Genomic DNA, 115343 nt, shown 5'->3' on the forward strand with positions numbered 1-115343 from the left:
GGTCGCCGCCACGGTCACCCCGGTCGTCACGACGGAAACCACCACGGTCGCCACCGCGGTCGTCACGACGGTCGAAGGAACGACCGCCACGGTCGTCACGACGGTCGAACGAACGACCGCCACGGTCGCCGCCACGGTCACCCCGGTCGTCACGACGGAAACCACCACGGTCGCCACCGCGGTCGTCACGACGGTCGAAGGAACGACCGCCACGGTCGCCGCCACGGTCACCCCGGTCGTAGGAACGGTCGCCGCGGTCGGCGAAGCGGTCCCGGCCGTTGCCGCCGGTCCGCTCGGTCTTCTCCACTTCCCGCGCGCCCGGCTGCTCGGGCAGCGAGACCTCGGCCTCCACCGTCTCGGACGCGGCGGCCGCCACCTCGGCAAGCACCGCCTCCGGGTCCTCACCGCGCTCCCGCGCGGCCCTGGCGAGCAGCCGGTCGGCCTCCTCGCGCAGCTCGGTCGCACGCCGCTGGGCGCGCTCCAGCTCCTTGTTGAGCTGGGCGACCTCGCGCTCGGCCTGCTGCGCGGCGTTGCCCGCGGACTCGGCCTGGACCTCGGTCATCGACCGGGCCCCGGTGATCTCGGCGACCTCCGGCTCGAAGGCCGCGCCGCCCTGGATGATGTGGCGCGTGGCGTCGACGCCCGCGTCCTCCATCAGCCGGAAGATCTGGCGCCGCTGGTGCGGCAGGGAGAGGGAGACGACGGTGCCGGTACGGCCCGCGCGCGCCGTACGGCCGGCGCGGTGCAGGTAGTCCTTGTGGTCACCGGCCGGGTCGACGTTCAGGACCAGGTCGATGCCGTCCACGTGGATACCACGCGCGGCGACGTCGGTGGCGACCAGGACGTTGACGTACCCGTCCTTGAAGTCGGCCAGGGTGCGGGTACGCGCGCCCTGGGTCATGCCGCCGTGCAGCGCGTCGGCCTTCACGCCCGAGTCGCGCAGCTGCTCGGCGACGCGGTCGGCGCCCAGCTGGGTGCGGACGAAGATGATGGTGCGGCCCTTGCGGGAGGCGATGGCCGCGGTGACCGGCGCCTTGTCCTTCGGCTTCACGACCATGATGTGGTGCGACATGGTCGTCACGGCGCCCTGTGCGGCGTCGACCTCGTGGCTGACCGGGTTGTTCAGGTACCGGTCGACGAGGGTCTTGATCTCGTTCTCCATCGTGGCGGAGAAGAGCATCCGCTGACCGCCCGCGGGCACCTGGTCCAGGAGCTCGGTGACCTCGGGCATGAAGCCCAGGTCGGACATCTGGTCGGCCTCGTCGAGGACGGCGATCTCCACGTTCTCCAGGGAGCAGGCGCCGCGCTTGATGATGTCGCGCAGTCGGCCCGGGGTGGCGACGAGCACGTCGACGCCGCGCTCCAGGGCGTAGATCTGGTTGCCCATGGAGGTACCGCCGCACACGACCTTCATCTTCAGCCCGAGGACGTCCCCGTACGGCTGGAGCGCGTCGGCCACCTGCATGGCCAGTTCGCGGGTCGGCGTCAGGATGACGGCGCGCGGCTTGTGCTTCTCGGTGCGGCCGCCGGACAGCGTCGCCAGGGCCGGCAGACCGAAGGAGAGGGTCTTGCCGGAGCCGGTGCGGCCACGGCCGAGGATGTCCTTGCCCGCCAGCGCGTCCGGGATGGTCGCGGCCTGGATCGGGAAGGGGGTGGTCACGCCGTTCTGCGCGAGCTTGCGGACGACGCCCTCGGGCAGGCCGAGGGAGGCGAAGGTGACCTCGGGAGCGGCCTCGACGGCCTCGGTCCCGGCGTCTTCGACCGCCTCGGTGAGGTCGGGGATGTCGGCGTTCTCGGACACGACGACGTGATCAGTACTGATGATGGACATGCGAATGCGAAACCTTCCGGAGTCTCTCAGTCGGCACGCGCCCGTCAACTCCGTGAATCGCGATTCGCAATACGACCGCCTCAATGCGGTCCACCACGGCAAGGGAGAGAGTACGCGCCACACGGCGCGCTCTGCGGTGGCGCCGGGCAAATGGGATCAAACGATCTACTACCATACGCACCCTCCACCCCCGAAGGCAAACCGAGTAGCACATGCCCAGCTCAGGCGGGTTGTCACCCCGCGTCCGAGCCCTCGCGCGACCCGTCCGCCCTACGCCGGCACCCCGGCCTCGGGAGCCGGCTCCCGCTGCGCCAGCTGTGTGTCCGGAGGCTCGTGCGCCGACGAGGACGGCTCCGCCACCGTCGGCTCCGGCGTCGGGGACGCGGGCGGTTCCGGTGGCGGCGTCGGCTGCGGCTCGGCCGTCCGGGTGGGCTCCGCGGGCGGCGTACGGGTGGGCGCGGGTTCGTCGTCCCCGCCCTTGACCGGCGGGGCCCCGGTCGGGCGTGGGGACGTCGGGGCGGAGGGGGTGGCGTCCTTGCCCTTGCCGCCCTCCTCCTTCTCGTCCTTGCCCTTGCCCTTGCCGTCGCCCTTGCCCTTCTTCCCCTTGCCGCGGCCCCGGTCCTCGTCGGCCGCCGCGTCGTGCCCGGCGCTCCCGCCCGACACCGCGGGGCCGCCCTCGGGTAGCTCGCCGCCCCGCTCCCCGGCGGAGTGCGACGGCCTGGCGCCCCCGCCGGTCGCGTCGTCGCCGACGCTCATGCAGCCGGTGGCAGCGGCGACGGCCACGACCGTGGCGGCCAGACGGACGGGAACGTACAAGGGGCGCACGGGCGGCCACCTCCGGGGGTCAAGGAGTCGCCGTGCCCAACTCCCGTCACCCACAAGAGGACACGCGCCACGAGCGGCGGACCTTGACCCGAGCGCGTCACCCGTACCCGAGAGCGTGCAGCCGCGCGTCGTCGATCCCGAAGTGGTGCGCGATCTCGTGGACCACCGTCACCTCCGTCTCCGCGACGACGTCCTCCCGCGTCTCGCAGAACCGCAGCGTCGGCCCGCGGTAGATGGTGATCCGGTCCGGCAGCACCCCCGCGTACCACTCCCCGCGTTCGGTCAGCGGCGTCCCCTCGTACAGCCCGAGCAGCTCGGGATCGTCCGCCGGCGGTTCGTCCTCGACGAACACCGCGACGTTGTCCATCAGCCGCGTCAGCTCCGGCGGGATCCGGTCCAGGGCCTCGGCGACCAGTTCCTCGAACTCCTCGCGCGTCATCTCCAGCACAGGCCCATTGTCGGGTACGACCGTGGCATACGACACAGCCGCCGGCGCCGACCGTCGACACAGCCGCCCCGCATAACCGCCCCGGGCCATGGGCATACGGGACCAATGGTCCGCGTCCCAGCCGCAGCCCTGCACGTCCTGGCCGAGGTGATGAAGCCCATCCGCAAGCGCATCCACAGCACCCCGCGGGTCCTCATCCGCCGCCACCGAGCCCGCCGGACGTCCCCGGCGGTGGAACTCGCTCCCCGGTCGCGCCCCTGGACCCGCGCCGTCGGCCTCGTCGCCGTCGTCCTGCTCGGCGCCTGGCTGGGCCTGCTGGCCGTGGGCGACGTCCGCGTCCCGGTCGGCCCCATGAACACGACGATGACCCTGCGCCCGTCCGTCTCCGGCGGCACGAAGATCAACGTCTCGCCGCTGGGCGCCCTCCAGCTCGACAGCCACGTCGCCCCGGTCCGCCTCGACGTCAACGTGGACCAGCTCGACCCCGACCGCGCCCAGGCACTCGTCGACCACCCCGAACGCCTCTCCGGCCTCCAGGACGAGGTCGCCCAGGACGTCGAACACGGCACCCTCGACCTCGCCGTCCGTTCCTGCGTCGCCGTCGTCACCGGCGCCACCGCCCTCGGCCTCGCCGTCTACCGCCGCCCCCGGCGCGCCCTCGCGGCCGGCGGCCTCGCCCTCACCCTCCTGGTCGCCTCCGGCGGCACCGCGTACGCCACCTGGAACCCCGACTCCGTCCTGGAGCCGAAGTTCTCCGGCCTGCTCTCCTCCGCGCCCTCCCTCGTCGGCAACGCGCGCAGCATCGTCACCGAGTTCGACGTGTACCAGAAGGAACTCGCACGCCTGGTGACGAACGTGACCAAGCTCTACGACGTCACCTCCACGCTCCCCGCCTACCAGTCCGACCCGACCACGCTCCGCGTCCTGCACGTGTCGGACATCCATCTGAACCCGGCGAGCTGGAAGATCATCGCCTCGCTGGTGGAGCAGTACAAGGTGAACGTGATCGTCGACAGCGGCGACACGATGGACCACGGCACCGCCGCCGAGAACGGCTTCCTCGACCCCATCGAGGACCTCGGCGCCCCCTACGTCTGGGTCCGCGGCAACCACGACTCCCGTGTCACCCAGGAGTATCTGGAGGGCCTCAAGAACGTGCACGTCCTGGACGACGGCCGGGCCCGGACCGTCGCGGGCCTGCGCTTCGCCGGTATCGGCGACCCCCAGTTCACCCCCGACCGCTCCAAGCCGGACGGCGCCGAGGCCTCCCAGGAACTGGCCGGCGCCCGCCTGGCCTCCGCCCTGCGCGACCAGAGCGCGGCCGGCACTCCCGTGGACGTCGCCGTCGCCCACGAGCCGTCGGCGGCCCGCGAGGTCGACGGCGCGGTGCCACTGGTCCTCGCCGGTCACGTCCACCACGAGGACATGGAGCTCATGAAGTACGGCACCCGCCTGCGCATCGAGGGCTCCACCGGCGGCAGCGGCCTGCGCGCGGTCGAGGGCAAGCACCCCGACCCGATCCAGGCGTCGATCCTCTACTTCGACCGGGACAGCCGGCGCCTCCAGGCCTGGGACCAGATCAAGCTGGGTGGCCTGGGCCTGACGACGGCCGAGGTCAGCCGCCACCTCCCCAAGGAGAACCAGCCGGGCGCGACCCCGTCCCCCACCGGCACGAGCCCGTCCCCGACTGCCACGGAGCCGTCCCCGACCGGTCCGACCCCCGGCCGTCCGTAAACCGTTTTGGCGATACCTCCCGCCATCCCATATGCTTCTCACGTCCCCGACGCGCTGAAAAGCGCCCAGGCGGGCCGATAGCCCTCATCGTCTAGCGGCCTAGGACGCCGCCCTTTCAAGGCGGTAGCACGGGTTCGAATCCCGTTGGGGGCACGCAGTACGGTGTGCGACACTGTCGTACACGAGCTTGGTCCTGTGGAGCAGTTTGGAGTGCTCGCCACCCTGTCAAGGTGGAGGCCGCGGGTTCAAATCCCGTCAGGACCGCTGAGGTTTCACGTGAAACCTCGCGGCTGGGTAGCTCAGTTGGTACGAGCGATCGCCTGAAAAGCGATAGGTCGCCGGTTCGACCCCGGCCCCAGCCACATTCAACCCCCGTCGAGATCATCGACGGGGGTTTTGTGTCGCTCGGGTGTCGCGCGGGTGTGGCGCGAGGGACGGTCGGCGCGGTCGGACAGAAATCGTTCGCCACGAAATTCGCGGGGATGAGATCCTGGAACCCGTATGTCTACGCACCCCACCCCCGCCCTCGGCACCCTCGCCCCCCGGCTGACCGAGTTGTCCCTGCGCGACGCGCACCGGCTCGGCCGCAGGCTCGAGGGTGCGCGGAAGATCCGTAAGCCGGAGGCCCGCGCCACCGTTCTCGCCGAGATCGAGGCGGAGGTGGCCAAGGCCGAGCAGCGCATCGGTGAGCGCCGGGCCCGTGTGCCCGCCGTCAGCTACCCCGAGCAGCTGCCCGTCAGCCAGAAGAAGGACGTGATCGCGGAGGCCATCCGCGATCACCAGGTCGTCATCGTCGCCGGTGAGACGGGGTCCGGGAAGACCACCCAGATTCCGAAGATCTGTGTCGAGCTCGGCCGCGGTGTCCGCGGCATGATCGGGCACACCCAGCCGCGGCGGATCGCCGCGCGTACCGTCGCCGAGCGGGTGGCGGACGAGCTGGACACGCCGCTCGGTGAGGCCGTCGGCTGGAAGGTGCGCTTCACCGACCAGGTGAACCCGGACGCCACCTTCATCAAGCTGATGACGGACGGCATCCTGCTCGCCGAGATCCAGACCGACCGCGAGCTGCGCGCCTACGACACGATCATCATCGACGAGGCCCACGAGCGGTCCCTCAACATCGACTTCCTGCTGGGCTACCTCGCGCAGCTGCTGCCGAAGCGTCCCGACCTCAAGGTCGTCATCACCTCGGCGACCATCGACCCCGAGCGTTTCTCCCGGCACTTCGGCGACGCCCCCATCATCGAGGTCAGCGGGCGGACGTACCCCGTGGAGGTCCGGTACCGGCCGCTCCTCGAAGAGGACGGCGACGACGCCGACCGCGACCAGATCACCGCGATCACCGACGCCGTCGAGGAGCTGATGGGGGAGGGCAAGGGCGACATCCTCGTCTTCCTCTCCGGTGAGCGGGAGATCAGAGACACGGCGGACGCGCTGGAGAAGAAGAAGTACCGGTTCACGGAAGTGCTGCCGCTGTACGCCCGGCTCTCGCACGCCGAGCAGCACCGCGTGTTCCAGCAGCACAGCGGGCGCAGGATCGTTCTGGCGACCAACGTCGCCGAGACGTCGCTGACCGTCCCGGGCATCAAGTACGTGATCGATCCCGGGTTCGCCCGCATCTCCCGGTACAGCCACCGCACCAAGGTGCAGCGGCTGCCCATCGAACCGATCTCGCAGGCCAGCGCCAACCAGCGCAAGGGCCGCTGCGGACGCACCAGCGACGGCATCTGCATCCGGCTCTACAGCAAGGACGACTTCGCCGCCCGGCCGGAGTTCACGGACGCGGAGATCCTCCGTACCAACCTCGCCTCCGTCATCCTCCAGATGACCGCGGCCGGCCTCGGCGACATCGAGAAGTTCCCCTTCATCGATCCGCCCGACCACCGCAACATCCGCGACGGAGTGCAGCTCCTCCAGGAGCTGGGCGCGCTCGACCCCGCGCAGAAGGACGTACGCAAGCGGCTGACCGACACCGGCCGCAAGCTGGCCCAGCTGCCCGTGGACCCGCGGCTGGCGCGGATGGTCCTGGAGGCCGACAGGAACGGCTGTGTCCGCGAGGTCATGGTCATAGCGGCGGCACTGTCCATCCAGGACCCGCGGGAACGCCCGGCTGAGAAGCAGGCCCAGGCCGACCAGCAGCACGCCCGCTTCAAGGACGAGACCAGCGACTTCCTGGCCTTCCTGAACCTCTGGCGGTACGTCCGCGAGCAGCAGAGGGAGCGGGGCTCGTCGTCCTTCCGCCGGATGTGCAAACAGGAGTACCTCAACTTCCTGCGGATCCGCGAGTGGCAGGACATCTACACGCAACTGCGTACGGTCGCCAAGCAGATGGGCCTCCATCTCAACGACGAGGACAACGCCGCCCCCGACGACCGCGTGCACGTCTCGCTGCTGGCGGGTCTCCTCTCCCACGTCGGCATGAAGGACGTGAAGGAGGGTGCGAAGAACGAGTACCTGGGCGCGCGCGGCGCCAAGTTCGCGATCTTCCCGGGCTCGGCGCTCTTCAAGAAGCCCCCGCGTTTCGTGATGTCCGCCGAGTTGGTGGAGACCTCGCGCCTCTGGGCCCGCGTCAACGCGAAGATCGAGCCCGAGTGGGTGGAGCCGCTCGCCGGGCACCTCCTCAAGCGCACCTACAGCGAGCCGCACTGGGAGAAGGACCAGGCGGCCGTGATGGCGTACGAGAAGGTCACGCTGTACGGCGTGCCGATCGTGGCGCAGCGCAAGGTGAACTACGGGCGGATCGATCCTGAGGTCAGCCGCGAGCTGTTCATCCGCAACGCCCTGGTCGAGGGCGACTGGCGTACGCACCACAAGTTCTTCGCGGACAACCGCCGGCTGCTGACCGAGGTCGAGGAGCTGGAGCACCGCGCGCGGCGCCGGGACATCCTGGTCGACGACGAGACGCTGTTCGACTTCTACGACCAGCGGGTGCCCGAACACGCCGTCTCAGGTGCGCACTTCGACTCGTGGTGGAAGCACAAGCGGCACGAGCAGCCCGACTTCCTCGACTTCGAGCGCGAGATGCTCATCAACGAGAAGGCGGGGGCGGTCACCAAGGACGACTATCCGGACTCCTGGCGCCAGGGGCCGCTGAAGTTCCGGGTGACCTACCAGTTCGAGCCGGGCGCGGACGCCGACGGCGTGACCGTGCACGTTCCGCTCCAGGTGCTCAACCAGGTCACGGACGAGGGCTTCGACTGGCAGATCCCGGGCCTGCGGGAGCAGGTCGTCACGGAGCTGATCCGGTCCCTGCCCAAGCCGATCCGCCGCCACTACGTACCGGCGCCGAACTACGCCCAGGCGTTCCTGGACCGGGCCGTGCCGCTCCAGGAGCCGCTGACGGTGACCATGGCGCGGGAACTGAAGCGCATGGTGGGGGTGCCCTTCGACGCGGAGGACTTCGACTGGTCGCGGGTCCCCGACCACCTGAAGATCACCTTCCGGATCGTCGACGAGCGGCGCCGCAAGCTGGCCGAGGACAAGGACCTGGAGGCCCTGAAGCTCCGGTTGAGGCCGAAGGCGCGCAAGGCCCTCTCCCAGGCCGCGGCGGCCACCGCGGAACGCAGCGGCGGTGAATCCCTGGAGCGCGCCGGGCTGACGGACTGGACGATCGGCACGCTGTCCCGGGTCTTCGAGACGCGTCGGGCGGGTCAGCCGGTGAAGGCGTATCCCGCGCTGGTCGACGACGGACCGAAGGCGAACACCGTCTCCGTGCGTCTCTTCGACACCGAGGCCGAGCAGGCGCAGGCGATGTGGAAGGGCACGCGTCGGCTGATCCTGCGCAACATCCCGGTCAGCCCAGCGAAGTTCGCGTCCGAAAAGCTGACCAACCAGCAGAAGCTGAACCTGTCCGCGAACCCGCACGGTTCGATCCAGGCCCTGTTCGACGACTGCGCGACGGCGGCGGCGGACAAGCTGATCGCGGACTTCGGCGGGCCGGCGTGGGACGAGGAGTCCTACCGCAAGCTCTACGACAAGGTCCGCGCGGAGATCGTCGACACGACCGTCCGTACGGTAGGGCAGGTGCAGCAGGTGCTGGCGGCATGGCAGGCCTGTGAGCGCCGCCTGAAGGCCGTGCGGAGCCCCGCGCTGCTGGCGAACCTCCAGGACGTGCGGACGCAGCTGGACGCGCTGGTGAAGCCCGGGTTCGTCACGGAGGCGGGGATCAGGCGGCTGCCGGACCTGATGCGCTACCTGGTCGCCGCCGACCGGCGTCTTCAGCAGATGCCGACCGGCGTCCAGCGGGACACGTCCCGGATGGAGAAGGTCCACGAGATGCGCGACGAGTACTTGTGGCTGCTGGAGCAGATGCCGCAGGGGCGACCGGTTCCGCAGCAGGTCCTGGACGTCCGCTGGATGATCGAGGAGCTGCGGGTCAGCTATTTCGCGCACGCGCTGGGCACGGCGTACCCCGTCTCCGACAAGCGGATCGTGAAGGCGATCGACGCGCTCGCGCCGTAGCGGATCCGTGGCGGATTCCGTGACGCGGTGCGCACGGAGGGTGAGTTCGCCCTAGGGGCTCGCCCTCCTGTAGAGTCTCGTCTCGCAGCGCAAGAGCAAGAAAAGCGCGGCGAAACCTGGTCCTGTGGAGCAGTTTGGAGTGCTCGCCACCCTGTCAAGGTGGAGGCCGCGGGTTCAAATCCCGTCAGGACCGCAGCAAAGAGGGCCCGCACCGATCGGTGCGGGCCCTCTTCCCTTGCGTGCGGGCCCTCTTCGCGTGCCCCCACGCGCCCCGCTCCACCCCTCGCCCCCAGAAGGCCCTCAGCGCCCCTCTCGCGGCCTTGACGGCGTCACATTCGCTCGGTACTCCAAAGGAGAGGGCACGTTCTCCGTGCGACCCCCGGAGGTGGCGTATGGCTGCATCGGTCAGGCACGAGACGCGGGCCCTGCTCCGCGCGCACCTGTCGGCCGCTTCGTCGTACCGCCACCTGACGCGCCACTGCCCGATCTGCCACCGGCTGCTGCGACTGGCGTTGGACTCGCCCGCCCCACAGTCTCCGACGGGCCGTCAAGAGGGCGTCGAGGACGGGAGCGCGTCCACCGCGTGATCCCCGACGGTCCCAACACCCTTGCCACGCAGACCTGCTGGAACCCACGCCTCCTGTAGCGCACATACGCCAGGGCCAACAAGCGTCGCGTCGTGTGACGGGTGTCACCGCATGAGTTTTTGAAATCGTGGCACTTACCGCTCCCCTACAAGTAGTCAATTTAATATGTGCAATTGCACTGCCTCACAGAGCGTGCGCACAGCTGATCCGACACCCCTCCCCAGACTTCGACAAGCCCGCTCACAGAGCCGGCCGACAGGCCCTCACCAGGCACAGAACCGGACACAAAAAAGATCGCGCTGGACCCGGCGGAGTCCAGCGCGATCCACGACGCACCCCTGTTGGGGCAGGAACGACGTCGTTTGGAGCTGTGGTTCCGAGCGCCTCGGCGGGTTGGGGGACCTGCCGTTTTGCCCGGTTATTCAGTTGTTCAGGCTTCGCTGCGCTGCTGCGGAATGCCCGCGAGCAGAGCGCGGACCTCGGCTTCGCGGTAGCGGCGATGCCCGCCGAGCGTGCGGATCGACGTGAGCTTGCCGGCCTTCGCCCAGCGCGTGACCGTCTTCGGGTCGACGCGGAACATGGTGGCGACCTCAGCCGGGGTCAGCAGCGGCTCGGCATCAGGGGTGCGAGCGGTCATGAGCGGCCTCCTCGGGAGAACCGAACCTTCTCGGTTCTTTCCTTTAAATTCTGCACCTTGACCCGCGTTGCCCGAAATGGCGGACACGGGTCGAGTCGGTTATAGGACGAACGGCTTGTCCTCGGCACTACAACTACACCATCCGTCCAGCCGCGTCGGCCAAACCGATGGAATTGCCCTCCCAGGTGTTCATCAGCGACGGAAGCCGATGGACCATGCCATAGCGGACAGTCACGCCACTGTGACGATCAGTCACAGGACGATCAGAGGTCACCAGGCCTGTCATCAGACCCCCCCAAAGCGTGCAATGCGGAGATTCCGCCCACAGTGCATCACGGCAGGACGGAAGGAGCCCTCCCCGGACTCCTTGTCCTATTTTGGCATGAGGAGGGGGAAGCGGCGCAAGAGTGATGTACGTGCGGTCCGTCACGCTTGACGCATACGCCCGGATCGGGACCTACGTCCCTTGTTGACAGAACATCAGCCCACACCGGGCACGTGTCGGATCGGAAGACGAAACCCCACATCGGGCGGTACGTCAAACGTCAGTTCGCCGACCGCCGGTCCCGGACCGCCCGCCAGCGCTCCACCAGCCGCCCGTACGCGGCCCCCGCCGTGGCCCCGTCGCCGTCGCGCAGCGCCTCGATGCCCTCGGCCACGTCCGCCGCGGAGTGGTCGTCCTCCAACTCACCGGCCGGCAGGGCGTGCACGAGCCCGCCGTAGTCCAGCTCCACCAGGGAACGCGGGTGGAACTCCTCCAGCCAGCGCCCCACGTCCACCAGGCCGTCGATGAGCGGCCCCTCGTCCATGGCCTCCTTCAAGGCCCGCAGGCCCCGGGCCACCCGTCGGCGGGCCTGCACCATCGGCGTCCGGTAGCGCAGCACCGGTGCGGCCGCCCCTTCGCCGTCGCCGCCCTTGTCGTACTCCCGCTCGGCGTCGGAGACCAGCACGAACCAGTTGATCGGCACCTGCCAGGTCGCGGTGCGGATCCAGGGGCGGGCGTCCGGGTTGCGCTCCAGCCAGCGCTCGTAGTCCTGTGCGGTCTCACGGCGCACGACCGACGGGAGCAGGGCGTCCAGCACCGGTTCCGGGAAGTCCTCGGCCAGTTCGCCGAGCGCCTGCCAGCCGCGCAGCCGGGTCCGCCAGGGGCACACGCAGACCACGCCGTCGACCTCGGTCACGAAGGCGTCGGCGCTCTCGTGCACCGGCACCGCCACGGGCGGGGTGGGCAGCAGGTCCGCCAGGGAGCGGCGCAGCTCGTCCTGGTAGGAGGGCAGGTCGGTGCGGCGGGCGTAGCGGGTCCAGTGGGCTCGCTCGTCCTCGGGGAACGCGGCCAGCGGCTCGTACACGCGCAGGTACGCCGCGTAGGGCACGATCACCGAGGACACCTTGGGCACGCCTGCTCCCTCCCCCGCGCACCGCCCCGAAAACCTGTCGGAGCCGATCACAAACGCGCGGGAATCTCTGCAAATCGTCGCACGCCCGTACTCCGTGCGGAGGTGATCCTGAGCACTGTGCGGCGGGGGGACCCGGGCAGGCTCTAATCTCGTGCCACAGTCCCCGCCACCCGCACGGGGGCCCGTCTCCACCCGCCGCACCTACACAGGAGTCACCACCGTGACCGACGTAACCGGCGCACCTGCTGATGTACTGCACACCCTGTTCCACTCGGAGCAGGGGGGTCATGAGCAAGTCGTGCTCTGCCAGGACCGTGCCAGCGGCCTGAAGGCCGTCATCGCCATCCACTCCACCGCCCTGGGCCCCGCGCTCGGCGGTACGCGCTTCTACCCGTACGCGAGCGAGTCGGACGCCGTCGCCGACGCGCTGAACCTCGCGCGCGGGATGTCGTACAAGAACGCCATGGCCGGCCTGGAGCACGGCGGCGGCAAGGCCGTGATCATCGGCGACCCGGGGCAGATCAAGACCGAGGAGCTGCTCCTCGCCTACGGCCGGTTCGTCGCCTCGCTCGGCGGCCGGTACGTCACCGCCTGCGACGTCGGTACGTACGTCGCCGACATGGACGTCGTGGCACGCGAGTGCCGCTGGACGACCGGCCGCTCCCCCGAGAACGGCGGCGCGGGCGACTCCTCCGTGCTCACCGCCTTCGGCGTCTACCAGGGCATGCGCGCCTCCGCCCAGCACCTGTGGGGCGACCCGACGCTGCGTGCCAGGCGCATCGGTGTCGCCGGCATCGGCAAGGTCGGCCACCACCTGGTCGACCACCTGGTGGCGGAGGGCGCCGAGGTCTTCGTGACGGACGTGCGCGAGGACGCCGTACGGCGCGTCACCGAGCGCCACCGTGACGTGCTGGCCGTCCGGGACACCGAGGAACTGATCCGCGTCGAGGGCCTGGACATCTACGCCCCCTGCGCGCTGGGCGGCGCGCTGAACGACGACAGCGTGCCGGTGCTGACCGCCAAGGTGGTGTGCGGCGCGGCCAACAACCAGCTCGCGCACCCGGGTGTGGAGAAGGACCTCGCCGACCGCGGCATCCTCTACGCGCCGGACTACGTGGTGAACGCCGGCGGTGTCATCCAGGTCGCCGACGAGCTGCACGGCTTCGACTTCGACCGGTGCAAGGCGAAGGCCGCGAGGATCTACGACACCACGCTGGCCATATTCGCACGTGCGAAGGACGACGGTATTCCGCCGGCCGCGGCGGCCGACCGGATCGCCGAGCAGCGGATGGCGGAGGCACGTACCCGACGGTGATCGCGCGGTGCTCCCGCGGTGATCACACGCTGGTCGGAGCGGGGTCTTCGCACATTTGACCGGTACCCGCCGGGGGGCAGTTGGAGAGAACTCTCACTTATCCCGGCGGGTCGACCGTCGAAAGGTGGTTAAAATCGCCGTTGACCAGCGAGGACGGGGCGCCTCGATGGTCCTGGGCGTGGCCACGTCCTGTGGGCGACGTACCGTATGGGCGTGGGCTCAGGTACCGTGGAAGCCCTACGGACCGGTCTCTTCGCGGAGAGCCCGTTCCGGACCATGAACGCGTGTCAAGACTCTGGGGCCGTCGAGCCCCGTCGTTGAGGGGGTCGAGCCATGGGGCGCGGCCGGGCCAAGGCCAAGCAGACGAAGGTCGCCCGCCAGCTGAAGTACAACAGCGGTGGGACTGATCTCTCCCGCCTGGCCGAGGAGCTGGGCGCATCGCCGTCGAATGCACAACCGCCTAACGGCGGGCCATTCGAGGACGATGAGCAAGACGATGACGTGTACGCGAAGTACGCCGACCTCTATGAGGACGACGACGAGGACGAGGACGGCCAGTCCCCGTCTCAACAGCGACGCGGCGCTTGACCTTGCACTGAACACCTTCCCGGTCGGTGACTCTGTCACCGACCGGGTTCTGTGCTACCCGCGGCGCCCTCAGGCGGCGTAGTCGCCCACCAGCGTCGCGCCCGTCTCGTGGTCCGCGCGGTCGGTGATCTCGCCGGCCACCCAGGCGTCCACGCCGCGGTCGGCCAGGGTCGCCAGTGCCACGTCCGTCGACTCCTCGGGGACGATGGCGATCATGCCCACGCCCATGTTGAGGGTCCTCTCCAGCTCCAGGCGCTCCACCCGGCCCGTCGTGCCGACGAGGTCGAAGATCGCGCCCGGGGCCCAGGTGGAGCGGTCGACGACGGCGTGCAGGCCGTCGGGGATCACGCGGGCTAGGTTGGCCGCGAGACCACCGCCGGTGACGTGGCTGAAGGCGTGGACCTCGGCGGTGCGCATGAGGGCCAGGCAGTCCAGGGAGTAGATCTTGGTGGGCTCCAGCAGCTCCGCGCCGAGGGTGCGGCCGAGTCCGTCGAGGTGCGCGTCCAGGGACAGGCCGCCCTCGTTCAGGAGGACGTGACGGACGAGCGAGTACCCGTTCGAGTGAAGGCCGGAGGACGCCATGGCGATCACCGCGTCACCCTCGCGGATGCGATCCGCGCCCAGCAGCCGGTCGGCCTCCACGACGCCCGTACCGGCGCCCGCGACGTCGAAGTCGTCCGCGCCGAGCAGGCCCGGGTGCTCGGCCGTCTCGCCGCCCACCAGGGCACATCCGGCGAGTACGCAGCCCTCGGCGATGCCCTTGACGATCGCGGCGACACGCTCGGGGTGGACCTTGCCGACGCAGATGTAGTCGGTCATGAAGAGCGGCTCGGCGCCGCACACCACGATGTCGTCCATGACCATGGCGACCAGGTCGTGGCCGATGGTGTCGTAGACGCCCAGCTGCCGGGCGATGTCGACCTTGGTGCCGACGCCGTCCGTGGCGGAGGCGAGCAGGGGACGCTCGTAGCGCTTGAGGGCGGAGGCGTCGAAGAGACCGGCGAAGCCGCCGAGGCCGCCGAGGACCTCGGGGCGCCGGGTCTTCTTCACCCACTCCTTCATCAGCTCGACGGCGCGGTCGCCCGCCTCGATGTCGACGCCGGCGGCTGCGTAGCTGGCACCAGTTGTGTCAGGCATGACGATGAGAACCTTTGTGTCGTACGGCAGGAAGGCAGGCCAGGGAGGCGGACGGCTACGGGCGACGGATGGCGTCGGTGGCGGCCGTACCGGCGGGCCCGGCGGCCAGCTCGGTCTCCAGGAGCTGCTTGCCGAGCAGCTCGGGGTCGGGGAGCTCCATCGGGTACTCGCCGTCGAAACAGGCGCGGCACAGGTTCGGCTTGGCGATGGTGGTCGCCTCGATCATGCCGTCGATGGAGATGTACGCCAGGGAGTCGGCGCCCATGGAGGTGCCGATCTCCTCGACACTCATGCCGTTGGCGATGAGCTCGGCGCGGGTGGCGAAGTCGATGCCGAAGAAGCAGGGCCACTTCACCGGCGGGGAGGAGATCCGGATGTGGATCTCGGCGGCGCCGGCTTCACGGAGCATGCGGACCAGGGCCCGCTGGGTGTTGCCGCGGACGATGGAGTCGTCGACGACGACCAGCCGCTTGCCCTTGATGACTTCCTTCAAGGGGTTCAGCTTCAGACGGATGCCGAGCTGGCGGATGGTCTGCGAGGGCTGGATGAAGGTACGGCCCACGTAGGCGTTCTTCACCAGACCGGCGCCGAAGGGGATGCCGGAGGCCTCGGCGTAGCCGATCGCGGCGGGGGTGCCGGACTCCGGGGTCGCTATGACGAGGTCCGCCTCGGCGGGGGCCTCCTTCGCCAGCCTGCGGCCCATCTCGACGCGCGAGAGGTAGACGTTGCGGCCGGCGATGTCGGTGTCCGGGCGGGCCAGGTACACGTACTCGAAGACACAGCCCTTGGGCTTTGCTTCCGCGAATCGGGAAGTGCGCAGGCCGTTCTCGTCGATGGCGACGAACTCACCTGGCTCGATCTCGCGGACGTAGGAGGCGCCGCAGATGTCGAGGGCGGCGGACTCGGAGGCGACCACCCAGCCGCGCTCCAGGCGGCCGAGGACCAGCGGGCGGATGCCCTGCGGGTCACGGGCGGCGTAGAGGGTGTGCTCGTCCATGAAGACGAGGCTGAAGGCGCCGCGCACCTCGGGGAGCACCCGGCCGGCCGCCTCCTCGATGGTCAGCGGCTTGCCGTCGTCGTCCACCTGGCCCGCGAGCAGGGCCGTGACCAGGTCGGTGTCGTTGGTCGCCGCGACCCGCGTCGAGCGGCCGTCCTGCTTGGGCAGGTCGGCGACCATCTCGGCGAGCTGGGCGGTGTTGACGAGGTTGCCGTTGTGCCCGAGCGCGATGGAGCCCTGCGCGGTGGCACGGAACGTCGGCTGGGCGTTCTCCCACACGGAGGCGCCGGTGGTCGAGTAGCGGGCGTGACCGACCGCGATGTGACCCTGGAGCGAACCGAGAGAGGTCTCGTCGAAGACCTGGGAAACCAGGCCCATGTCCTTGAAGACGAGGATCTGGGAGCCGTTGCTGACCGCGATTCCCGCGGATTCCTGGCCCCGATGCTGGAGGGCGTAGAGCCCGAAGTACGTGAGCTTTGCGACCTCTTCGCCCGGGGCCCAGACACCGAAGACGCCACAAGCGTCCTGGGGGCCCTTCTCGCCGGGAAGCAGATCGTGATTGAGTCGACCGTCACCACGTGGCACGTCTTCGAGTGTAGGCGAGATCGACCACTGGTCCGAATTGGGGACATGGGCTCACGAGTGGATCACTGAGCGGCGACGGCCCGGACGGTGGTGCCGTCTTCGCTGGTCAGCGTGAGGGTTTCTTGATCGATCCGGTAATCGACCCGACCGTCGAAGAGGCGCAGGATCCGCTTCTCGGCGTCCATGAGTGAGCCTTCGCACATCATTCGGGTGGTGGACGGGGCGCCGAGGGTGATATGTCCGTCGCTGACGGTGGCCTTGGCGTTGACGTGGTTGCAGGGGAGGCGGCCGGAGACGGTCTTCGCGTCCCGGTCGAAGGTGAGGCGGGCGCTGCCCTGGCCGCTCGGGTCCTTCTGGCCCGGGGCCGTGACGGTCCACTTCGTGCCGTACAGGGGCGCGTCCGGCTGCTCGCTGAGCCGGACGGTGTCACCGTCGGAGGTGGTGAGGGTCAGCCGTTCGCCCTCGGTCTTGGTGGTGAGCGGGCCGGTGGTGAGGGTGCGGCCGAGGGCCTTCTCGAAGTCGATGGGCGTCTTCTCGCAGGCCTTCTCGGTGAACATGGCGTCGCTGAGCCGGACGCGCTCACCGTCGATGTCGGCGCGGGCGCTGAAGGTGTTGCAGCCGGTGCTGCCCACCGCCTCGCCGCTGTCGTCGATCCGGACCCGTGCCGCGTCCGGCGCCTTGTGGGTGGTGCCGTCGACGGTGACGCTGTCGATGCTCCACCGGACGCCGGTGAGGCGCTTGCCCGCGCCGACGGAGCCGCTGCCGCCGTCGGCCTTCTCGCTGCCGCAGGCCGCCGCGAGCGGCACGAGCGCGGCGACCGCCGCCACGGTCAGGGTCATGCTGCGCTGCTGCTTCTGCCTGTACATGCCCCTTCGACGGAGGGGCGGAGGATCTGGTTCCCCTCACAGTTCACCCTTCCCGTCCCCCGCTTTCCTCCCGTCCCCCGCATTCCTCCCGCCCCCCCCGCATTCCTCCCGTCCTCCGCTTTCCCGTCCCCCGTGTCACCTGAGCAGGGGCAGCAGTCCCCCCAGGTCGGCCCGCTCCCCGCTCGCGCTCACCTTCGCCCCGGCCACGGCGTCCTCCCAGGCCAGCCGCCCGGTGGCCAGCCGCACCCAGGTCAGCGGGTCGGTCTCGACGACGTTGGGCGGGGTGCCGCGGGTGTGCCGGGGACCCTCGACGCACTGCACGACGGCGTACGGCGGGATCCGCACCTCCGTCGAACCGCCGGGTGTCTTCGCGGCGAGCGCGTCGGCCAGCAGTCGGGTCGCGGCGGCGAGGGCCTGCCGGTCGTACGTGATGTCGAGGCCGGGCAGGGCGGCGTTCAGGTCGTCGGTGTGGACGACCAGCTCGACGGTGCGGGTGACGACGTAGTCGGCCAGCGGCAGGGCGCCCGCGCTGGTGGGCAGCAGCCTGCTGCCGGAGTGGGCGTCGAGGCGGTCGGTGAAGCGCCGCTCCACCTGGGCGAGGTGGGCGTCGAGGTCGGGGTGCTCGGCCGCGAGGCGCCGGGCGGTGGCGGCGATGGCGTCCGCGTCGGCGGCGATCGCGAACGGCCAGTCGAGCAGGTTCCCGTCCTGCCGTGCGGGCTCCGGCTCACCGAGCAGCCGGTCCACCGCCGTCAGGGCCATGCCGATGTGCGCCACCAGCTCCCGCACGGTCCAGTCGCCGAGCCGCGTCGGCAGGGCGAGCTGTTCGGGGGTGAGGGGGCGGACGGCCTCTCGTACGTTGCCGAACTGGGCCAGTACGGCCGTGCGGGTCCGGGCGGGGTCGTAGGCGCGGGCGCGTTTCCTGGCTGGCGGCATGGCGGCGAGCCTAGTCGGCGCGGAAGGTGGAGCTCTCGGGAAATACCAGGTCCGCGCAGTGTCGGCGGTCCGTCACGTCGTCGGCGTAGGCGCGGAAGACCTGCTCCATCCGTGGGGTCATGATGCTGTCGTAGCCCAGGGAGACGGTCATGGTGTGGATCTGCGGCTTCCCGTCGCAGACGGAGGACGCCCACCAGATCGGGTCCTCGGTGCTGCGTCCGGCCCGGCCGGGTGTCGCGGGCTCGGGCTTCTCGCGCGGGTCGGTGCTGGTGAGCAGGAGGGTCTTCGCCTCCTCGCCGGCGTAGGTGTGCAGGGAGACGAACCACCGGCCGGGGCGCTCCGGGCGGCTGACGCGGTGCTCGCTCCCCTGGTCCAGGTAGAGCGCGCTCGCCCGGCTCTCACTGAGCACGAGGCCGCATCGCTGGTCCCACAGCCGGTCGTCCGTGCGGCTCTCGACGACCTGGTCCGGGAACCCCTCCCGGCGGGCGAAGCCGGCCTTGCCGTACCAGGCGCAGGTGCCCTCGGCGCGCGCCGCCGGAACCGGCCCCTCGGGCAGCGCGGGGACGTTCTCCGGCGGGTCGGGCAGCCGGTCGGCGCAGCCCAGCCGGTCGGCGAGGTTGTTCGCGGTGGTCACGGCGGTCTCGGCGAGGAGGTCGCGGTCGTGGGCACTGACCTGGCCGTCGACGGTGAACCGCCGCCCGGGGTTCTGCAGCGAGGCACGCGCCCACAGGGCCTTCACCTGCCGTCCGTTCAGCCTGCCGTCGGCGCACGGGAGCTGGACGACGACGTCGGATTCCGTGACCCGGCCCGCGATGTCTCCGCCGAGTGGCTGGTCGGGGTGGGTGGGGCCGCCGAAGCTGTCGACGAGGTCCTCCAGCGGGCCGTCGGCGATGAGGGGCCGGTCCGCCGGCAGCACCCCCACCGCGCCCGTGAAGAACCACCGCCCGCCCGTCTCCTCGCCGTCCCTCTCGCCGGCCTCGGTGCTGAAGATCTCGCAGTCCTGCGCGGCTCCGTCGCCGAGGCCGCGGTCGATCTCGATCACGCCCTCGTCGGCCTCGCGGTGGGTGATCCGGCCGCCGGCCGGGGAGAGCGCCAGCACCCGCCCGGCCGGGACGAGTCCCGCGCAGGCCTCGTCGATCTGCCGCCGGCCGTCCCAGACCTGCCATATCTCGCGGCCGCTCCAGCCGATGGCCACGACGGCGGCCAGACACAGCAGGACGTTCACAGACTTGCGCACACCGTCCGGAACCCTCATCGCGCCCCCGTTTCCCCGTTCCGCGGCTCCCGGCGGCCCCACCGGCTGCCGTTCCGCGGCTCCACCGGCTCCGCGACCGCCCGACGAAGCTAACAGCCGCGGTGGGAGGCGTGGTCCGCCGGTTCGGGCACGTCGAAGAGCTCGCCGTTGCGCGGGACGCCGATTCCGCGCCAGGTGAAGGGGAGGCCCCGGGCGGTCTCCGGGTCGGGGCCGTCCATCAGCTGGAAGTGGAGGTGCGGCTCGGCGGAGTTGCCGGAGTTGCCGCACCGGGCCAGCAGCTCGCCGGCGTGCACCCGGTCGCCCTCGCGCACGGCGAAGGAACCGCGCCGCACATGGGCGTACATCGCGTACGTGCCGTCGCCGAGGTCCAGCACCAGATGGTTGCCGACGATCCGGCGGACCCCGCCCATCTCGCGGATCGAGCCCTCTACGAGCATCAGGTAGAGCAGCGCGGGCAGCGAGTTGCGGCTCAGATGGTCCCGCTGGGTGTCTTCGGTACGGACGACCGTGCCGTCGGCGACCGCGAGCAGCGGCGCTCCGAACGCCGGGAAGTCACGGCTGCGGCGGGCGATCGGCCACAGGGCCCGGAAGCCGGGGCGGGCGCCCGGCTCCGGCTCGGCGACGAGGTCGATGGCGAAGGTCTGGCCGTAGGCGTGGATGCCGTGACTCGGGGTGCGGTCGGCGGGGCTGTTCAGCGCGGACCAGCGGCCGGTGACGGGCGGGTCGACCTCGACGGGCGCACGGGCGACGCGCGGGGCGTCGGGGGCGCCGCCGCCCCAGCGGTTGACCACGGTGATCAGGGCGTAGGACAGGAGCAGCGGCAGGAGGTTCCACCACCACGGATACCCCAAGTCGAAGACGATGTGGGCGGTCACCAGGGCGATGAAGCCCAGCTGAAGCGCCCGGAAGGTGATCATGGCTAGCTTGCGTGCGGACATGGTTCCCCCTTCGGTCGGCGGTCACGTCGGTCGGCGGTCACGTCGGTCGGCGGCCGCGCCGTTTCCGGTCAGCCGCGGGCCGCCGACAGCGCCACCAGCAGCGGTACGACCCGCCCCGGCGGCACCTCGTGGCGGCCCCGGCCGGTGGTGTGCAGCCAGCCGGCGCCGGTGAGCTGGCGCAGGTGGTGGTAGATCTGGCCGGTCGTGCCCACCTCGGCCAGCTCGGCCAGCTCCGCGGCGGTGCGCCGGCCGCCGAGGATCTCGCGCAGCAGCCGCAGCCGGACGGGATGCCCGAGCGCGGCGAACGCCTCGGCGGTCTCCGTCCAGTCGGCGTCCAGCAGGCCTTCGGTCAGGGCGCCGTGCTGCCATTCGTACCGCTCACCGGTCGGCAGCCGGACGGCGCCGGTGAACAGGACGCCCCCGTCGGCGGCCCGCAGCCGCGCGAGCTGCTCCTTCAGCCCTTCCAGGGCCCAGAAGTCGCCCTCCGGGAGCCGGGGGGCGGGCCGGTCGGCGGCTTCCAGTGCGGCGAGGCGCCGTTCGAGATCGGCTACGCGTTGTTCCAGTTGCTCCACTTCTTCGAGATTACGTAAGTACGTAATCCTGGGCAAGAGGTCGTCCCCGACCCGGTCGGCATCGAACTCGGCACGGAGATCCGCGAAAGCTACGTGCGCCGAAACGGCGAGGTCCCGCCCGGAACAACCGGACGGGACCTCGACTGCACAGGGCTTCTACGCGAGCAGCGCCGGGATCGTGCCCTCGTGGGCCTCGCGCAGCTCGGCCAGCGGCAGCGTGAACTCGCCCTGGACCTCCACCGCGTCCCCGTCCACGACACCGATGCGGGTGGCCGGCAGGCCTCGCGCACCGCACATGTCGTTGAAGCGGAGCTCCTCCGAGCGCGGGACGGCGACGACCGCGCGGCCCGCCGACTCCGAGAACAGGAAGGTGAAGGCGTCGAGCCCGTCCGGTACGACCAGACGCGCGCCCTTCTCCCCGAGCAGCGCGGACTCGACGACCGCCTGGACCAGACCGCCGTCGGACAGGTCGTGCGCGGAGTCGATCATGCCGTCGCGGGAGGCGGAGATCAGGATCTCGCCGAGCAGGCGCTCGCGCTCCAGGTCGACCTTCGGGGGCAGGCCGCCGAGGTGGTCGTGGATCACCTGGGACCAGGCCGAGCCGCCGAACTCCTCACGGGTGTCGCCGAGGAGGTAGAGCAGCTGGCCCTCCTCCTGGAAGGCGACCGGCGTGCGGCGGGCCACGTCGTCGATGACGCCGAGGACCGCGACCACCGGGGTGGGGTGGATGGCGGCCTCGCCGGTCTGGTTGTAGAGCGAGACGTTGCCGCCGGTCACCGGGGTGCCGAGCTGGAGGCAGCCGTCCGCCAGACCGCGCACGGCCTCCGCGAACTGCCACATGACCGCCGGGTCCTCGGGCGAACCGAAGTTCAGGCAGTCGGAGACGGCGAGCGGCTTGGCGCCGGTCGTCGCCACGTTGCGGTAGGCCTCCGCGAGGGCCAGCTGCGCGCCCGTGTACGGGTCGAGCTTGGCGTACCGGCCGTTGCCGTCCGTGGCGATGGCGACGCCGAGGCCGGACTCCTCGTCCACGCGGATCATGCCGGAGTCCTCGGGCTGGGCGAGGACCGTGTTGCCCTGCACGAAGTGGTCGTACTGCTGGGTGATCCACTGCTTGGACGCCTGGTTGGGGGACCCGACCAGCTTGAGGACCTGCTCCTTGAGCTGCTCGCTCGTCTCCGGCCGGGGCAGCTTGTTCGCGTCGTCGGCCTGGAGTGCGTCCTGCCAGTCCGGGCGGGCGTAGGGGCGCTCGTAGACCGGGCCCTCGTGCGCCACCGTGCGCGGGTCGACGTCGACGATCTTGCCGCCGTGCCAGTAGATCTCCAGCCGGTCGCCGTCGGTGACCTCACCGATGACGGTGGCGATGACGTCCCACTTCTCGCAGATCTCCAGGAAGCGGTCGACCTTGCCGGGCTCGACCACCGCGCACATGCGCTCCTGCGACTCGCTCATGAGGATTTCCTCGGGCGAGAGGGTCGAGTCGCGCAGGGGGACGTCGTCCAGGGTGACGCGCATGCCGCCGGAGCCGTTCGACGCCAGTTCGCTGGTCGCGCAGGACAGGCCCGCGGCGCCCAGGTCCTGGATGCCGACGACCAGCTTCTCGGCGAACGCCTCCAGGGTGCACTCGATGAGGAGCTTCTCCTGGAAGGGGTCGCCGACCTGGACGGCGGGGCGCTTCGACGGCTTGGCGTCGTCGAAGGTCTCGGAGGCCAGGATCGAGGCGCCGCCGATGCCGTCGCCGCCGGTGCGGGCGCCGTACAGGATGACCTTGTTGCCCGCGCCGGACGCCTTGGCGAGGTGGATGTCCTCGTGCCGCATGACGCCGATGGCACCGGCGTTGACCAGCGGGTTGCCCTGGTAGCAGGCATCGAAGACGACCTCGCCGCCGATGTTGGGCAGGCCCAGGCAGTTGCCGTAGCCGCCGATGCCCGCGACGACGCCGGGCAGGACGCGCTTGGTGTCCGGGTGGTCCGCCGCGCCGAAACGGAGGGGGTCCACGACGGCTACCGGGCGGGCGCCCATCGCGATGATGTCGCGGACGATGCCGCCGACGCCCGTGGCCGCGCCCTGATAGGGCTCCACGTAGGAGGGGTGGTTGTGCGACTCGACCTTGAAGGTGACCGCGTAGCCCTGGCCGACGTCGACGACGCCGGCGTTCTCGCCGATGCCGACGAGCATCGCGTCGGACTCGGGGGCCTTCTCGCCGAACTGGCGCAGGTGGACCTTGCTGCTCTTGTACGAGCAGTGCTCGGACCACATGACGGAGTACATGGCGAGTTCCGCGCCGGTCGGGCGGCGGCCGAGGATCTCCACGACCCTCTCGTACTCGTCCTTCTTCAGGCCCAGCTCGGCCCAGGGCAGCTCGACGTCGGGGGTCTCGGCCGCGTGCTCGACCGTGTCCAGAGGCGTCCGGCTCATGCGTTGACCAGCTTCTTGAGGATCGAGGTGAAGAACGGGAGGCCGTCGGTGCGGCCGGTGCCGATCAGCGGCTCGACGGCGTGCTCGGGGTGCGGCATGAGGCCGACGACGTTGCCGGCGGCGTTGGTGATGCCGGCGATGTCGTTGAGCGAGCCGTTGGGGTTGTAGTCGACGTAGCGGAAGGCGACGCGGCCCTCGGCCTCCAGCTCGTCCAGCGTCCGCCGGTCGGCGACGTAGCGGCCGTCCATGTTCTTCAGCGGGATGTGGATCTCCTGGCCGGCGGTGTAGTCGCTGGTCCAGGAGGTGCCCGCGTTCTCCACCCGCAGCTTCTGGTCGCGGCAGATGAAGTGCAGGTGGTCGTTGCCCAGCATCCCGCCGGGGAGCAGGTGGGCCTCCGTGAGGATCTGGAAGCCGTTGCAGATGCCGAGGACCGGGAGGCCGGCCTTCGCCTGGTCGATGAGGGTGTCCATCACCGGCGAGAAGCGGGCGATGGCGCCGGCGCGCAGATAGTCGCCGTAAGAGAAACCACCGCAGAGCACCACGGCGTCGACCTGCTTGAGGTCCTTGTCCTTGTGCCAGAGGGCCACGGGTTCGGCACCGGCGACGCGGATCGCGCGCTGCGTGTCCCGGTCGTCGAGACTGCCGGGGAAAGTGACGACGCCAATACGAGCGGTCACTTCACTGCCCCCGCGACCACGTCGTCCGACTCGACCTTGACGGTGAAGTCCTCGATCACGGTGTTGGCGAGGAAGGATTCCGCAAGATCATGGATGCGGGCGAGGGCGGCGTCGTCGACCGGTCCGTCCACTTCCAGTTCGAATCGCTTTCCCTGACGTACGTCCGAGATCCCCTCGAATCCCAGCCGCGGCAGTGCGCGCTGCACCGCCTGGCCCTGGGGGTCGAGGATCTCCGGCTTGAGCATGACGTCGACTACGACGCGTGCCACTGGCACTCCCGGTGTGTGGTGCTGAGCAGGTTCCTTCAGACTACCCGTACAAAATTTCTACGCGCGTAGCCTTGGAGGAAACTACGTGACCCCTGTCACGATTCGGCATCGGGAGGAGGTGCTCACGAAAAGCTTCGGGAAAGATCCCGGATCGGGCATGGACGCCTATTGCGCGACGGACACGCGGAGAGATTTAGTCGGGCTTCCCATTGCAATGCCGAGCACTGTACAAATGAAATGTCATTAGCCGATACTTTGCCCAATTACAGGCGAACAGTCGGCATCATCGTGGTGTCTTGGCACGTCATCACGGAGATGCCGCACGAAGGGACCGATATTCGTGGCGCAGCGTGTCGTGGTCACTCTCTTTGACGACATCGACGGCTCGGAAGCGGCGGAGACGATCGCCTTCGGTGTCGACGGCCGGATGTACGAGATCGACCTGAACGAAGCCAATGCCCGAAAACTGCGCAAGGCGCTCGAGCCGTTCGTGTCGGCCGGGCGCAAGCGGTCTCGGTCCGGCAAGGCGTACCGGCAGACGGAGGTCGCCCCCGACCCGGCGGCGGTCCGGGCCTGGGCGCAGGCGAACAAGATGGACGTGCCCGCGCGGGGCCGGATCCCGAAGCGGGTGTACGAGGCGTTCGCCGCGGCACAGTGAGCCGTGCGCGGTGAGCCGTACGGCGTGAGCCCCACGCGGTGAGCCGTACGCCCGGCAGGAGGTCGACGGCCGCTCAGCCGCCCCTCGCGGCAACCGACTTGCGCAGCACCCCGGGTGATCAGCTAAAGTCTGGAGCACACCGAGGGGCGAGGCCGAAAGGCCCAGCTCACGGAACATGCGGGTGTAGTTCAGTAGTAGAACATCCTCCTTCCAGGAGGAAGGCGCAGTGTGCAATTCCTGTCACCCGCTCTGCATAGTCGTACCGATCACTCGATTTGATCAGGTAGGCTGGTGCTCGCACCGATCGGTGAAGGCCGGTCGGGGGCAATGCGGACGTAGCTCAGTTGGTAGAGCGCAACCTTGCCAAGGTTGAGGTCGCGAGTTCGAGCCTCGTCGTCCGCTCGGGAATCAGACCCCGGTCCTCCAAGGACCGGGGTCTTTTCGTGCGCCCGGAGTCCGGGACCCCCGGCGCGGGGACCGGGCGGCCGCCGTCTGACATTTGTCATGCTCAGTGATGACGAGCCGCACTGTCGTGCCGCCCGGGAGACCGGAATGCTCGAGGCATGCGATCAAACGGACACGAACACGTGATTGAGGTCACCGACCTGCGACGTGTGTACGGGGGCGGGTTCGAGGCCGTGCGCGGAATCGACTTCTCCGTGCGCCGCGGAGAGGTCTTCGCCCTCCTCGGCACCAACGGCGCCGGCAAGACGTCGACGGTCGAACTGCTGGAGGGCCTCGCCGCTCCGGCCGGTGGCCGGGTGCGCGTCCTCGGACACGACCCGTACACCGAGCGGGCCGCCGTGCGCCCCCGCACCGGGGTGATGCTCCAGGAGGGCGGCTTCCCGTCCGAGCTGACCGTCGCGGAGACCGCGCGGATGTGGGCGGGCTGTGTGACCGGGGCCCGCCCGCCGGCGGAGGTGCTGGCGATGGTCGGCCTGGAGTCCAAGGCCGGCACCCGCGTGAAGCAGCTGTCCGGGGGCCAGCGGCGCCGCCTGGACCTGGCGCTCGCACTGCTCGGCGACCCCGAGGTGCTCTTCCTCGACGAGCCCAGCACCGGACTCGACGCCGAAGGCCGCCGGGACACCTGGGAGTTGGTGAGCGCGCTGCGCGACGGCGGTACGACGGTGCTGCTGACCACGCACTACCTGGAAGAGGCGGAGAACCTCGCCGACCGGCTCGCGATCATGCACGAGGGCCGGATCGCCGCCACCGGCACCCCGGCCGAGGTGACCGCCGCGCAGCCGTCCCGGATCTCCTTCGAACTGCCCGACGGCTACTTCGTCGGCGACCTGCCGCCGCTCGGCGAACTGGGCGTCAGCGGACACGAGGTCGACGGCCGGATGGTCAGGCTGCGCACCCACGAACTCCAGCGCGCCGCCACCGGACTACTGGTCTGGGCCGGACAGGCCGGAGTGGGACTGCGCCGCCTGGACGTGCGGTCGGCGTCCCTGGAGGAGGCGTTCCTGGGGATCGCGAGGGAGGCGTCCGCGAGGACGGCCCAGGGCACGACGCCGAAGGAGTACGCGGCATGAGCGCCACGACCACGAAGGAGTACGCGGCATGAGCGCCACGACCACGAAGCACCTCCCGGCGCGCGCCACGAACGCCACGGTCACCACTCCGATGGGGCGCATGACCGCCCTCGCCCGCGCCGAACTCACCCTGCTCGGACGGAACAAGGGCACCCTCTTCGCCGCCCTCTTCGTGCCGCTGGTGCTGCCGGTCAGCGTCTGGTCGGCGTCCAAGGAGATGGACCTCGCCGAGGCCGGACTGACCACCGGCACGCTCGTCCTGCCCGCCGCGATCGGCTTCTCCCTGCTGTTCGCCGTCTACTCCGCCGTCGTCGGCGTCTTCGTCGTCCGGCGCGAGGAGCTCGTCCTCAAGCGGCTGCGCACCGGCGAGCTGCGGGACGTCGAGATCCTGAGCGGGTCCGCGATGCCTGCCGTCCTCAGCGGCCTCGTGCAGAGCCTGCTCCTGGCGGTCGGCTGCTTCGTGCTGCTGGACCTGTCCGCGCCGTCCGCGCCCCATCTCGCCGTCCTCGGCCTGCTGCTCGGCCTGGTGATGTGCGCCGCGCTCGCGGCCGTCACCGCGAGCTTCACCCGGACCGGCGAGAGCGCGCAGGTCACCCCGCTGCCGTTCATGTTCGTCTCGATGTTCGGCTCCGGCATGTTCGTCCCGCTCGAGGTGCTCCCCGACCGGCTGGCCTCCCTCTGCGAACTGCTGCCGCTGACGCCCGTCATCACGCTCGTGCGCGGCGGCTGGACCGGCGACCTGTCGGCCTACGAGGCGCTGGGCTCCGTGACGACGGCGGTGGCCTGGACCGTGGTCGCGGTGTTTGCTGTACGACGGTGGTTCCGCTGGGAACCGCGGCACTGACGTACCGGGCGAGTGGGAGCAGCGGACAGATGCGCAGGCCAGGCGGATGGTGGCGGCGGAAGACCACGCCGGAGAAGGTGGAGACGTACACGCGGTGGTCGTTCCACTTCTTCGGGGTCATCGAGGTCGTCGCGCTCGGGGTGACCGCCTACGGCCGGGCCGGCGCCGGGCTCGCCACCGCGTTGTTCCTGCTGGTCACCGTGCATGCCGCCGTCTGCATGCTGGTCTCGTCCCGAGCGCTGGACTGGACGCTCGGGCGGCGGTCGCAGCCCGTGCGGCTGATGTGGGGCCTCGCCGTGGTCACGACCGTGATCGCGATCGCGGCGGTCGGGATCGCGGAACGGGGACCGGGCGGCGAGGTGGACACCGCGGCGGGCTCCGTCTACGGGGGCGTCATGTGCTTCGGCGCCGGCGTCATCACGCTCGGGCTGCGCGAACGCCGCCGCGTGGTCGCGGTGGTCGGCGGCTTCGCGCTGGTCGCCGGCGTCATCACGTTGCCGCTGGGCATGCCGGCCCTCGCCTCGGTCGGGCTGGCGGGCCTGGTGCTGGTGACCGGCGGGTTCCTCGCCTTCACCTCGATCTTCTCCGTCTGGCTGCTCCACACCGTCTACACGCTCGACGACGCCAAGGAGACCCGCACCCGGCTCGCGGTCGCCGAGGAGCGGCTGCGGTTCGGCCGGGACCTGCACGACGTGATGGGCCGGAACCTGGCGGTGATCGCGCTCAAGAGCGAACTGGCCGTCCAGCTGTCCCGGCGCGGACGGCCCGAGGCGGTGGAGCAGATGATCGAGGTGCAGCGCATCGCCCAGGAGTCGCAGCGGGAGGTCCGGGACGTCGTACGCGGCTACCGGGAGGCCGCCCTCGAGGTCGAGCTGGCCGGCGCCCGGGGTGTGCTCTCGGCGGCCGGCATCGACGCGGAGGTCACCGGCGAGACGGCCGGACTGCCCGCCGAGGTGCAGTCGGCGCTCGGCTGGGTGGTGCGGGAGGCGACGACCAACGTGCTGCGGCACGGCAACGCGGAGAAGTGCGCCGTGACGGTACGGATTTCGGAGGGGCGAGTAGTGCTGACGGTGGAGAACGACGGGGTGGCGGAGGCGGCCGAGGCAGCGCCCTCGGGCGGGTCCGGGCTCGCGGGGCTGCGGGAGCGGCTGTCCGCCGTGGACGGCACGCTGGACGCCGGCCGGGCCGGCAAAGGCGTGTTCCGGCTCACGGCCCGGGTGCCGCTGCCGCCGGCCGCCCCGGCCGCGCTGGAGGGCGCCTCGTGACGACCCCCGTACGGGTGCTGCTCGCCGACGACGAGCACCTCATCCGCGGGGCGCTGGCGGCCCTGCTGTCCCTGGAGGACGATCTCGTCGTGGTCGCCGAGGCGGCCACCGGTCCGGAGGCGCTGGCGATGGCGCGGGCGCACGTGCCGGACGTCGCCGTACTGGATCTCCAGATGCCCGGCGCGGACGGTGTGAAGGTCGCCACATCCCTGCGGACCGAGCTGCCCGCGTGCAGGGTGCTGATCGTGACCAGTCACGGCCGGCCCGGCCATCTGAAGCGGGCGCTCGCGGCGGGGGTGCGCGGGTTCGTCCCCAAGACGGTCAGCGCCCAGCGGCTCGCCGAGCTGATCCGCGCGGTGCACGCCGGAAACCGCTACATCGACCCGGAGTTGGCCGCCGACGCGATCTCCGCCGGGGACTCGCCGCTGACCGCGCGCGAGGCCGAGGTGCTGGAGCACGCCGCCGACGGGGCGCCCGTCGCGGAGATCGCCGAGCGCGCCGCGCTCGCGGAGGGGACCGTACGGAACTATCTGTCGTCGGCCGTGAGCAAGCTCGGTGCCGAGAACCGGCACGCGGCGGTGCGGCTCGCGCGGGAGCGGGGTTGGGTATAGTGGCTGTCGCGCCACGGCGAAGTCCACGACTTCGGTCACCGGCTTCCGTCCACGGCGCAGTGCGAACGTAGCTCAGTTGGTAGAGCGCAACCTTGCCAAGGTTGAGGTCGCGAGTTCGAACCTCGTCGTTCGCTCCATGTGAGAAGCCCCCGGCTCCGGCCGGGGGCTTTTTCGTGTCTGCCGCTGCGTACTCAGTACTTACGACCAGCTCAGGCCGGTCAGGCGCTCGTACGCCTCCACGTACTTGGCGCGGGTCGCGTCCACGACCTGCTGCGGCAGTGACGGCGGGGGCTGCTCGCTCTTCCGGTCCCAGCCGGACTCCGCCGAGGTCAGCCAGTCCCGGACGAACTGCTTGTCGTACGACGGCTGCGCGCGGCCCGGCTGCCACTGGTCGGCCGGCCAGAAGCGGGAGGAGTCCGGGGTGAGGACCTCGTCGCCGAGGACGAGGTCGTCACCGCTCTCGCCCGCGAAGCCGAACTCGAACTTCGTGTCCGCCAGGACGACGCCGCGGTCGCGGGCGATGGCCCGGGCGCGGGAGTAGACGGCGAAGGTGGCCTGGCGCAGGGCGGCCGCGGTGTCCGCGCCGACCTGGCGGGCGACCTCCTCGTAGGAGACGTTCTCGTCGTGCTCGCCGACCTCGGCCTTGGTGGCCGGGGTGAAGATCGGGGCGGGCAGCTCCGAGCCGTCGACGAGTCCCTCGGGGAGGGCCAGGCCGCAGACGGTACGGGTGTCCCGGTACTCGGCCAGGCCCGAACCGGTGAGGTAGCCGCGGGCCACGCACTCCACGGGGACCATTCGCAGGGACTTGCAGACCAGGGCGCGGCCCTCCCAGTCGGCGGGGGCGCCGGGGGGCAGCTCGGTGCTCAGGACGTGGTTCGGGACCAGGTCGGCGAGCTGGTCGAACCACCACAGGGAGAGCTGGGTGAGGACCCGGCCCTTGTCGGGGATCTCGGTCGGCAGCACCCAGTCGTAGGCGGAGATGCGGTCACTGGCGACCATCACGAGGTCGCCCGCCTCGTTCCGGTACAGCTCGCGCACCTTGCCGGTGTGCAGATGCACCAGTCCCGGAACCTGGATCGGCTCGGGCTTTTCAACGAATCCGGACACGGTTCCTCCCCGTGGTTCTGTCCAATGCTCCGATTGTCCCGTACGGGCGGGTGATCGAGGACGGCGGGGCGGTCCGGGGGTGGAGCGGGGTGTGGGCCTGGGTGTAGGCGGGGGTGTGGGCGGGGGTGTGGGTGGGGGTGCAGGCCGGGGTGCGGGTCAGTCCCGTTTGCAGATGCGGTCCAGGAGGTTGGCGGTGGCCCGCTGGACACGCGGGTCGACGTGGCCCGGGCGGTCCAGCGCGGGCGACCAGGCAAAGGTCCCGGACGCGAAGACCCAGGCGCCCGACGGAGCCCGGTACAGCGACGTCTCCTGGTGTCGCCGGGCGTTCTCGACGTCGGTGTACGGGCTGTGTGCGAGCAGGACCCGCTCGTCGTGCTCGGGGAGCGCGGTGCGCGGGAAGTAGCGGTCGGCCTCGCCCGCGACCAGGTCCTCGATCTCGTCGCCCTCGTGCGCTCCGGTGGCCTCCCAGAGCCAGTGACCGGCGTTGCGGACGATCATCGGGTGCGGTTCGGGGACGCGGCCGGCGTACTGGATGCCGAGGAGTTGCTGTTCGGCGCGGTCGACCTCCCGCCACAGCGCCGGGCGGCCCGGGCCCCGGCGCTTGCGGCAGGTCAGCAGGCGGTCGGGGGTGCCGGACGGGGAGGGGGCCAGCTCCACCTGCCAGTACATGGTGTTGGCGGAGAGGAAGACCAGGGACGTGCCGTGCTCGCGGGCCAGCTCCGTGGTGCGGCGCATGGGGGCGGACCAGTACTCGTCGTGGCCGGGGAAGACCAGGCCCCGGTAGCGGGTCGGGTCGACGCGGCCGGAGTGCAGGTCGCGGGCGTCGGCGTAGGCGAGGTCGTAGCCGTAGCGCTCGGCGAAGCGGATGAAGTCGTAGGCGTGGCCGACGTGGAGGGGGAGGCCGGCGCCCGCGTAGGGGCGGTCGAAGGAGACCGTCGTCGCGGCGTCCGCCTCGCCGAGCAGCCGGCCGTCGTCGTCCCAGGCGTGGTAGAGGCTGGCGCCGGTGCGGCCGTCCTCCGGGTAGAGGTTGTACGCCTGCCAGGTGATGTCGGGCAGCAGGAGGAGCAGGTCGGCCGGGTGGCTGTCGCGGACCGTGAAGGGCACGTGGGAGCGGTACCCGTCGGCGGTGGTGAGGACGGCCACGTACGCGCCGATGTTCCAGTACGACGGGATCTGGAGCCGCCAGGACAGCCACCAGTGGTGGCAGGAGACCGTGCGGTCGGCGGCGAGCGGCGGGGGCTGGACGATGCCGGACAGGCGGGGGCTGGTGGTGATCTTGGCGGCGCCGTCACCGCCGTAGTGGCCGATCCGGTAGACGTCGACGCTGAACTCCTGCGGCGGGTCGACGGTGATGTGGAAGTCGATGGCCTCGCCGGGGGCGGCGGCTCCGGTGGCGGTGAAGCCCTTGATCTGGCGGCGGACGTCGTCGGCGGCGCGCGGTCCGCCGCCGTCGGTGCGCGGCCCTCGGGTCTTCGCGCCGGCCCTGCCGGTCCCGCCGGTCCCGCCGGTCCCGCCGTCCGGGTCCGGTACGGCGTCCTGGTCCGCGTACCAGGCGACGACCTGGCCGGTGTCGCCGAAGTACGTCTCACCGCCGCGCAACCAGGGGACGGGCCCCAGTCCGAAGGGATCCGTCACGGCATGCGCGAGTGCTCCCGACTCCCAGCGGCGGATCTGCTCGGGCCCCATGGGACAGTCCCCTCCCTCGTGCCCCCGTGGTCGTGCGTATGACGAACGCCTTTGCCATGTGCGCGATCGGTCCCAGCACATCACATTTCGCGCGCGTGCTGTCACTGTTCGTTGCGAAGTGGCCCAAAGTGGAATCGGAAGTTCCGATTCGGCGTTCCGGCACGGCGGTCGGTGGGTGCGGGTCAGACCAGTCGCACCGGCTTCTCCGGGCGTATGCCGTGCTCGGTCATCCAGTCGCGCAGGGGGCCCGGGTCGCCCGTCTCGACGAGGCTGCGGACGTGGGGGGCCAGCTCCACGGCGCGGGCGCCGTCGACCAGGAGGGACGGTCCGTCGAGCCAGTCGAGGCCGGGGGTCGCGCCGGCGGTGTCCATCGCCGCGCAGCACACCATCGCCGTGATGTGGGCGGTGAGGATCTCGCGGCCGGTGCGCGGGGGCTGCAGGGGGAAGAGGGGCAGTGCGCGGTCGTCCCAGAGGGCCGCGTCGGGACCGACCGGCGCCGTGGCTCCCTGGGCGGGAGGCTGGGCCCCGGCCGGCTGCGCCTCCGCCTCCTCGCGGGCCAGCTGGGCACTGAGCCCGGCGGCCAGGGCGGCGCCGCGGGCCGTGGTGCCGGCCAGGTCGTCGTCGTCGGCGGCGTCGTCGTCGGTGTCTGCGGGGGCGGAAGCGGAGGCGGCACGGTGGTCCGGGGGGTTCGGGTGGTCGCCGCCGGGGGCGCCCGTGTCGCCGTGGGCGCCGAGGTCGTCGGTGTGGGCGTCGCCGTGCGCGTCGTGCGCGTCGTGCGCGTCGTGCGCGTCGTGCGCGTCGTGCGCGTCGTGCGCGCTGTACTGCGGATATGCGGCGGCGTCGGTGCCGGGCTCGGGCTCGGCGTCGGTGCCGGGCTCTGTCGACGGTCCGACGTCGGTGCCGGTGCCGGTGCCGGTGTCGGTGCCCGTATCGGCCGCGGGTGTCGTGTTCCGTGGAGTGGAGGGGGCGTCGATGGCCGGGGTGGGGGAGGTTGTCGTGAGGTGGTGCAGGACGCGGGCCAGGGTCGGACCGTCCGTGCCCGGTGTCGCGCCGTCCGCGGTGCGGCGGACGCCCAGAGTATCCAGGACGCGGTGGAGGCGGGCCGCGTCCGTGCGCCAGGTCCGGTCGACGACCTCCTCGGGATACTCGTCCCAGGCCACCGGCGCCCAGTCCGGTCCGGTCTCGGCCGGCCCGCCGTGGAAGAGGCGCGCGGCGAGGAGGGAGACCGCCTCGTCCATCACCCCGGGCTCCTCCAGCAGGTCGCAGGCGGGACGCTCGCCCAGGCGGGAGGCGAAACCCTCGGCCAGGCGGTCTCGGCGGGACAGCTCCGTGAGCGCGGCGACCACGCCCACGTCCAGCCGGGAGGGCCAGCGGCCCATCCGCCAGGCGGGAAGCGCCACCCGGGTCAGCAGCCGGTCCCAGCCCGCGTAGGCGAGCCCGACCTGCTCCTGGGCGACGATCCGCAGACCGTAGTCCACAGCCTGTGCACGCTCGGCGGCCGCGGTCGCGACCCCGCGCTCCATCTGTGCCGCGTGGACGCGGCAGCTGCGCAGCAGGAGCCGGGACACCCAGCCGAGGCCGGCGTACACCGCCCGGGGCAGCGGTCCGTGCCTGTCCGACGAGGCCACCGCCGCCGCGGCGTCCAGGCCCCGTATGAAGCGGCGGGCCGCGGCTATGTCGGGATGCGCCGAGGGGCCCGCACCGGCCACGACCGGGGCGAGGACGGCACGCAGTTCACCCACGCGCATCCACCACAGGAAGGGCGAGCCGATGACGAGGACGGGCGCGGCGGGGGCCCGGCGGCGGGCGGGTCCGCCGATGCCCGCCACGTCGTCGTGCTCCTCCGCGGGCGGCGGGCCGTGGCCCGGGTGGGTGCGGTCCTCCAGCCAGCTGTCACAGTCCGGCGTGAGCGCTATCGCGGAGGGGGCGGGGACGTCGAGCCGGTCGGCCAGGTCGCGCACCATCCGGTAGAGGTCCGGCGCCGACTCCTCGGCGATCGTGACCGTCGGGGTCACGGCGGGCCGGGAGCGGGCGACGACGAGGGCGACTCCGCCGGCGGCCACCAGGACGACAAGCGCGAGCGCCGACACCACCCAGCGGGCTGTGGCCCAGCCCCCGCCCGCGAGGTGCCCGGTGGAGCCGCCCACGAGCAGGATCACGGCGGCCGCAGCGGGCAACAGGGCGACGGCCAGCGCCCGGCTGCGAACGCGCAGCACGGCCAGCGCACGGGAGCGCGCTGCCTGCGCGCCCATCTCCACACCACCGATACCGGTCACGGCCGGACCTCACCCCCTCCTTGCTGCCCTGGGCTTTCCTACTGCTCTCCGGCTCTTGCTCACTCCCCCACTGTGGCACCCACCACTGACATCGCAATGCCGGTGGGCCAAGTGCCGGAACGCCTGCGCGGCACCATAGTTGGGGCCTCCGTGCCCGTCAGCCGTATGGCGCATCGGTCACTCGATGGAATGGCTTTGGGGAAAGGTGGATGACGGACAGCAAGGATCAGGCCCCGGCTCCTGAGACGGAGCCGGGGCCTGTCGGGTTCGGTGCGCGGGGGTGTTCCGCAGGGCCGGGTCAGGCGCCCGCGGCCGCCTTCGCCGCGATGTCGGTGCGGTGCTGGGAGCCGTCGAGGCCGATGCGGGCGACGGCCCGGTAGGCGCGGGCGCGGGCCTCGGTGAGGTCCGTGCCGGTGGCCGTGACGGACAGGACGCGGCCACCGGCGCTGACGACGGCGTCGCCCTCGCTCCGGGTGCCGGCGTGCAGGACGTAGGCGTGCGGGGCGTCCTCGGCGGCCACCTCGTCGAGGCCGGTGATCGGGTCGCCGGTGCGCGGGGTGCCGGGGTAGTTGTGGGAGGCGACGACCACGGTGACGGCCGCGTCGTCGCTCCAGCGCAGGGGCTCCAGGTCGGCGAGGTTGCCGGTGGCGGCGGCCATCAGCAGACCGGCGAGCGGGGTCTTGAGGCGGGCCAGCACGACCTGGGTCTCGGGGTCGCCGAAGCGGGCGTTGAACTCGATCACGCGGACGCCGCGTGACGTGATCGCCAGTCCGGCGTAGAGGAGGCCGGAGAACGGGGTGCCGCGGCGGCGCATCTCGTCGACGGTCGGCTGGAGCACGCTCTGCACCACCTCGTCGACCAGCTTGGGGTCGGCCCACGGCAGCGGCGAGTACGCGCCCATGCCTCCGGTGTTCGGGCCCTCGTCGCCGTCCAGCGCGCGCTTGAAGTCCTGGGCGGGCTGGAGCGGGCGCACGTTCTCGCCGTCGGTGACGGCGAAGAGGGAGACCTCGGGGCCGTCCAGGAACTCCTCGATGACCACGCGGTCACAGGCGTTCGCGTGTGCGCGGGCAGCCTCGATGTCGTCGGTGACGACGACGCCCTTGCCGGCGGCCAGCCCGTCGTCCTTGACGACGTACGGCGCGCCGAACGCGTCGAGGGCCGCGTCGACCTCGGCCGGGTTCACGCAGACGTACGAACGGGCCGTGGGGACACCGGCGCCGGCCATGACGTCCTTGGCGAACGCCTTGGAGCCCTCCAGCCGCGCGGCCTGACCGGAGGGGCCGAAGACCGGGATGCCCGCCTCGCGTACGGCGTCGGCGACCCCGGCGACGAGGGGCGCCTCCGGCCCGACCACGACCAGTTCGGCGCCGAGCCGGGTGGCCAGCGCGGTGACGGCCGCGCCGTCGAGGGCGTCGACCTGGTGCAGTTCGGCGACCTCGGCGATACCGGCGTTGCCGGGTGCGCAGTGCAGCGCGGTGACGTCGGGGTCGAGGGACAGGGAACGGCACAGGGCGTGTTCGCGGGCGCCGCCGCCGATGACAAGGACCTTCACGGGGTGAAGCCTAATGGGAACGGGCCGGTGCGGTTTGTGCGGGCTTCCGAAGGGGTGGGGCCGGGAGGCTTGTGGGTTCCTCCAGTGCGGCGGTTCGGGGCCCGGACCGCGCCGGCGATCGCGCCGCCCCGTGCCCCTCCTACTCGTGCGGGATCTCCTCGACCACCGATGCCCCCAGCTCGCGCACCAGCAGTTCCTTGCCGGAGAGGGCCGACTCGTCGAGGTCGGGGTCGTCGTCCTCGGGGATGTCGTCCTCGGGGGAGACCGGGCGCGGCTCGGGGGCCGGGGGCCGGGGCGCGGGAGCCGGGGCGGACGCCGGGGCGGACGCGGACGGCGCGGGAGCCGGGGCCGGGGGCGCGGGAGCCGACGGGCCCTGTGCGGGCGTACCGCCTCCGTGGCCGCCACCACCGCCGTACCCACCAGCACCGCCGTAACCGCTGCCACCGGCACCGGCACCGGCACCGGCACCGGATCCGCCGTAGCCACCGGAGGGACCGGCGGGGGGCGGAGATGCCGAGCCACCGGAGGGGTCGACGACCGCCTCGATCTTCCACTGCACGTTGAACTGCTCGGCCAGGGCCTGCCGCAGCACATCCTCGCTGCCGCTGCTCATGAAGTTGTCGCGAGCGCCGGCGTTGACGAAGCCGATCTGGAGGGATGTGCCGTCGAAGCCGGTCACCTGGGCGTTCTGGCTGAGCAGGATCCAGGTGAACCGGCGGCGGTTCTTGACCGCCTCCAGGATGTTGGGCCAGATCGTGCGCGGGTCGACTCCGGCGCCCGGCGGTGGAGCGGCAGGCGCGGGGGCGGCGGCCGGCACGGGTGCGGGTGCCGGGGCGGAACCGGAAGCGGGACCGGGGCCCGAAGAGGGAGCCGGAGCAGGAGCGGCCGGGGGCCGGGACTGGCCGCCGCCCGCCGGTGCCGCCGTGGGCCATCCTCCGGGGCGCCGCCCACCACCCGCCGGGGCCGCGGTCGGCCATGCCCCGGGCGCGGGTGCGGACGGAGGCGCCGCGGCGGGGGCGGCGGGAGGTGCGGGAGCGGGGGCATCCTGAGGCCGGCCGCCTCCGGCGGGGCCGCCGCCTTCCTCGGGAGCGGGAGCAGGAGCGGAAGCCGTACCGGCACCGGCGGCCGTCTCCGACGGCGGACCGCCCTGACCGGCCGCCGGGACACCACCGCCACCGCCGGGTCCGGGCGCCCGGACCGCCGCCCGGGCAGCGGCGGGCCCGCCGCCCGGCGGAACCGGAGCGGCGGCGGCCACGACACCACCGCTACCGCCGGCACCGGCACCGGCACCGGCATGCGCCTCGGGGCCGGGCACGTATCCCATGGCGGGCGCCTCCGCGCCCGCGGAGAACTGCACGCCGCGTTCGATCCGGTCCAGGCGCGCCATGACCGAACGCTCGTCGCCGTACGCGGCGGGCAGCAGCACGCGCGCGCAGATCAGCTCCAGCTGGAGGCGGGGCGCGTGCGCGCCGCGCATCTCGGTGAGCCCCTCGTTGACGATGTCGGCGGCACGGCTCAGCTCGGCGGCACCGAAGGAGCCCGCCTGGGCCTGCATCCGTTCGACGACGTCGGCCGGGGCGTCGATGAGTCCCTTGTCCGCCGCGTCGGGCACGGCGGCGAGGATCACCAGGTCGCGGAGGCGCTCCAGCAGGTCGGTGACGAAGCGTCGCGGGTCGTTGCCGCCCTCGATCACCCGGTCCACGACCTCGAAGGCGGCCGAGCCGTCCCCTGTGACGAACGCCTCGACGACGGAGTCGAGCAGCGAGCCGTCGGTGTAGCCGAGGAGGGCGGTCGTCATGTCGTACGTCACTCCGTCGGCACCGGCGCCCGCGAGCAGCTGGTCCATGACGGACATGGAGTCCCGGACGGACCCCGCGCCGGCCCGCACCACCAGCGGCAGCACGCCGTCCTCGACCGGGATCTCCTCCTTGCCGCACACCTCGCCGAGGTAGTCGCGCAGGGTGCCCGGCGGCACGAGGCGGAAGGGGTAGTGGTGGGTCCGCGACCGGATGGTCCCGATGACCTTCTCGGGCTCGGTGGTCGCGAAGATGAACTTCAGATGCTCCGGAGGTTCCTCGACGACCTTCAGCAGGGCGTTGAAGCCCTGCGGGGAGACCATGTGGGCCTCGTCGATGATGTAGATCTTGTACCGGCTGGAGGCAGGCCCGAAGAAGGCCTTTTCGCGCAGGTCACGGGCGTCGTCCACGCCTCCGTGCGAGGCGGCGTCGATCTCGATGACGTCGATGGAACCCGGCCCGTTGCGCGCCAGGTCGCGGCACGACTGGCATTCGCCGCACGGCGTGGGAGTGGGGCCCTGCTCGCAGTTCAGACAGCGCGCCAGGATCCGGGCGCTGGTCGTCTTGCCGCAGCCGCGCGGACCGCTGAACAGGTACGCGTGATTGACCCGGTTGTTCCGCAGCGCCTGCTGCAGCGGGTCGGTGACATGCCCCTGCCCGATGACCTCGGCGAAGGACTCCGGGCGGTAACGGCGGTAGAGCGCGAGAGACGACACGCATACGAGGTTATAGGCGCCCACCGACAACCGGTCCGCCCCGGGAAACCGGACCCGCCCCGCGAACCCCGACCCGATCCGCGAAGGCCGACCCGATCCGCGAAGGCCGACCCGATCCGCGAAGGCCGACCGCCCCGGGAACGCAAGCGCCCCCCACGCACCCGCCAGAGCCGACCTACCCTTGCTGCCTTCCGGCCCTGGGGGAGTTCAGTCAGATAGCGCCGCGTGAGGGGCTGAGCCACACGTTACCCGATGTGGGGCCCCGAGAACGAGTTCGCAAGCACTCTCCGACGTCATGTAATGTTCTCTGCGGAGGATTCGCCTAGAGGCCTAGGGCGCACGCTTGGAAAGCGTGTTGGGGGCAACCCCTCACGAGTTCGAATCTCGTATCCTCCGCCAGTGCCTCACCGGGCACGAAGTCGAAGGGCCCCACCGCTTGCGGTGGGGCCCTTCGACGTGTGTGGGCACTTTCCGCCCTCGCTCCACGACGAGTTGTGAAAGACGGCCGGTCTCCGGGCGGCGGCTCCGGTCGCGCCGCTCGTCGCCGGACATCGGCAGCGGGACCGGCGGATGCGGGACCTGGTGCTGACGGCGTACGAGTACCGGTGCGCCTTCTGCGGCCACGACGGCCGGATCGGGGCGGTGCCGGCCGGGCTGGAGGCCGCGCACATGCACGGGGGGCGTTCGACGGTCCGGACGACGCCGACAACGAGCTGTGTCTGTGCTCGCCGCACCACAAGCTCTTCGACAAGGGCGTCCTCGGCGTCGGGGACGGGCACCGTGTCCTGGTCCCGCAGCGCTTCGTCGGTCACAGCGCCGCCACCGAGGGCAGACCCACGACGGTGCGGGACCCCTCGCGCGACCGCAGGCCATCCTGCCGGTGTTCCTCGTCAACGGAGTGTGGGGCGCGGTCTGCGGCGCCTGCGCGCTGGGGGTGCGCCGGATGCGCGGCGCGGGCGGTCAGGGCCTGGCCCAGGCCGACCCGCGTGGACCGTACGCGAGCGGAAGGCGGTGCGACCGGCGAAGTGCACTACTGCCCGGAATCGAACCCGACTTTTCGCCAACTCCGCCTCGGCGACCGATTTCAGTGGCCGGCGGGCCCCGTCAGCCGGGGGCCGGTGCTGACCTGAGGATCACTCCTGGACACGACCGGTGAGGGAGCTGTCGCGCACGGCCGCCGGAGGGGCGGGGCGGAGTCGGGTGGCAGGCCGTGGCGGAGCTCCTGCCAGGCGGTTCGGTCGCTACCGGACAGTAGCGCGGGTGTGGCGCAATTCACTCCCTCCCGATTATCACTCTGTCACCATCAACGCCATCCAAGTACCAGGCGTCCGGACTGCGGCGGGGGGCGTAGCCATGGGACTGCTCGGCGACGAGCTCGCGTTCGCGCAGGCGCTGACCGTCCAGGAGCACGAGGGCGTGATGGCTCTCGGAAACCGGAAGCGCTACCCGGCCGACACCCACCTTCTGACCGAAGGCGAACGGTCCAGTCACGTCCTGATAATCCTTCACGGCTGGGTGACCGTTTCCCTCGCCACGGACCGCGGCGCCACCCGGCTGATACTCGGTCTGCGCGGCCCCGGTGAGCTGCTCGGCGAGATGGCCGCCCTGGACCGCCAGCCCCGCAGCGCCACCGTCCGCGCACTGGGTCCGACCGAGGCCCAGGTGATAGGCGGGGACGCGTTCCGCCGATTCCTCGCACTGCATCCCCGCGTCAGCGGCCTGGTGATACGTCAGCTCACCTCCCGGCTGCGCAGCGCCGACCAGGAGCGGTCCGCCCTCGCCTCGCTCACCGTGCTGCAGCGCCTGGCCCACCGGCTCATCGAACTGTCGAAGCCCGACAGCTACGGGCCCTACTCCCCCTCCTCGTGGGGCGCTTCTCCCTCGGCGGCCCCCTCGTCCGTCTCCTCGACGGCCCCCTCGTCCGTCTCCTCGACGGCCCCCTCGTCCGTCTCCTCGACGGCCTCCTCACAGGCCTCTTCACCGGCCTCCTCCGCCGCCCGGTCCGTCGTCCATCTGGCGCAGGACGAGCTGGCCGCGACCGTGGGAGCGACCCGGGAAGCGGTCGCCAAGGCGCTGCGGCTGCTGCGGACCCAGAACGTCGTGCGGACCGGCAACCGGATGGTGGAGATCCTCGACCCCACGCTGCTCGCCCTGCTCGCGGACGGCCATCGGGAGTAGATCCGTGCTCCGCCGTGTGTAAACGGCTACAGACGACTCTCGTCCCGGGCCCGAAGCTGAGGGGACGGCAAGCAGACCGACCGGCAGGCAGCAGGGGGCACGGGTGAACGACGACGCCATGGATCTCACCGAGGCACGCTACGAGTTGGTGATCAGCGTCGACGCCAGGCGTTCCGGGGAGTACGACGACGTCGACAAGCCGCGCATGCGGGCACGGATCTACCGGGTGCTGGAGACGGCGTTCACCCACGCCAAGGTGGCGCGGGACGCCGTGCACATGGAGGACCGCGGCGACGGGGTGCTGCTGGCGGTGGCCGGCCGGATCGCGGTGACCCGGCTGCTCGGCCTGTGGATGGTCGAGGTGCACGAGAACCTGCGGGACGAGAACCGTGCCCTGCGGGTGCCGCTGGGCCTGCGGATCGGTATGCACGTCGGACCGGTCCGGCACGACGCCCGGGGCATCAGCGGACGGGCCGTCGACCTCGCCTGCCGGCTGGCCGACTCCCCCGTCGCCCGGCGGCTGCTGGACGCCGAGAAGGCCGACCTGGTGCTGGTGACCTCGAACTCCCTGTACGAGGACGTGGTCAGCGGCGGCGGCAAGTTCATCGAGGCCGCGCGCTATTCGCCGGCCCGGCTGGAGCTGAAGGAGGGCGAGGTCACCGCCTGGTTCCAGCTTCCGGGGCGGCCCGCTCCGGAGATTCCGGCCGAGCCTCGGCCGTCCGCCGGTGGTCCGTCGTCCACGGGTGGCGCGCGCTCGGCCGCCGATACGCCTGACACCACTGATACGCCTGATACGCCCGGCGGTGCGGACGCCGGTGCGGACGGCGACGATGGCGCCGACACCGGTTCCCCGGGGACCCAGTACACCGTGCACGGCGACATGTCGCAGCACCACGACAACGTCTACCAGCAGCCCGTGCACATCGGGCGGATCACCGGCGGCGCCCGTTCCCGGAAGGAGCGGGGAGAGTGAGCGACGACCAGCGGGCGGGCGGCGGCGCCGGGCAGGACAAGCCCCACCGGGCCGACGACGGCCGCACGCCCGGGGCCGGGGCCCCGGCGGCCGGAGAGAACGCACGGGGCACGGACCGGGACAAGGACAGGGCGCGGGAGAGGGGCCGGGACAAGGACCGCGAGAAGGAGCGGGGCAAGGACCGGGACCGCGACGAGGCGCCCCGGGCGGACGACGGCAAGGCCGACGACGGCGAGCGAGCCGGCGCGGACGCCGCCGAGCAGGAGCGGGAGGAGCAGGAGCGGGAGCGGGAACGCGCCGCCGGGCGGTTCAGGGAGCACACCCGTGACCCGCTCGCCGAGGAGCAGGGCGAGGACGCGCCCACCGACCTGGCCGCCGCCGCGCGGACGCGCCGCGCCACCCGCATGCTGTTCGACGCGGGCCGGGACCTGCACAGCTTCGACCGCTCGTACTTCGCCAGCGCCCACATCGGCGACATCCACCTGCGGATGGACGCCCGCCGGTCCGGTGCGGCGCTGCGCGGCGGGCCCGTGCCCGAAGAGGAACTGCGCAGGCTCCGCCGCATCCACGTGGAGCCCGAGGGGTACGTGCGGCTGCGCGAGGCGCTCACCGCCCGCCGGCTTCTGGTGCTGGGGGCCGCGCCGGGCACCGGACGCACCAGCACCGCGCTCTCGCTCCTCGACGAGGTCACCGGCCCGGCGACGAGCGGCACGCGGCCGCGGTCCGCGACCGGGGCCGGAACCGGATCAGGGGCCGGAACAGGGGCCGGAACCGCGACCGGGGCGGGAGCCGGGGCCGCGGCCCGGATACGGCGGGTCGACCCGGCCGGCGGCACCCGGCGGCTGGCCGAGTGCCTGGGCGACGGGGACGAGGAGGCGGGACACTTCTCCGGATACCTGTTCGAGCTGTCCCTCACCCGGCCCGGCACGCCGGTGCCCGACGAGATGGACCTCGACGAACTCGCCGCCGCCCTGGCCCGCCGCGACGCCTTCGCGGTCGTCGTCGTCCCGGTCGGCTCGGCGGCCGATCCGATGCTGGGCGGACGGTACGGCGCCCTCTGCCCGCCCGCCCCCACCGGGGAGTTGCTCGTCACCCGGCTGCGGGAGCTGCTGGAGGAGCAGGAGACCGCGACCGGGTCCGACGGTGGCCGCGCCGCCGACCTGCTGGCCGAGGCGGAGGCCCTCTGGACCCGGCCGGAGGTCAGGAACGCCGTCGGACTGGACGACCTGCGCCCCGCCGAGGCGGAGGTGCTCGCCTCCCTGCTGGCCGGGCACGTACTGGGGGACCTCACCCGCGAGCAGTTGCTGTCCGACTGCCGCAGTCTCGCCGCCCGCCAGGCCCAGGAGTGGTTCGCCGGTGTGGACCGGGCCCTGGCGGCACCGGCCGGGGACGAGCCCGACGGGGAACGGCCGGGCGCGGCGAGCCTGTTCCACCCGGTGGCGTTCCGGATCGCGCTCGCCGTACTGGGCGGGGCCTCGCACAGCGCCGTGGCCGCCGCCGCCCACCTGCTGACCTGGGAACTGTCCGTGCAGTCCGACCCGGACCGCACTCCCGCCCGGCCGCTGTTCTGCGACGACCCCCGCTCCGACCTGGCGCTCTCCCGGGCCGAACTCAAGGACGGCCGGGTCGAGGTGGCCGGTGCCGAGGTGGCGTCGCGGCTGATCTGGTACCGGGGTCCCGCCCTGCCCGCCGCGGTGCTCAGCGAGCTGTGGGACCGGCACTTCGCCGTCCGGGCGCCGGTGGTGCGCTGGCTGCGGCTGCTGGCCGACGACCCGCGCTCCCAGGTGTGGATGCGGGCCGCGGTCGCCGCGGGAGAGCTGTGCGTACGGGACTTCGACCACGGCTACGCGGAGCTGATCCGTCCGCTCGCCGACGCGGCCGCACCCCGGCGCCGGGTCTTCGCGGCCACCGCGCTGGACCAGGCGGCCGGGCACGGCTCGCACCGCCGCATCGTGCACAAGGTGGTCGGCGACTGGAGCCGGTACGGCACCGAACCGCTGCGCTGGACGGCGGCGATGGCGCTGGGCTACGGCAACTCCGCGGCCACGACCGGCGACACGCTGGACGCCCTGGCCCGGATCGCGGTCCGCGACGAGGGCGACCAGCTGGCGGTCGCCTCCTTCAACGTCGTACGGCTGCTGGCGCTCCCGGACGCGCCGGCCGTACTGCGGCGGGTCGCCGAATGGACCCACCACAAACGCGAGATCCACCAGGACCTGGGGCTGGTGACCACCGTCCGGCTCGCGCTCACGACGGTGGACGAGGTGCTGGTCGACGACGCCGGTTCCCCGCTGGGCGACCGCGGTGACTGGCCGCTGCCGCTCGCCCTCGCCGCGGCCCGCCCCGAACTCGTACGCCCCATGGCCGACCTGCTGTGGACCGCGCTGAACACGCCGCGCTCCAAGGAGGTGGCGACGGACGCGCTGGAGACGCTGCTGCGTTCGGCCGTGCGCGGTGACGGGGAGGAGTGGGCCCGGTCCGGGCTGGCGGCGCTGCTGCCCGCGCTGACCACCGAGGAGCACGACCGGCGGCGGCTGGACTGGCTGCTGCGCCGAATGATGAACGATCCGGAGGATCCGCTCCCCGACGCGCAGGCGCGCTCCCTGTGGTGGCTCGCCGTCGCGTCGCGGGACCGGACGCGCGAGGAGGCACGGCATGGCTGAGGACGTGGACGGGGACCGGGCCGGTCGGACGGAGGCGAGTCCCGCGGGCCCCTTCCTGCGGGAGTACGCGCCGACCGGCGGGCATCCGCGGGTGAGCGCCCAGCGGGCCTCGGTGCTGTTCTACCGCAACGGCGGGTACAGCGTGGTCACCGTCTCCGGCACCCGGCACGTCGACAAGCGGGCGCTGGCCCGGCCGTACAACGTCTGCGAGATCGCGCTCGGGACCTACCAGACGCGGCTCCAGATGGACCTCCCGGCCGCCGGCGGCACCACCTTCTTCAAGGCCGAGGTGGACATCCACTGGGCGGTGACCGACCCCCATCTGGCCGCCGTCGAGGTCGTGACCGACGTCGGACGGCGGCTCACCGCCCCGGTGCTGGAGCGGCTGCGCGAGGTCACCTCGACCTTCCGGGTGACCGAGGCCGAGCAGGCCGACCGGGCCCTCACCCTGGAGTGCGCGGGCGGCCGCTGGGACAGCCTGGGCGCCGAACTCGGGCTGCGGGTACGGCTGTACGTCCGGCTCCGGGTGGACGACCGGACCATCGAGCACATGGACGAGATCCGCGAAGCGCGTGCCTCGGCCGAGCTGACCGGGGTACGTCAGGACGCGTTCCGCGCCATGCTGCGCGGCGGTGACCTGGAGCAGCTCAGCTACATGCTGGCGGCCGAACCCGAGCGGGCCAAGGACTTCCTGGAGCAGATCCGTCAGGAGGGGCGCCAGGACGAGAAGGAGCGCGTGGACCGGCTCTTCGCGATGGTCGACAGCGGCCAGATCCAGTCCAACGACGTGGAGACGCAGGCCCTGAACCTCCTCAACCAGGGCCGGAGCCGGCCTGTCCAGGGGCCCATCGGCTCGGTGCCCGCCCGCCGGGAGCGCGCACAGTTGGAGCCGGCCCGCGCCGAGCCGTTCACCCCGGACTGGGTGGCGGAGGAGCCGCCGTACCGGAACGGGTCCGGTGCGGGGTCCGGTGCGGGGTCCGGTGTCGGGGAGGACGCCGAGGACGCGGCCCCGCGTTCCCGCAGACGCTCGCGGGACGACGGCTGGGACTGGGCGGAGGAGGACCGGTGACCGCCACGGGCGGGGAACCGGCCACCGGGACCACCGAGGAAGGGGGGCGTGCCTCCCCCGACCCGGCCGGGCCTGTGCCGCACGGGGGTCGGCACTGCCCGGACCGGGCGGGGGAGCGCATCGCGGAGCTGCTGCTGAACACGGTCCGCGAGGACCTGGGCCGCGCCGACTCCAAGGCGGCCGTGCTGCTGTCGGGGACCCTGGCACTGCCCGCGTTCCTGCTCGGCTGGCACGGCGCGCCCGGCTGGCGGGGGCTCGTCGACGTGCCGCTGCTGCTCGCCGGGCTGCTCTGGGCGGTCGCGGTGACCGCGCTGGTCGGTGCGCTCATGCCGCGCACCGGCACGGTCCGCGGCGAGGACGGGGTGACGTACTTCGGTGATCTGGTGGCCTCCCGCGATCTCGCGTGGCTGTCCGCCCGGATCACCGAGGCCGGGCGGGATCCCGCCGGGTGGCTGCTCGTCCAGGCCGTGGACGTCAGCTCGATCCTGACCGCCAAGTACCGCGCCATCCGCTGGGGGATGGCCGCCCTCGCCACCTCCGCGGCGCTGGCCCTGGTCTGGGGCCTGTCCGCGCGCTGACGTCACGGCCGGGGGTCGCACACGAAGCAGAGCCGGCGGCGGGGCGGGACCCGCACGCGAAGCAGAGACGGCGACGCGGGCGGGACCCGCACACGAAGCAGAGACGAACCGAGTACCACCGAGAACCAAGGGGACGGCCGTGCAGAGAGCCTGGGCAAGACGGCGGACGGGAAGAGGCCGCGCGCACCGCGCCACGGTCCTGGCGCTGGGCGGCGCCGCGCTGCTCGTGTCCCTGCTGACACCCACCGGCGGTGATCCGGTGCCGGTGGCGGACTCCGCACCGGCCTTCCCGTCGGTCAACTACGCGGTCGCCGTGGACGAGTCCGCCAGCCTGGCGCCCGAGGACATGAAGGCCGAGAAGGCCGCCGCCGCCCGCATCGCGCTGGGCGACGTGTCCTCGTCCTCCCACGTCACCGTCTTCGGTTTCGCCGCCGCCGAGTCCGCCGGCCAGCGCGCGGTCGACCCGGTGTGCCCGCGCACCACCCTGGACGCGGCGGGACGCAAGACGATCGGCGCCTGCGTCGACAAGCTGCGCACCCGCAAGAAGAGCGAGGGCACCGGCACCGACTTCCCGACCGCGATACGTCAGGGAGTGCACGAACTCACCACCGGCACCGACCCGTCGGAGCCCCGCGTGCTGTTCGTCCTCACCGACGGGAAGATGGACGTCACCGACAGCGAGAAGTACGGCGACCCCGCGCACCGCGAGGCCGAGGGTGAACGGCAGCTGACCAAGGAGCTGGCGAACGCCCGCGCGCAGAACGTGCAGATCTGGCCGCTCGGCTTCGGCCCGGAACCGGACAAGAAGCAGCTCGACCGGATGGCGGCCGGCGGCTACCGGAAGGGCTGCGTGAACCTGCCCTCGGCGAGCCCCAAGGCGCACAAGGTCTCCGGCGCGAAGGACGTCGGCACCACGCTGGAGAAGATCTTCGCCGCCGCGCACTGCCTGCGCCACGAGGAGGGGCCCAGCAAGAAGCCGCCGGCCACCCTGGAGATCGGCATCTCGCCGCTGGCGACCGTCGGCAGCATCGTCGTCGACAAGGGCGACCCCGAGGTGCGGATCAGCTACCTCGACCCCAGCGGCCACGAGGTCCCCACGACCGGCACCTACCGCAAGTCCCGCTTCGAACTGGCGGGCGGCGACGGCACCGTCGAGGCGCTGAAGATCGTCGACCCGCTGCCCGGCACCTGGCGGGTGAAAGCCGAGGCGCCGGAGGGGCACCGCTCGCTGCCCGTCTCGGTCAGCGTGCTGTGGCAGGGCGAGCTGCGCGGCGCCATCACCATGGACCCGCCCTCGCCCCGGCCCGGCGAGAAGGTCACGGTGACGATGCGGCTGCAGACGCGTGAGGGCTACCAGATCAAGGACCCGGAGCACTACGAGGGACTGCGCGTGAGCAGCGAACTCACCGGGGACGGTTTCGCCCCGCGGTCCCTGTCCCTCACCGACGACGGCAAGGGCCCCGACCCGGACGCGAACGACGGCTCCTTCAGCGGTTCGGCGCGCATCCCCGAGAGCGCCGACGGCGCGCTGAAGGTGGACGGCACACTCACCGCCTCGGGACTGCGGGCGGACACCCGCAGCGAGCTCGGCCAGGTCGCCCCCGGCGAGCTGCCCGTCACCACCGCGCTGGAGATGCCGGCCGGGGACACCCACCCCGGCGGCAAGGTCACCGGCACCCTCACCGTCCGCAACAACAGCGACGCCCGGCACACCCTGCGGCTGTCCGTGGCCGACGTGCGCTCCGGGCTGCTGTCGATCAGCCCGGCCGAGATCCAGCTCGCGCCCGGCGAGTCCGGCACCCGGAAGGTGACCGTCGCGGTCGCCCCCGCCGACGTCTTCGGCGGCCGTCTCGGCGACGACGGACTGCGCCTGTCGGGCACCGTCACGGCCGTCGACACCACCGACGACGACCGGACGCTGGTCCGTACCCCGCTCTCCGTACAGGTCACCCCGGAGCCCGGCTTCTGGGAGAAGTACTGGTGGGCGGTGGTGGCCGGCGCCGCGGTGCTCGCGGCGGCCGTCGTGGCGGTGCTCGCCTGGGTACGGCAGCGCCGCACCCGCAGGGACCCGCACGGTCTGGTGCTGCGCCTGGTCTCCGCGGACGGCGAGGCCGTCGGCACCGATCACGTGGCCGGGCACGGACACAAGCAGTGGTACGAGTTCGCCCTGGTCGAGCCGCACCGCGCCCCGCGCATCGAGCGCCGGCCGCACGGCGAGTACGCGGTCCAGCGCAACCCCGAGGGCGGAGCGGTGCTGCGCAGGCGCGGCGGCGGCCGGACACCGCTGCCCGTCCGCGGTCAGGTCCCGCTCAACGACACGGTGAGCCTGGCCCTCGGCGAGGAGACCCGCGCGCCCCGCAACCGCAGGCCGGCGGCCACGGCACGCAGCGGGGCGGCCACCGCCTCCGGCGGCGGGTCCGGCTCCCGTTCCGGCGCGGGCGGGAGCGGCAGCGCGAACGGGAACACGGGCGGCGCCTACGACTCGTACATGTGACGTGCGGGGGCGGGCACGTCACCTCCGCGCCCGCCCCCGCACGGCACCCGCGCCACTTGCGCTGCTTGCGCTACTTGCGTCACTTGCCCCACTCGCGTCACTCACGTCACTCACGGCGCGAGTCGCGTGAAGCAACGCACGCCACGCGCACTTCACGGACGTACCGAGCACGAACCTGCGGCCCGCGACGGCCGCCAGCGGGGAGGAACCCATGAAGATCTTCCAGCCGATGCTCTTCGTCGGCCTGGGCGGCACCGGCGGCCTGGTCGGTGCCGAACTGGAACGCAGACTGCGCGCCGAACTGTGCGGCCCGGACGGCCTGGCACTCACCGGGCTGAACGGCTACGCGCCCTACCAGCTGCCCGACGGCCTCCAGTTCGTGTACGCGGACTACAGCGAGAGCGACCTCCAGCGGCTGCCTCAGTTCAACGTGGACCCGTCCCTGCGGGCCGCGTACGCCCGCACCTCCCGGGCCACCCACAACCTGCTGCCGAACTTCGACGCCTCGCCCGAGGTCACCAAGATGCTCCGGGCGAGCATGCGCGAGGAGGTGGCCGACTGGCTGCCGCCGCGCATCGACGAGCCCAAGGTCACCCCGTTGCACAACGGCGCCGGCCAGCTGCCCACCGTCGGCCGCGCGGCCCTGTTCGCCACGCTCCGGCACGGCCTCGGCCCGGTCCTCGAACCGCTGCTCCAGGCGATCGACCTGATCGCCAAGTCGGCGGGCGGGCTGAGCGAGTTCGGCGGCGGAAAGACCAACGGCTGCGACGTGTTCGTCGCGTTCTCGGTGGCGGGCGGCACCGGCGCCGGCATCTTCCTGGACTACCTGCACCTGATCAACCACGCCTTCCAGCTGCGCCGGTTCGACGGGGTGAAGATCTACCCGCTGGTCGTGATGCCGTCGTCGTTCTCCGCGGCCTCCGGCGGCGGGCGCGAGGCGGACCTCAACGCCGCCCGCGCGCTGGTGGACCTGTTCCGGCTGGTCGACGGGCAGAACGCGCCGACCGAGGGCGCGGAGATCGGCGACCTCGACCACGACGCGGGGATGGGCGTCCGCTACCCGGGCACCATGCCGATCCGGCTGCGCACCGGCATCCTGCCGACGGCGTTCCTGTTCAGCCCGACGGCCGGCATCCGCGCGGACGACCTGCGCCGCTCCATCGTGTCCCTGGTGATGTCGCTGATCGGCACCGAACTCGGCGACGGCCGCTCCAAGGGCCGCACGATGGCGGCCGACGACGACTACCAGACCTTCGCCGCCAGCTTCATCAACCGCGGCGTGCACCGCAGCGCCCTGTCCCCCACCGGCATCGGGCGCCAGGGCGTCTCCACCAGCCTGGTGGCGTCCATGACCGCGCCGATGGACCAGCTGGCCGACCTGGTGGCCGGGCGGCTGCTGCGGGAGGCGGTCACGGACCTCGTGGAGCGGCCGCGCGCGATGCAGCGGGACAGCACGGTGCCGATGATCCGCCAGCTGTTCGCCGACTCCCACCTGGAGGAGCTCTGGGAGCGCAGGCAACTGGACGTGCCCGAGCCGGATCCGCTGCCGCGCGGTGGCAAGAACATCGAGCAGGCCCTGGGCGAGCGGATCTCGGACATGCAGCGGCTGCTGTCCGACCTGCGGATCGACGCCGAACGCCAGGCCACCGTGATGGCCGACCGGTTCGCGCCGCGTCCCGCCATCGACAAACTGCTGCAGACCGTCGACCCCTTCCTCGCCGAGCGGGTCGTGCGGGGCGTCCCGGACAGCGACGAGCCGATCACCCGGCTCGGCTTCCTCGGCATGCTGGACAGCCGGTCCCGCGCCCCCCAGCGTCCGCCCGGCGTGACCGAGCAGCCGCCCAAGGCCCCGCGGATCAAGGGCCGGCTGGCCGGCATGTCCCCGGCCCGCTGGGGCGACGAGGACGTCCAGGCGGCCGTCCAGGAGCAGGACGACTGGTACCGGTGGCGCTGCCGGACGGTGTGGCACGAGGCGTGGCGCGAGCAGCAGCAGCACTGGCAGTCCCAGGCGGACACCGCCGGGGCCGATCTCGGACGCCTGGTGAACGCCTTCCGCAGGCACAGCGACCAGGAACGCAAGGTGTCCCAGCAGAAGGGCCTGGAACTCTACGAGGACCGCACGGGCATCTCGTACCTGCTGCCGCCGCAGCGCACCCTCAACCACTTCTACGAGGACGTCGTCACCCGGCTGATCCGCCGGGAGGGCCTGCGGGAGACCGACGACGAGGCGGCGCTGCTGCTCCGGCTGGTCGGCGGGGACACCTGGCGCACGGTCCACGCGGTCAGCCGCCGCAACCCCGAGGGCGCGGTGGCGACCGTCAAGGCACTGCTGGAGGGCCGCATCACACGGCTGTTCGCGGAGAGCGGCGAACGGCTGGAGGAGCGTCCGCTGCTGCCGGCCATGAGCACGCTGCTGGCCGCCGCCGCGGGCGACCAGGGAGCCACCGACCAGGTGAGCAAGGAGGCGCTGGACCTGTTCGGCCGGAAGCTGACCGGGCTGCTGCCGGTGGGCTTCACCCCGGAGGGGACCGGCCCGCTGCGGGCGCTGGTGACGTATCCGCGGGTGCAGGCGGTGGAGGAGGTGCAGGAGTACCTGGGCAAGACGCTGCGGCTGCCCTCGGACGCCAAGAACTCCGTGGAGTACCGGGGTGTGGAGAGCGACTCGGTCACCGTGGTCCTCTTCCGCAGCGAGATGAGCCTCACGCAGGTGCCCGAGGCCCGCAAGGTGCTGCGCCAGTGGGCCCGCGCCAAGGACTCCGAGCAGGCCCACGACGTGCTGCGCTGGCGCCAGCGGCTCGGCTTCCGGGACAGCTGGATGGTGAGCAGCGAGGACGACCGGCGCACCATCCTGCACCGGCTGCTGTGCTGCATGTGGAACGGCCAGGTGGACGTGGTGGACGGCGACGACGCCTCGCCCGCCCGCATCCGGCTGCGGCTCTTCCCCGAGCAGGGCGCCCATGTCCCGGGCGTGCGGCTGCGGTTGGGGGACTTCCCCGGCGGCGTGTCGAGCTGGGCGGAGCTGCTGCGTTCGTACGAACGGTGGACGGTCCTCGACGACGAGCGGACCGTGGAGGACTACTGCCGTGAGCTGATGGGGGCGCAGCCGGCCGGGCTCGCGCGGGCGGGCAGCGATCCGCACCCGCTCTTCGTCGAGCTGGTCGAGAAGATCGCCCCGCGCCAGCTGGAGCTGTTGGCGGACCGCCGGGAGCGCGGCGGCGAGCGGGTCGAGGGCTGGGTCCGGCCGCTGTGGGAGTTCTGGGCGGAGACGCTGCCGGCCGCGCTGGACACCGAGTTCGGCGACCAGCGCGCCGTCCAGCCGACCCTGCGCACACTGCTGGAGCACGTCCGCTTCGGCACGGTGCGGTCCCGCGTCGTGGACGACCTGCCGGCCCCCCGGCGGGCCGTCCACGATGACGACGACTGGGGCACGGCGCCGCGCGAGTCCTTCGCCACGTACCGCGCGGAGGACGACACCGGGGTACGGCGCGGGTCCCCGGCGGACGGCCACGCCGAGCGGCCCCGCCGCACGACCGCGGACGAGTACGGGAGGGGCCGCGCTCCGGCCGACGACCACGACGACCCGTACGACACGGGACGCGGTGAACGGCCGCGCCGCGCACCGGCGGACGGTCACGACGCGGGGTCCCGCCGCCCGCCCTCCGACGGCTACGACGCGGAGCCCCGCCGCACGCCTGCGGACGCCTACGACGCCGTGCCCCGCCGCACACCCGCCGACGCCTACGACGCCGTGGCCCACCGCGCACCCGCCGACGCCTACGACGCCGGGCCCCGCCGCGTATCCGCGGACGACCGCGATCCGTACGGCACCGACCGGGGCGAACGCCCGCGCCGCGCACCGGCCCGCGACTACGACACGGAGCCCCGTCGCGCACCTGCCGACGACTACGACGCCGGACCCCTCCGCACGCCCGCGGGCAACCACGACGACCCGTACGACACGGGAAGCGGCGAACGCCCGCACCGCGCACCCGCCGACGACTACGGCACGGCGCCCCGCCGCGCACCCGCGGAGGACCACGACGGCGACTCGTACGGCACCGGGCGCGGTGACCGGTACGACGAGACGGCGCGCCGCACACCCGCGAGCGACCTCGACGACCCGTACGGCGGCGGTCGTGCCGAGCGGGTCGGTGGGGGCACGGACGAGGAGCCGGACGGCTGGGGCACGCGGCGAGGTGGTGCCAACGGTGCACGGGCCGACGACCGCCACCCCCACGGCCGGGACTTCGACGGGGACGACCGCGTCGCCGCCGGGAACGGTGCCGAGCGCCCCCGGGCGCCGTGGGACGAGCCGGCGGACACCGACGCCCACGACCGTGACCGGGACCGCCGCAACCCCTGGGACGGTGACGCCCAGTGAGCACGCCCGAGGAGCTCGACACCGTGATCCACCTGGACCTGCGCACGGGTGCGGCGGAGCTCGACACCCCGTCGGCCCTGCGCGCCAGGGTCGCCCGGCAGCTCGGCCGGGCCGGGCTGCCGGAGCCCGACGACCCGCTGTTCCTGGTCGTCGACACCCCGGCCGGGCTCACCGACCACCAGCCGCAGTACGAACTGCTCACCGGCTACCGCGCGGTGGGCGAGGTCCGGATCCTGGTCCTCCTGGTGGGCAGCGCGCCGGGCTCGTACGCGGGTGAGGGCGAGGCGTTCCAGCCCGACCGCCGACTGGTGCGGCCCGCGGTGCTGCGCGCCTCGGGCTGCGCGCTGCTGTGGGCGGGGGACCTGCGTTCCGCCCGGACGGCACTGGAGCGGCCCACGCCCGACGACCCGGACGCGCTCGCGGTCCTGGTCGACGTGCTGTCGGTCCCGGACGTCTATCTGACGGTCCTCGAACGCCTGGAGGCGCTGCCCGACGCCGTCGCCGCGCCCGGTGTCCGGCTGCTGGAGCAGGACCTGCCGCCGGAGGTGCGGGACCGCGCCTGGCGGGACGCGCTCGCCCGGTTCGCCGGCGAGGACACCGAACTCGCGCCGGACGTACGGGCGACCGCCTCGTCGGGAGCCGACCTGCCGGAGCCCCTGCGGGGCCTGGTGACGGGCCGGGGCGCCCGCGACCAGCGGCACCGCGATCCGGGCGGGGTGGCGGACGACGCGTACCGCGCGTGCGCGGACTCCATCGGGCGGGCCGAGGAGGCGCTGGCCGGGCTGGGGTCCCTGCCGGGGCTGTTGCGGCCCGCCCGCCGGGAGGCGTTCGAGGCGGACGTGGACCAGGCGCGCCACGACCTCGACTCCTACCGCGAACTGGTGGGCGCCGCGCTGCGCGGCGGCGGTGCGACGGCGTCCGCGGCCGAGGCGGCGGCCCGGCTCGCGGCCCTCGGGCTGCGGGTGCCCTCGGCGGAGGGCACGGCCGAGCGGATCGGCGAGGGCCTCAAGGAGTTCGCCGGGAAACTGCTGGGCCAGGGCCTGACCCTGCGCTCGGTGGCCCAGCGCTTCACCGGCCTCGCCGGGCGGGTGGAGCCGGTACCGGGTACGGCGCTGCTGCCGAGGCTCGCCGCCTGTCCGTCCGGTGACGTGACGGATCCCGCCGGTGCCGAGGTCGGGCCGCGGGCCCACAGTGACGCCGCGGCGGTCGCCGGTCCGGCGGTGGCGGCCGCGGCGGGCCTGCTCGGCGCGCTGTGGCAGGGGCCGCTGCTCGCCCTGGCGCTCGCCGTCCCGCTGCTGTTCGTCGGCATGGCGGTGCTCGGTACGGCCCGGTTGCGGGACACCGGACGTACCGGCCGCTGGGCCGTGGCCCCCCGGGTCGCGGCCTTCACCGGCGCCGCGGCCGGGGCGGCACTGGCGTACATGGCCGATCCCGCGCGCTGGCTGAGCACCGTGACCCTGCTGGTCGCCCTCGGTGTCGCGGCCGAGACGGTACGGCGGCTCTGGCGCGCGGCGGCCGGATCCTGGGCTCCGGGCCACGCCACCGACGCCCTCCGCCGCGCCCTGGACGAACTCGACGCGCTGCTCGCCGAGGCGGTCAGCGAGCACTGGGCCGTGGAGGAACGCCTGTACTGCGCGGACGCGGCCCGGTCCGTCGCCGGCATGCTGCGGGCCACGGCCGCCGCCGCGGAGGCCGAGGCGGCGCCCGAGCCGGAACGGCCGCTGCCCGGCGGCGGGTTCGACGGCGGGGCCGGTGGCGGGGACGGCGCCGGGTCGCTCGCCGAGGACGACTGGCTCTCCAGCACCTCGGTCCTGGAGACCGACGCCTTCGCCGGGGACGACGACGCCGACTGGGCGAGCGCGTACGCCCGGCGCGACGGACAGCCCGCGTGGGACGAGCCCGCCGGGGAGCGGCCGGTCGGGGCCCCGTGGGAGGACCGCGCCGCGAGCGCGCCGCGCTGGCTGGACCGGGAGAACGGCGAGGGCGGCCCGGAGCTGGTCGCCACGCTGGCCGCCGACCTGACGGACGCCGCGCTCGTGGCGATGGGACCGTACTGGGGTGCCGTGGAGCGCGGCCAGGCCGGCGCCCTCGCCCTCCGCCGCACCGAGGAACGGGTGCGCGAGCTGCTGTCGGCGGCCCGCCGGCACCTGCGGCACAACGGGGTGCTGGCGCCGCCTCCGTTCGCCGCCGCCCGCCGGGTCCGCGCCACCTCGGCGAGCCTGCTCGGCACCGACCCGCGGGGCCTCGCGGAACTCGTCGGCACGGAGGCGGACCGGCAGGCGGTGGTGCAGCTCTCCTCGCCCGAGCAGGGCACGCTGCTCAGCCGCGACCCGGCCGCCGCGGTGTGGATCAGGTTCGCCCCGCGTGCGGTGCGGGACGAGATCGAGAAGGCCTGGGAGGCGAGCGGCTCGACGCAGCCGGGAGCGGTCCTGTGGACGTCCTCGGGACGCTACGCCGGCCTGCTGCGGCTCACCCCGCTGCGGATGGGCGTGGTGGACACCGTCCGACCCCGCCAGCACACCGGCCCGGACGGCACGGACACGTACGGACGGCCGGACCCGTACGACGCGCGGAGCCCGTACGGCGCGCGGAACCCGTACGACCGGACCGACTCGTACGACGAGACGGACGCGTACGACCGGACCGGCCGGTACGACGGGACGGAGCCGGACAGGTACGAGCGCACGGACGGCCGCCACCGGACGTACGACCGGGCGGACCGGGCGGACCGGGCGGAGACCAACAACCGGACGGACATGTACAACCGGCCGGACACGTACGACGGGGCGGACGCGTACGACCGGGTCGATTCATACGACCCGGTGACCCCGTACGACCCGGTGGCCCCGGCCGACGCGGCCGACGCGGCCGATCCGTACGAGCGAGGGGACGGCGATCTCCGGTGACCAGCACCACCCACCGGCACACGGCGGGGCCGGGCGGCCCGCGGGCGGCCACGCTCGCGTTCACCACTCCCTCGGGGCAGCGTCGCGTCGCCCCCGTGCGCCTGGGGCCCGAGTCCCGCCGGGACCCCCTGCTGCCCCAACTGGTCCGCAACGGCCTGCTCGACGACGAGGGGCAGCAGTGCGTGCAGGTACGCCTGGCCACGGCGGACGCCGCCAACCCGGGAGCGCGTGAGCTGCTGGACACGGAGGCGGGCACCGCCCTGTCCCTGTACCGGGCGCTCGACGACACCGAGTACGCGGCCCTCTTCCCCCGGATCATCGGCTACGACCTGGACGCGTCGGAGCCGTTCCTGCTGTACGCGGCACCGCGCGGCACCGCCGCCGCACGGACCCATGTGATGTCCGCGACCGATCAGCGCGGCCTCACCCGGGACCTGCTGCTGGCCCTGTACCTGCTGGACCGCCAGGGCCTGGTGCCGTGCGGCGTCTCACCCGCCACCGTGCTGTGGGACGGCGCCTCGGCCCAGCTCTGGGGCCTGGAGGGGGTGGCCCGTGCCGGACGCCCGAGGCGGCCCTGGGGCCGGTCGCCCTACTGCTCGCCCGAACAGCGCCGGGGCGAGGGGCTCACCGACTCCCGGGACGCCGTGTGGAGCGCGGCCCAGGTGCTCTACCAGCTCGTGACCGGCAGGCCCGGCCACGCCGACCGGGCGCCCGCCGACCTCGACGAGCACCGGATGCTCGCCCGGACGCTGCGCGACGCGTTCGCCCCCCGGGCGGCTGACCGGCCGACGCCCGCCGAACTGCTCGACCTGCTGGCGCCGGGCGCCGCCCGCCGCGCCGCGCTCGCCACCCCCGCCGCCGAGCCGCGTCCCCGCCAGGCGGACGACGCGGACGCCTTCGAGCAGGCACTGCGGCTCAAGCGCCGGGCGCCCGCCGCCCCCTCGGGGTCCGAGCCGGGAGCGGCGGCCGGGGAGGGCGACGGCGGCGTGCTCTGCCCGTACTGCCTGGAGACCATCCGGCTCGACCTCACGGCGCTGTACGTCACCGACAGCAGGATGCAGTACCGGCCGTTGGATCCCACGGGGATCGGCAACCCCCTGCGTCGGCAGGACGTCATGCGCGGTGCCGTCCAGAAGTGCACGGCCGACCCGGACTTCCCCGAGCACTACATCCCGGTGCCCTACCTCACCTACGGGCGGCCGCTGACCGTCGCGATGGTCGGCCAGTCCTCCACCGGCAAGAGCCATCTGCTGACCCAGATGATCGCGGCGGTCACCGACGGCGGCCTGGAGCCGTTCGGCCTCAAGTGGCAGTCCGTCAACCCGGAGCAGCACGCCCGTTTCGTACGGGAGTGGGTGCAGCCCCTGCGCAACGGCAGGGTGCTGGACCACACCCCCGGCGTCGGCCTGGACGGCTTCGCCCGGTTCGTGGAGTCCCTGCTGCTCACCGACGCCCGGGGACGGGTGCGGCCGGTCGCCTTCTTCGACCTCGGCGGCGAGGACCTCGTGCGGACCGACTCCGCGCTGCGGTTCCTCCTCGGCATCGACGCGCTGGTCTTCGTGGTCGACCCGGCGCTGGCCCTGCCGCTGCCGCATCTGGACCACGCCAGGGAACGCCTGGGGGTGGAGGTGAACCGGGACGGCGACCTCGCCTTCGGCACCGTCCTGGACCGTCTCCCGAAGAACGGCCCCTACCTTGACGTGGCGGCCGCGATGGTGCTCGGCAAGGCGGACCTGCTCAGGTTCCAGCCGCCCGTCGACCGGTGGCTGGACCGGCCGCCGGCCGCCTCCCTGGACCCCGCGCTGATGCGGGAGGAGAGCCGGGACGTGCACCGGCTGCTGCACCGGCACGCCGGCCAGGCGTGGCTGCGTCCCTTCGACGCGATCCGCCGCTGCACCCTGCACGTCGCCTCGGCCACCGGCGGCCAGGAGGACCGCGGCCGCTACCCGGCCGGGGCCGGTCCGCGGAGGGTGCTGGAACCCCTGCTGTCGCTGCTCGCGATGCACGGGCTCGTCGACGTGCCGGGCGGCGCCGACGCGTTCGCCCTGGGTCAGACGCCCGCGTTCGAGGCGGTGCCGGTGGAGGACGCCCGAGGAAGGGAGCGGAAATGAGCGACGTGCAGAGCGGAAACCAGGGCCGCGGGGAAGCGGCCGCCCCGCGCGGGCCGGGCGGTGGCACCGACGCGGTGCAGCAGGTCGTCTTCCGGTGGGACGGCAACCACGGGCGGCAGGGCACCGGCATGAACGCCGTCGCCCGTTCCTGCACGGCCGAGCGCGCCGAGGAACTGGGCCGGGAGCTGGGCCCGTTGCTGTGGGTGTCCGGCGCCGCCGCCTCGCGGCCGAGCACCGTGCGCACCCTGTCCCGCGACGGGGACGTCATGCTGGTCCGCCGCTGGCCCACCACCGACCCGGGTGGCCGGCCCAGCACGGTCAGCCATGTGCTGGTCGGCCGGCCGGGCACCCTGAAGACGCGGCAGTGCCTCGCTCTCGCGTACGCCGGCTGGGGGACCCGGAAGGCCGCCCGGACGGCGTCGGGCCGACAGGAGGAGGTCGACTGCGCGGATCTCGACCGGGTGGCGCTCAAACGGCTGCCGGAGATGCTGGAGCGGCTGCCGACGGTCCGGGACACGCTGGCCGTGGTCACCGCGGAGTGGCTGCGCGATCCCGCCCAGCGGGTGTCGCTGCGTACGGAGCCCGGGGAGCGGCAGGCCGGCCCCCCGGACCGGGACGAGGCCTCGCTGGTCTACCTGGGGCTGTTCCTGATCTTCGGGCACTGGCTGGGGCGGGAGTGGACGTTCGCGACCTACGACGCGGTGGACACCCATCCGCTGCTGCTGATGTCCGTCCCGCGCTGGGAACCGGACACCGGCGGCTCCGGCCCGCTGGCCCGGGTGACCGGCCGCCCGGTGTCCGGCCCCGGCGTCGAGCACCTGGTGGCGGAGCGGCTGGTGGACCACCTCCTCGCGCACCCGGAGGCACCCGCCGGTGTGCCGCAGCTGGTCGACGACTTCGCCGACGGGGCGACGTGGGACCGGACGCGGCGCAGCGCACGGCTCCGGGAACTCCTCGGCACCGACCGGGCCGGCACACACCGCCCGCCCCCGTCAGCGTCCCTGTCCCTGTCCCGGAGCCACCCGGACCCTCCGGCGCCGGCACCGAGCCACCCGGACCTTCCGCCGCCGGCCCAGGCACCGGCCCAGGCCCAGGCCCCGGAAGCCGGCCAGGAGTGGAACGCGGCCCCGCTCGCCTCCGCGCCGTACTCCGGCCCTCCGTACACGGACCCGAGCCCCGACCCGTATCCGGACACCCGCCCGGCGCCCCATGACCGGCATCACGGTCACGACTACGGCCGCGACCGCCGCCCCGTCCCCGACCACACCCCCGGCCCCGATCACGCCCCCGCCCCCACCCCTGTTCACGACACGTCCGCGTTGCACCGGGAACTGCGGGAGGCCGCCCGGCGCAAGGACTCCCTCCACCGCGAGGTCCTGCGGACGCAACTGCGCGCACAGCCCGACGAGTTCCTGCTGGAGGAGCTGCGCTCCGAGGACCTGCCGCCGGACTCCGTGGACCTCCTGCTCGACGAGCTGGGCGCGTCCCGGCGGATCCGGACGCGCCGGGACGCGACGCGCCATGCGCTGTGCGAGCTGGTCCTCCGCAAGAATTTGTACTGGACGCCGTACGGGCAGCCCGGGGGACCCGTGTCGAGAACGGCGATGGCGGACCGCGCGGCCGGCCTCTTCACCTGGGCCGTCGCCCCCCTGGCCCGCGACGAGCGCTACCTGCCCGACCTGCGGGAACTGCTGCACCGCATGCTCCGGGACTCCAGCCCCACGGCGGGCAACTGGCTCCACAAGGCCATCGTCGCGCCCGCGAACGGCCAGGCCCCCGATCTGCCGCCCGTGCTGTGGCAGCAGGTCGTGGGCGACGCGCTGAGACGGAACGGCGGGCCCTCCGCCGCCCTCCCTCCGCCGACCACGGCGGCGCCGGCACCGACCCTGCGGGCGCCCGCAGGGTCGGTGCCGGAACGGCCCGACCTCACGGCCCGGCTCACCGAGCAGCTGAACAAGCCCGGCTGCGTGGTGGGAGCCGGCGTGGGACTGATCGTCGTACTCCTCGGCATCGTCCTGCTCTTCGTCTGAGCTGTCACCGCTCGATCCGTATCCGCCTGGTCTCGCTCACCTGGTCGATCTCCGACACCCGGACCGTCGTCTTCATCGTCCAGGTGCCGGGGAGGGGGAGGGTGAGGGAGTTGGCGCTCCAGTAGCCGCCCCGGTCGACGAGTTCCGCGTCGATCGGGCCGACGCCTCGGTCGGGGAGGGTGAAGGAGAGGCGCAGTTCGGGTATGGCGGCCAGGCTGCCGTCGGGGCCGAAGACGACGGCCTGCACGGCGTTGTCGCCGGTGCGGCCGGGGTCCAGGGTGATCTGGACGGTGCCCCGGCCGGAGGCGCCGACGTCGAAGGGGATCGTGGTGACGGACGCGGGCAGCACCCCGCCCGCCGGTACGGCCCGTGCCGCCTCGTCCGCCGCCCGGCCCGGCAGGGTGCTGGTGAGGACGGTCGTGACCACCAGGACGACGGCCGCGACGCCGGCCTCGACCAGGACGGACCGGCGCAGCCCACGGCGGCGGGCGTCCCCGACGGCGGACGGCTCCGGCTCGGACAACTCCGGCCCGGATTTCTCCGACGAGGCCGCCCCCGACTGGGACGCCCCCGACTGGGACGCCCCCGACTGCGACGGCTCCGACGCCCGCGCCGGAGGCCCGCCCACCCGCTCCGGCACCCGCTCGCGTACGCGCCCGCGCACGGCCGTCTCCGCACCCACCGCATCCACCGAACTCTCCGCGCCCACCACACCCGCCCCGGCACCCGCCCCCGCCGTCACCCACGCGGCCGTCCACCGCCGCGAGACCGCCGCCGCGGCCAGCAGCACGGCCACCCCGGCCAGTTTGGCGAGCAGCAGCCTGCCGTACGTCGTCTCCGTGAGCGCCGGCCAGGAGCCCAGGCCGCGCCAGGACTGGTAGACGCCGGTGACGACCAGGACGGTCACGGAGGCGAAGGCAATCCGGGAGAAGCGGGCGACCGTGGCGGCGTCCGGGGCAGAGCGCAGGGTGGCGAGCAGGGCCACGAGACCGCCGAGCCAGACCGCCGTGGCGAGCAGGTGCAGCACGGACGACGTCACCGCCACCGGCACCTGGATCCCCGCGGAAGCGTGCTCGGCGGCGGCCCAGGTCAGGGCGAGGCCGACGGCCAGCGCGGCGCCCACCGCGGCGGCGAGCGGGGCGCGCTCCCGGTGCCGGTACCGGCCCCCGCGGGCCATGCGGGCGAGGAAGAGCGCGACCGGCGCGAGCAGCGCCAGCCTGGCCAGCAGCAGCACGCCGGGCCGGGCCGTGAGGGTGCCGCCGAGCGCGTCGGCGTCGAGGGCCGCCGACGGCCCCGTCCCCGCCTCGTACGGAGCCCGCAGCACCAGCAGGGCGACGGTGGCCGCCAGCAGGGTCCACCAGCCCGCCACCAGTGGCCGGCGCAGCGGGGCCGGGTCCGGCGGGCGGCACAGGGCGACGAAGGCGGCCGTGCCGATGAGCAGGGCGGCGGCGAGGTAGGCGAGGTAACGGGCGATCTTGTGGAGGGCGGCGGTCAGCGGGTCCTCGGTGGGGCCGGTGTCCACGGACGCGGTGGTCACGGAGGGCTTGCCGACCGAGAAGGTGAAGGCGCCGGAGACGGGGTGGCTGTCGGCCGAGACGACCCGCCAGGCCACGGTGTACGTGCCCGCGCCGAGTTCGCCCGTGAGTGCCACGCGCGCTGTGTCGGCACGGCCGTCCGCGCGTCCGGCTTCCCCCGTGCGCACCCGGTGGCCGCCGGGGTCGAGGACGCGGAAGGAGTCGTCGCGCAGGCCGACGGACTCGGTGAAGGTCAGGGTGACGTGGCGCGGGGCCCGCTGGAGGACGGTGCCGTCCTCGGGGTCGGTGGCGCGGAGGGCGGCGTGGGCGGACGCCGGTCCCGCGCCGCCGAGGACGAGCAGGACCAGCACGGCGCCGAGCAGCACCAGCCCCCGGGCTCCCCGCCGGTCCCGTCCGCTTCGACGGCACCCTCGCTCCCGGCCTCCAGTGCGCGCACCGCCACCACACCTCACGTCGCATCTCCGTCGTCGGGACCCACTGCCTTGGGGATACGTACGGACGCGGGCACCGCCCCGCTCACCCGCGACTCGGCGGGACTCACTGGACGCCGGGCCGCCTGGTGCTCACCACGACGGGCGTGCCGTCACCCCGCCGTCCGCCACTCGGCGGCCGGCATGCCGGCCAGCTCCCGCAGCGGCTGCCCGCCCGCGTGGTTGACCAGCGCCGTCAGCCGTCCCCCGCGTCCGCCGCCCCAGTGGCGGCCTCCGCCACCAGGCGCCGGCAGGTGTCCTCCTCGGTGAGGCCGGCCCGCGGCACCACCGCCCGGCCGCCGCGCTCCCGGATCCGCCCGGCCGCCGCACTCCCGGATCCGCCCGGCCACGTCCCGCGCCGCACTCCACCGCCGTACGGCAGGGCACCGCGACCGCCGCGCCCTCCTGCGCGAACCGCAGCGCGACGCCCCGTCCGATGCCGCCGCCCGCGCCCGTCACGAGCGCCACCTGACCGTCGAGCGGGTTCACGGGCGGCACAGTTCCACGATCCGCCCGGCCGCCGCCGGATAGCGCGCCGTGAGGCGGGCCGCGTCGCCGTGCTCGTAGTCCCCGTAGGTGAACCCGGGCGCCATCGTGCATCCGAAGAGCGACCACGCGCCGCCCGCCGCCACCCGGCCGCCCATCCAGGTCCCGGCGGGGACGGTGAACTGCACGTGCTGCCCGCCCAGGACGTCCGGTCCCAGCACGGCCGTACGTGTGCCGCCGTCCGGGTCGAGGAGCAACAGCTCCAGCGGATCGCCGAGGTAGAAGTGCCAGACCTCGTCGGCGGGCAGGCGGTGCAGGGCGGAGAAGTCACCCGGACGGGCGGTCAGCAGGGCGACGATGGCCGAACCCGCCGGGCGTCCGTCCGGGCGCTCGGGCCCGGCCCAGGTGCGCCGGAACAGACCGCCCTCACGCGGGATGGGCTCCAGCCCGTAGTGCGCGATCAGGTCCTCGGCGGTCGGCGGGGAAGTCACCCGCGGAACGCTACCTCCCTGCGGAGGAAGGCGAGTTGCGCCTTCTTCTCCGGCAGGTACACGTCCGGCAGGTCGATCTCCGGCAGCACGACCGCCGGTCCGGCGGTGAAACCCTGCTTGAGGAAGCGCGCGATCGCCTTCTCGTTGTCGACGTCCGGGTCGACCACGATCCGCTCGCGGTCCAGGCCCAGCAGGACGTACGCCATGAGGGACCCCGCCAGCGCGGCGGTCCAGCCGGACCGCGCGCCCTCGGTCCCGGCGGGCGCGAGCAGCAGGTGGACGCCGATGTCGCCGGGTTCGATGTCGTAGCACTCGCTCACCCGGTCGGCCTCGGGGTCGTAGGTCTGGAGCAGCGCGACCGGCTCGCCGTCCTTCACCACCAGGAAGGCGTGGTGGGTGTCGAGCGTGTCCATGTGGGCGTAGACACCGGCGACCTGGTCCCGCGTGAGGCCGTTCATGCCCCAGAAGGCGGCCCGTTCCTCGCTCACCCAGCGGTGGAGCACGGCGGCGTCCGCCGCGGCGTCGAGCGGGAGGACGCGGACGGTGCCGAAGCCGTCGAGTTCCTGCTCGTGGACGGCGGCGCGGGAGGCGTACGGGGTCGGGTGCTGCTCAGACATCGGTTTCCTTCGTAAGCCGGTCGAAGTCGGTGACCACCGGGGCGAGTTCGCCGTCGAGCCACAGGGGCCGCTGGTCGCGGTGGTGGGGCGAGCCGGGGACGCCGGAGGCGCCGAGGGGCACCACCCAGCGGCTGTCCTGCCGGGCGGCCAGGTCCCAGACGTACCGGGCGGCGGGGCCGCGTGCGGCGCGGTCGGTGAGGCCGGGGACGGCGGAGGTGCACAGCACGCAGTCGTGGTCGCCGGACAGACCGGGCTCCTCCTCGTGGGAGGTGTCCGGCAGCGCCCGCCAGGGGGCGAGGCGGTGGGTGTCGCCCCAGGTGCCGGCGGGCGGCCGGGCGGCCACCTCCTCCAGCGCGGCGCGGACGGCCCCGGCGCGGTCGATGCCGTACAGGTCCTCGGCGCGCAGCAGGTGTTCGAGGGCGTAGCCGACGCGCGGCACGAGCGCGAGCCACGGCATCAGCGCCTCGGGGTACGCGGGCGGCACGGACGCCGGGGCGAGGACCGGGTCCGCCGCCAGCCGCCGTACGACCGCTCCGCGGACGGCCGCGTACGCCGCCGCGTCGGTGCTGTCGGCGTCCATGCGCCGGTCCCAGGACAGGAGGCGGTCGCGGAGGGCGGCGGCCTCGGGGGTCAGGGCGTCCAGGGCTGCCAGGTGCTCCAGGAGCGGACCGGCCGAGGCGAGGTGGGTGTCCGTGTGGATGGCGGGCATGTCGGCGGCCGACCAGCGCTCCTTCCCGGCGAGCAGGGCGGCGATGCGGTCGGCGCGGTGCGGCGGGGCGAACTCGACGCCGAGCGGGGCGGCCGGGCCGCGCTGGTTGGCCATCACGGCGACGCCGTCGGCGAACCCGGCGCGGGGTGGGGTGTGCCAGCCCTCCCACGCGTGGCCGGGCTCCCAGGCGGGCACCGGACGCAGGCCGTTGGCGGCGGACCGCGCCGGCACCCGCCCCGCCACCCGGTGCAGCAGCCCGCCCTCGGTGTCGGCGGCCTGCACGACGTTGACCGGCTCGGCCCACGCGTCCAGGGCGCGGTCCACGTCGGCGACCCGGCGGGCGCGCAGCAGCGGCAGCAGGGCGCCGAAGCCGAGGTCGGCGGTGACGCGGGGCGGGTAGCGCAGGCTGAGGGCGGTGGGGGTGCCGTCGTCGAGGCCCTCGGGCCCGCCCACGATCACCGGGCCCCGGCCGGTCTCGATGACCTCGACCTCGACGGTCTCTTCGCCCTCCTCCCCGGCGACCCGGATCGTCTCCGTGTGCCGGGCGGCGCGGTGCCAGGTGCCGTCGGGGCCGAGGGCCTCGACGCCGGCGCCGGTGCGGCGCAGGCGCTCGCGGTACAGGTCCTGGTAGTCGGCCATGGCGTTGGTGATGGCCCAGGCGACCGTGCCGGTGTGGCCGAAGTGGGCGATGCCGGGGACGCCGGGCACGGCGAGGCCGACGACGTCGAACTCCGGGCAGGACAGATGGATCTGCTGGTAGACGCCGGGGTCCTCGATGAAGCGGTGCGGGTCGCCCGCGATGACCGCCTGCCCGGTGGCGGTCCGCTCGCCGCTCACCAGCCAGCCGTTGCTGCCGGCGGTGCCGTGGCCGTCGGCGGCGAAGAGGGCGACGGCGTCCGGGCCGAGGTGCGCGGTGATGTGCTCGCGCCAGAGCTTGGCGGGGAAGCCCGCGAAGAGGAGGTGCGTGGCGAGCCAGACGCCGAGCGGGGTCCAGGGCTCCCAGCGGCCGGGGGCGACACCGGCGCGCGCGAACTCGGGAGCGGCGGGTCCGTTTTCGGCCAGCCCCTCGTTGACGCCGTCGACGTACGCCCGCACCCAGACGGCCGTCTCCGGGTCCTTGTCCTCCAGGGCGGTGAAGCAGCGGCGGGCGGTGTCGGCGAGCCGGGACCGCCTGGCCAGCCGGTCCCAGGACAGGGCTGCGGGCCCGAGGAAGGACGCGGAGGTGCCCTGCGCGCGGTGGCGCTCGACCTCCAGCTGCCAGGCCCGGTCACGGGCGGTCACCCGGCCCTGGACGCGGGCGAGTTCGTCCACACCGTCCGCGCGCAGGTGCGGGATCCCCCAGGCGTCGCGGTAGATCTCGGCACTCACCCCTGTGCCCCCACTTTCCTTTAGGTTAGGCTCACCTAAGTCTTATGTCGTGGCCGAATAGTACGTGAAGGGTGAAGAAACGATGGGGCAGGGGCGGGGTTGGGAGGGCGCGGTCCTCAAGCTGATGCGTGCGAAGGACTTCGAGTTCACCGTGACGGACGCGGAGGACGTGACGCCGGAGTTCCGGAGGCTGCGCCTGAGTGACGGCGGCATGCTCGCGACGACCGGCGTCCACCCCACGATGTGGGTGCGGCTGTGGTTCGACAACGCGGGCAAGCCGCACCAGCGGGCGTACACACTGGTCGACCCGGACCCGGCGGCCGGCACCTTCGGCATGGAGTTCGCCCTGCACGAGGGGTGCGCGAGCGACTGGGCCCGGGCGGCGAAGCCCGGCGACACGATCGAGGCGACGGTCCAGGGCACCGGCTTCGAGGTACCCGAGCCGGTGCCGTCCCGCGTCTTCGCGGTCGCGGACCCGGCGTCCCTGCCCGCCCTCAACTCCCTCCTCGACGCGCTGGGCCCGGTCCCCGCGACGATCTGGTTCGAGGACGGCGGCACCGACACCGGCGGCCTGCCGTTCCGCACCGACCCCGGCCGCCACGAGGTCCGCACGGTCCCGCGCCGCGACGGGGGCGCGCACCTCGTCGCACAGGTGAAGGAGGCGCTGCCGGAGCTGCTGCGGTCGACCCCCGAGCCGTTCGTCTGGATCGCCTGCGACACGGCGACGACCCGGGCGCTGGCCTCGTACGCCCGCAAGGAGCTGGGGCTGCCCAAGCAGCGGGTGAACGCGCTGGGGTACTGGCGCGCGACCTGAGCCGGCACGCGCGATCATCGGGGGCATGGACGTCACCCTTCACCTCGCCCAGGACCCCGAGGCCGACGAGCTCCTCGGCCGCAGCCCGCTCGCCGCGCTGGTCGGCATGCTGCTCGACCAGCAAGTCCCCATGGAGTGGGCGTTCAAGGGACCGTCGACCATCGCCCGGCGCATGGGCGCGGAGGACCTGGACGCGCACGACATCGCCGCCCACGACCCCGAGGCGTTCGCCGCCCTGCTCTCCGCCAAGCCTGCCGTGCACCGCTACCCCGGCTCGATGGCGGGCCGCGTCCAGCAGCTGTGCCGGTATCTCGTCGACACCTACGACGGTGACGCAGAGGCCGTCTGGCGGGGCGTCGGGACCGGCAAGGAACTGCTCAAGCGGCTCCAGGACCTGCCGGGCTTCGGCAAGCAGAAGGCCCAGATCTTCCTCGCCCTGCTCGGCAAGCAGCTCGGCGTCCACCCGGACGGCTGGCGCGAGGCCGCCGGCCCCTACGGCGAACCCGGCTCCTTCCGCTCCGTCGCCGACATCACCGGCCCGGAGTCCCTGACCAAGGTCCGCGCCCACAAACAGGAAATGAAGGCAGCGGCGAAGGCGGCCAAGGCGGCGGAGGCGGCCGGCAAGTAGCCGACCGAGTACCGGTCCCGCGCCGCCCCCGCCCCAGCTGCGGGCAGCCGCGCCGGGCACCCGCGAACCGCCCGACGAACACCGCCCCGTCAACCCACTGGCCCACCCCGACTGGCGCCCCCGCCGACCCCGCTCCCAGCATGGAGCATGACCGAGCCCCCCACCGGCAGCCCCGGCGGGCACCCGTACGACGACCGCGGGGTCCACGCCCGGAACGGCACCGGAACCCGTCCCCCGACCACCGCCCGGCACGAGCACGAGCACGAGCCGAAGCACGAGCACGAACCCGAACCCGCCTTCGAGGGCCCACTGCACTCACTGTCCCGCGCCGCATGGCAGACCGTGCTGCTCACCGGCATCGCCTCCCTCGTCCTGGGCGTGCTGGTCCTGGTCTGGCCGGGCGCGTCGCTGCTCGCCGCCGGTGTGCTCTTCGGCCTCTACCTGGTCGTCAGCGGCGTCCTCCAACTGGCCGCCGCCTTCGGTACGCACCGGACGACCTCGCTGCGGGTCCTCGCCTTCATCAGCGGCGCCGTGTCGATCCTGCTGGGCCTGTTCTGCTTCCGCGGCCCCCTGCAGTCGGTGCTGCTGCTCGCGCTGTGGATCGGCATCGGCTGGCTGTTCCGCGGCGTCACGCAGATCGTCGCCGCCGTCCACGACCCGGCGATGCCCGCGCGCGGCTGGCACATCTTCCTCGGCGCCGTCACCGTCGTCGCCGGCATCGTCCTGATCGACTCGCCGGTGGAGTCGGCGGCCGTCCTCATGCTGGTCGGCGGCTGCTGGCTGGTCGCCGTCGGCGTGGTCGAGATCATCACGTCCGTGGGCCTGCGCGGGCGCGCCCGCCGGGTCCCGCACGCCCTGTGAACGGCGCCCGTCCCCACCGGACCGCCCTGGGACCTGCCCGGCGGATCCTGCCGCGGACGCGGGCCCGGCCCGGCACGCCCTCCCCTACCGCCTCAGCACCGTGGACGGCACCTCCCAGGGCGCTGCCGCCGATCCCCGGCCCCCCATCACAACGCCCACCCCGGCGACGACCGCTGCCAACGCCTCCCCGCCCCGCGGCCGACCACTCCCCCCACGCCCCCACAAGCGCCCACGGCAGCGCCCCGCCGCCCCCGCTCACCCGCGCCCACCAGGTGCCGCCGCCTCCCGGCGACTCGATCCGCCGGACGGACCACGACCGCCCCTACGCCGAGCGAGCGGTTCTCGCCCCGGCGCGATGGACGGCGTACGCCCGGCGGGGACACGACCTGACGTGAGCCCCGCACCGCACGCCGCCGCCACCCTCCGCGCCACCCGCGCGGCACGTGCGGCGCGCACGGGACGAGCGGCGCGTACAGGACGTACGGCGCGCGCGAGACATGCGGCGCGTCCGGCACGTGCGGCACGTGCCGCACGTGCCGGACGTGCCGGACGCCGCCGCGCATACCTGCGGGCCCTGGTCCTCCTGCTCGCCCTGATCGTGCCCTGCACGCACGCGACGGCCCAGGCGGCACCGACCGCCCTGGTGGCCGGCGGGAGCGGAGGATTCGGCGGCGGCGGCCCTGGCGGAGGCGTTCCCGGCGGAGGCGCCGGTGAGTACGACCACCTCGACACCGCCCTGCGCACACCGGCCCGCAGCGTCCGGCGCCCCCTCGTGGCCCTGTCCGTCCCACCGCCCCCGGCGACCGGCCGCCGCGCCCCCACCGACCGGACCCTCGCACCACCCGTTCCGACCGGGCCGCCGCCCTCCCCGCGCGGCCGACGCTCCGTGGTCCTGCGCTGCTGACCGGACCCGACCGGCGCCACGCACCGGTCGTCGGCCCTCCGCGCGAACGCGGAACGAGACACCCGGAACACGGACCCCGGATCCGGCCCCCCGATCCGGTCCGGCCCCGGAACGAGGAACGAGGAACGAGGAACCAGCCATGCTCAACGACCCCTACGCCGTCCTGCGCGCCCTCCTGCGCGCCGAGGCCGCCCGCCGCACCCCCGAACCCGACACCGGCCGGCCGCAGGCCCCGAGCGAACCCCGGCCGCCCGCCCGGGAAGGGAGGCGTGACTGACGCGACCGCCCGCGCGGCGGGGGCGGGTCCGACGCCGCCTCCGCCACCGGCGGAGCGCACTCGCGCTCACCCGTCCCGGGCCCCCGTACCCGTTTGCCCCCGTTTACGGCGTCATTTCCAGCCCCGCACTCCGGCGCCATGGCTGCGCCCGCGACGTCTTGGCCGGTAGGCTTTCCGTGTGATCTTCAAGCGCATCGGAAACGGCCGGCCGTACCCCGACCACGGCCGGGAGAGCACCCGGCAGTGGGCGGACGTCGCACCGCGCCCGGTCCGCCTCGATCAGCTCGTGACGACCAAGGGCCAGCTCGACCTGGAGACGCTCCTCGCCGAGGACTCCACCTTCTACGGCGACCTCTTCGCGCACGTCGTGAAGTGGCAGGGCGACCTGTATCTGGAGGACGGCCTGCACCGCGCGGTGCGCGCGGCGCTCCAGCAGCGCCAGGTGCTGCACGCGCGCGTCCTCGAACTCGACTGACCGGGGCCCGCGACACCCCCGCGGGAACCCTGCGGCACCCCCACCCCCTCGCACCCGTCCGCGACGACCCCCCGCGGGAAACCGCGACGGCCCCGCGACGGCCCCTCGACGGCCCCTCGACGGCCCCCTGGTCGCTTCGGCTTGACCCTTTCGGGTTGCATTGCGCCGAACCGCGGAACGCCGACTGATCATCTAATAGGCATCGTCGCCCCGGCGCACTACGCTGCGCCCATGAGCATGCTCACTCCCCCTGGCATGGGCGGCCAGTACAAGATCACGGGGGACAAGTACCCGCGGATGCGACCGGCCCGGCGACGCGGTCGCCTCGCGGTCGTGGCCGTCGCCTGTGTCACCGTGCTCGGGTTGCTCGGCTGGGGCACGCTGCAGCTCATCGACGTCTTCACCGGCGGCGACAAGGCCTCGGCGGCAGGTGCCGGGACCGACTGCGGGACCACGGCCGCGAAGGCGAGTGCCGCACCCGCCGCCGTGGCCGTGCCGAAGCCGGCCCAGGTCACCGTCAACGTGCTCAACGCGACGACCCGCGGCGGCCTCGCGCAGAAGACCGCCGACGAACTGAAGAAGCGCGGCTTCCGCATCGGCGACGTGAGCAACGCGCCCAAGAAGTACGACAAGAAGGTCGACGGCATCGGCCTCCTGCTCGGCCCGGCCGCCTCCCCGAAGACCTCGCTGCCCGTGCTCGGCACCCAGCTCCCCGCCGCCGAACGCCGTACCGACGCGGCCCGCAAGGGCACCGCCGTCGACCTGATCATCGGCAACGGCTTCAAGGGCCTCGCGAAGCAGGCGGACGCCGACGCGGCGCTGGCCGAGCTGGCGGCGCCGCGGCCGGCGTCCGCCGCGGAGAAGAAGAACTGCTGAGCAGCCGTACGGGGCGGGACGGCCCCGGAGCGGGAGCGTGCGCTACTCGGCCGCCCCGTACATCCGGTCACCCGCGTCGCCGAGGCCGGGCACGATGTAGCCCTGCTCGTTGAGACGCTCGTCGACCGAGGCCGTCACGACCGTCACCGGGGTGCCCGCCAGCTCGCGCTCCATGAGCTCGACGCCCTCGGGGGCGGCGAGCAGCACCACGGCCGTCACGTCGTCGGCGCCGCGCTTGATCAGCTCCTGGATCGACGCGACCAGGGTGCCGCCGGTGGCCAGCATCGGGTCCAGGACGTACACCTGACGCCCCGAGAGGTCCTCCGGCATCCGGGTCGCGTACGTGGAGGCCTGCAGCGTCTCCTCGTTGCGGATCATGCCGAGGAAGCCCACCTCGGCGGTCGGCAGCAGCCGGACCATGCCGTCGAGCATGCCGAGGCCGGCCCGCAGGATCGGCACCACCAGCGGGCGCGGGTGGGAGAGCTTGACGCCGGTGGTCGGGCAGACCGGCGTGTGGATGTCGACCTGTTCGGTGCGCACGTCGCGCGTGGCCTCGTAGGCGAGCAGGGTGACCAGCTCGTCGGCGAGACGGCGGAAGGTCGCGGAGTCGGTGCGCTGGTCGCGCAGCGTGGTGAGCTTGTGGGCGACCAGGGGGTGGTCGACGACGTGGAGACGCATGTCCCCCACAGTAACCGGGCCCTGTGCGGCCGGCGTCCCCCAGGCGGACAAGGCCCCGACCACGGCTCCACCCGTTCACCGGCGTCAAACCGCCCGGCCGGGGGAAGGTGGGAGGGACGGACGCTGGGTGGTGAGACTGTGCCTGACCGGGACTTCTACGACACGCCGTCCCCCGGCAAGGAGCCGGGGGCGGGTCGCGGGGCGGAGCGGAGTACGGAGACGGAGGCCGAGCGCCGTCGGCGCCGCGCCCAGTTCCTGCGCGACCTGGCGGAGGCCAGGGAACTGCGGGACCGCGTCCAGCCGCGCCGCGCAAAGGCCGCCCGGCTGCGCCACGCGATGCGCATGCGCACCTTCCGCTGGTGACTTTCCGACCGGTGCGGGGAAGATCGCGCGCCGCGCCGACGTTACGAGGTCGGGCGTACGCGGGCGCCGCGAGGAATCCGCGTACGATCCGCACGTGGCTGCGACAAGTGCGCTGAGGGGTGGCTGCCCGGGTAGGTACTTCCGGGACGCTGGTCGAAACTGCCGGACACAGGGCGCCGAAGACGTCCCCTGAAGGCCTTGTTTCTGCCACGATTCCGAGTGGGTGGGGCTCGGAGCACCGTCCCCCCGCCCGCAGCCTCCGCCGGGGGGATCCCCAACCGGCACGCCTAGGACCAGTGGGAGAGTCACGGTGTACTTCGCCGCACTGCTCGCGCGCACCGAAGACGGGTGGGAAGCGAGCGATACAGAGCTCGACGATGTGGAGACCCTGTCGGATCTGGCCGACCTGGCCCGGGAAGCCTCTCCCGACGAGGACACGGTGCTCGTGCTGATCGAGCAGGAGGACGCGTGGTTCGGAGTCGTCCGGGTGGACGGCGAGGAGGACCCCCGTATCTACGTCTCGGACGCCGCCGCCGCCGCCCGCAGCAGCTACGGCGAGATCCTGCTCACCGACGAGCTGCTCGGCCGGGACCCCGGTGACGACGGCGACGACCTCGACGCCCTCGACGCCCTCGACCTCGACGGCACGGAGGACGGTGAATCCGACGACGACGAGGACGACAAGGAGGGCGGCGACGGCGGCGACACCGCCGCCGGTACGGGTGAGGCCGTGCCGCACGGCCCGGTCGGTGACGCCGAGGTCCTCGACGACCTGGGCGTGAGCGAGAAGGAACTGCGCTCGATGTCCGGGGACGCGGTCGGCGAGATCGCCGAGGCCCTGGGCGCCTCCGAGGTCCTGGAGACCGTCCGCTGACCGTGCCGACCGAACAGGACCGAGAAGGAGAACCGGCGGACCACCCCGTCCCGCACGGCCCGCCCGACCCGGTGCACGCCCCGCGGCCCGACCCGGTGCGCGACCCGTGGCGGACCGCGATGCGGCTCGCCCTGGCCGAGGCCGGGCGGGCCGCCGGCGGCGGGGACGTCCCCGTCGGCGCCGTCGTGCTGGCGCCGGACGGGCGGACCGTGCTGGCGGCCGGGCACAACGAACGCGAGGCCACCGGCGACCCGACGGCCCACGCCGAGGTCCTCGCGATCCGCCGGGCCGCCGCGGCGATCGGCGAGTGGCGGCTGGCCGGCTGCACGCTCGTCGTCACCCTGGAGCCCTGCACGATGTGCGCGGGCGCGCTCGTGCAGTCCCGCGCGGACCGGGTCGTCTACGGCGCCCGCGACGACAAGGCGGGCGCGGCCGGCTCCCTGTGGGACGTCGTGCGCGACCGGCGTCTCAACCACCGCCCCGAAGTGATCGAGGGCGTGCTCGCGGACGACTGCGCCCGCCTGCTCACGGACTTCTTCCGCGACCGCTGACCAGCACCGGCCGGGGGTCCGCGGGACCCCGGATACCGATTTCGAACCATGCCGCACTGTGCTGTAAGGTCTCTCTCGGTAGCGTGTCCGAGCGGCCGAAGGAGCTCGCCTCGAAAGCGAGTGTGGCGCAAGTCACCGAGGGTTCAAATCCCTCCGCTACCGCTCTTGAAGGGCCCCGTCGAAAGACGGGGCCCTTCGTGCGATCATGACCGATCGAAGGCGAGCGTCAAGGGACAGGGGAGGCCGCGGTGGCGGTGAATGCGAAGAAGGTCGCCGTCTACGTGCTCGTGGTCTTCGCGCTCTATGTGATCATCACGGATCCGGCGAAGGCCGCCGACTACGTCCAGATAGGTTTCCAGGGCATCTCCGACGCGGCGAGTGCCGTCGGCGACTTCATGACCTGGGCCGCCAACGGAGGAAAGTGATGATCCGCCACCTGGTGCTGTTCAAGCTGAACGAAGGCGTGCGACGCGACGATCCGCGCGTCGTGGAGGGCGTCGAGGCGTTCCGTGCGCTCGGCGGCCAGATCGAGGAACTGCGCTTCTGGGAGTGCGCCTGGAACATCAGCGACCGGCCCATCGCCTACGACTTCGCCATCAACTCGGCCGTGGACGACACCGACGCCCTCAGGCGCTACGTGGACCACCCGGCACACCAGGCGGGCGTCGCGCTGTGGCGGGAGTTCGCCACCTGGGTGATCGCCGACTACGAGTTCTAGCCGGCCGCGCCGCTCCGGCCCCGCACCCCTCCGGTGCGGGGCCGCTTCGCGTTCACGGCCGCGTTCACGACCGCATTCACGTCGCGCTCACGGACGGGTTCACGGCCGCGTTCACTCAACACGACGTTATGCGGTGCTTGCACACAGTGCACATGTCTTGTGATGCTATGACCGCTTTTGACGGATGAGTTACGGAAGAGTTGACAGATCACGAGGTGGAGTTGACCGTGCCGGCCAGTACTGCGCCTCAAGCACCGCCCGCGCCGCCTGCCCAGGCCCAGGAACCGACCGCACAGGCCCAGGAGCCGACCGCGCCGGAGCCCGCGCCGCAGCGCAGCCGGGGCGCCGACACCCGGGCCCTGACCCAGGTGCTCTTCGGTGAGCTGAAGTGCCTCACCCCGGGCACACCGGAGCACGACCGGGTGCGCGCTGCGCTCATCGAGGCCAACCTGCCCCTGGTGCGCTACGCCGCCGCCCGCTTCCGCTCCCGCAACGAGCCGATGGAGGACGTCGTCCAGGTCGGCACCATCGGGCTCATCAACGCGATCGACCGGTTCGACCCGGAGCGGGGCGTGCAGTTCCCGACGTTCGCGATGCCGACCGTCGTCGGCGAGATCAAGCGGTACTTCCGCGACAACGTCCGCACGGTGCACGTACCGCGCCGGCTGCACGAGCTGTGGGTGCAGGTCAACAGCGCGACCGAGGACCTGACGACCGCCTTCGGGCGCTCCCCGACGACCGCCGAGATCGCCGAGCGGCTGCGCATCAGCGAGGAGGAGGTGCTGTCCTGCATCGAGGCGGGACGGTCGTACCACGCCACCTCGCTGGAGGCCGCCCAGGAGGGCGACGGGCTGCCCGGACTGCTCGACCGGCTCGGCTACGAGGACCCCGCTCTCGACGGCGTCGAGCACCGCGACCTGGTCCGGCACCTGCTTGTCCAACTGCCGGAACGGGAACAGCGCATTCTGCTGCTGCGCTACTACAGCAACCTCACCCAGTCGCAGATCAGTGCGGAGCTGGGCGTCTCCCAGATGCACGTCTCGCGGCTACTGGCCCGTAGTTTCCAGCGGTTGAGGTCCTCCAACCGGATCGACGCGTAGTCTCGGCACACGGCCTCCCCGCATATCGAAAGCGCGTATCAGTAGTCACCGGGGCGAGCGAATCGCTCACCAGGGCCGTTGCGGGCGGAATCGGGCCGAAAGACCGTCAGACCCCCTTTTTCCAGGGGGAATTCGCGTCTCGGATGTCGACATGTCACTACAGCGCGTTGCCGACATGTGACATTCTGCCGGAGACGCGTTTGCCGGAGCTCCGGCTCCGGTATTCAGGTGAAGGCTGCGTTCCCGGCGTGGGAGCGTGTGCCGCGACCGTCCCGCGACCCAAAGGGGGTGGCATGTCCGCAGACCAGGGCAGCTCGAAGGTGCTCGCGCTCGCGGAGAGCGAGACCGCGCCCGACACGATCGAGGCGCTCGGCCCCGTCGATGACGTCCAGGCCATCGAAGCCGTACCGAACCTCGACGCCGTGCCGGCCCAGACCCTTCCGGCCACGGAGGCCATCGACACCCGCACCCTGTCCCGCTCCCTGTTCCTGCGGCTCGCCGCCCTCGACGAGGACAGCCCCGAGCGTGCCTACGTCCGGGACACCCTGATCGAGCTCAACCTCCCGCTGGTGCGCTACGCCGCCGCCCGCTTCCGCTCCCGCAACGAGCCGATGGAGGACATCGTCCAGGTCGGCACCATCGGCCTGATCAAGGCGATCGACCGCTTCGACTGCGAACGGGGCGTGGAGTTCCCGACGTTCGCGATGCCGACGGTGGTCGGGGAGATCAAGCGGTTCTTCCGCGACACCTCGTGGTCGGTGCGCGTCCCGCGCCGGCTCCAGGAGCTGCGCCTGGCCCTGACGAAGGCCAGCGACGAGCTCTCCCAGAAGCTGGACCGCTCCCCGACGGTCGGCGAGCTGGCCGCCGTACTGGGCGTCTCCGAGGAGGACGTCGTCGACGGCCTCGCGGTCGGCAACGCCTACACCGCCTCCTCGCTGGACTCCCCGGCCCCGGAGGACGACGGCGGCGAGGGCTCGCTGGCGGACCGCCTGGGCTACGAGGACACGGCACTGGAGGGCGTGGAGTACCGCGAGTCCCTCAAGCCGCTGCTGGCCAAGCTGCCGCCCCGGGAGCGGCGGATCATCATGCTGCGCTTCTTCGCCAACATGACCCAGTCTCAGATCGGCGAGGAGGTCGGCATCTCGCAGATGCACGTCTCCCGGCTGCTGACCCGGACCCTCTCACAGCTGCGCGAGGGCCTGATCTCGGACTAGCGCCGACAGACAGGCCCCCAAGGCCCGTCCACGACAGCCCGGCGACCGCCGCGGCACCTCGGGGGTGCCGCGGCGGTCGCCGTCGTCTGTGTCTGCGCGGTGCCGGTTCCGCTCCGGCGCCGGTTCTACTTCAGCGCCAGCCAGGCCACGGCCGCGACGATCACCACGGCGACCACGATGCCGACGATCAGGCCGATGCGGGGCCCGGAGGAGGCGGCGGGGGCCGCCTGCCGGGACTGGGGGGCGTCGTCGACGAACGCGCGGAACATCTGGGTGCTGCCTGCGGGGTCGTTATTGCCCTGGGGGCCCTGGTTGTTAGCCATGGGCCGAGACACTAGCGAATCCGTCGATGCGGCCCAAGTGCGGGGCTCCCCAGCTCCCTTGCTCCCGCCCCTCCGCCGCCCTGCCCCCACCCCGCCCCCGCCGAGCGCCTGCCACCTGCACGTTTACTTTCGCAATACTTGCCTTTGCCAACTTTTTGTACCCGGGTGACCCGTTTTTATTTGCCTGTAGCAACCAACCGAACTTATGGTTGCCCTAAGCAACAAAAACGGGAGGTGCGCATGGCCGAGAAGGCGCAGTACGAGGAGCTGATCCGTCAGTTCAGCGCCTTCGGCGCCGTGAAGCGGGAGATGGGACGGCTCCTGCCGTCCGACTGCCCCAGCGGATCCGTCGCCGTGCTGACCCTGCTCGGCCGCCACGGAGACATGCGCATGAGCAAGCTCGCGGAACTCCTGGCCGTGGACATGTCAGTGACCAGCCGCCACGTCGCCCACGTCGCCGAGCGGGGCTGGATCGAACGGTCCCCCGACCCCGCGGACAAGCGCTCGCGCATCCTTCGCCTGACGCCCGCGGGCCAGGGCCGGCTCGACGACATCGCCGACCGGACCAGTCAGATGCTCGCCCACCGGCTGAGCGACTGGTCCGACGACGAGGTCGGCCAGCTCACCCGGCTCATGGCCCGCCTCAGGGCCAGCTTCGACGACTGCCGGGGGCCCGCTCCCCGGCCACCCGCACCGTCCGGGGACGAACAGTCCACCCGTACACCCGCGATCACCACATAAGTAAAGGAAGTCCATGGCAACGACCACACCAGCCGGTGTGCGGGCTCATGCCAAGCACGGGGGAGGCTCCAACGGAGACGCTCCGATGACGCACCGGCAGATCATGGAAGCGCTGTCCGGGCTGCTGCTCGGCATGTTCTGCGCCATCCTGTCCTCGACCATCGTCACCAACGCCCTGCCCGAGATCATCGGCGACCTCGGCGGCGGCCAGAGCGCCTACACCTGGGTCGTCACCGCCTCGCTGCTGACGATGACCGCCTCCACCCCCCTGTGGGGCAAGCTCGCGGACCTGGTCAGCAAGAAGGCCCTGGTCCAGATAGCCCTGATCGTCTTCGTCATCGGCTCCGTCGTGGCCGGCCTGTCGCAGAACCCCGGGATGCTGATCACCGCGCGAGGCATCCAGGGCCTGGGCGCCGGCGGTCTGGCGGCGCTGGCGCAGATCATCATGGCCGCGATGATCTCCCCGCGTGAGCGCGGGCGCTACTCCGGCTACCTGGGCGCGACCTTCGCCGTCGCGACCGTCGGCGGTCCGCTGCTCGGCGGTGTCATCACCGACACCAGCTGGCTCGGCTGGCGCTGGTGCCTCTACGTCGGCGTGCCCTTCGCGATCCTCGCGCTGATCGTGCTGCAGAAGACGCTGCACCTGCCCGTGGTCAAGCGGAAGGTCAAGGTCGACTGGGCCGGCGCCTTCTTCGTCACCGCGGCCGTGAGCCTGCTGCTCGTCTGGGTCACCTTCGCGGACGACAAGTACTCCTGGAGGTCCTGGCAGACCGGTGCCATGGTCGGCGGCGCGATCGTGCTGACGCTGATCTTCCTCCTCGTCGAGTCGAAGGCCAGCGAGCCGATCATCCCGCTGCGCCTGTTCAGGAACCGCACCATCGCGCTGGCCTCGCTGGCCTCGCTGTTCGTCGGCATCGCGATGTTCGCGGGCACCGTCTACTTCAGCCAGTACTTCCAGCTGGCACGCGGTGAGTCCCCGACCATGTCGGGCGTCATGACCATTCCGATGATCGGCGGCCTGTTCGTCTCGTCCACGGTCTCCGGCCAGATCATCACCAAGACCGGCAAGTGGAAGGGCTGGCTGCTGGCCGGCGGCGTGCTGCTCACGGCGGGCCTGGGCCTGCTCAGCACCATGCGGTACGACACCGCGTACTGGCACATCGCGATCTTCATGGCGCTGATGGGCCTCGGCGTCGGCATGATGATGCAGAACCTCGTCCTGTGCACGCAGAACCAGGTGGCCCCGAGCGACCTGGGCGCGGCCTCCTCCGTCGTGACCTTCTTCCGGTCCCTCGGCGGCGCGGTGGGCGTCTCGGTGCTCGGCTCCGTGATGTCGTCCCGGATCAGCCACTACGCCTCGGACACCATCGGGCAGCTCAGCCCGCAGGAGCAGGCCGCGGCCGCCAAGACCTCCGGCGGCGGCGCGATCCCCGACATGAGCACGCTGCCCCCCGGCATCCGCGCATGGCTGGAGAGCGCCTACGGGCACGGCATCGCCGACATCTTCCTGTACGTCGCGCCGATCGCGCTGCTCGGCTTCCTGGTGACGCTGTTCATCAAGGAGGTGCCGCTGCGCACCTCGGGTGCCCTGGCCCAGGCGGCGGAGGCTTCCGCCGAGACCGCCCCCCCGGGGGCCCCGGCCCCGGCCGAGGCCACCCGGGTCGCCCCCGAGCCGGTTCCGGCCGGTGCGATGGCTGCCGCGCCGGCGGCTCCCACGGCCACGTCGGGCACTTCGGCCACCTCGGCCACGTCGGCCACCTCGGTCGCCGAGCCGGGTCTGCGCCCCGAGGCCACGCAGCGGCTCGCCGCCGTGGCGACGACGACCGGCTCCGGTGAGCCGGGGGCGCCCGTCTCCGGTGGCATCGCGGTCCGCGGCTTCGTCCGCGGCGCCGAGTCCGCACCGGTCCCGCAGGCCGCGGTCACGCTGATCTCGCTGGGCGGCCGGCAGCTGGGCCGCTCGGTCGCCCAGGCCGACGGTTCCTACGTCCTCGACGCGCCGAGCGCGGGCTCGTACGTCCTGATCGCCTCCGCGGACGGCTTCCAGCCGCAGGCGTCGACGATCGTCGTGAACGACGAGCCGGTCGCGTACGACATCCTCCTCAGCGGCACCAGCGGGCTGACCGGCCTGGTCCGGGCCGTGGAGAGCGGGCTGCCGGTCAAGGACGCGATGGTGATCGTGACCGATGTGCGCGGGGACCTGCTGGCCTCCGCCGCCACCGGTGAGGCGGGCGAGTTCTCCTTCACCGAGCTGGTGCCGGGCACGGTGACCGTCGCGGTCAACGCCGCCGGCTACCGGCCGCGCGCCCTCCCGCTGGAGGTCGGCGGCACCGGGGTCACCCGGGTCGAGGTCGACCTCCAGGCCGGCGCGCAGGTCCAGGGTGTCGTGCGGGCGCCGCACGGTCCGCTGGCCGACGCCCGCGTCACGCTCGTCGACGCGGCGGGCAACGTGGTCGGCACGGCCACCACCGGTGCGGACGGGGCGTACGCCTTCACCGACCTGGACGCCGGTGAGTACACCGTCATCGCGACCGGCTACCCGCCGGTGGCGACGGCCCTGACGGTCGCCGGCCCGGGTGCCGACGGCCACGACATCGAGCTCGCCCACCCCGGCGAGTAGCGAGGCCCCGGCCCGTGGTGGCGAGCGCGCTCTGAGCGGAGGCGCGCCCGCCCGCCACGGGCCGGTCTCTTTCCGACCTTCTGCACGACCTTTCTGCACGACCCTCTTCGAACGACCTTCTTTACGACCTTTACGACCACGTTTCTGAGCATTCGCAGGGAGAAAACGGGATGGGACTGACCGCGAGGATCCGAACGCGGGACGGATGGGCCGTGTCGCACGCGGTCGTCACGGTGACCGACATGACCGGCACGCAGGTGCTGCGCGCCGAGGCGGACGCCGAGGGCGCCGTGCGGGACGCCACCCCGCTGTCGCCGGGCGCGTACACCGTGATCGTCACCGCCGTCGGCTACGCGCCCGCCGCGTCCAGCGCGATCGTCACCGCGAGCGGCCGGGCCGAGGTCGGCACCGTGACGCTGGCCCGCCAGGGCGGCACCGAGCTGCCGCCGCCGGGGCCGTGGACCGTCGACCCGGCGCACTCCAGCGTGGCCGCCGTCGCCCAGCACCTGGGCATCTCCAGCGTGCACGGCCGGTTCACGGAGTTCGCCGGCACCGTCGAGATCGCGCCGGACGACGTCACCAAGTCCCGGGTCGAGGCGGTGATCCGGGCGGCCTCCATCGACACCGGCAACGGCATGCGCGACACCCACCTGCGCTCCGCCGACTTCCTCGACGTCGAGCGGTACCCGGAGATCACCTACCGCTCCTCGGGCGTGACGCAGGCCGGGCAGGACCGCTGGACGGTCCGCGGCGAGCTGGGCCTGCACGGCGTCGTCCGCCAGGTCGACCTGGACCTGGCCTACCTCGGCACCGGCGCCGACCCGTGGGGCGGCACCCGGGCGGCGTTCCGCGCGACGACGGAACTGCGCCGCGAGGACTTCGCCATGAACTACAACCAGGTCCTCCAGGCCGGCATCGCCGCCATCGGTACGACACTCAGGGTCGAGCTGGACATCCAGGCGGTCCAGGGCGAGTCACTGCCGGCCGCCTGAGCCACGGTCGGCTGCCTGAGTCACGAACGGCCGCCTGAGTCACGGCCGGCCGCTCGAGTCACGGCCGCGTGCGGCGCCGCCGGACGCCCGGGCCACCAGCTCGCCGCACAGGTCCCGGAGCTTGACGTTCCGGTGCTGCGAGGCCCGGCGCAGCCGCTCCAGGGCCCGGTGGGCGTCGATCCGCTCCCGGGCCATGAGCATGCCGACCGCCTGGTCGATGACGCTGCGGGAGAGCAGGGCGGTGCGCACGTCGGCGGCCGACGCCTGCTGCCGCTCCAGGCGCAGGGCCTCGTTCACGGCGTCCGCGGCCCGCTCCGCGAAGGTGCCGGCCGCTTCACGCCCCTCGGCCAGCGAGTCGGGCTCCAGGCCGTAGAAGTTGAGTGCGGCGCCCGTCTCGCCCTCGACGGCCAGCGGCAGCGCCAGTACGCAGCGCACACCGGTGGCCAGCGCGTACTCCGTGTACGCGGGCCAGCGGGTCTCCGTGGCCAGGTCGGGGGCGTACCGGGGGCTCCCCGTCTCGGCGGCGTCCACACAGGGGCCCGAGCCGTTCTCGTACTGCCGCAGGTCCAGGCCGCTGGGCAGACCGGAGCTGCCCGCCAGAGTCATCAGCCGGTCGGCACGGCGCACCGTCACCGAGCAGGCGACGGCGCCGGGCACCTGACCGACCGCGCGGTCGGTCAGGTCACGCAGCAGGGTGTCGAGCCCCTGACTGCGCGCTATCGCGTGGTCCAGCGTGTCGCGGATCTCCGAGGTCATGTCCGTACGGATATCCCGTCACCGCTCGCCCACGCCTCGTCCCCCCGTACCCGTGTTCACGTCGACGATGCGGCGGGCGAGGTCGCGCAGTTTCACGTTCTCCCGCTGCGAGGCCTTCACCAGGGAGTCGAAGGCTCCGGCCGCGTCGATGTTCATCCGCTCCATGAGGATGCCGGTGGCCTGGCCGATCAGGTCCCGGGTGCGCATGGCCTCGGTGAGCTGCTCGCGCACCGTCGCCGAGTCCAGGGCGAGGGAGACGTGCGCGGTGAACAGCCGGCCGATGCGGGTGGCGTCCTCGCCGAAGGCCTGCGGCTTGCGGGCGTACGCCGTCAGCACGGTCAGGCGGCGCCGGTCGGCGCGCAGCCGCAGGGACAGCGCGGAACGGAGACCGAGGCCGGAGAGGGCGTTGCCGCCGCCGTCGGCCTCGCTGTCGTCTATCCGGACCACCGGCGTGCTCCACAGACGCTCCCAGTCCGGATGCGGCTCACGGCCGCCGCCGTTCCGGGGCTCGGCCGCGAACCGTACGGCCTCGTCGGTCCAGGCGAGGGTGCGGAGCCGGCTGCCGCGCTGGATCTCCGAGATGCCCGCGTGCTCCGCGCCGGGCAGCAGGCGCACGGCCAGCTCGACCGCGGCGCTCAGGGTGTCGTCCGGGGTGCCCGTTCCGTGCAGATGGCGAGCCGCGGCCGTCAGGGCCTCGGCCAGCTCGAAACCCGCAGGAAAACGCGGCAAATCAGTAAATTCGGACGCAGCCACCACGAACCTCTTCGGCATGCGCGGCCACACGGCCGTGCGCAGGAGAGCTCCGCAGCACATTCCCGACTGCGAGCACAGGACGAACAGCACTTTAGCTGCTTGGTTGCCAGCCGGTGACGCCCGGCCGAAGGACCGGGCGGGCACCTTCCCCGCCCCCTCGGCGGCGTGATGGAATGGGGTCCGGGTCAGGAAGCGGCCTCGACCGGAAGCCGGCTGACGTCTGTCAGGTGAGTGACGTGACCTTCCTCCCCCCACCCTGCGAGCCGTGCGACCCGCCCGGCTACGCCGTGCTCGCACTGCCCCCCGAGATCGACTTCTGCAACGCCACGGGGCTGCTGCCCCTGATCATGACCGCGGTGGACCACCACTCCGAAGACCTGCGCGTCCTCGTCCTGGACCTGACCGCGACCCGCTTCATGGACTCCCAGGGCGTCCGCCTCCTCGCCGAGGTCCACCACCGCACCCACCGGCACACCCGGCTGCGGGTGGTGGCCGCCCCGACGGGCGTACCGAGCCGCGTCCTGGAGCTGTCCGGGCTGCGCCGAGACGTGCCGGTGTACGACAACCTCGCGGAGGCGCTGCACCCGGAGGGCGGGCCGGGCGGCGGGCCGGACAGCGAGCCGGGCCGCGAGGCCGCGGCCTAGGCTGGCGGCATGGCACCGAACATCGCGACGAACACCCGTGTCTCCCTGGCCGAGCTGCTGGACTTCGTACGCCCCCGGCACCGGGCGGTCCTGCTGACCCGGCGGGCCGACGGCAGCCCGCAGGGATCGCCGCTGACCTGCGGGGTCGACGACTCCGGCCGGATCGTGGTCTCCACCTACCCGGAGCGGGCCAAGACCCGCAACGCGCACCGCGACCCGCGGGTCAGCCTCATCGTGCTCAGCGACGAGTGGAACGGCCCCTGGGTCCAGATCGACGGCACGGCGGAGGTCATCGACACGCCCGACTCCGTGGAACCGCTCGTGGAGTACTACCGCAACATCGCGGGCGAGCACCCCGACTGGGACGAGTACCGGCGGGCCATGGTGGAGCAGGGAAAGTCGATCATTCGGGTGACACCGGAGAAGTGGGGGCCGGTGGCGACGGGCGGCTTCCCGGCGCGGCTGGCGACGGACGACTGACCGCGGGGCGGGACGGTCACCCTCGCTCGACCATCGCCTCGATGCCCGCCACCAGCAGGTCCAACGCGAACTCGTAGTCCCGGTCCAGCATCTCGGCGACCGTGTCGCCGCCGCGGGCCGACATGATCGCCCGGGACTCCGCGATGACGTCCGCGTTCTCCGGCGACTCGGCCGCCGCGTTCATGGAGTCCTGGAAGTAGTCGTCCAGGCTCATGCCGGTGTCCGCCGCCCGGGCGAGAAGATGGCCCTCGATGGTGCCGTAGCCGTAGACGAACTGGAAGACGGCGGAGATGGCGCCGGTCAGACGGTGCGTGGGCAGGCCGGTGCGACGCATGACGCCCTGCACCTGACGGGAGAAGGCCAGCGAGTGGGGCCCGATGTTGAGGTAGGTGCCGGTCAGCTGGGACATCCAGGGGTGGCGCACCAGCAGCCTGCGGTTCTCCCGCGCCAGCGCGCGCAGCTGCCCGCGCCAGTCCTCGCCGGCCTCCGGGCCGGGGTGGCGCAGCTCGCCGTAGACGGCGTCGAGGGCGAGTTCGAGCAGCTCGTCCTTGGTCTCGACGTACCAGTAGACGGACATCGCGGTGACGTCCAGCTCGGCGGCCAGACGGCGCATGGAGAACTTGGCCAGGCCCTCGGCGTCCAGCAGCCGGACGGTGACCTCGGTGATCCGCTCCCGGTCCAGCCCGGACGGCCGGCCGCCGCGCCGCCCGCTCCGACGGTCCTCGCCCGCCAGCCAGACACTGGCCCGCGGCCCCTGGCCTGCCTTCGCCATGCGCACCCACCTCGCTCACCGATGCCGGTCATGCTGGGCGCCCCTTCAGGGGCGCGGGTCAGTGTCAATGTACGGCTCCGCCGCGCGGGCGCGACCAGCCACAACGAGCCCGCGGCCGCGCGGATGTCCCACCGCCCGGGTGCTCAGACGCCCGCCTTGTCCGCCCTGCGCAACAACACCGACGCCACCACCCCGCCGAGCAGCACGGCCACCGCCCCCACCAACTGACTGCTCTCCAGCCCGGAGGAGAACGCGTCGATCACCCGCTCCCGCTCCGCCTCCCCCTCCGCCGAGGCCAACGCCGCCGGCAACGAGGCCGCCGCCACCGGCACCAGCGCCGCGAACCGCGAGTTCAGCACCGCGCCCAGCACCGCCACGCCCAGCCCGTTGCCGAACTCCGCCAACGTACCGTTGATGCCCGCGCCGACCCCCGCCTTGGCCGGCGGTATCGAGCTCATGATCGCGTGTGCCATGGCCGGGTTGCCGAGCGCACAGCCCACGCCGATCAGCAGCAGACCCAGCAGCGTGCCCGCGTAGCCCTCGCCGGTGAGGGTGGCGATGACCACCAGGCCCGCCGACATCAGCACCATGCTGAGCAGTACCGCCCCCGGCGTACCCAGCCTGGCCAGCCACTTCGCCGCCACGCCGGAGAAGTTCAGCAGCACCACGGTCAGCGCCAGCGGAGCGGTCGCCACCCCCGCCTCCAGCGGGCCGTACCCGAGCACGAACTGCAGGTGCTGGGTGAGCAGGAACAGCGCGCCGCCCATGCCGAAGGTGATCAGCACCAGCCCCGCCACCGCGCCCGTGAACCGCTGGTTGCGGAAGAAGTCCAGGTCGAGCATGGGGTACGGGATGCGGCTCTCCCAGTACGCGAAGAGCGCGAGCACGCCCACCGCGACGGCCGCCGTGGCGAGCACCCTGCCCGACGCCCAGCCGTGCTCGGGGCCGGAGATGATCGCGTAGACCAGTGCGCCCATGCCGACCGTGGACAGTACGGCGCCGAGCAGGTCGGGGCGGTCGCCCTGCCGGTTCTTCGACTCCGGGACCAGGGCCACGACCGCGACCAGGCCGAGCGCCACGACCGGCAGATTGATCAGGAAGATCGCGCCCCACCAGAAGTGGTCCAGCATGAAACCGCCGATCAGCGGCCCGCACGCGAAGCCGAGGGCGCTGACCGCGCTCCAGATGCCGATCGCCTTCGCGTGCTCCGCCGGCGCGAAGATCTGCATGACCACGGCGAGCGTGGTGGTCAGCAGCAGCGCGCCGCCGACCCCCATACCGGCCCGCGCCGCGATCAACTGGCCGGTGGTGTCCGCGAGTCCCGCCGCCAGCGAGCCGAGGCCGAACAGGGCGAGGCCCGTGGCCAGCATCTTCTTGCGGCCGTAGCGGTCGGCCGCGCTGCCCGCGGTGAGCAGCAGGCCGGACTGGACCAGCGAGTAGGCGTTGATCATCCACTGGATGTCCGAGGTGGTCGCGCCGAGCTCGTCGGTGAGCGAGGGGATGGCCACGTTCAGCACGGTGTTGTCCAGCACCACGGTCAACTGGGCGAGGCTGATGACACCGAGGATCAGCCAGCGCTGCGGGTGTCCCTGGACCGTGGGCGCGGCTTCCTGTTCCTGGAAGGACGTCGTCATGCTGTACAGCGTATAAGGGCTCTTATACGCTGTACAGCAGAGTCTTCCTCCTGTGATCAGCGTGATCAGCTGTGATCAGTTCGTCGGCCGCGTGAGGTCGTAGAAGGTGGCCGAACCGACCGTGACCTCCTCGAAGTTGGCCTCGACCCACGACGTGATCTGCGACGAGGTGCCGGAGTCGCCGCCCATGCCGCCCGCGCCGCCGCCCCCGATGAAGTAGTGGATCCTTCCGTCCGCCACGTACTTCTCGAACTGGGCCAGTGTCGGCGACGGGTCCGTTCCGTTGAAGCCGCCGATCGCCATCACCGGGTCACCGGTGCTGAGCTGGTAGCTCGCGGCGTTCTGGGAGCCGACCGCGGCGGCGACCCAGGTGTACCGGTCGGCGTCGGTCTCCAGCAGCTTCCTGGCCTCGGAGTCGACCTGGGCGCCGTTGAGCAGGCCGCCCATGCCGCCGCCTCCGGTCATGCCGCCGCCCTCGCCGGTCCGGCCGCCGGGAGCGGTCTGGCCGTTCGGGGCGGTCCGGCCGCCGGGAGCCGTCTGACCGTCCTGGCCGGGTGTGCCGCCTGGGAAGCCGCCCTGGCCGCCGCTGCCGTTGCCGCCGTTGCCGCCGTTGCCTTGAGCGCCCTGCCCCTGGCCCTGGCCTTGCCCCTGGCCGCCGGGCGCGTTCCCGCCGCCGGGGAAGCCGCCGCCCCCGGGTCCACCGCCCCGGCCACCGCCGCCACCGCCCGGGCCCCCCATCATGCTCGCGCCGGCCGGACCGGCCGTGACGATGGAGCCGCTGTGCCCCTCCCGCACGGTGCTCAGCGTGTACGCGGTGGGCGCCGCCAGCGACGCCACGAGACCCAGCCCCGCCACCGCAGGCACGAGCCGCCGCCGCAGCCGCCCGGCGAAGACCAAGCCGAGCGCGGCGACCAGACCGCCGACGAGGACCAGCCACTTCAGCCAGGGCAGGTAGTCGGACGTGCGGTTGAGCAGGACGTACCCCCAGGCCGCGGTCGCCGTGACGGCCGCGGCGAGGGCGAGGGACGCCCAGCCGCGCTCGCGGCGCTCCCACAGCGCCGCCGAGCCCATGCCGACCACGGCCGCCAGGTAGGGCGCGAGGGCCACCGTGTAGTACTGGTGGAAGATGCCCGCCATGAAGCTGAAGACGGCCGTGGTCATCAGCAGCGAGCCGCCCCAGACCAGGAAGGACGCGCGAGCCGTGTCGGTACGGCCGCCGCGCCGCGTGGCGACCAGGCCCGCCACGAGCAGGACGAGGGCGGCCGGGAGCAGCCAGGAGATCTGGCCGCCGATCTCGGAGTTGAACATCCGGTCCCAGCCGGTCTCGCCCCACTGCCCGCCGCCGGCACCGCCCGTACCGCCGCCACCGCCGCCGACGCTGCCGGTCTCCTCGCCGTTGAGCCGGCCGAGGCCGTTGTAGCCGAAGGTCAGCTCCAGGAAGCTGTTGTTCTGCGAGCCGCCGACGTACGGGCGCGACGAGGCCGGCCACAGCTCGACGATCGCGACCCACCAGCCCCCGGAGACGACGATCGCGACGGCCGCCAGGGCCAGCTGCCCCAGCCGCTTCTTCAGCCGCACCGGCGCGCAGACGCCGTGGACGAGGGCGAGCGCGGGCAGGATCAGGAAGGCCTGGAGGGTCTTGGTGAGGAACGCGAACCCGATCGCGACGCCGGCCCACACCAGCCACTTGGTCCGGCCGTCCTCCAGCGCGCGGACGACGAGGTAGCAGGCGACGGACATCAGCAGCGCCAGCAGCGCGTCCGGGTTGTTGAACCGGAACATCAGCGCCGCGACCGGCGTCAGCGCCAGCACGGCACCGGCGATCAGCCCGGCCGCGGGACTGAACCGGCGGCGCACCGCCGCGTACACGACGGCGACCGTCGCGACGCCCATCAGCACCTCGGGGACGAGGATCGACCACGAACTCAGCCCGAAGATCCGCACCGCCAGCGCCATCGGCCACAGCGCGGCCGGGGGCTTGTCGACGGTGATGGCGTTCCCGGCGTCGAGCGAGCCGAAGAAGAACGCCTTCCAGGACTGGCTGCCCGCCTGTACAGCGGCCGAGTAGAAGGAGTTGGCGTAGCCCGAGGCGCTCAGGCCGCAGAGGTAGAGCAGGGCGGTGGCCAGCAGCAGGCCGAGGAAGGCCGGGCGCACCCAGCGGGGGTCCTCGGGGCGGCCCCGCCACAGTCCGCGGAGGCGGGGCCGACGTGGCTCCCGTCGCCGCACGGGAGCGGGCGGCACCGGCGGCGGGCCCGCGTCCTGGCCGTCCGGAGGTCGTGCGTCCCCCGCGTGCGTCGTCCGGTCGTAGTGCGTCGTCATCGTCCGTCCCTCGGGTCGGTGTCGGCGGGGGGCACCGGCTGCAGGCGCACGGTGGCGTCGCTCCAGGTGCGGTACGGCTCCGGAAGCCGCCCGTCCGGCGGATTCGCGGTCAGCGGCGCGCCCACGGCGGGCGGCGCGTCCGGGAACACCCAGGCGCGGAAGAGCAGGAAGCGCAGCACGGTGGCCGCGAGGTTGGCGGCGATCAGCACCGCCAGCTCGGTGGAGTGGCCCGGGTCGGCCGTCGCCGCGTTCAGGGCGGCGAGCGACCCGGCGGTCAGGGCGAGACCGATGCCGAAGACCACCAGCCCCTGCGCCTGGTGCCGCACCGCGCCGCCGCAGCCCCGCACGCCGAAGGTCAGCCGCCGGTTGGCGGCGGTGTTGGCGACCGCGGAGACCAGCAGGGCGAGCGCGTTGGCGGACTGCGAGCCGCCGAAGTGGCGGAAGCCGCTGTAGAGCAGCAGATAGAAGAGGGTGGACAGGACGCCTACGACGCAGAAGCCGACGAGCTGTCGGGCCAGCCCCTGCGGTACGTCCTTCAGGTCACGGTCGCGCGGGTCGTCACCGAAGGGCCGCGCCAGCCGGTCCAGCGGCAGCGAACCGGTGGCCAGGGCCTTGCCGACCCGCCACACGCCCCTGAGGTCCTCGGCCGCCGTCCGCACGATGTGCACGGTGGAGTCCGGGTCGTCGACCCAGTCGACCGGCACCTCGTGGATCCGGCACCCGGCGCGCTCGGCGAGCACCAGCATCTCGGTGTCGAAGAACCAGCCGGTGTCCTCCACCAGCGGCAGCAGTACCCGGGCCACATCCCGGCGGATCGCCTTGAAGCCGCACTGGGCGTCGGAGAAGCGGGCCTGGAGGGAGCCGCGCAGGATGAGGTTGTAGGAGCGGGAGATGAACTCCCGCTTGGCGCCGCGCACCACCCGGGAGCTGCGGGCGAGCCGGGAGCCGATCGCGAGGTCCGAGTGACCGGATATCAGCGGCGCCACCAGCGGCAGCAGCGCGTTCAGGTCGGTGGACAGGTCGACGTCCATGTAGGCGAGGACGGGGGCGTCGGAGGCCGACCAGACGGTCCGCAGGGCCCGGCCGCGCCCCTTCTGCTCCAGCCGGAAGACCGTGACCTCGGCGAGTTCCGCCGCCAGCCGCGCCGCGACGTGCGGGGTGGCGTCCGTGGACGCGTTGTCCGCGACCGTGATGCGGAAGGCGTACGGGAACGTCCGCGACAGGTGCTCGTGCAGTCTCAGGACGCACGGCCGGAGGTCTTTCTCCTCGTTGTACACGGGGACCACTACGTCCAGGACAGGCGTACCGGCTCCTGCGGCCGGGAGATGCTCCCGCGCCGGCAGGGAGCCGGGAGAAGAGTCGGTTCGCATGGGACCGACTTTTCTCAAGTCCCCTGTCGCGCCCGTGTGGTGACGCTGTGCCGTGCCTGTGAGTGCGGCCGCCACCGCGTTTCGCCGGCCGAGAGCGCCGGCAGGTGCAGGGTGAAGACCGTCCGCCCCGGCACGCTGTCGACCGTCACGGCACCGCCGTGCGCGGACGCCACGGCCTGCACGATGGCGAGCCCGAGACCCGTCGAGCCGGTGGCGCGGGACCGCGCGGAGTCGCCGCGCGCGAACCGTTCGAAGACACGCGGCAGCAACTCGGCCGGGATGCCCTGCCCGTCGTCCTCGACGTCCACGCACAGCCAGGCCCCGGCGGTCCGCACGCGCGCGGTGACGGTCGTACCGGGCGGGGTGTGGTTGCGGGCGTTGCCCAGCAGGTTGACCAGCACCTGCTGGAGCCGGGCGGCGTCCGCCGACACCAGTGCGGGTTCCTCGGGCAGGTCGAGCCGCCAGTTGTGGTCGAGGCCGGCCGCGCGGGCGTCGCTGACGGTGTCCACGACGAGCGGTACGAGGTCGGTCGGCTCGAACTGCAACGGCCGGCCGGCGTCCAGGCGGGCGAGCAGCAGCAGGTCCTCCACCAGCAGGGTCATGCGCCCGGCCTCGGACTCGATCCGGCCCAGCGCGTGCCGGGTGTCGGGTCCGACCTGTTCCCGTCCCCTGCGGGTGAGTTCGGCGTACCCGCGGATGGAGGCGAGCGGCGTACGCAGCTCATGGCTGGCGTCCGCGACGAACTGCCGGACCCGCGTCTCGCTCGCCTGCCGTGCGTGCAGCGCGCCGTGTACGTGGTTCAGCATCCGGTTGAGCGCGGCACCGACCCGGCCGACCTCGGAGTGCGGGTCGCACTCGGACTCCGGGACGCGTTCGTCGAGGTTCACCTCGCCCGCGTGCAGGGGCAGTTCGGAGACCCGGGTCGCGGTGGCGGCGACCTTGCGCAGGGGCCGGGTGGCGACGCCGACGATGACGGTCCCGGCGAGGGAGGCGGCGATGAGACCGGCGGCGGTGACGCTGGCCTCCACGAGGATCAGGGTGCTGATGGTGCCGGTGACCTCGGAGGTGGGGACGGCGGCGTAGTAGCCGTCCCGGTACTCCACGCGGTAGTCGCCCAGGCCGGGGATCTCGACGGTGTGCGTGTCCCCGTCCCGGGGCACGGAGGCCAGCGCGGCCCGCCCGGCCTCGGTGAGGGCGACCGGGCTGATGCCGCTGAAGCTGGTGCTGTCGTCGTCCCTCTCGCCGTACTTGGCGTCGACGACGACACCGTCCCGCAGCTCGGCGACGATCGTGCCGAGCGGCTGCGGGCCGCGGGTGACGAACTCGTCGAGGTCCATCCGCTGCGGGCCCCCGCCACCGGCCTCGGGTTCGCCGGGTGGCCCGAACCCGGACACCCGCCCGGCGACCTCCCGCAGCTGCCCGTCCAGCTGCTCGTAGAGATGCGACCGCAACGCCACCGTCGTCACCGTCCCGATCACCGCGCACACCACCGCGATCAGCGCCACCGACGCGACGACGAGCCGCGTCCGCAGCGTCCGCGGGCGCGGTCGTCGCCGTCCGCTCACGCCGCGGGCTTGATCAGGTAGCCGGCACCGCGCCGGGTGTGGATCATCGGCTCGCGACCGGCGTCGATCTTCCGGCGCAGGTAGGAGATGTACAGCTCGACGACGTTGGCCTGCCCGCCGAAGTCGTACGACCACACGCGGTCGAGGATCTGCGCCTTGCTCAGCACGCGCCGCGGATTGCGCATCAGGAACCGCAGCAGCTCGAACTCGGTGGCGGTGAGGTGGATGCCGTCGCCGCCCCGGGTGACCTCATGGCTGTCCTCGTCGAGGGTGAGGTCACCGACGACGAGAACGGACTCGGAGCGCCGGTCGGCGGCACCGGTACGCCGGATCAGCCCGCGGAGCCGGGCGACGACCTCCTCCAGGCTGAACGGCTTGGTGACGTAGTCGTCCCCGCCGGCGGTCAACCCGGCGATGCGGTCCTCGACCGCGTCCTTGGCGGTCAGGAACAGCACCGGCACGTCCGGCAGGTCGCGGCGCAGCCGCCCCAGCACGCTCAGCCCGTCCATGTCGGGCAGCATCATGTCCAGCACGACGGCGTCGGGCCGGAACTCGCGCGCGGCCTGAACGGCACCGTGTCCGTCCCCCGCGCTGCGGATCTGCCAGCCCTCGTAGCGCAGGGCCATGGACAGCAGCTCGGTGATGGACAGCTCGTCGTCCACTACAAGCACCCGGACGGGGCTCCCGTCCGGCCTCAGCAGTTCGGTGCGCCCCTGGGGCGAGGTCGTGGTCATACCGGACACGATGTCGGGGCGCTCTGAGAGCACCCTTTCCCCAAGCTGTGATTTCTCTGAGAAACCCACAGGGGCCTCTCAGTCCCGTTCCACCGGGCCTCTCGGGCACTGCCCGCCGGCCCCTCAGTGCCCCGGCAGCCCGAACAGCCGGGCCGCGTTGTCGTGGCACACGCCCCGCAGCCACGCGTCCCCCAGCTCCAGCCGCTCCAGCGCGCGCAGCTGGTGCAGGTAGGGGTACGGGATGTTGGGGAAGTCCGAGCCGAGCAGGACGCGGTCGCCGAGGCCGGCCAGCCGGGGCAGTGCCCGTCGGGGGAAGGGGGCGAGACGCTCGCTGAAGTCGGTGAACGCCATCGTCGTGTCCAGCCGGACCTCGCCGTACCGCTCGGCGAGGTCCAGGAAGTCCTCGTACTCGGGCATCCCGAGGTGCGCGACGACCAGCCGCAGCCGGGGATGGCGCGCCAGCACCCGTGCGATGGGCTCGGGCCCGGTGTGCTTGCCGGGGGCGGGCCCGGACCCGCAGTGGACGACGACCGGCACCCCGGCCTCGGCGAGCACGCCCCAGGCCGCGTCGAGCAGCTCGTCGGCCGGGTCGTACGCCCCCACCTGCACATGCGCCTTGAAGACCCGCGCCCCCGCCTCGACGGCCTCGCGGACGTACGTCTCGACGCCCGGCTCCGGGAAGAGGGTGGAGGTGTGCAGGCAGTCGGGGGTCCGGCGGGCGAAGTCCACCGCCCAGCCGTTGAGCCACTGGGCCATGCCCGCCTTGTGCGGATACAGCATGGCGGTGAAGGCGCGCACCCCGAACTTCCTCAGCAGCGCCGTGCGTTCGTCCTCCTCCTGCCGATAGGTGATCGGCCACTCCACTCCGCCGGTCAGCGGACCGAGGGCGTCGAAGTAGCCCCAGACCTTGCGCAGCACCCGCTCGGGCATGAAGTGCGTGTGCACGTCGACCAGTCCGGGCAGCCCCAGCTCCGCCCAGAACCGGCGGACCTGCCCGGCCTCTTGATCACTCATGGGGCCACGATGGCGCCCCGCGCGCCCGCGGACAAGGGGGCGAGGAGGTCCCGGCAGGAGAGGGGGCGAGGGGCAAGGGATATGGGGCAAGGGGGCGAGGAGGTCCCGGCAGGAGAGGCGGAGGCCGGGGACGAGGTCAGAACAGCCCGTCCTGTACTCCGGCCGCTCGTCTGATCTCCCGCACGGGCACGGCGCACGGCTCGCCCTCGGCGGACACCAGCTCCCACCCCGTCATCAGCCGCGTGTCCAGCACGACGACCCCGCGCTCCGTCGCCAGATGCAGATCCGGCCCGGCGGCCGCCACCAGCTCGCCACCGATCGCCCCGCCCGCCACCAGCTCGGCCACCTCCCCCACGGCGGCCGGTCCACGGCCGGCCCCGTCGATCCCGAAGACGCCCGCGTGGTCCACACCCCGGAACGGCTCCGGCGTCAGCGACTCCGGCCAGCCGCCGAGCGCGACCGCCCGCGCGTGCAGCTCCGCGATCTCGGCCGTCCGCTCCGCCTCCGTCTCCGGCAGCCCGGCCCGCACCGCCCGCTTGTGGGCGTACGGAATCCGGTCGGGCACACCCAGCGCGGCCCGCAGCAGCTCCTCGGTCCGGCGCGCGGACATCAGGGGCCCGCGGCCCAGCCAGCTGAAGCAGACGGCTCCCTGCTCCAGCAGCCGGGCGGCCCCCCGCTCGTACGCGGTGATCCCCACCTTGACGAGGCCCGGCCCGAACCACGCCAGATAGACGCGGTACGGCCGCGGATCGTCCGCGATCGTGTCGGCGGCCACGGAGTGCGCCCGGTCCAGCCGCGCACACTCCTCGCACCGCGCCCCCGTACTCCGTCCCGTCACACCGGCCCGCACCGGACACGCGTGCCCCCGCGCTCCCACACATGTCCGCACACCCCCCTCGGCGACCCCGAAGGCCACCCGCTTCCCCCGGGACAGCGCACTGCGCCGCCCCCCGACCCATGTCAGCACGGGACCGTCCGCCGCCCACCGCAGCCCCGAGCACTTCCACTCCTGTGCCATCGCCGTCGAGAGTAGGGGGCACCACTGACAACGCCGGGGCGTGCACTGGCTCTCGGACAGTGCACGCCCCGGCGTACCGTACGGGCATGAAGGTGAGCGAGCCGATGTGCCCGGAGCGCGTGGTCATGGAGCACGTCACCAGCCGCTGGGGCACCCTGGCCCTGATCGCGCTGCTGGAGCGCCCGTACCGCTTCAGCGAGCTGCGCCGTGAGATCGGCCGGGTCAGCGAGAAGATGCTGGCCCAGACCCTGCGCACTCTGGAGCGCGACGGCCTGGTCCACCGGGACGCCAAGCCGGTGATCCCGCCCCGCGTCGACTACTCCCTGACCGGCCTCGGCCGGGAGGCCGCCGAGCAGGTCAGAGATCTGGCGCTGTGGACGGAGCGGCGGATGGCGGCGGTGGAGCGGGCCCGCGAGGCGTACGACGCCGCGGGCGCCTGACCACCACCGCCCCCGGCGTCACTGCTTGAGGACCGCCTCCATGACGCTCTTGGCGATGGGCGCGCCCAGGCCGCCACCGGAGATGTCCTCGCGGGAGATGTCCATGTCGGTCGGGTCGATGAAGACGGCCACGGCGACGGACGACCCGTCGTCCTTCTTGCCGTAGGAGACGAACCAGCCGTACGGCACCTCGTCGTCCACGTTGACACCGCGCTGCGCGGTACCGGTCTTGCCGCCGACCGTGATGCCGTCGATCTGGGCGCGGCGGGCGCTGCCCTCCTTGGCGGTGAACTCCATCATCTGCTGGACCTTCTGCGCGGTCTCGGCGGAGACCGCCTCGCTCATCACCGCGGGCTCGGTCTTCTCCAGCGTGCCGAGGTCGGGGCCCTTGACCTCGTCGACGATGTACGGCTGCATCACCTTGCCGTCGTTGGCCAGCCCGGCGGTGACCATGGCCATCTGCATCGGCGTACTGGTGAGGCTGCCCTGTCCCATGCCGGTGAGCGCGGTGCCCGGCGCGTCGAGGTTCTCGGGGTAGAGGCTCTTCGTGGCGAGCAGGTCGCCGAAGTCGTCGGAGTAGACGTTCTCGTTGAAACCGAACTTCTCGGCCGTCTCGCGCAGCTTGTCCTGGCCCAGCTCGGAGGCGGCGTCCAGGAAGACGTTGTTGCAGGAGTACTGCATCGCGGTCTTCATCGAGGCCTTGTCGCAGACCCCGTCGCCGGCCTCACTGCCGATCTTGTTGGAGGACTGCGGCAGGGGGTACGGGGAGACGGCGTCGGTACGGGCGTCGACATCGGTGACGACGCCGTGCTCCAGCGCGGCGGCCGCGGTGAGGATCTTGAAGGTGGAGCCCGGCGGGTAGGTCTCGCGCAGCGCGCGGTTGGCCAGCGGCTTGTTCTTCTTCTTGTCGAGCGCCACGAAGCGGTCGGACTCCTTGAAGGTGCTGCCCGCGAACACCGACGGGTCGTAGGAGGGCGCCGACACCATGGCCAGCACCTTCCCCGTCGCCGGATCCAGCGCGACCACGGCGCCCCGCGCGCCCTTCAGGTCGGTCAGCCCTTTCCAGGCGGCCTTCTGCGCCTTCGGGTCGATGGTGGTGACCACCGACCCGGCCCGCCGGCCCTCACCGCTGACGACGTCGGCGAACCGCTGGAAGGCCAGCCGGTCGTCCTTGCCGGTCAGGATGGAGTCGTAGGTCTTCTCCAGCAGCGTCATGCCCTGGGCCTGCGACGCGTACCCCGTCACCGGCGCGTACATCGGCCCGTCGGCGTAGGTGCGCTTGTACTTGAGGTCGGTGCCCTCGGTCTCGGTGGAGCCCGTGATCGCCCGGCCACCGACGATGATGTCCCCGCGCGCGGTGGCGAACTGCTCGATCTGCACCCGCCGGTTCTTCGTGTCGGAGGCGAGCTCCGGGGCCCGGACGTACTGCAGCCAGTTCGCGCGGATCAGCAGGCCGAGCACCAGCAGCCCGCAGAAGATCGCCACGGCCCTCAGCGGCTTGTTCACCGGCGTCCTCCGTCGAGGCTCGGCCGGATGGATATCCGGTTGGATATGAAGACGCGTCCTCGCAACATGGGCACACCCTAGACACAGTTGCGAACGGCGATCACCCCGACGGTGCAACGCCAGAGGCCCCGTCGATCACCTCGACGGGGCCTCTGCTCTGCTGTGCACTCGGCAGGATTCGAACCTGCAACCTTCTGATCCGTAGTCAGATGCTCTATCCGTTAAGCTACGAGTGCTTGTCTTCTTCAGTTTTACCGCCGCTCCCGGCCCTTTCGGCCCGCTCGCGGCGACAGGAAGAACATTACATGACTGCCGCCGCCATGTGAAATCCATTGGCCGCACCGCTTGTGACCTGCGAAAACGAGGAAACGAGCTAACGAGGCCGGACGGGCCCGGACAGCATCGAAGCCCCGGCCGAGTGGGCCGGGGCTTCGATGATCCGTGCGGAGGCGGAGGGATTTGAACCCTCGATGGGCTTTAAGACCCAAACCGCATTAGCAGTGCGGCGCCATAGACCGGACTAGGCGACGCCTCCAGACAACATCACCATCTCGCGTGCGAGCGCGAGTGGCGCGTGCCGATGATGACACAGTTGAGCGCGCTGTCACCAATCGACCCCTACGGTACTAGGCGGGCAGGCCGCAGGGCAAAGCCCTTACCGCCCGGTCGCGCAACGTCCGGCAGGTCTGCGCGTTAGTCAGGTCATGGTCCAGGTCACTCGCCTCCCCGCCGCCGCCCGTCTCCTCGGCGCCGCCGCCCTGTCCGTCGCCTCCCTCGCCTCCCTGTCCGCCGCGCACCCGGCCGCCGCCGCAGGCACCGAGGAGCCGGGCGTCGATCACCTGACGGTCACCGTCCGGGACGCCGGCGCCGGCGCGGACGGCACGTACGAGCTGTACTGCCACCCCCGCGGCGGCAGCCACCCCGACCCGGACGGCGCCTGTGCCGTCGTCGAGCGCGACACGCGGTGGGGGGAGGACACCTTCGCCCCTGTCCCGGAGGGCAGCTTCTGCACCATGCAGTACGGCGGCCCGGCCACCGCGCACGTCACGGGCACCTGGGCCGGACGCCCCGTCGACGTGACGTACGACCGCCGCGACGGCTGCGAGATCTCCCGCTGGGACCGCATGGTGCCGCTGCTGCCCGAGGTGGGGGCGCCGGGACGGTCGTAGCCGGTCGCCCTCCAGTGCCCGGAAAGTCGGCGCGCGGGCACTCGGGCACACGTTCTACGTCACTTCGTCGTGCGACCTCCGTGCCATCCCACGCCGCCCGCCCGGCCCCAACCCTTAGACTCCCTCGCGTGACACCCTGCGGGCCGATTGGCAAGATGGCCCGGGCGGTCGGCAAGTGCGGTAACAGGAGGGAAGCGTCTCGTGAGCAGCAGGCCATCCCGAGGCACTGCTCGCCTCGCAGCCATACTGGACGCCCTGCCGGACGCGTTGGTACTGGTCAACGCCAACGGCACCATTGTCAATGCCAACGCCATCGCGCTGGAGGCCTTCGAGACCCCGGGCACCGCGCTGGTCGGACGCGGGCTGCTGGATCTGCTGCCGCAGTTCGACTCGCGGCTGATCCCCGGGTCGATGCGGCGGCCGGACCACATCGATCCGCGGGCGCGTACCAAGCCCACGCGGATGGTCGCCCGGCGCACCGACGGGACCGAGTTCCCGGTCGAGGTCACCAGCGCCAACCTGGAGACCGGCCAGCAGGCCTACGACACCTACGGCTACACCGGCGACGAACTGCTGATGCTCGTCGTCCGCGACCTCTCCGGCACCGTCGACACCGAGGCCGAGCTGGCCCGTTCGCAGCGGCAGACCGAGATGATCCTGCGGGCCGCGTCCGAGGGCGTCGTCGGGACCGACACCGACGGGCGGATCGTCCTCGTCAACCCGGCCGCCGCCCAGATACTGGGCTACCGGGCCAGCGACCTCGGCGGCCGCGAGCTGCACACCCTCATCCTGCACTCGCGCGCCGACGGCTCGCCCTTCCCGTACGACGAGTCCCCGCTCGCCGACACCCTCCGCTCGGGCCGCAAGCACCGGGTGCGCGGGCAGGTGGTGTTCGCCAAGAGTGGCGACCAGCTGCCGGTCGACCTGACGACCGCGCCGGTGCGCGACGGCGACCAGCTCGTCGGCGCCGTGATGACCTTCACCGACCGGCGGCCCTACGACGCGCTCGTCAAGGAGCACGAGGACGCGGAGCGGCGGCACGCCGAGGAACTGGAGCGGCTCGCCGAGGAGCACGCCTCCGAGCTGACCGCGCTGCGCCAGCAGCACGTGGCCGAGCTGGAGGAGCTGCGGGAGCAGCACGCGGAGGAGATCGCCGCGGACGCCGACCGCTACGCCGCGCTCGGTGAGCGGGAGAAGGACCGCTACGAGGCGATCGCCGCCCGGCACGAGCAGCTGCTCACTCTCCTCGGGGGCTCCCTGCGCGGGCCCCTGGACGAACTGCGGCAGGAACTCGCCGCGCTGGCCGCGGACGACGCCGGGCAGCTGTGGCCCGAGGCAAACCAGGTGCTGCACCACCTCTCGGCCGGTTACTCGCGCATCACCACCCTCATCGACAACGTCCTCGGCTATCAGCGCCTCGACGTCGGCAACGAGAACGTCTCCCGTACGAAGGTGATGCTCGACGCCGTCGTGGCCGCCGGTGTCGACGGGGCCGTGGAACTGATCGGGCCGGGACGGGTGCAGTTCGCCGTCCACGCGCCGCCCATCGAGGCCGAGGTCGACGTCCGGCTGCTGGCCATCGCGCTCGCGCATCTCGTCGCGGACGTGGCGGGCGTCGACGCCACCGGCAACTCGCCCGTGTCGGCGACGGGCGGCTACCTGGACAACACCGTCGTGGTCGCGGCGGCGCAGCGCGGCGAGGTCGTACGCATCGAGGTGCGCGGTCCGTACACCGGAGGAGACCCGGTGCACGAGCCCATCGTGCGGGGCATCGTGCGGGCGCACGGTGGCGTGCTGCAGACGCACGAGGTGCCGGGCATGAGCGGCAACGCGTATGTGCTGGAGGTGCCGATCGGGGGTGGGGCGGGGGCCGTTGAGGCTCATGCTCCGGGCCCGGCCCCGGAACAGGCGCAGGCGCCGACGCAGGCACGGGGCGCCGAGGTCGAGGGTGCGGCGGGTGCCGCAGGCGTTGCGGGTGTTGCGGGTACGGGCAGTGCCCTGGCCGTTCAGGAGCCGGCCCCCGGTGGCGGGCGGCGGCGCGCTCGGCGGGCGTCCGTCGACGCGTTCCTGGAGAGCGGGAGCGCGGGCGCGGGGGGCGAGGGCGACGACGAGGCCGCCATCGGTCCCGAAGGCTCGGGTACCGCCCCGACCGGACGGCGCAGGCGGCGTGCGGCTCAGGCTCATGAGCAGGGGCAGGGGCAGGGGTCGCGGGAGCAGCAGGTCCAGGGGGCGCGGGAGCAGGGCCCGGGGGCGCCGGAGCAGGGTCAGGTGTCCGTGCCGCTTCCGGTTCCCGCTCAGGCGGTGCCGGGCGAGGGGTCCGGCGGTACCGGGCGCCGGCGCGGGCGGTCCGCGGAGGCCGTCGGTGCCTCCGTCGAGGGGCTGCCCCAAGGCGTGCCTCAAGGTCTGCCCGCCGGGGTGTCCGAGGGCGCCGTCGTCATGGCCGGCGAGCACGGCGGAGCGTCCGCGGCCTCCAACACCGGTCTCGGCGGGACCGTACCGCCGCAGGGTGTGCCCGCGCCCGGCGGCCGGCGCGCCCGGCGGGACGGCGGTGAGCAGCAGGCACTGCCGCCGGCCCTGCCCGCGCAGGCCGGCGAGTCGGGCCCGGACGACGGGTCCCAGCCGACCGGGCGCCGGCGTCGTGCCCTGGCCTCCGCGAACGAGCGTGCCGCCGCGCAGGAGGCGGCGCCGCGTCAGGTGTTCGCCCTGCCCCCCGCCGACGCGGACCGGCCGTCCGACGGGACGGCGGAGCCATACGGGACGGCGGAGCCGCACGGGACGGCCGGCCCCGTGGCGCCCGTGGCGGCGCCCACGGGTCAGGTCCAGGTGCCCGGCCCGGCCGCTTCCGGGGACGCCCTGCTCGACGACGGCCGGCACGACGCCGTACCGCACGACCAGTCCGACGATCACACCCCGCCGCAGCCGCACCCGGCCGAGGCGCCGACGGGACGGCGTCGCCGGGCCGGTGCCGCCGACCGACAGTCCGAAGAAGCGGTGCCGGCGGCGGCACAGGGTGGCCTTCCGGCGCCAGGTGGCTTTTCGGCGCAGGGGGGACCCGTGCAGACGGGACCCGTGCAGGGGGGACCTGTACATGGAGCCCCCGTTCCTCCGCAGAACACCGCCGTACAGAACACCGCCGCGCAGAGCACGACCGGGCAGAACACGGCCGGGCAAGGCGTACCCGTCCAGGCCGCACCTGCGTCCGGGCCCGCACCCGCACCTGCCGCCCACCCCGAGTCGCCCCGGCCCGTCGAGGCTGGCGCCGGCACCGCGCAGCCCGCTGCCACCGGTCAGCCGGCCGCGCAGCCGTGGCCCGCCGCCGCGGACGCCACAAGCACAAGCACAGGCACAGGCACAGGCACAGGCATCCCCGTACCGCCGGGCGGCGCCACCGGGCCCGCTCCCGCCGCGTCTCCCGCCTCGACGCCCCCGCAGGGCGTCCCCGCCTCCACGCCGAGCCGGGGAACCCCGCTGCCGCCGGAGAACGCCCCCGCTCCGCGCGCGGCGCAGCCCCTGCCCGCCGAAGCGTCCGCGCCCGTCGACCCGAACTCGACGCAGGGACGGTCGATCAGCGTGCGGACGCTGGGCCAGGGTGTGCCGTTCAACCGGCAGGCGGTCCAGGTGCAGCAGCCGTCGGCCACACCCGCCCCGCATCAGCCGGGCGGCTCGGGCCGGCGCCGCAAGCTGAGTACGCCGCCCGACCCGGCCGCCACGCGCCCGGAACCGTCGGCCCGCCCGCATCCGCCGGCCGAACAGCCGCCCGCCGCCGCGCAACCGAAGACCCAGCCGCAACCCGAGTCCCCGGGCCGGCCGCAGGGGCAGGAGCAGCCGTCCCTGGCCGGCGGTCAGCCCCGGCGCGCGCCGGTCACCGAGGGCGCCGGGCGGTCGTACGCCATAGGGGCGCCGGACAGGAACGCCGCCGAGGGGCCCGAGCCGCTGGACGGGCCCGGCGGGGCCGTGGAGGTGGCGGACCCGCCGCGTCCGCAGCCGATGGACGACGAACTGCCGCCGGAGCCGCTGGACAACCCGCGCCGGCTGCTGGTGTGGCCCGCACCGGACGTCTCCACGCAGCAGGCGCTCAGCGACCGCGGCTACCGGCCGGTGATCGTGCACTCGCGCGAGGAGGTCGACGCGCAGATCGCGGCGTTCCCCGCCGCGCTGTTCGTGGACCCGCTGACCGGGCCGATCACCCGTACGGCGCTCCAGTCGCTGCGGCAGGCGGCCGTGGCGGCCGAGGTGCCGGTGCTGGTCACGGCCGGGCTCGGACAGGCCTCGCGCGATGCCGCCTACGGCGCCGATCCCGCCGTACTGCTGAAGGCGCTCGCGCCCCGGGACAGCGAGCAGCACCCGCCGCGCGTGCTGCTGATCGAGGAGCACGCGGAGATCGCGCTGGCGCTGACGGCGACGCTGGAGCGGCGCGGGATGCAGGTGGCGCGGGCGGCGAGCGACGCCGACGCGGTGACGCTGGCGGGGCAGTTCCGGCCGAACCTGGTCGTGATGGACCTGATGCGGGTGCAGCGGGGGCAGGACGGGTACGCCGGGATCATCGACTGGCTGCGCGCGAACGGGCAGCTCAACCGCACTCCGCTCGTCGTCTACACCGCCGCCGTCGACCAGGCCGACCTGCCGCGGCTGGCCTCGGGCGAGACGGTGCTGTTCCTGGCGGAGCGTTCCACGAGCGGCGAGGTGCAGTCCCGGATCGTCGAGCTGCTCTCGCGGATCGGGACCAACTGACGCCGGTCCGGGCGCCGCTCCCGCGCATCGGGGCCGACTGACGCCGGTCCGGGCTCAGCTGCCCCGGCCGGAGACGATCCTGCGCGCCGCCTCCTTGATCGAGGCGCGCAGGCGGTCGGCGTCCGCGTCCTCGCCACCGACCAGGATGCGCTTCATCTGCGGCACGACGGTCGCCCAGTTGGTCATCGCGACCAGCAGGAAGAGCAGGTCGGGCGCCGGGATGGCGTCGGTGATCACGCCGCGCGCCTGGCCGTCCCGTACGGCGGCGACCTTGCGGGCGTAGTGGTCGTGGCGTTCGGTCTCGTGGGGCAGCTCGGCGGTGCCGTACTCCATGCCCTCCCAGAAGAGGAGGCGGAGCAGCTCGGGGTGGGCGGCGTGGTAGTCCATGAGGCGGTCGACCCAGCCCTCGATGTCGTCCGGGTCGACGGGGACGGAGATCGCCAGGTCGAGCATCTTCTTCTCGAGGACGGAGGCGAACAGCTCGCTCTTGTTGCCGTAGTAGGCGTAGATCAGCTGCTTGTTGGCCTTGGCCTCGGCCGCGATGCGGTCGATGCGGGCGCCGGCGATGCCGTAGCGGGCGAATGCGGCGACCGCGGCCTCGAAGATCCGGGCCTTGGTGGCCTCGGGGTCCCTTGCTCCCATGGGGACAGGGTAGCGGGGCGGGGGCGGTAACCAACTGTTTGGTTGACAGGGCGGGGGAATGCGGACCAGACTCCGTGAGTTGCTTCCAACCAACCAGTTAGTTGTTAGTGTGCGCTCGAAGGGGTCGCTCCGCTCATGTCGTCACCGTCAGCAGCCACCGCCCGGACCACGCCGGAGGGTGAGGCCCGAGGCCCGCTCCGGAAGAGGCCGTCCGCCTCCTCCCGGCTCTTCCTCCCCCTGATCGCCGTCTGCACCGCCGTCACGGCCGCCAACATCTACCTCGCGGCGCCGCTGCTCCCCCTCATCGCCCACGACTTCGGCTCCACGCCCTCGGCGGTGGCCTGGCTCGCCTCGGTCGCGCAGTTCGGTTACGCGGCCGGTCTGCTCTTCTTCGCCCCGCTCGGGGACAGCGTGAACCGGCGCCGCCTGGTCGCCGTCCTGGCGCTGGTCGCCGCGGCGGCCCTGATCGTCGGCGCCGCGTCGGGCGGGACCGGCGCGCTCGCGGGCGCCGTCCTGGTCGCCTCGGCCGCGACCGTCGTACCGCAGCTTTTGGTCCCGCTGGTCGCCGAGCGCGCGCCCGCCGAGCGCCGGGCCCGTCACGTCGCGGCGGTCATCGCCGGCCTGTTCACCGGGATCGTCGCGGCCCGCGTGCTCGGCGGGCTGGTCGGGCAGGCCTTCGGCTGGCGCGTGGTGTTCGTGGGCGCGGCCGTCCTGACCGCCGTGCTGGGCCTGGCGACCGCGTACATACTGCCCGCGCAGCGGCGTCGGCGTGAGGGCTCGCTGTTCGCCGGGCTCGCCGCGGTGCCCGGCCTGGTACGCCGCTCGCCGGCCCTGTGGCGCGCCTGCGTGCGCCAGGCGGGGATGTACGGCGCCTGGAGCGCGCTGTGGACCTCGCTGGCGCTGCTCCTGGCCGGGGGCGAGGGCTACGGCATGACCACCGCCGCGGCCGGGCTGTTCGGCCTGTTCGGGCTCGCGGCGAGTGTCGTCGCGCCGCTCGCGGGCGGCCTGGTCGACCGGTTCGGCGCCGCCAAGGTCGTACGGTCCGCGTATCTGCTCGCCGCCGTGTCGGTGCCGCTGTTCTGGCTGGGCGGGCAGGCGATGGCGGCCCTGTGCGCGGCGGCGGTCCTGGTGCACGCCGCCCTGGTCGCCTCCCACGTCGCCAACCAGACCCTCGCCCTGACCACCACCTCCGCTCCGGCCACCGCCAACACGGCGTACGTCGTGGCCGGCTTCGCGGGCGGCGCCCTGGCCTCGGCCCTCGCGGGACCCGCGTACGGCCACTGGGGCTGGGGCGGGGTCTGCGCGGTGGCGGGGGCGTGGCTGGTGCTGGGGTGGGCGGCGACGGCCGTACGGACGCGGTGAGCGCGGAGGCGGCAGACGAAGCGGGGGGCACGGGTGCCTGGCTCGTTATGCGGGGGCTCGTACGCGGGGGCCCGTACGCCGGGGGCTCGTACGCCGGGGGAGGCTCCCCACCCGGCGTACGAGCATCGGCCGCGTCAGTCCCGCTGGCCCTGTCTGTCCCGCTGGCCGCGTCAGTCCCGCTGGCCCCGCCCGTCCCGCTGGCCCTGTCGCTCAGAGCCGGGTGACGTCCAGCCCGCCGTCGGCGTACTGCCTGCGCAGCACCTTCTTGTCGAACTTGCCGACACTCGTCTTCGGCACCGCCTCGATGATCGTCCAGCGTTCCGGGAGCTGCCACTTGGCGATCTTGCCGTCCTCGGCGAGGAAGGCGCGCAGGGCCTCGAAGCCGACGCTCGCGCCCTCCTTGAGGACGACGGTGGCCAGCGGGCGCTCGCCCCACTTGTCGTCGGGGACGGCGACCACGGCGGCCTCGGCGACGTCCGGGTGGGACATCAGGGCGTTCTCCAGCTCGACGGAGGAGATCCACTCGCCGCCGGACTTGATGACGTCCTTGGCGCGGTCGGTGAGGGTGAGGAAGCCGTCGGGCGAGATGGTGCCGACGTCGCCGGTCTTCAGCCAGCCGTCCTCGCTGAACTTGTCGGCGGGGCGCAGCGGCTCGGCGCCCGGGCCGTTGTAGTAGGCACCGGAGATCCAGTTGCCGCGCACCTCCAGCTCACCGGCGGACTCGCCGTCCCAGGGGAGGCGCTCGCCGCCGGGGCCGGTGAGCCGGGCCTCGACACCGGCCGGGAACCGGCCCTGGGTGAGGCGGTACGCGAACTCCTCCGGGGTGCCGACCGCGTGGGCCGGGGGGCGGGCGATGGTGCCGAGCGGGGAGGTCTCCGTCATGCCCCAGGCGTGGCAGACCCGCATGCCGAGCGCGTCGAACGCCTCCATCAGGGAGGGCGGACAGGCGGACCCGCCGATGGTGACCTGGGTGAGGGAGGAGACGTCCCTGGGCTTGGCGGTCAGCTCGGCGAGCAGGCCCTGCCAGATGGTGGGGACCGCGGCGGCGTGCGTCGGCTTCTCGCTCTCGATCATCTCGGCGAGCGGCGCGGCCTGCAGAAAGCGGTCCGGCATCAGCATGTTGACGCCGGTCATGAAGGTGGCGTGCGGCAGGCCCCAGGCGTTGACGTGGAACTGCGGGACCACGACCAGCGAGGTGTCCTCGTCGGTCAGGCCCATCGACTGGGCCATGTTGACCTGCATGGAGTGCAGGTAGATGGAGCGGTGGCTGTAGACCACGCCCTTGGGGTCGCCGGTGGTGCCGGAGGTGTAGCACATGGCGGCGGCGGCACGCTCGTCCAGCTCGGGCCAGTCGTACGCCGTCGGCTTCCCGGCGATGAGGTCCTCGTACTCGTGCACCCGGACCGACGCCCCGTCCAGCAGGGACCGGTCGCCGGGGCCGGTGACGACGACGTGCTCGACCGACTTCAGGTGCGGCAGCAGCGGGGCGAGCAGGGGGAGCAGGGAACCGTTGGCGATCACGACGCGGTCGGCCGCGTGGTTCACGATCCAGGCCAGTTGCTCGGGCGGGAGCCGGAGATTGAGGGTGTGGAGGATCGCGCCCATGGAGGGGATCGCGAAGTAGGCCTCGACGTGCTCCGCGTTGTTCCAGGCGAGCGTCGCCACCCGTTCGTCGCCCTGGACCTCCAGGTCCTCGCGCAGCGCGTGCGCCAGCTGGGCGGCGCGGGCGCCGATCTCGGCGAAGGAGCGGCGGTGCGGCTCGTCCTCACCGGTCCAGGTGGTCACCTGGGAGCTGCCGTGGATCGTCGACCCGTGGGTCAGGATCCTCGATATCAGCAGCGGTACGTCCTGCATCGTGCTCAGCACGGTGTCCTCCCGGGGCGACATTGCCTACGCGGCGGTAAGGGTTGCGCTGATTCTGCGCACATACCGCGCGGTATGTCACTACTCCCGGGTGATCGATCAATGGGCGTTCCCCGGCAAGGTGTCCGGAAGGGGCACTCGCCGACGGCCGGCGGAGCGGTTCGTTACCGAACAATCCCCAGCTCAGGGTCCTCACGGAGCTTGCCGAGCGCCCGCGACACCGCCGACTTCACCGTGCCCACGGAAACTCCGAGCACTTCGGCCGTCTGGGCCTCGCTGAGGTCCTCGTAGTACCTGAGGACGACCATCGCCCGCTGCCGGGCGGGCAGCTTCATGATCGCCCGCCACATCGCGTCGTGCAGGGCCTGGCGCTCCGCGGGGTCGTCGCCGGCCGGGACGGGCTCCGGCTCCGGCAGCTCCTCGCAGGCGAACTCGTCGACCTTGCGCTTGCGCCACTGCGACGTCCGGGTGTTCAGCAGCGCCCGGCGCACGTATCCGTCCAGCGCGCGATGGTCCTCGATGCGCTCCCAGGCCACGTACGTCTTGGTGAGCGCGGTCTGCAGCAGGTCCTCCGCGTCGCTCGGGTTCGCGGTCAGCGACCGGGCGGTGCGCAGCAGCACCGGCTGGCGGGCCTTCACGTACGACGAGAACGACGGGTACGGGAAGGTCTGCGGCTTGGCCGGGGCCGAGGCCGTGGCAGCGTTCGAAGCGCTGGTGCAGACGGATGTGGTCATGGCTCAACGCTATGAGCGAGGCGGTGTCCGGCGGATCGGCCGCAGGTCCCGAAGCAGAGTCCGCCTCAGGTTGTAGGGGTGGTGCCGGCTGCACCTCCTGTAGGTGGACGAGGGGAGGAGAGGTACTGCGGGTTCCCCCCTGGGGGCTCCCCGGGGCCCCGGAAGGCGGCGCACCTCACGACATACGCGCGCGAAAACGCCTGGGCGGCGATACCGGAGTACCGCCGCCCAGGCGCCTTGCGACCCCATGAAGCACACCCGCACAGCGACTGAGGGACCGGGCGCGGGAGCGCACCCGCGCCGGTCCCTCAGCTCACCACCACAGCGGGGAGAAGCTCACGGCCACGTTCTCGTTGCCCTGATTGATCGCCGTGAACGCGGAGCCGTCGACCTGCGCGGTGTTGCTCTGGTTCGATGCCCCCGAACCGACCGCCTGCTGCTGCGTGGTGGACGAGTTGCCGTTGTTGTCCCCGCCGACGCCGCTGCCGAGGATGCCCGCGAAGGCCTCCGAAGCGGTCGCGTTCGATCCGTTGTCCGCGATGGCACCGTTGTCCGCCGTCGCCGCGCCGCTGAAGAGGGCGGCGGCGAGCGGAAGGGCGGCGACAGCGGCGACGACGCGGGCGGTACGGATGCTTGCCATGTTGTTCCTCCAGAACAAGTGCGCACCGGCTTGCGGCCGACAGCGCGAGAAGTACGTGAAGTAGAGCGGCAGTCGATCTGAAGTGGAGCCGAGTAAAGCCGAAGTGGAGCTTGTGCCAAGGCAGTTGGCCGACCGCCTCGACGCTGTGCACGACGTCGCGTGATCAGACTTGCCCACCGAATCCCCGGCGAACCACCCCGGAAGACCTGATTCGCCCTCAAGCGTGATGACAAGTCGATAAACCCCTTTGCTTCCCTTCCGTACCAGCTCAGGGCAGTGCGGACAGCTCCGCCCCAAGCGCCGCAAGAGGTGAAGCGTTCCGGCAGTTTTCTCGCCCGCCGCCCCTCCCCGGCGCGTCGTACGCCACCACCCTTCCCTTTTTCGAACGCACGTACGAAAATGGAGTCATGGCCACCACCGACCGGCAGGCCACGACGCTGGCCCTCGCACACGCCCTGTCAGCCGCCGAGCGCGGACTGGCCGTCATCCCCCTGTCCCGGACGAAGCTCCCGGCCCTCCGCTCCCCCCACCGGGACGACCCGGCACCGGCCCCCTGCCACGGCGAGTGCGGCCGCTTCGGCCACGGGGTCTACGACGCCTCCACCGACCCCGCCCGCATCCGCGAACTGTTCGCCGCAGCACCCTGGGCGACCGGCTACGGCATCGCCTGCGGCCTGCCGCCGCACCACCTCATCGGCGTCGACCTGGACACGAAGTCGGAGACGGACTCCTCGGCCGCCCTGCGCGAACTCGCCCTGCGCCACCTGTTCACGATCCCGCCCACCGTCGTCGTACTGACCCCGAGCGGGGGGCGCCACCTCTGGCTGAGCGGCCCGCCCGACCGCGTCGTCCCCAACTCGGCCGGCCGCCTCGCCCCCGGCATCGACATCCGCGGCGCCGGCGGCTACCTGGTCGGCCCCGGCTCCCGCACCCGGCACGGCGCGTACGCCGCCGCGCCCGGCACGGCCCACCTCGCCCCCGCGGCCTGCCCACCCGCGCTCCTGCGCCTCCTGCTCCCACCGCCACGCGCACACCAGCCAGCCCTCTCCACGACGGAGGCGCACGGTCAGGGACTCGTCCAGTTCGTCCTCGCCGCCCACGAGGGCCAGCGCAACACCCGCCTGTTCTGGGCCGCCTGCCGCGCCTACGAGGACGGCGTCGGCCCCGCCCTCGTGGACCCCTTGGTGGAGGCGGCCCTCAACACCGGCCTGGGCGAACGCGAGGCCCGCGCCACGATCGCGTCAGCGGCCCGCATGACGGGCCACCATCCCTGACACGACGCCCGGGCCCACACCAGCCGGGACGCACACCGGCCGGGCGCCCCTCCTCGACACAGAACACAAACCAAGACCGGAAACCGGAAACCGGAAACCGGAACCCCGACCCAAAACTCGAAAGACCCACATGCACGACCGCTCCAAAGTGCCGACCATGTCGCTGACCCGGGTCGTCATGTCCTCCGGCCGCAGCATCGACCTCACCGAGCTGCGGCTCACATCGACGTACGGCGGCCTGCTGGAGGGCTACCCCTGCCGCCCCGTCAACGACCTGCGCATCAAGGCGCTCCAGCGCACCGCCGAGCGGATGTCCCCCACCACACCGGTGCACCTCGTGCCGCCGCACCGCGAGTACCCGCACCAGTACGCGGGCTCCTCAGGCCCCGTCGAGTTGCTGCCGCGTGTGGCCTGCGTGGGCCTCTTCTCCTCCGCTGTCCTCGACCCGGCCAACGACCCGGCCCTCCACCGCTCCGGACTGACCGTCATCTGGTTCCAGCCCACCCCGCACATACCGGGCTCCTGCGACATGGAGGCCGCGCTGCGGGACGTCGACTGGGCGACCCTGGCCCGGGACTACGAACTCTAGGCCCGCGGCCGCGCGCCCCGGCCCGCCGTCTCGCCCTTCTGCCACGCCCGGACACCCAGCTTGCCCGTGGTGCCGAGGTCGAGGTTCGGCGTGACCATCACGGGGTCGGAGCCGGACTCGGCCCTGACCCTGACGTACGGCACGTTCACCGCCTCACCGAGCTGTGTGGTGTTGCGCCACGCCAGTCCCGAGACGGCGGACTCGCCCGGCTCCAGGGTCACCGGCCGAGGCGCCCCACCCCCGTCTCCCGCCATGGGAATGTCGTCGGTGCCCCGCAGGATGTCGATCCCGTCGACCGGCTCAAGGTCCTCGTCGAGCAACTGCAGTACCGGGTAACCCTCCACGGAGTACGTGCGACTGCCGCAGTTCTCCAGACGCAGCCCCACGACACGCAGCCCCATGGCCGCGTCCCCCTTGTCGGCGGTGAGACGCAGCCCGGACGGCGGGCAGGACCCCGCGGGCGCCGGCGCCTCGTCCGCGGGCACCCGCTTCACATCCAAGATCCGCACATGCTCCGCGCCCAGGCTGCGACCGCCCTGATACCCCACGTCCTCAAGGGTGCGCCGCACCGTCCGCCCCGCCCCCACGGACGCCACCGTCACCTCGGCGTTCGACATCGCCCTCCCCTGGTCGTCCACCAGGGAGAAGGTGATGGTGTACGTGAAGGGCTCGGCCTCCTGATTGGTCACGGAGTACGCGACCACACACGACGAGTCCCCGCCCCGGGGCTCATCCGGCAGGCCCGGAAGGCTGTCCGCCGTCACGGACACGCCGGGTCGCCCGCTCCCCCGAACACCGGGAGAGGAACTCACCCCGCCGCCGGCCCTCTCGACCATCCCGACGATCCGCACCCCGTCCCGCTCCTGCCCGGCCCCACCGGCACCTTCCCCGCCACCGGTACTGGCACCGGCACTTACGCCACCGGACACCCCCGCCCCGCACCGCCCCTCCGGCGCACTCGCTCCCCCGACTCCTCCCCCGTCCGACGCGGCGTTCTGAGTACCACAGGCACCGAGCAGAAGACCGGCGACGAGAGCACCGGAGACCACAAGCGGCGTACGGAGCTGGGGGATGCGCATCGCCCCACCTCACCAGCCCGCCCCCGCTACGGCCGTGGCGGAAGCCACACCTCCGGTCACAGCCCTGTCACAGCCCCGCCTCCTCGCTTCACGGAGGCGATCACGGCGCGGAGTGCGGAGGTCACAGCGAGGCTCCCCACCATGACCATCCCCACACCCACCACGAAGAGGCCACTGGAGTCGTCCGACCAGTCGTAGTAGGCGGAAGCGGTCAGACCGACGGTGACGCCGGCCACCACGCCTGCGGCATAGCGCCGGGAGGCCGCCCAGCACACCAGCACCAGCAGAGTCAGCACGAGCCCGATCACCTGCCATGCCTCGTACGGCCCGGTCGTCGAACCGTCGGCGTGCACATCACGCTGCTGGTCCCACCCCAGCCAGGCGGCCCACAAGGCCGACGTCACACCGGCCAGTACGAGACCCGACACCAACTGGGGGACGGGATTCGGTCGTCGTTGTTCCATGCCCCAAGCGTTCAGGAACGCCCACCCGGGCGACCAGAGCGCAAGTACTCAGACCAACCCGAGTACGCGAGACCGACCGCATCGGCCACCCGGGCGCCGCCCACCCGTTTTCAGCGACACTGAAGAGGCCGTCGACGAGGACAGCCATTTCCCCGTGCCCGATCGGCCGGGCAATCGCGGGTAACGGCGGTGCTCGGCGGGCGGCGGACACGGCGACGGCCCCCGACCGTAACGCCTGGTCAGGGGCCGTCCATCACCGCGGTGGGTGTGGGATTTGAACCCACGGTGACATCGCTGCCACGACGGTTTTCAAGACCGTTCCCTTAGGCCGCTCGGGCAACCCACCCACACACCGCCCACCAGGGACGGAGCGGGTACAGCGTACCGGCCCGGGGCGTCGCGCGGGGTCTGTGGTCCACACGGGGTCCACTGACTCCGTTCCGCGCCCCAAGCCCACTGCGCCAATCACCGACATTAGGTCCCAGCCCCGACGCTGGTAAGCCTAGAGCCGTACTGCCGGATCTCGCGACCTTCCAGGGTTGGCCACGAATACGGTCAACTGCGGATGACTCGTCCGGACGCGCACAGCGGGTCCGTCGGGGCGGGCGTCGCGGCGGATGAAGGTCGCGACTTCACCACCGGGGGCTTGGATCACCCAGCAGAGCTGATAGTGCTGCCGCAGGACCTCTCGCTTGGCGTTTTCGGCAGGGGTGTCGTCCAACGGTTGGCCTGGTCGATCGCGTAGCACGTTGATCTCACGGTGCTGGAGCATGCGCTGCCGAATCATGTCCGGAGACGCTTCCACGCCGTAGAGAGTGCCAGAGGCTGCCGGCGTCTGACGTAGCGCAATGTCGTCGAGTGGGCCGAAAACGGGAGGTCGGGCCAGCACCCACACACGGCGGCGAGCGGGCTGGAACAGCACCGGTAGGGGTTCGCCCGGCGCCGTGGCGGTGAGCCCCAGTAGCTACCCACGCTGTCAGTGCGACTGGCCGCGAGGCGCATGTACCAGTACCAGGGAGCCAAGGCAGAGAAGACAACGAAGCCGGTGGCTACTGTGGCGTAGAGACGGCGCCGCCTGAGCGCTGGAGTCCCTTCGGTGCGGAGGAGCAGTTGCCAGTGCCGCAGGGCTTGCCCGATAAGGGGCGCTAGTCCGCACATGCAGTACAGGACGTAACGGTCGACGTACCACGGATGTGCGAGCAGTTCGACACGGAATCCGGCCTGCCCGCCTCGGAGGTCCAGGCGCTGAACTCCACCACGTGGTACGCCCACACACGCGCCTATGCGGAGATGAAGTGGCCCGGCGCCTCGGCCAAGCACCGCGCAAGCATCGCTGACACGCTGGCCACCATCACACCGAAGCTGGTCAAGGACAATCGTGGGGCTCCGGCCCCGAAGGTCCTCCGTCTCGCCCTCTACTCGTGGGTCTACCGCTTCGTCCTCGGCGACGACGGGACGCTGAAGCCCCGTATCGACGTCGAGGACCCACCCGCCGACATCGTGTCGGCCCTGGACTGGATCAGCCGGAAGTCCGTCGACATCACCGCGCTCGACACGCCCTCAGTGGTGCGTACGGGACTCGACGCTCTGAAGCTCAAGCAAGACGGCACGGCCGCAGCCGAGAACACGGTGAACCGCAAGCGAACGGTCTTCAGCAACTGTCTCCGGTACGCGGTGGAACGGGAGTTGTTGGCAACCCTGCCCCTCGACAAGGTCGACTGGACCCCGCCCGAAACTGACGACGAGATCGACTTTCGATTCGTACCCGGCCCCAAGCTGGCGAAGGCGCTGATCGACGTTGTAGGCGAGCAGGGGACACGCGGGCGGCACCTGATGGCGTTCTTCGGCTGCCTCTACTACGCGGCCAACCGCCCTGGGGAGGCAGCCAATCTCCGGGAAGAAGACTTCACCTTGCCCGAAGAGGGCTGGGGAGAAGTTCTGCTGTCCACGGGCACGCCCCGCGTCGGCTCCGGGTGGACCGACACGGGCGAGTCGTTCGACACGCGCGGTCTGAAGAAGCGGGCCCGCAAGGCGACCCGACCTGTACCGATTCCCCCCGTCCTCGTGCGCCTGCTCCGCGAGCACATCAAGGAGTTCGGTACCGCTGAAGATGGCCGGCTGTTCCGTGCGGCCCAGGGCGGCGGCCTGCTGTCTAAGGAGTACGGAGAGCTTTGGAAGGCGGCCCGGCTCGCGGTGCTGACCGAAGCTGAAGCGGCTTCCCCTCTGGCCGACGTACCGTACTCCCTGCGTCACGCGGGTGTCTCGCTCTGGCTGGAGTCCGGAGTCTCCCCGGCTGAGGTCGCTCGGCGGGCTGGTCACAGCATCGCTGTCCTCTTCCGCTTCTATGCCAAGGCGATTCACCGGAACCAACAGCGCTCGAACGAACAGATCGAGCGGGCCTTGGAGGCTGCCGACAGCGCATAGGTCGAGTGACACTCCGACCACAGGCGCCACCCTCACCCCTATCGGAAGGGCCGCATATCCGGCAAATCCGTTCGATTCTCGCCAACCGGCGGGCTGCATCTGCTGGCGGGCTACCTGTCAGCGAACTGTCGAACCTCAGCACCCCTCCCAAGATCCGTTTCGGTGTGGCACGTCAACTCCACAAAGCGGGAGCACCCTTCACGCGTTATTCCGTTTCCTTCAGAGTCTCACCGAAGTATCCGAGCCAGTCCGGCCAGGAGCTCGGGTCGACTTCCAGTCATCCCCTCGCAAACTCACGGCTTCCTGAGCGTCACCTGTGTGATCGTTGCGGCTGCTGGGACGACGGCGGGGCCGTGGCATGGCGCTGTGTCACGGCAAGTCCGCCTGTCACCAGGAACATGACCAAGGAGGGGAAAGAAATGAAGAGAGCCAAGATCGTCGCCGCAACGTTGCTCACCGCCGCGCTCGCGGTGCCCACGGCCACGGCTGTCGCCGCTGACGCCTACGGTGGTGGCGCCCACGCCTGGTCGCCCGCCGGCGGCGACAACGGGAAGATATCCGTCAAGGACAACAGCAAGGACGGCGACCCGGTCAAGGCCGAGTACTACCGGACGGCCAGCCCGGACACGAAGCGGACCCTGTGGAACCACAGCGGCCCGGGAACGACCGCCACCTCCGGCGACGGGTCCAGGATCTACAAGTTCAAGGCATGCGACGAGAACTACGGCAACCCGGACGACTGCTCCGGGTGGGTCATCCCGTAACGCGGACGCCCACCGACACCCCGCCGCACCAGCCCATCCCGGCTGGTGCGGCGTTCCCCTGTTTCTGAAACAAGAGGCCAGATTCTGTGAAACCAATCGATTCGTCCGGGCTCCAGGTGAGTGGCCTGCGCTATCAGGTCGACGGCCGTACCCTCCTCGACGGTGTCGAACTATCTGTCGCGCCCGGCGAGTCGGTCGCGGTAACCGGCCCCAGTGGGTCCGGCAAGTCGACACTGCTCATGTGCATCCTGGGCCTGATCAAGCCGCAAGCAGGCACCATCACCGCCGGAGGCCGGGAGATCACCGGGCTCGGGTCCGCTCGGCTCGCGCAAGCGCGGCGCGACACTCTCGGCATGGTGTTCCAGTTCGGCGAACTCCTCCCCGAACTCAGCCCGGTGGAGAACGTCGCGTTGCCAGTACTGCTCGACGGGGGCAGACACCAGGACGCCTACCGGCGCGCAGAAGAACTCCTCGGCGAACTCGGCGTCCCCGTCGGTTCCACCCCCACAGGAATGCTCTCCGGGGGCGAGCGCCAGCGCACCGCCGTCGCCCGCGCTTTGATCACTGAGCCTGCCGTCCTCCTGGCTGACGAACCCACCGGTGCCCTCGATCCTGAGGCCAAGGAAGGGGTCGCCCACCTCCTCTTCACCACCGCCCGCGACCGGAACTGTGCGCTGCTCCTGGTCACGCACGATCTCTCGGTCGCCGACCGAGCCGACCGACGGCACGAGCTCCACGGCGGGATCCTGGCCGAAGTAGGAGCGCTCTGATGCGTACGCGCATGCGCACTGCAGGCACACTGATCAGAATCGGCCTCGCCGCCAGCCGCTCCAGCCCTGGCGACCGGCTGCGCCGGTGGGGTCTGTTCGGCGCCTCGTTCGCCGTCGCCTTCGTCGTCCTGGCGACCGTGGCCACGTTCGCCACTTATGACGGCCGAGAAACCCGAGCGGACGCCAGAGGGCCGGTGATTACCGACAACAAGCACGCCGCTCTGCTGTACCGGGAGGGTGCCGACTCCATCGGCGCGCGGCCCGTATCCGTCGTGTTCGTCCACCCCCTCACCTCCAAGGCCCCGGTCCCGGCCGGCGTCACCCGCTGGCCCGAGCCCGGCGAGGTACTGCTGTCTCCCGAACTCCTGCGCACCGGAGACTCGGAGGGGATCCGCACTCGCTACGGTTCGTTCGCCGACACCATCTCCGGCGACGGCCTGGTCACTCCTTCCGAGCGAATCGCCTACGTCCGGGTGACCGATGCACCACCGACGAGCGACCATCGGTGGCTGCCCGTGGCTGCGTTCGGGGGCAGCGGGGGAGCGACTGGAGAAATGGTCGATCAAGCTCCAGTGACATCTCCGCTCACGGCGATGTGGGCACTGGCGGGCGTGCCCGCTCTCGCCCTGGCTGTGATCAGCGCGCGGGTCGGCTCTCGCTCCCGGGACCGACGCAGCAGCCTGCTGCAAGCACTCGGCGGGACGTCGCGGCACCGAATGATGGTCAACATCGGCGAAGCTGCGTTCCCCGTGGCATGGGGAACCCTCGCCGCGTTCGTCCCCTACGCCGTCGCCTCTCTACGCGACATCCGCCTTGGCCCCACCGGATACATCCTCGATCACCGCGATGTATGGGGCGCCTGGCCCACGGCGGCAGGGGCGGGAGTCGTCTCTCTGCTGGCCGTGGTGACTATCGTCGTGGCCACCCACCGCGTCCGCCGAGACGGCAGGTCCACCCGCCCGACCTCGTTCACATCACGCGTTCCGGCGTGGCGCCTGCTTGCGTGTGGAATCGGCGTCGCACTGGTCCTGTCCAGCCAGTACGTGCCCCGCAAAGCGCAGCTCATCGTGTTCACCAGCGGAACCGTCGTGATGTGGGCATTCCTGTCCTCCGTCGTGGCGCTCGCCACCCGCCATCTGGGGGCCTGGCTCGCCGAAGGCGGCAGACGCCGGGGCCACGCGGGACGCCTGATCGGCGGCCGGTGGACACACGCTCATCCCGGAGTCATCGTGCGCCTCGCACTGGCCATGGTGAT

Annotated in this window: 92 protein-coding genes, 12 tRNA genes, 1 other RNA gene and 2 pseudogenes (1 of these 107 cut by a window edge); 59 read left to right on the forward strand and 48 right to left on the reverse strand. The window is 72.6% G+C overall.

Features of this window, described 5'->3' with window-relative positions; all coding sequences use genetic code 11:
* The 3 genes from ACIQ6R_RS20100 to ACIQ6R_RS20110 form a co-directional block, all read right to left on the reverse strand.
* On the reverse strand, nt 1-1831 hold a 1831-nt coding region (locus ACIQ6R_RS20100; protein WP_404222701.1), incomplete at its 3' end, for a DEAD/DEAH box helicase.
* A 270-nt stretch (nt 1832-2101) separates the two neighbouring features.
* A complete protein-coding gene (locus ACIQ6R_RS20105) occupies nt 2102-2656 on the reverse strand; it encodes a hypothetical protein (RefSeq protein ID WP_404172390.1) in 555 nt (184 codons plus the stop codon).
* 97 nt (nt 2657-2753) lie between these two features.
* Nucleotides 2754-3104 (reverse strand): metallopeptidase family protein, encoded by a 351-nt coding sequence (locus ACIQ6R_RS20110; RefSeq protein WP_043383624.1) that lies wholly within the window; start codon nt 3102-3104, stop codon nt 2754-2756.
* 105 nt (nt 3105-3209) lie between these two features.
* Here ACIQ6R_RS20110 and ACIQ6R_RS20115 point away from each other — a divergent pair, with 105 nt between their 5' ends.
* The 7 genes from ACIQ6R_RS20115 (at nt 3210) to ACIQ6R_RS20145 (ending at nt 9886) form a co-directional block, all read left to right on the forward strand.
* Nucleotides 3210-4838 (forward strand): metallophosphoesterase, encoded by a 1629-nt coding sequence (locus tag ACIQ6R_RS20115; RefSeq protein ID WP_404222702.1) that lies wholly within the window; start codon nt 3210-3212, stop codon nt 4836-4838.
* An 80-nt stretch (nt 4839-4918) separates the two neighbouring features.
* A tRNA-Glu gene (locus ACIQ6R_RS20120) sits at nt 4919-4991 on the forward strand.
* 36 nt (nt 4992-5027) lie between these two features.
* A tRNA-Asp gene (locus ACIQ6R_RS20125) sits at nt 5028-5102 on the forward strand.
* A gap of 24 nt (nt 5103-5126) precedes the next feature.
* A tRNA-Phe gene (locus ACIQ6R_RS20130) sits at nt 5127-5200 on the forward strand.
* A 139-nt stretch (nt 5201-5339) separates the two neighbouring features.
* A complete protein-coding gene (gene hrpA / locus ACIQ6R_RS20135) occupies nt 5340-9299 on the forward strand; it encodes an ATP-dependent RNA helicase HrpA (RefSeq protein ID WP_404222703.1) in 3960 nt (1319 codons plus the stop codon).
* 118 nt (nt 9300-9417) lie between these two features.
* Nucleotides 9418-9492, forward strand: a tRNA-Asp gene (locus ACIQ6R_RS20140).
* A 199-nt stretch (nt 9493-9691) separates the two neighbouring features.
* Nucleotides 9692-9886: a DUF6274 family protein gene (locus ACIQ6R_RS20145; RefSeq protein WP_404222704.1), complete on the forward strand. Its 195-nt coding sequence runs from the start codon at nt 9692-9694 to the stop codon at nt 9884-9886.
* A 430-nt stretch (nt 9887-10316) separates the two neighbouring features.
* On the opposite strand, the gene bldC is transcribed toward ACIQ6R_RS20145, so the two are convergent.
* Nucleotides 10317-10523, reverse strand: coding sequence for a developmental transcriptional regulator BldC (gene bldC, locus ACIQ6R_RS20150; protein WP_003949541.1), 207 nt, complete (start codon nt 10521-10523; stop codon nt 10317-10319).
* Between the two features lie 545 nt (nt 10524-11068).
* Nucleotides 11069-11920 carry a hypothetical protein gene (locus ACIQ6R_RS20155; protein ID WP_404172403.1) on the reverse strand — a complete coding sequence of 284 codons (852 nt, stop codon included), beginning with the start codon at nt 11918-11920 and terminating at the stop codon, nt 11069-11071.
* A 220-nt stretch (nt 11921-12140) separates the two neighbouring features.
* On the opposite strand from ACIQ6R_RS20155, the gene ACIQ6R_RS20160 reads away from it, so the two are divergent.
* Both ACIQ6R_RS20160 and ACIQ6R_RS20165 read left to right on the forward strand, forming a co-directional pair.
* Nucleotides 12141-13235 carry a Leu/Phe/Val dehydrogenase gene (locus tag ACIQ6R_RS20160; RefSeq protein ID WP_404222706.1) on the forward strand — a complete coding sequence of 365 codons (1095 nt, stop codon included), beginning with the start codon at nt 12141-12143 and terminating at the stop codon, nt 13233-13235.
* 333 nt (nt 13236-13568) lie between these two features.
* Complete coding sequence (locus tag ACIQ6R_RS20165; protein WP_052843058.1) at nt 13569-13823, forward strand: DUF3073 domain-containing protein; 255 nt, start codon at nt 13569-13571, stop codon at nt 13821-13823.
* Between the two features lie 69 nt (nt 13824-13892).
* Here the strand turns inward: ACIQ6R_RS20165 and purM are convergent, their stop codons facing one another.
* From purM to purS, 10 genes are all read right to left on the reverse strand, one after another.
* Entirely contained in the window at nt 13893-14960 is a 1068-nt protein-coding gene (gene purM, locus ACIQ6R_RS20170) for a phosphoribosylformylglycinamidine cyclo-ligase (RefSeq protein WP_404222707.1), read from the reverse strand.
* Nucleotides 14961-15015: 55 nt separating this feature from the next.
* Entirely contained in the window at nt 15016-16542 is a 1527-nt protein-coding gene (purF, locus tag ACIQ6R_RS20175; RefSeq protein ID WP_404172412.1) for an amidophosphoribosyltransferase, read from the reverse strand.
* Between the two features lie 62 nt (nt 16543-16604).
* Complete coding sequence (locus ACIQ6R_RS20180; RefSeq protein ID WP_404222708.1) at nt 16605-17408, reverse strand: META domain-containing protein; 804 nt, start codon at nt 17406-17408, stop codon at nt 16605-16607.
* Nucleotides 17409-17543: 135 nt separating this feature from the next.
* Nucleotides 17544-18341 carry a sterol carrier family protein gene (locus ACIQ6R_RS20185; protein WP_404222709.1) on the reverse strand — a complete coding sequence of 266 codons (798 nt, stop codon included), beginning with the start codon at nt 18339-18341 and terminating at the stop codon, nt 17544-17546.
* Nucleotides 18342-18351: 10 nt separating this feature from the next.
* Nucleotides 18352-19578 (reverse strand): hypothetical protein, encoded by a 1227-nt coding sequence (locus ACIQ6R_RS20190; protein WP_404222710.1) that lies wholly within the window; start codon nt 19576-19578, stop codon nt 18352-18354.
* 107 nt (nt 19579-19685) lie between these two features.
* Nucleotides 19686-20534: a M23 family metallopeptidase gene (locus tag ACIQ6R_RS20195; RefSeq protein ID WP_404222711.1), complete on the reverse strand. Its 849-nt coding sequence runs from the start codon at nt 20532-20534 to the stop codon at nt 19686-19688.
* Between the two features lie 68 nt (nt 20535-20602).
* Nucleotides 20603-21106: an ArsR/SmtB family transcription factor gene (locus ACIQ6R_RS20200; protein WP_404222712.1), complete on the reverse strand. Its 504-nt coding sequence runs from the start codon at nt 21104-21106 to the stop codon at nt 20603-20605.
* Nucleotides 21107-21262: 156 nt separating this feature from the next.
* Complete coding sequence (gene purL / locus ACIQ6R_RS20205; RefSeq protein WP_404222713.1) at nt 21263-23521, reverse strand: phosphoribosylformylglycinamidine synthase subunit PurL; 2259 nt, start codon at nt 23519-23521, stop codon at nt 21263-21265.
* Entirely contained in the window at nt 23518-24198 is a 681-nt protein-coding gene (purQ, locus tag ACIQ6R_RS20210; protein ID WP_404172435.1) for a phosphoribosylformylglycinamidine synthase subunit PurQ, read from the reverse strand. The genes purL and purQ overlap by 4 nt, the downstream gene beginning before the upstream one ends.
* Nucleotides 24195-24467 carry a phosphoribosylformylglycinamidine synthase subunit PurS gene (purS, locus tag ACIQ6R_RS20215; RefSeq protein ID WP_053133538.1) on the reverse strand — a complete coding sequence of 91 codons (273 nt, stop codon included), beginning with the start codon at nt 24465-24467 and terminating at the stop codon, nt 24195-24197. Before purS ends, purQ begins: the two co-directional genes overlap by 4 nt.
* 340 nt (nt 24468-24807) lie before the next feature.
* On the opposite strand from purS, the gene ACIQ6R_RS20220 reads away from it, so the two are divergent.
* From ACIQ6R_RS20220 to ACIQ6R_RS20255, 8 genes are all read left to right on the forward strand, one after another.
* Nucleotides 24808-25125, forward strand: a complete 318-nt coding sequence (locus tag ACIQ6R_RS20220) for an Lsr2 family protein (RefSeq protein ID WP_404172438.1) — start codon at nt 24808-24810, stop codon at nt 25123-25125.
* 177 nt (nt 25126-25302) lie between these two features.
* Nucleotides 25303-25374: transfer RNA gene (locus ACIQ6R_RS20225), tRNA-Gly, on the forward strand.
* An 80-nt stretch (nt 25375-25454) separates the two neighbouring features.
* Nucleotides 25455-25527 (forward strand) — tRNA-Gly (locus ACIQ6R_RS20230).
* Between the two features lie 161 nt (nt 25528-25688).
* On the forward strand, nt 25689-26660 hold the full coding sequence (locus ACIQ6R_RS20235) for an ABC transporter ATP-binding protein (RefSeq protein WP_404172441.1): 972 nt from the start codon (nt 25689-25691) through the stop codon (nt 26658-26660).
* A gap of 28 nt (nt 26661-26688) precedes the next feature.
* The gene (locus tag ACIQ6R_RS20240) at nt 26689-27504 is read left to right on the forward strand and encodes an ABC transporter permease (RefSeq protein WP_404222714.1); all 816 of its coding nucleotides are present in this window, start codon (nt 26689-26691) and stop codon (nt 27502-27504) included.
* 29 nt (nt 27505-27533) lie between these two features.
* Nucleotides 27534-28769, forward strand: a complete 1236-nt coding sequence (locus ACIQ6R_RS20245; protein WP_404172447.1) for a sensor histidine kinase — start codon at nt 27534-27536, stop codon at nt 28767-28769.
* Entirely contained in the window at nt 28766-29380 is a 615-nt protein-coding gene (locus ACIQ6R_RS20250; protein WP_404222715.1) for a response regulator, read from the forward strand. The genes ACIQ6R_RS20245 and ACIQ6R_RS20250 overlap by 4 nt, the downstream gene beginning before the upstream one ends.
* Nucleotides 29381-29441: 61 nt before the next feature.
* Nucleotides 29442-29517, forward strand: a tRNA-Gly gene (locus ACIQ6R_RS20255).
* Between the two features lie 61 nt (nt 29518-29578).
* Here the strand turns inward: ACIQ6R_RS20255 and ACIQ6R_RS20260 are convergent.
* From ACIQ6R_RS20260 to ffs, 6 genes are all read right to left on the reverse strand, one after another.
* Nucleotides 29579-30487, reverse strand: a complete 909-nt coding sequence (locus ACIQ6R_RS20260; RefSeq protein WP_404222716.1) for a phosphoribosylaminoimidazolesuccinocarboxamide synthase — start codon at nt 30485-30487, stop codon at nt 29579-29581.
* Nucleotides 30488-30643: 156 nt separating this feature from the next.
* On the reverse strand, nt 30644-32173 hold the full coding sequence (locus tag ACIQ6R_RS20265) for a N,N-dimethylformamidase beta subunit family domain-containing protein (protein WP_404222717.1): 1530 nt from the start codon (nt 32171-32173) through the stop codon (nt 30644-30646).
* A gap of 182 nt (nt 32174-32355) precedes the next feature.
* Nucleotides 32356-34449 carry a hypothetical protein gene (locus ACIQ6R_RS20270; protein ID WP_404222718.1) on the reverse strand — a complete coding sequence of 698 codons (2094 nt, stop codon included), beginning with the start codon at nt 34447-34449 and terminating at the stop codon, nt 32356-32358.
* 298 nt (nt 34450-34747) lie between these two features.
* Complete coding sequence (purD, locus tag ACIQ6R_RS20275; protein ID WP_404222719.1) at nt 34748-36001, reverse strand: phosphoribosylamine--glycine ligase; 1254 nt, start codon at nt 35999-36001, stop codon at nt 34748-34750.
* Nucleotides 36002-36140: 139 nt separating this feature from the next.
* Nucleotides 36141-38513 (reverse strand): DNA polymerase III subunit gamma and tau, encoded by a 2373-nt coding sequence (locus ACIQ6R_RS20280; protein ID WP_404222720.1) that lies wholly within the window; start codon nt 38511-38513, stop codon nt 36141-36143.
* A gap of 139 nt (nt 38514-38652) precedes the next feature.
* An RNA gene (gene ffs / locus ACIQ6R_RS20285) (signal recognition particle sRNA small type) lies at nt 38653-38751 on the reverse strand.
* Nucleotides 38752-38824: 73 nt separating this feature from the next.
* Here ffs and ACIQ6R_RS20290 point away from each other — a divergent pair.
* From ACIQ6R_RS20290 to ACIQ6R_RS20345, 12 genes and pseudogenes are all read left to right on the forward strand, one after another.
* Nucleotides 38825-38912, forward strand: a tRNA-Ser gene (locus ACIQ6R_RS20290).
* 66 nt (nt 38913-38978) lie between these two features.
* Nucleotides 38979-39358, forward strand: a pseudogene (locus ACIQ6R_RS20295) (HNH endonuclease); the annotation flags it as partial.
* 508 nt (nt 39359-39866) lie between these two features.
* On the forward strand, nt 39867-40691 hold the full coding sequence (locus ACIQ6R_RS20300) for a Crp/Fnr family transcriptional regulator (protein WP_404222721.1): 825 nt from the start codon (nt 39867-39869) through the stop codon (nt 40689-40691).
* Nucleotides 40692-40794: 103 nt separating this feature from the next.
* Complete coding sequence (locus tag ACIQ6R_RS20305; RefSeq protein WP_404222722.1) at nt 40795-41664, forward strand: hypothetical protein; 870 nt, start codon at nt 40795-40797, stop codon at nt 41662-41664.
* Nucleotides 41661-44327: a hypothetical protein gene (locus ACIQ6R_RS20310; protein WP_404222723.1), complete on the forward strand. Its 2667-nt coding sequence runs from the start codon at nt 41661-41663 to the stop codon at nt 44325-44327. Before ACIQ6R_RS20305 ends, ACIQ6R_RS20310 begins: the two co-directional genes overlap by 4 nt.
* A complete protein-coding gene (locus ACIQ6R_RS20315) occupies nt 44320-45396 on the forward strand; it encodes a hypothetical protein (RefSeq protein ID WP_404222724.1) in 1077 nt (358 codons plus the stop codon). Before ACIQ6R_RS20310 ends, ACIQ6R_RS20315 begins: the two co-directional genes overlap by 8 nt.
* Nucleotides 45393-45974 carry a Pycsar system effector family protein gene (locus ACIQ6R_RS20320; RefSeq protein ID WP_404222725.1) on the forward strand — a complete coding sequence of 194 codons (582 nt, stop codon included), beginning with the start codon at nt 45393-45395 and terminating at the stop codon, nt 45972-45974. The genes ACIQ6R_RS20315 and ACIQ6R_RS20320 overlap by 4 nt, the downstream gene beginning before the upstream one ends.
* 139 nt (nt 45975-46113) lie before the next feature.
* Complete coding sequence (locus ACIQ6R_RS20325; RefSeq protein WP_404222726.1) at nt 46114-48468, forward strand: VWA domain-containing protein; 2355 nt, start codon at nt 46114-46116, stop codon at nt 48466-48468.
* Between the two features lie 211 nt (nt 48469-48679).
* The gene (locus ACIQ6R_RS20330; RefSeq protein WP_404222727.1) at nt 48680-52849 is read left to right on the forward strand and encodes a tubulin-like doman-containing protein; all 4170 of its coding nucleotides are present in this window, start codon (nt 48680-48682) and stop codon (nt 52847-52849) included.
* On the forward strand, nt 52846-55755 hold the full coding sequence (locus tag ACIQ6R_RS20335) for a hypothetical protein (RefSeq protein WP_404222728.1): 2910 nt from the start codon (nt 52846-52848) through the stop codon (nt 55753-55755). Before ACIQ6R_RS20330 ends, ACIQ6R_RS20335 begins: the two co-directional genes overlap by 4 nt.
* Complete coding sequence (locus ACIQ6R_RS20340; protein WP_404222729.1) at nt 55752-57866, forward strand: hypothetical protein; 2115 nt, start codon at nt 55752-55754, stop codon at nt 57864-57866. The genes ACIQ6R_RS20335 and ACIQ6R_RS20340 overlap by 4 nt, the downstream gene beginning before the upstream one ends.
* A complete protein-coding gene (locus ACIQ6R_RS20345; protein ID WP_404222730.1) occupies nt 57863-59896 on the forward strand; it encodes a hypothetical protein in 2034 nt (677 codons plus the stop codon). Before ACIQ6R_RS20340 ends, ACIQ6R_RS20345 begins: the two co-directional genes overlap by 4 nt.
* A 4-nt stretch (nt 59897-59900) precedes the next feature.
* Here ACIQ6R_RS20345 and ACIQ6R_RS20350 read toward each other — a convergent pair whose 3' ends face one another.
* The 5 genes and pseudogenes from ACIQ6R_RS20350 to ACIQ6R_RS20370 form a co-directional block, all read right to left on the reverse strand.
* Nucleotides 59901-61796, reverse strand: a complete 1896-nt coding sequence (locus tag ACIQ6R_RS20350) for a copper resistance CopC/CopD family protein (RefSeq protein ID WP_404222731.1) — start codon at nt 61794-61796, stop codon at nt 59901-59903.
* Nucleotides 61797-62026: 230 nt separating this feature from the next.
* Nucleotides 62027-62390, reverse strand: a pseudogene (locus ACIQ6R_RS20355) (SDR family NAD(P)-dependent oxidoreductase); the annotation flags it as partial.
* Entirely contained in the window at nt 62387-62878 is a 492-nt protein-coding gene (locus ACIQ6R_RS20360) for a cupin domain-containing protein (RefSeq protein ID WP_404222732.1), read from the reverse strand. The gene ACIQ6R_RS20360 and the pseudogene ACIQ6R_RS20355, both read right to left, overlap by 4 nt.
* Complete coding sequence (locus ACIQ6R_RS20365; protein ID WP_404222733.1) at nt 62875-63495, reverse strand: GNAT family N-acetyltransferase; 621 nt, start codon at nt 63493-63495, stop codon at nt 62875-62877. The genes ACIQ6R_RS20360 and ACIQ6R_RS20365 overlap by 4 nt, the downstream gene beginning before the upstream one ends.
* Nucleotides 63488-65572, reverse strand: coding sequence for a penicillin acylase family protein (locus ACIQ6R_RS20370; protein WP_404222734.1), 2085 nt, complete (start codon nt 65570-65572; stop codon nt 63488-63490). Before ACIQ6R_RS20370 ends, ACIQ6R_RS20365 begins: the two co-directional genes overlap by 8 nt.
* 82 nt (nt 65573-65654) lie before the next feature.
* On the opposite strand from ACIQ6R_RS20370, the gene ACIQ6R_RS20375 reads away from it, so the two are divergent.
* From ACIQ6R_RS20375 to ACIQ6R_RS20405, 7 genes are all read left to right on the forward strand, one after another.
* Nucleotides 65655-66386, forward strand: coding sequence for a siderophore-interacting protein (locus ACIQ6R_RS20375; RefSeq protein WP_404172554.1), 732 nt, complete (start codon nt 65655-65657; stop codon nt 66384-66386).
* 25 nt (nt 66387-66411) lie between these two features.
* The gene (locus ACIQ6R_RS20380) at nt 66412-67014 is read left to right on the forward strand and encodes an HhH-GPD-type base excision DNA repair protein (RefSeq protein WP_404222735.1); all 603 of its coding nucleotides are present in this window, start codon (nt 66412-66414) and stop codon (nt 67012-67014) included.
* A gap of 147 nt (nt 67015-67161) precedes the next feature.
* Entirely contained in the window at nt 67162-67875 is a 714-nt protein-coding gene (locus tag ACIQ6R_RS20385) for an HdeD family acid-resistance protein (protein WP_404222736.1), read from the forward strand.
* 598 nt (nt 67876-68473) lie between these two features.
* Nucleotides 68474-68779, forward strand: a complete 306-nt coding sequence (locus ACIQ6R_RS20390; protein ID WP_404222737.1) for a hypothetical protein — start codon at nt 68474-68476, stop codon at nt 68777-68779.
* A 139-nt stretch (nt 68780-68918) separates the two neighbouring features.
* On the forward strand, nt 68919-69056 hold the full coding sequence (locus tag ACIQ6R_RS20395) for a hypothetical protein (protein ID WP_404172564.1): 138 nt from the start codon (nt 68919-68921) through the stop codon (nt 69054-69056).
* A gap of 178 nt (nt 69057-69234) precedes the next feature.
* Nucleotides 69235-69531 carry a type II toxin-antitoxin system VapB family antitoxin gene (locus ACIQ6R_RS20400; protein ID WP_003999914.1) on the forward strand — a complete coding sequence of 99 codons (297 nt, stop codon included), beginning with the start codon at nt 69235-69237 and terminating at the stop codon, nt 69529-69531.
* 255 nt (nt 69532-69786) lie between these two features.
* Nucleotides 69787-70407 (forward strand): LytR C-terminal domain-containing protein, encoded by a 621-nt coding sequence (locus ACIQ6R_RS20405; protein ID WP_404173723.1) that lies wholly within the window; start codon nt 69787-69789, stop codon nt 70405-70407.
* A gap of 42 nt (nt 70408-70449) precedes the next feature.
* On the opposite strand, the gene upp is transcribed toward ACIQ6R_RS20405, so the two are convergent.
* Complete coding sequence (upp, locus tag ACIQ6R_RS20410) at nt 70450-71085, reverse strand: uracil phosphoribosyltransferase (protein WP_121747899.1); 636 nt, start codon at nt 71083-71085, stop codon at nt 70450-70452.
* A 138-nt stretch (nt 71086-71223) separates the two neighbouring features.
* Here upp and ACIQ6R_RS20415 point away from each other — a divergent pair, with 138 nt between their 5' ends.
* The 8 genes from ACIQ6R_RS20415 to ACIQ6R_RS20450 all read left to right on the forward strand — a co-directional run bounded on the left by ACIQ6R_RS20415 (nt 71224) and on the right by ACIQ6R_RS20450 (nt 75905).
* Nucleotides 71224-71448 carry a hypothetical protein gene (locus tag ACIQ6R_RS20415; RefSeq protein WP_404222738.1) on the forward strand — a complete coding sequence of 75 codons (225 nt, stop codon included), beginning with the start codon at nt 71224-71226 and terminating at the stop codon, nt 71446-71448.
* A gap of 310 nt (nt 71449-71758) precedes the next feature.
* A complete protein-coding gene (locus ACIQ6R_RS20420; protein WP_404222739.1) occupies nt 71759-72322 on the forward strand; it encodes a hypothetical protein in 564 nt (187 codons plus the stop codon).
* Between the two features lie 119 nt (nt 72323-72441).
* The gene (tadA, locus tag ACIQ6R_RS20425) at nt 72442-72873 is read left to right on the forward strand and encodes a tRNA adenosine(34) deaminase TadA (protein ID WP_404223015.1); all 432 of its coding nucleotides are present in this window, start codon (nt 72442-72444) and stop codon (nt 72871-72873) included.
* Between the two features lie 77 nt (nt 72874-72950).
* Nucleotides 72951-73035: transfer RNA gene (locus ACIQ6R_RS20430), tRNA-Ser, on the forward strand.
* 86 nt (nt 73036-73121) lie between these two features.
* Nucleotides 73122-73298, forward strand: a complete 177-nt coding sequence (locus tag ACIQ6R_RS20435; protein ID WP_121747901.1) for a hypothetical protein — start codon at nt 73122-73124, stop codon at nt 73296-73298.
* Nucleotides 73298-73591, forward strand: coding sequence for a Dabb family protein (locus ACIQ6R_RS20440; protein WP_404172624.1), 294 nt, complete (start codon nt 73298-73300; stop codon nt 73589-73591). The genes ACIQ6R_RS20435 and ACIQ6R_RS20440 overlap by 1 nt, the downstream gene beginning before the upstream one ends.
* A gap of 227 nt (nt 73592-73818) precedes the next feature.
* The gene (locus ACIQ6R_RS20445) at nt 73819-74691 is read left to right on the forward strand and encodes an RNA polymerase sigma factor SigF (RefSeq protein ID WP_404172627.1); all 873 of its coding nucleotides are present in this window, start codon (nt 73819-73821) and stop codon (nt 74689-74691) included.
* A gap of 293 nt (nt 74692-74984) precedes the next feature.
* Nucleotides 74985-75905: an RNA polymerase sigma factor SigF gene (locus tag ACIQ6R_RS20450; RefSeq protein WP_375922566.1), complete on the forward strand. Its 921-nt coding sequence runs from the start codon at nt 74985-74987 to the stop codon at nt 75903-75905.
* Between the two features lie 125 nt (nt 75906-76030).
* Here ACIQ6R_RS20450 and ACIQ6R_RS20455 read toward each other — a convergent pair whose 3' ends face one another.
* A complete protein-coding gene (locus ACIQ6R_RS20455) occupies nt 76031-76228 on the reverse strand; it encodes a hypothetical protein (RefSeq protein ID WP_404172630.1) in 198 nt (65 codons plus the stop codon).
* Nucleotides 76229-76468: 240 nt separating this feature from the next.
* Between ACIQ6R_RS20455 and ACIQ6R_RS20460 the strand changes: the two genes are divergently transcribed.
* The 3 genes from ACIQ6R_RS20460 to ACIQ6R_RS20470 all read left to right on the forward strand — a co-directional run bounded on the left by ACIQ6R_RS20460 (nt 76469) and on the right by ACIQ6R_RS20470 (nt 80578).
* Complete coding sequence (locus tag ACIQ6R_RS20460) at nt 76469-76969, forward strand: MarR family winged helix-turn-helix transcriptional regulator (RefSeq protein WP_404172633.1); 501 nt, start codon at nt 76469-76471, stop codon at nt 76967-76969.
* Nucleotides 76970-76982: 13 nt separating this feature from the next.
* Nucleotides 76983-79586, forward strand: a complete 2604-nt coding sequence (locus ACIQ6R_RS20465) for an MFS transporter (RefSeq protein WP_404222740.1) — start codon at nt 76983-76985, stop codon at nt 79584-79586.
* 170 nt (nt 79587-79756) lie between these two features.
* Entirely contained in the window at nt 79757-80578 is an 822-nt protein-coding gene (locus ACIQ6R_RS20470; protein ID WP_404222741.1) for a YceI family protein, read from the forward strand.
* Between the two features lie 39 nt (nt 80579-80617).
* Here ACIQ6R_RS20470 and ACIQ6R_RS20475 read toward each other — a convergent pair whose 3' ends face one another.
* Nucleotides 80618-81334 (reverse strand): GAF and ANTAR domain-containing protein, encoded by a 717-nt coding sequence (locus ACIQ6R_RS20475; protein ID WP_404222742.1) that lies wholly within the window; start codon nt 81332-81334, stop codon nt 80618-80620.
* Nucleotides 81335-81352: 18 nt separating this feature from the next.
* Nucleotides 81353-82105 carry an ANTAR domain-containing protein gene (locus ACIQ6R_RS20480; RefSeq protein ID WP_404222743.1) on the reverse strand — a complete coding sequence of 251 codons (753 nt, stop codon included), beginning with the start codon at nt 82103-82105 and terminating at the stop codon, nt 81353-81355.
* Between the two features lie 218 nt (nt 82106-82323).
* Here ACIQ6R_RS20480 and ACIQ6R_RS20485 point away from each other — a divergent pair, with 218 nt between their 5' ends.
* Together ACIQ6R_RS20485 and ACIQ6R_RS20490 are read left to right on the forward strand one after the other, a co-directional pair.
* Nucleotides 82324-82731: an STAS domain-containing protein gene (locus ACIQ6R_RS20485; protein WP_404222744.1), complete on the forward strand. Its 408-nt coding sequence runs from the start codon at nt 82324-82326 to the stop codon at nt 82729-82731.
* 9 nt (nt 82732-82740) lie between these two features.
* Nucleotides 82741-83211, forward strand: a complete 471-nt coding sequence (locus ACIQ6R_RS20490) for a PPOX class F420-dependent oxidoreductase (protein WP_375919300.1) — start codon at nt 82741-82743, stop codon at nt 83209-83211.
* 16 nt (nt 83212-83227) lie between these two features.
* On the opposite strand, the gene ACIQ6R_RS20495 is transcribed toward ACIQ6R_RS20490, so the two are convergent.
* The 8 genes from ACIQ6R_RS20495 to ACIQ6R_RS20530 all read right to left on the reverse strand — a co-directional run bounded on the left by ACIQ6R_RS20495 (nt 83228) and on the right by ACIQ6R_RS20530 (nt 93637).
* A complete protein-coding gene (locus ACIQ6R_RS20495; protein ID WP_404172653.1) occupies nt 83228-83983 on the reverse strand; it encodes a TetR/AcrR family transcriptional regulator in 756 nt (251 codons plus the stop codon).
* 143 nt (nt 83984-84126) lie between these two features.
* Entirely contained in the window at nt 84127-85617 is a 1491-nt protein-coding gene (locus ACIQ6R_RS20500; protein ID WP_404172656.1) for an MFS transporter, read from the reverse strand.
* A 75-nt stretch (nt 85618-85692) separates the two neighbouring features.
* Complete coding sequence (locus tag ACIQ6R_RS20505) at nt 85693-87936, reverse strand: glycosyltransferase family 39 protein (protein WP_404222745.1); 2244 nt, start codon at nt 87934-87936, stop codon at nt 85693-85695.
* Nucleotides 87933-89306, reverse strand: a complete 1374-nt coding sequence (locus ACIQ6R_RS20510) for a glycosyltransferase (RefSeq protein WP_404222746.1) — start codon at nt 89304-89306, stop codon at nt 87933-87935. Before ACIQ6R_RS20510 ends, ACIQ6R_RS20505 begins: the two co-directional genes overlap by 4 nt.
* Nucleotides 89307-89320: 14 nt before the next feature.
* Nucleotides 89321-90871 carry an ATP-binding protein gene (locus ACIQ6R_RS20515; protein ID WP_404222748.1) on the reverse strand — a complete coding sequence of 517 codons (1551 nt, stop codon included), beginning with the start codon at nt 90869-90871 and terminating at the stop codon, nt 89321-89323.
* Nucleotides 90868-91605: a response regulator transcription factor gene (locus ACIQ6R_RS20520; RefSeq protein WP_193776373.1), complete on the reverse strand. Its 738-nt coding sequence runs from the start codon at nt 91603-91605 to the stop codon at nt 90868-90870. Before ACIQ6R_RS20520 ends, ACIQ6R_RS20515 begins: the two co-directional genes overlap by 4 nt.
* A gap of 123 nt (nt 91606-91728) precedes the next feature.
* On the reverse strand, nt 91729-92619 hold the full coding sequence (locus tag ACIQ6R_RS20525; protein WP_404172668.1) for an amidohydrolase family protein: 891 nt from the start codon (nt 92617-92619) through the stop codon (nt 91729-91731).
* A 136-nt stretch (nt 92620-92755) separates the two neighbouring features.
* A complete protein-coding gene (locus ACIQ6R_RS20530; protein WP_404172671.1) occupies nt 92756-93637 on the reverse strand; it encodes a DUF2797 domain-containing protein in 882 nt (293 codons plus the stop codon).
* Between the two features lie 86 nt (nt 93638-93723).
* On the opposite strand from ACIQ6R_RS20530, the gene ACIQ6R_RS20535 reads away from it, so the two are divergent.
* Complete coding sequence (locus ACIQ6R_RS20535) at nt 93724-94077, forward strand: winged helix-turn-helix transcriptional regulator (RefSeq protein ID WP_404222749.1); 354 nt, start codon at nt 93724-93726, stop codon at nt 94075-94077.
* Between the two features lie 18 nt (nt 94078-94095).
* Here the strand turns inward: ACIQ6R_RS20535 and ACIQ6R_RS20540 are convergent, their stop codons facing one another.
* From ACIQ6R_RS20540 to ACIQ6R_RS20550, 3 genes are all read right to left on the reverse strand, one after another.
* Nucleotides 94096-95583, reverse strand: a complete 1488-nt coding sequence (locus ACIQ6R_RS20540; RefSeq protein ID WP_404172677.1) for a peptidoglycan D,D-transpeptidase FtsI family protein — start codon at nt 95581-95583, stop codon at nt 94096-94098.
* Nucleotides 95584-95746: 163 nt separating this feature from the next.
* A tRNA-Arg gene (locus ACIQ6R_RS20545) sits at nt 95747-95819 on the reverse strand.
* Nucleotides 95820-96027: 208 nt separating this feature from the next.
* A tRNA-Ser gene (locus tag ACIQ6R_RS20550) sits at nt 96028-96118 on the reverse strand.
* 169 nt (nt 96119-96287) lie between these two features.
* Between ACIQ6R_RS20550 and ACIQ6R_RS20555 the strand changes: the two genes are divergently transcribed.
* Together ACIQ6R_RS20555 and ACIQ6R_RS20560 are read left to right on the forward strand one after the other, a co-directional pair.
* On the forward strand, nt 96288-96752 hold the full coding sequence (locus tag ACIQ6R_RS20555) for an SSI family serine proteinase inhibitor (protein WP_404222750.1): 465 nt from the start codon (nt 96288-96290) through the stop codon (nt 96750-96752).
* A gap of 201 nt (nt 96753-96953) precedes the next feature.
* Nucleotides 96954-101483 (forward strand): PAS domain-containing protein, encoded by a 4530-nt coding sequence (locus ACIQ6R_RS20560; protein WP_404222752.1) that lies wholly within the window; start codon nt 96954-96956, stop codon nt 101481-101483.
* A 54-nt stretch (nt 101484-101537) separates the two neighbouring features.
* Here ACIQ6R_RS20560 and ACIQ6R_RS20565 read toward each other — a convergent pair whose 3' ends face one another.
* Nucleotides 101538-102125: a TetR family transcriptional regulator gene (locus ACIQ6R_RS20565; RefSeq protein ID WP_404222753.1), complete on the reverse strand. Its 588-nt coding sequence runs from the start codon at nt 102123-102125 to the stop codon at nt 101538-101540.
* 135 nt (nt 102126-102260) lie between these two features.
* On the opposite strand from ACIQ6R_RS20565, the gene ACIQ6R_RS20570 reads away from it, so the two are divergent.
* Complete coding sequence (locus tag ACIQ6R_RS20570; protein WP_404222755.1) at nt 102261-103487, forward strand: MFS transporter; 1227 nt, start codon at nt 102261-102263, stop codon at nt 103485-103487.
* A 210-nt stretch (nt 103488-103697) separates the two neighbouring features.
* Here ACIQ6R_RS20570 and ACIQ6R_RS20575 read toward each other — a convergent pair whose 3' ends face one another.
* From ACIQ6R_RS20575 to ACIQ6R_RS20585, 3 genes are all read right to left on the reverse strand, one after another.
* Nucleotides 103698-105374 (reverse strand): long-chain fatty acid--CoA ligase, encoded by a 1677-nt coding sequence (locus tag ACIQ6R_RS20575; protein WP_404222756.1) that lies wholly within the window; start codon nt 105372-105374, stop codon nt 103698-103700.
* Nucleotides 105375-105514: 140 nt separating this feature from the next.
* Nucleotides 105515-106084 (reverse strand): SigE family RNA polymerase sigma factor, encoded by a 570-nt coding sequence (locus ACIQ6R_RS20580; protein WP_404172695.1) that lies wholly within the window; start codon nt 106082-106084, stop codon nt 105515-105517.
* A 313-nt stretch (nt 106085-106397) separates the two neighbouring features.
* Nucleotides 106398-106724 carry a hypothetical protein gene (locus ACIQ6R_RS20585; protein WP_404172698.1) on the reverse strand — a complete coding sequence of 109 codons (327 nt, stop codon included), beginning with the start codon at nt 106722-106724 and terminating at the stop codon, nt 106398-106400.
* 407 nt (nt 106725-107131) lie between these two features.
* On the opposite strand from ACIQ6R_RS20585, the gene ACIQ6R_RS20590 reads away from it, so the two are divergent.
* On the forward strand, nt 107132-107998 hold the full coding sequence (locus ACIQ6R_RS20590; RefSeq protein WP_404222757.1) for a bifunctional DNA primase/polymerase: 867 nt from the start codon (nt 107132-107134) through the stop codon (nt 107996-107998).
* A gap of 130 nt (nt 107999-108128) precedes the next feature.
* Nucleotides 108129-108587, forward strand: a complete 459-nt coding sequence (locus tag ACIQ6R_RS20595) for a hypothetical protein (protein ID WP_404222759.1) — start codon at nt 108129-108131, stop codon at nt 108585-108587.
* Here the strand turns inward: ACIQ6R_RS20595 and ACIQ6R_RS20600 are convergent.
* From ACIQ6R_RS20600 to ACIQ6R_RS20610, 3 genes are all read right to left on the reverse strand, one after another.
* A complete protein-coding gene (locus tag ACIQ6R_RS20600) occupies nt 108584-109276 on the reverse strand; it encodes a DUF4232 domain-containing protein (protein ID WP_404222761.1) in 693 nt (230 codons plus the stop codon). The genes ACIQ6R_RS20595 and ACIQ6R_RS20600 overlap by 4 nt on opposite strands.
* 446 nt (nt 109277-109722) lie before the next feature.
* Nucleotides 109723-110130 (reverse strand): hypothetical protein, encoded by a 408-nt coding sequence (locus tag ACIQ6R_RS20605; RefSeq protein ID WP_404222762.1) that lies wholly within the window; start codon nt 110128-110130, stop codon nt 109723-109725.
* Nucleotides 110131-110389: 259 nt separating this feature from the next.
* Nucleotides 110390-110476, reverse strand: a tRNA-Ser gene (locus ACIQ6R_RS20610).
* 845 nt (nt 110477-111321) lie between these two features.
* Here ACIQ6R_RS20610 and ACIQ6R_RS20615 point away from each other — a divergent pair.
* The 4 genes from ACIQ6R_RS20615 to ACIQ6R_RS20630 form a co-directional block, all read left to right on the forward strand.
* Complete coding sequence (locus tag ACIQ6R_RS20615) at nt 111322-112554, forward strand: tyrosine-type recombinase/integrase (RefSeq protein ID WP_404222764.1); 1233 nt, start codon at nt 111322-111324, stop codon at nt 112552-112554.
* 419 nt (nt 112555-112973) lie between these two features.
* Nucleotides 112974-113318, forward strand: coding sequence for a hypothetical protein (locus ACIQ6R_RS20620; RefSeq protein ID WP_269956800.1), 345 nt, complete (start codon nt 112974-112976; stop codon nt 113316-113318).
* An 86-nt stretch (nt 113319-113404) separates the two neighbouring features.
* Nucleotides 113405-114088 carry an ABC transporter ATP-binding protein gene (locus tag ACIQ6R_RS20625; protein WP_404222766.1) on the forward strand — a complete coding sequence of 228 codons (684 nt, stop codon included), beginning with the start codon at nt 113405-113407 and terminating at the stop codon, nt 114086-114088.
* Nucleotides 114088-115343 carry the 5' portion of a permease gene (locus ACIQ6R_RS20630; protein ID WP_404222768.1) on the forward strand. 901 nt of this gene lie beyond the right edge of the window, so 1256 of the gene's 2157 nt are visible here — the first part of the coding sequence; it begins with the start codon at nt 114088-114090; its stop codon lies beyond the right edge, outside the window. Before ACIQ6R_RS20625 ends, ACIQ6R_RS20630 begins: the two co-directional genes overlap by 1 nt.

The organism is Streptomyces sp. NPDC096048, assembly GCF_044763415.1.
In the GTDB taxonomy this organism is placed as follows: Bacteria; Actinomycetota; Actinomycetes; order Streptomycetales; family Streptomycetaceae; genus Streptomyces.

Coding starts and splice junctions, on each gene's coding strand:
- ACIQ6R_RS20115 (WP_404222702.1), top strand. CDS start 3,210: ATGGTCCGCGTCCCAGCCGCAGCCCTGCACGTCCTGGCCGAGGTGATG.
- hrpA (WP_404222703.1), top strand. CDS start 5,340: ATGTCTACGCACCCCACCCCCGCCCTCGGCACCCTCGCCCCCCGGCTG.
- ACIQ6R_RS20145 (WP_404222704.1), top strand. CDS start 9,692: ATGGCTGCATCGGTCAGGCACGAGACGCGGGCCCTGCTCCGCGCGCAC.
- bldC (WP_003949541.1), bottom strand. CDS start 10,523: ATGACCGCTCGCACCCCTGATGCCGAGCCGCTGCTGACCCCGGCTGAG.
- ACIQ6R_RS20165 (WP_052843058.1), top strand. CDS start 13,569: ATGGGGCGCGGCCGGGCCAAGGCCAAGCAGACGAAGGTCGCCCGCCAG.
- purM (WP_404222707.1), bottom strand. CDS start 14,960: ATGCCTGACACAACTGGTGCCAGCTACGCAGCCGCCGGCGTCGACATC.
- ACIQ6R_RS20180 (WP_404222708.1), bottom strand. CDS start 17,408: ATGTACAGGCAGAAGCAGCAGCGCAGCATGACCCTGACCGTGGCGGCG.
- ACIQ6R_RS20185 (WP_404222709.1), bottom strand. CDS start 18,341: ATGCCGCCAGCCAGGAAACGCGCCCGCGCCTACGACCCCGCCCGGACC.
- ACIQ6R_RS20195 (WP_404222711.1), bottom strand. CDS start 20,534: ATGTCCGCACGCAAGCTAGCCATGATCACCTTCCGGGCGCTTCAGCTG.
- purL (WP_404222713.1), bottom strand. CDS start 23,521: ATGAGCCGGACGCCTCTGGACACGGTCGAGCACGCGGCCGAGACCCCC.
- ACIQ6R_RS20235 (WP_404172441.1), top strand. CDS start 25,689: ATGCGATCAAACGGACACGAACACGTGATTGAGGTCACCGACCTGCGA.
- ACIQ6R_RS20240 (WP_404222714.1), top strand. CDS start 26,689: ATGAGCGCCACGACCACGAAGCACCTCCCGGCGCGCGCCACGAACGCC.
- ACIQ6R_RS20245 (WP_404172447.1), top strand. CDS start 27,534: ATGCGCAGGCCAGGCGGATGGTGGCGGCGGAAGACCACGCCGGAGAAG.
- ACIQ6R_RS20265 (WP_404222717.1), bottom strand. CDS start 32,173: ATGGGGCCCGAGCAGATCCGCCGCTGGGAGTCGGGAGCACTCGCGCAT.
- ACIQ6R_RS20300 (WP_404222721.1), top strand. CDS start 39,867: ATGGGACTGCTCGGCGACGAGCTCGCGTTCGCGCAGGCGCTGACCGTC.
- ACIQ6R_RS20315 (WP_404222724.1), top strand. CDS start 44,320: ATGGCTGAGGACGTGGACGGGGACCGGGCCGGTCGGACGGAGGCGAGT.
- ACIQ6R_RS20330 (WP_404222727.1), top strand. CDS start 48,680: ATGAAGATCTTCCAGCCGATGCTCTTCGTCGGCCTGGGCGGCACCGGC.
- ACIQ6R_RS20345 (WP_404222730.1), top strand. CDS start 57,863: ATGAGCGACGTGCAGAGCGGAAACCAGGGCCGCGGGGAAGCGGCCGCC.
- ACIQ6R_RS20365 (WP_404222733.1), bottom strand. CDS start 63,495: ATGTCTGAGCAGCACCCGACCCCGTACGCCTCCCGCGCCGCCGTCCAC.
- ACIQ6R_RS20375 (WP_404172554.1), top strand. CDS start 65,655: ATGGGGCAGGGGCGGGGTTGGGAGGGCGCGGTCCTCAAGCTGATGCGT.
- ACIQ6R_RS20380 (WP_404222735.1), top strand. CDS start 66,412: ATGGACGTCACCCTTCACCTCGCCCAGGACCCCGAGGCCGACGAGCTC.
- ACIQ6R_RS20385 (WP_404222736.1), top strand. CDS start 67,162: ATGACCGAGCCCCCCACCGGCAGCCCCGGCGGGCACCCGTACGACGAC.
- ACIQ6R_RS20395 (WP_404172564.1), top strand. CDS start 68,919: ATGCTCAACGACCCCTACGCCGTCCTGCGCGCCCTCCTGCGCGCCGAG.
- ACIQ6R_RS20405 (WP_404173723.1), top strand. CDS start 69,787: ATGGGCGGCCAGTACAAGATCACGGGGGACAAGTACCCGCGGATGCGA.
- upp (WP_121747899.1), bottom strand. CDS start 71,085: ATGCGTCTCCACGTCGTCGACCACCCCCTGGTCGCCCACAAGCTCACC.
- tadA (WP_404223015.1), top strand. CDS start 72,442: ATGCGGCTCGCCCTGGCCGAGGCCGGGCGGGCCGCCGGCGGCGGGGAC.
- ACIQ6R_RS20440 (WP_404172624.1), top strand. CDS start 73,298: ATGATCCGCCACCTGGTGCTGTTCAAGCTGAACGAAGGCGTGCGACGC.
- ACIQ6R_RS20450 (WP_375922566.1), top strand. CDS start 74,985: ATGTCCGCAGACCAGGGCAGCTCGAAGGTGCTCGCGCTCGCGGAGAGC.
- ACIQ6R_RS20455 (WP_404172630.1), bottom strand. CDS start 76,228: ATGGCTAACAACCAGGGCCCCCAGGGCAATAACGACCCCGCAGGCAGC.
- ACIQ6R_RS20460 (WP_404172633.1), top strand. CDS start 76,469: ATGGCCGAGAAGGCGCAGTACGAGGAGCTGATCCGTCAGTTCAGCGCC.
- ACIQ6R_RS20465 (WP_404222740.1), top strand. CDS start 76,983: ATGGCAACGACCACACCAGCCGGTGTGCGGGCTCATGCCAAGCACGGG.
- ACIQ6R_RS20470 (WP_404222741.1), top strand. CDS start 79,757: ATGGGACTGACCGCGAGGATCCGAACGCGGGACGGATGGGCCGTGTCG.
- ACIQ6R_RS20475 (WP_404222742.1), bottom strand. CDS start 81,334: ATGACCTCGGAGATCCGCGACACGCTGGACCACGCGATAGCGCGCAGT.
- ACIQ6R_RS20480 (WP_404222743.1), bottom strand. CDS start 82,105: ATGCCGAAGAGGTTCGTGGTGGCTGCGTCCGAATTTACTGATTTGCCG.
- ACIQ6R_RS20490 (WP_375919300.1), top strand. CDS start 82,741: ATGGCACCGAACATCGCGACGAACACCCGTGTCTCCCTGGCCGAGCTG.
- ACIQ6R_RS20495 (WP_404172653.1), bottom strand. CDS start 83,983: ATGGCGAAGGCAGGCCAGGGGCCGCGGGCCAGTGTCTGGCTGGCGGGC.
- ACIQ6R_RS20500 (WP_404172656.1), bottom strand. CDS start 85,617: ATGACGACGTCCTTCCAGGAACAGGAAGCCGCGCCCACGGTCCAGGGA.
- ACIQ6R_RS20505 (WP_404222745.1), bottom strand. CDS start 87,936: ATGACGACGCACTACGACCGGACGACGCACGCGGGGGACGCACGACCT.
- ACIQ6R_RS20510 (WP_404222746.1), bottom strand. CDS start 89,306: ATGCGAACCGACTCTTCTCCCGGCTCCCTGCCGGCGCGGGAGCATCTC.
- ACIQ6R_RS20520 (WP_193776373.1), bottom strand. CDS start 91,605: ATGACCACGACCTCGCCCCAGGGGCGCACCGAACTGCTGAGGCCGGAC.
- ACIQ6R_RS20525 (WP_404172668.1), bottom strand. CDS start 92,619: ATGAGTGATCAAGAGGCCGGGCAGGTCCGCCGGTTCTGGGCGGAGCTG.
- ACIQ6R_RS20530 (WP_404172671.1), bottom strand. CDS start 93,637: ATGGCACAGGAGTGGAAGTGCTCGGGGCTGCGGTGGGCGGCGGACGGT.
- ACIQ6R_RS20535 (WP_404222749.1), top strand. CDS start 93,724: ATGAAGGTGAGCGAGCCGATGTGCCCGGAGCGCGTGGTCATGGAGCAC.
- ACIQ6R_RS20555 (WP_404222750.1), top strand. CDS start 96,288: ATGGTCCAGGTCACTCGCCTCCCCGCCGCCGCCCGTCTCCTCGGCGCC.
- ACIQ6R_RS20565 (WP_404222753.1), bottom strand. CDS start 102,125: ATGGGAGCAAGGGACCCCGAGGCCACCAAGGCCCGGATCTTCGAGGCC.
- ACIQ6R_RS20570 (WP_404222755.1), top strand. CDS start 102,261: ATGTCGTCACCGTCAGCAGCCACCGCCCGGACCACGCCGGAGGGTGAG.
- ACIQ6R_RS20575 (WP_404222756.1), bottom strand. CDS start 105,374: ATGTCGCCCCGGGAGGACACCGTGCTGAGCACGATGCAGGACGTACCG.
- ACIQ6R_RS20580 (WP_404172695.1), bottom strand. CDS start 106,084: ATGACCACATCCGTCTGCACCAGCGCTTCGAACGCTGCCACGGCCTCG.
- ACIQ6R_RS20585 (WP_404172698.1), bottom strand. CDS start 106,724: ATGGCAAGCATCCGTACCGCCCGCGTCGTCGCCGCTGTCGCCGCCCTT.
- ACIQ6R_RS20590 (WP_404222757.1), top strand. CDS start 107,132: ATGGCCACCACCGACCGGCAGGCCACGACGCTGGCCCTCGCACACGCC.
- ACIQ6R_RS20595 (WP_404222759.1), top strand. CDS start 108,129: ATGCACGACCGCTCCAAAGTGCCGACCATGTCGCTGACCCGGGTCGTC.
- ACIQ6R_RS20605 (WP_404222762.1), bottom strand. CDS start 110,130: ATGGAACAACGACGACCGAATCCCGTCCCCCAGTTGGTGTCGGGTCTC.
- ACIQ6R_RS20615 (WP_404222764.1), top strand. CDS start 111,322: ATGTGCGAGCAGTTCGACACGGAATCCGGCCTGCCCGCCTCGGAGGTC.
- ACIQ6R_RS20620 (WP_269956800.1), top strand. CDS start 112,974: ATGAAGAGAGCCAAGATCGTCGCCGCAACGTTGCTCACCGCCGCGCTC.